Here is a 115343-nt window from a genome sequence, read left to right as displayed (position 1 = left end):
TATCGACTAACAAAGAACACCAAGACCCAACCTTATCCCGACAAATCCATCCATTTGATTAGACGAAAAGCCAGCCAAAGCAGTGACTTGGTGTTTTTAGATTGATGAGATAGCCAAACATCAGATTGGCTATCAGTTTTGTTTATTTTGGTGCTAAATGATGGTATCAATCCATTATTTATTCATCTGATTATTTGATAACCGCACGATATTTAACAACCGCTGTTGCACCGATACCAAGGTCTTGGATATTCCAGCGTAATACTTGATATTGACTAAACGGCAAATTTTGAACAGAGCCGTCAGCTGCTGTGGTGCGAATTGGCATAAAGACAAAGCGTGAACCATCTGCACTTGCTTGCGTACCAACACTTGGTGATACCACGCCCGTGAACTCTGCTCCTTGCGGCAAGCTTAAAGCCACACGCATATCACGCACACGATTGTTACCATCATTGGTAAGTAGCACCTGATATTCAATAAGATCGCCTGCCTTAATACTACTTTGAGCAGTTACAGGCTCAAGTGTTTCTTGGGCATTATCCCTGCGTACAATAAAGGCATTCATGATGGCATTGACATCTTCACTGGTTACCACGGTTGGTGTCGTTCTGGGTGATGAGGGTGAAACTGATGGCGTCTCGTCAGAAACGCTAGGCACAACAGCAGTCGTTTCGGTCACCACTGGCGGGGTTTGTGTTGGTGCTGTTGCACATGCAGACAACGCCAAAGCCATTACACTCAAAGAAAAAGTAGCAGAAATTTTCATAAATTTATCCTGTGTTGGTCAAGTTTTATGTGCCCATAAGCATAGCACAGCTGATTGACGGTGTGAATTTCTTGACTGTTTAATTATGGTAACTACTTACACATGCTCAAAACTGGCGACGATGATGGTGGATTTTATCATATGCCAACCTTATCAAGCAGATAAATCGCTTGGCATCTGCCCAAAACTTTGCTATGGTATGATGGTATCTTGATAGTTATTAATGGGACATTTGACCAACATCAGACGCTCTAGCCATATATTGTTCGCCATTCTTATTTTACCAGCCATTGACTCTTTGGAGCATTCATGAATTCTGTCAGCACCTATCAGAACACTCCTGCACTCACACCTGTGCATTGGTTTCGTAATTCTGCCCCGTACATTAACACCCATCGTGGCAAAACCTTTGTGGTTATGTTTGGTGATGAGGCGGTCGCTCGTGACAATTTTAGTACGCTGATTCATGATTTTGCACTGCTACACAGCTTGGGCATCAAATTGGTGCTTGTGCATGGTGTACGCCCACAAGTGGAAAAAAATTTACAAAATCGCAAGCTGATATCAAACCTACATGAGAATGTGCGTGTAACACCGTATGAATCTATGCCTGCCATCTTGGAGGCAGTCGGCTCAATTCGTCTACAAATCGAAGCTCGGCTGTCGATGGGGCTTGCTAACTCCCCAATGTACGGATCTCGTATTGATGCCATTTCGGGTAATTTTGTCACCGCTCGCCCTTACGGCATCAGAGATGGTATGGATTATCAGATGACAGGTGAGGTACGCTCAATTGATGTCGATGCCATTCGCCATAATTTGGATAATGACCATATTGTCCTACTAGGACCGACAGGTTTTTCGGTTACGGGCGAAATTTTTAATCTATTGGCAGAAGATGTAGCACTGACCACAGCCATTGCCCTGCAAGCTGATAAACTGATTTTCTTAGGTGAGCAGGATGGTATCATCGGCCAAGATGGTCGCTTGTTGCATGAACTTATCCCCAATGAAGTCGATCGCTTACTGCGAGATTGTGATGATCATGAAGAGATTTCGCACTTTTTACGCTGTGCTGCCAGTGCGTGTCGCCAAGGCGTACACCGCACTCATATCATCTCTTATGCCAAAGACGGTGCATTGATTGAAGAGCTGTTCACGCGTGATGGGTCAGGTACCTTGATTAGCCATGACCCTTATGAAGAGATCCGCCATGCAACGGTAAACGATGTCATCGGTCTGCTTGAGCTACTTAAACCTCTCGAAGAACAAGGCGTCTTGGTACGCCGTAGCCAAGAGCGTCTAGAGCAGGAGATTGAGTTTTATAATGTGATTGAGCGTGATGGCACCATTTTGGGCTGTGCCGCACTTTATCCACTAGATGCCCAATCAGCAGAAGTGGCAAGTCTTGCCATTCATCCTGATTATCGCAAAAGCAGCCGTGGTGCTGATTTATTGGCTTTTTTAGAGCAGCAAGCACGAAGCCATGGACGCCATCAGTTATACGCTTTGACAACTCATACCGCCCATTGGTTTATTGAGCAAGGGTTTAGCGAGGTATCGGTAGATGAGCTGCCAAAAGACCGTCAACGCAGCTATGATCATAGTCGTAATTCAAAAGTGCTTAAAAAATTATTATAATTGATGTATCAATAAAAATCCCAAGCGATGTGCTTGGGATTTTTATAGGCAGATGTTTTGTGATTCAATCAACCAAACACACGAAGAAAAGCTTGTAAAATGGTTGCATTCACAAGATCCACAAAAAAAGCACCCACCATCGGCACAATCAAAAATGCCTTATGTGATGGGATATAGCGATCGGTGATGGCTTGCATATTGGCAATGGCGGTCGGTGTTGCACCAAGACCAAATCCACAATGACCCGCCGCCAAAACAGCAGCATCATAATCTTTGCCCATCGTACGAAAAGTAATAAAATACGCATAGCCAATCATCGCCAAAGTTTGTGCTGCCAAGATAATCAAGACAGGGCCTGCCAAACCAGTCAACTCCCACAGTTTGAGTGATAATAAAGCCATCGCCAAAAACAGTGATAACGCTGCATTACCAAATACATCGATGGCACGATCAAACATATCAAAATTAAAGAAAGTGGTTAAAATATTACGAATGACGACACCGCCAAATAACGCCCAAACAAAGGTCGGTAGCTCAAACCAAGTATCTTTTGCAACACCTGTCATAATGTCTGCAAATGCCAAACACGCAGCAAATAATGCCAAAGTTTCGATGGCTGAGCTTGCTGTAATCAAGCGAATATTATCAGGTCGCTCAAACATTTGTTTGTGTGCAGTATCATCATCAAGGTTGTGCGTGGTGTTGTATAATGACTGGTCATTTGCCAATTGCTCCATCTTAGATGGGCTGACTGCATGGGCTGTTGGTTTGATGCCAAGCTTGTTGGTCAAACGCTTAGCCACAGGTCCACCGATAATACCCCCTGCCACCAAGCCATAGGTTGCACACGCAATGCCTAAGGTGGTTGCACCAACAACACCATATTTATCCTCAAAAGTATAACCCCAAGCACCTGCTGTACCGTGACCCCCTGTCAAAGATACTGAACCTGCAACCAATCCCAGCAAAGGATCTAGGCCCAAGGCACTGGCTAAGCCGACGCCAACTGCGTCTTGAAGTAAAATAAATCCTGATACCACAAATAAAAAGATAATTAATGGCTTACCGCCTGCTTTTAAGCGTCCAAAATCTGCCGATAAACCGATGGATGCAAAAAACATCAACATACATGCTGTTTGTAACTCTTTTTGAAAAATAAAGCTATACCCAAAAAACCAATTTAGGCAATAGACAATCACCGCTGCAATTAAACCGCCTGCAACCGGCTCAGGAATATTAAAATCCCCCAAAAACTTAATTTTCTTGACCAAAAGACGCCCCAGTAATAATACCAGCGTCGCTAAAATCAGCGTATAGTAGCCATTTAAAGTAATTTCCATAAGTATTCCTATCAGGGCAAATTTCACACTTTATCATGCACAGTTATACTGCTGCACCAGCCAGTCATGATAATCCCAAGTTGTTTAGTCAATTTAAGACGCAGCAATAATTATAAAGCATATTATTTATAGCCATCAGCGTATTTAAACAATTACAGCATTCATTTGTTACAATTTGTTTCAAAAATGGCAATCTATCCGTGTTTAGATGCTTGGCAAATCTATCTAAAAACCCCAAATCATATCGATTTGGGGTTGAAGTCATGTCGACATAAGCCAAATTAACGCAAAAATGCGCGTGCATTACGGAATAATCGCATCCATGCACCATCATTGGTCCATTCATCAGGCTTCCAAGAGTGATTTACGGCGCGTAGGGTACGCTCAGGATGTGGCATCATTAAAGTAACACGGCCATCATTACTACAAATGCCCGTGATGCCCTGCGGTGAGCCATTGGGGTTTAGTGGATAATGCTCAGTTGGATTGCCTTGGCTATCAACATAACGAAGTGCGATTTGACCATGATAAGTTAGGTCTGCCATCGATTTATCATCTAAATTGGCATAACCCTCACCGTGGGCAATAGCGACAGGCAGAATGCTATCTTGCATCCCTTTGAGCAATACAGATTTGGTACGCTCAATCCGTACATTCACTGTGCGCGCCTCAAAACGAGCAGATTTATTGGCAATAAAACGAGGGAAACTCTCAGCACCAACCATCAAGTCTTTTAGCTGGCTCATCATCTGGCAGCCATTACAGACGCCTAGGGCAAAAGTTTCGGGGCGATGGAAGAATCTGGCAAACTGCATCCGCATCTCATCATGAAATAATATTGAGTTTGCCCAGCCAGAACCTGCACCCAGCACATCACCGTAACTAAAACCGCCACATGCCACCAAACCCTCAAAATCACGCAGGTTAATTCGTCCACTCATCAGATCGCTCATATGCACATCAATGGCATCAAAACCTGCACGCACAAAACCTGCACCCATCTCTAGATGTCCATTAACGCCTTGCTCACGCAAGATGGCAACTTTTGGCTGGGTAGTACGGCTATTGACATAAGGAGCTTCTACCGCCAAATCCAAATCATAATTAGCATCGGCAATCAAGCCATGATGATTAATATCATCAATTAAAGCAAACTCTTGATCGGCACAGATTGGATTATCACGCAAACTTTGGATGGCATGGCTAACTTTTGTCCACTGTTTTTGAAGCTCGCTACGAGTAAAAGACAATGTCTGACTTGGTGTGGTAATGCTTAACACATCAAGACCAGCACCGCCTGCTGGGGTTGTTTTGGCTTGACCAATTAAGCTGACAAACTCACTAACGCCATGCGTTTTGGCCAAATCAACAAATGCTGGCACATCATCAGGCAATACTTGAACCACAGCACCCAGCTCCTCAGCAAATAACTGACCGAGCAAATTTTCATCACTCAGTGCAAGGGTAATCGCCATACGACTGGCAAACTGCATCTCTGCCACCGAAGCAATTAAACCACCATCACCAATGTCATGATAAGCTTGAATGACGCCTGCTTTTGCTGCCGCCTGAATAAAAGCAAAGAAATTGGCCAAATCCTCTGGTCGCTCCAAATCTGGACAATCACAGCCCAGCTGATTTAATGTTTGCGCCAAAATTGAGCCACCCAAACGCAATTTACCTGATGACAAGTCAATGCGATACAATGCCGAATCGGTATTATTTAAGGCGGCGGTGAGTGTACCTGACACATCTTGAACAGGGGCAAAGGCTGTAATAATCAGACTCATCGGTGAGGTAACTGATTTTTCAACACCATCTTCGCCCCAAACTGCTTTCATCGATAAGCTGTCTTTGCCCACTGGAATGGCAATACCAAGTGCTGGGCATAGCTCTTCGCCCACCGCATGAACCGCATCAAACAATGCTGCATCTTCTTTTTCATCGCCACAAGCGGCCATCCAGTTAGCAGACAAAGTAATGTCGCTGATTTTATCAATGCGGGCTGAGGCAATATTCGTCACCGCTTCAGCGACTGCTAAGCGTGCAGAAGCTGCTGGGTTGATGAGTGCAACAGGTGCACGCTCACCCATTGCCATGGCCTCACCTGTGATAGCATTTAAGGCGGTACTAGTAACCGCACAATCTGCGACAGGCACCTGATAACGACCAACATATTGATCTTGGGTAACCATACCTGTAATCGAGCGGTCGCCGATAGAGATTAAAAAAGACTTGCTGGCAACTGTGGGATGACGCAACACATCTTTAATGCTGTCTTTGATATTCACCGAAGCTGTATCCAAGGGCTTAAGGGCGAATTCGGTACGATTAAAGCTTCGCTTCATTTTGGGGGTGCCGCCCAATAAAACCTGCATCGGCATATCCACAGGACGCTCTGGAAGCAAGCTATCATCAACGATCAGTTGACGCACTGTGGTTGCTGTGCCTAAAATGGCATAAGGGCAACGCTCACGGCTACAAATGCTGTCAAACAGTGCCTCACTTTCAGGGCGAATGGCAAGCACATAACGCTCTTGTGCTTCATTTGACCAAATTGCCATGGGTGACATACCTGCCTCAAGCGAAGGGACTTTGCGTAAATTCAGATGTGCCCCAAGTTCATGATCATCGACCAGCTCTGGCATGGCGTTGGACAATCCGCCAGCACCGACATCATGGATTGAGATGATTGGGTTGGCATCCATACCATCTTTGGTCATCGCCCAGCAGGTATCAATCACCTCTTGACAACGGCGTTCCATCTCAGCATTATCACGCTGTACAGAAGCAAAATCTAAGCCCTCATCAAGTTTACCACTATCAACCGAACTGGCAGCACCGCCACCCAAACCAATCTGCATGGCAGGTCCACCCAATACAATCAACAAATCCCCCTCTTGGATGGCATTTTTTTGAACCAAGTCACGCTTGATGTTACCATAGCCACCTGCAATCATAATAGGCTTGTGATAACCACGCATTTGGCTACCATCTTGATGATCAGAGATATCTAGCTGAAAGGTACGAAAATAACCATTTAAATTAGGGCGACCGAACTCATTGGCAAATGCTGCACCACCCAACGGCCCTTCAATCATAATATCCAGTGCCGATGCCATACGAGAAGGCTTGCCATAACTGACGGCCGATACCTGCCCTGTTGTTTCCCATTTTTCAGGCATCGTCGGTAGATGTAAATGCGAAACACTAAATCCTGTCAAACCTGCTTTAGGCTTACCGCCACGACCTGTTGCACCCTCATCACGAATCTCACCACCTGCACCCGTTGCTGCACCTGCAAATGGGGCAATGGCGGTTGGGTGATTATGGGTTTCAACCTTCATCAAGATGTCAATTTGCTCTTGATGAAACCCATATTGGGCATTGCCTTCGGTCGTTTTGGTGGGATAAAAACGCTCTGCCACAAAACCCTCCATGACAGCGGCATTATCTTTATAAGCCGATAAGATACCCTCTGGATTTTGTTCATGCGTGTTACGAATCATCTTAAATAAAGACTTAGGCTGCACCTCGCCATCTACCGTCCATTCAGCATTAAAGATTTTATGACGGCAATGTTCTGAATTGGCTTGAGCAAACATCATCAACTCAACATCTGTTGGGTTACGACCCAACTTGGTGAAATTTTCCACCAAATATGTCATATCTTGGTCGGATAATGCAAAACCATATTCAGCATTTGCTTGTACTAAAGCATCTTTACCCATGCCCAAAATATCAACCACGCTCAAGTGGGCAGGTTCGCCATCAACAAACAAAACCGACACATCCGATAGCTCATAGACAAGGCTTTGGGTCATACGGTCATGTAAAATTGATTCAGCGATGGCAGGCAAACGCTTGGGCAAATTCTCGCCTGTAAGTGTATACACAATGACACGCTCAACTCGCCCAATAGTGACACCACAGTTATTAAAAATATCTGTTGCTTTAGATGCCCAAGGGCTGATTGTCCCAAAACGAGGTGCAACCACCACTTGAATTTGTGTATCATCAGCGGTCTTTAGGCTGGGCGTTTGACCTTGGTTTAATAAATCAATCGCCTTTTGATGGTCAGATTCTGACAGCGGTGTATCAAACACATAAACTTGCTGACTGCTCAAGGTATAAATATTTAGCCCAGCTTTTTGTTTGAGTTGGTCGGCTAATTTTTGTGCTTGAAAATCTGTCAAAAACTCCAAGCCTGCGATGGTGCTCATCATGGTGGTTACCCTTTGCTAAAGACGCCAAAAAGGTGGCAATGGTATCAAAAATAAATGTCTTTTATTATAACAGATTTTAAGGCAATATTTTAGGTAAATCAAACAAGGAACGAAAATTTCATCCCCAATATCAAGATTATTTTGGGCTTAATCGCACCTTAAAAAGCACTCAGTCTAGGCGAGATAAATCAAGCTTTGGATTGATATAAAATACCAAAAAAGTACCCACCACTACCAAAATGCTGGTCGTGATACCAAGGCGGGTAACAGGATCTAACTCAAATAAACCAATCAGCAGACCGCCAAAAATACCTACCGAAAACTGCAATGCGCCTTGTAATGCACTTGCCAAGCCTGCACGCTTTTTTTGAAACGCCAAAGCAATGGCAGTTGCATTTGGCTGTGTCAAACCAAGTCCTGCAATACAAATAAACAGACTGGCAAATACCCAATAAAAACTTGCTTTACCGCCAAAAATAAGCCCCAATATCAATAAGACACCAGCTGCCGCCAACTGAATGACTGCCCCTGTGCGTAGTAGATTTACCAAATGAAAACGCTTGGTTAAAAATTGGTTCACCTGCGTCAATGCAATAAACCCAAACGCATTCACCCCAAAAGCGATGGCAAATTGATGCTCTGTCAGCTGATAATTCACCATAAACAGCTCACTTGAAATTGACAAATAAATAAAAAACGCACCTTGAAGCAACCCTGATGCGACTGCAGGCAACATAAAAGTACGGTCTTTCATCAAACCAAAATATTGCCCAAAGCTTTCAGACATCGGGCGAGTATTGCGGTTTTCAGGCTTTAGGGTTTCTTTTAAGAAGCATTTGGTTAATAATAAATTTAGCACCCCAAAACTTGCCAAAAACCAAAATATGCCATGCCAATCTGCTACTTTTAAGATTAATGCACCCAAACTTGGTGCCAAAATCGGTGCAACACCCATCACAAGCACCATCAAACTAAAAGCACGGGCTGACTGCACTGGATTGAGCGTATCACGAATGGCGGCTCGTGTGACGACTGTCGTCACACAGGCACCAAGTGCTTGTAAGGTTCTTGCAATAAATAGCGCATATTCGTTATTGGTTGTTGCACAGATGATTGATGCGATGATAAAAATGCTCATGCCCAAGTATAATGGGCGTACTCGCCCAATACGGTCGCTAAATGGTCCATAAAACAGCTGCCCAAACACCAATCCCAAAAAATACGCTGGCACAGATTTGGCAATCGTACCGACATTGACGCCAAAATCTTCTGCCATACTCGGAAAAGCTGGCAAATACATATCAATCGATAAAGGTCCGATGGCAATCATCACGCCCAGCATCATCACCCAAAGCACGGGAAATTTTGTCTCTTGGTTGTTTGTTATGGTCATTTTAAACTATCATTATGTATGGGTTTGTTATAAAACTGATTATTGTATCATAGGTATGTTTATTTTAATTTTTATTCATTTGCAAAATATCTTGCAAGCCCTGCTTATTTTTGATAAAAATAACCTTCGTTCTTTTCTTTAATTGATGCCACCCATGACCGCCGTCCTGCCATCACTTGCCCCCCTAATCTTACAACATCAGCTGATGACAGAAGATGCCTTATCAAAAGCTGCCACTGATGCCAAAAATTTGCAACGCTCATTTGTTCAGCATTTGGTCGCAAGCGGACTCATTGATGCCGCCAAGCTTTTGCACATCCAAAGTTTAAGCTACAACTTACCCATTTATGAGCCGCCCAGTCAGCTTAGCCAAGTCGTTGAAACAGGCCTAGACCCTGCATTATTTATTAAATATCGAATGCTACCTTTAAGCTGTGATAAGCACACGCTGACCTTAGCTATGAGCGATGCCACCGATAAAGATGCCATTGGGGCCATGCGTTTTCATGCACGCCGTCAGATCCGACCTATGCTGGTTGAAGAAGATAAGCTATCTGCCTTATTAGATAGGCTATATTTAGATACAGATACTTTTGAGGATACCCAAAAAATAGGGTCAAACTCCCAAGCTACAACAGATGACGCCCCCACCGTAGGCTTTGTCAATAAGTTATTCACCGATGCCATCCGCCTAAAAGCATCCGATATTCATTTTGAGCCTTATGATGCCAGTTATCGCATTCGCTTTCGTATTGATGGGGTAATGCAAGTGATACACAATCCACCCAAATCAATGGCCGCTCAGATTGCCTCTTATATCAAAGTCATGGCAAATTTGGATATCGCTGAGCGTCGCCGTGCTCAAGATGGACGCTTAAAATTTGATGCTCAAGATGGGCAATCGGTGGACTTTCGTGTCAGCACACTGCCTACTTTACATGGTGAAAAGGTCGTACTTAGGCTACTGGACTCTGCTCAGGCACTCATTGGGCTAGATGCACTTGGCATGGACGATGCTCAAAAACAGTTATTTATTCATGCACTATCACGCCCTCAAGGCATGATTTTGGTCACAGGTCCTACAGGATCAGGTAAGACAGTTTCGCTGTACACAGCTTTGATGCGTCTTAATCAGCCTGAAATTAATATTTTAAGCTGTGAAGATCCTGTTGAGATTAACTTGGCTGGTATTAATCAAGTCAATATTAATCCTAAAGTACAGCTGGATTTTGCCGATGCACTCAGAGCATTTTTACGCCAAGACCCTGATGTCATTATGGTTGGGGAAATTCGTGATACTGACACCGCCCAAATCGCCACAACCGCCGCTCAAACGGGGCATTTGGTGTTATCAACACTGCACACCAATTCAGCCAGTGATACCATCACGCGTATGCACAGTATGGGTGTGCCATCTTTTCATTTGGCAAGCAGCTTAAGCCTAATCATCGCCCAAAGATTAGCTCGCCGACTGTGCGATGAATGCAAAAAACCCATCACCATTCCCGATGAGGCATTACGCTTGGCAGGGTTTAGCGATCAAGATATCGCCAAACAACCAACACTGTACGCACCTGTCGGATGCCATAAATGTAAAAATGGCCACAAAGGACGCATTGGCATCTTTGAGGTATTACCCATCACGCCGCCCATGGCCGAATTGATTTTAACGCAGGCATCTGCCGCCAAAATTGATGCTTTGGCACGCACCCAAGGCCATGACAATCTTAGACAAGCAGGCATCAAAAAAGTACTCACCGGCCAAATTAGCCTCACTGAGATGCACCGTGTCACCTCTGAATCATGGCTAAATCACTAAAGCACTGTGCATCATACTGTGGATAAATCGCATTTTTAATGAAAAAATTAAACAAACCTTTGGCTAATCAAGGCATGACAAATAAGACCTTGTCTAAATCGCCCAAAATGCTCATGTTTGATTATCATGCCAAATCTTATGATGGTAAAACGGTCAGCGGTCAAATCAGTGCCAATAACATGAGCTTGGCAAAGGCACGGCTACGCAAACAAGGCTTTTATCATATCCATCTGACTGCCAAGCAAGCGCGGTGGCACTTTGAGCGTCCCATTGCTAATAAGCAGATTTTGCTTGGTCTTCGTACCTTGGCAACACTCTTAACATCAGGTGTCGTTTTGACCGACGCACTAGATATCGCTGCTAAGACCACAACGAACGGCCGCTTATCAAACAAGCTCATCCAAATCAAGCAGTGCATCGAGCAAGGAGAGAATTTCACCCAAGCCATTGCCAGTCATCCAGAGTTTGGCAGTTTAGCACTGGCGCTCATTGATGCTGGCGAAAAATCTGGTACGCTTGATATTATGCTTGAGCGAGCCGCTGAGCATGCTGAACAACAAGCACTTCGCCAATCTCAGCTTAATCAAGCGTTGCGTTATCCTGCCGCCATCGCACTGACTTCACTTATCGTCAGCACCGTGATGCTTTTAAAAGTCGTGCCAAGCTTTGCAGCAAGCTTTGGCAATATGGGCAATGAGCTACCAACCATCACGCTGTGGGTGCTGTCACTGTCACAATGGTTGTCGGCAAATTTTTGGCAGCTACTATTGGTGGCGATAACGAGCATTGGACTGTTTATTTATTTTTATAAAACCAATACACGCCTAAGGCTTTGGTGTGCCAACACTGCTTTTGGTTTGCCCATTTTTGGCAAACTCATCCAAGCGGTTGGTAGCGCGCGTTTTGCTCAGACATTATCCACCACATTTAGCTCAGGCGTGCCTTTGGCACAGAGTATTGTTTTGGCGGGGCGAGCCTGTCATCATGTGCTATTTTTTGATGCCAGTGAACAGATTGCAAAAGCTGTCAAAACTGGCACGCCGTTGGGTCAAGCCATGGCAGACACCAAGCTGTTTTCGCCCATGAGTGTGCAGATGGTAACGGTGGGCGAAGCCTCAGGCAGGCTGTCTGAGATGCTTGATCAAATTGCCAAACACCATGATAAAGAGGTCAAAGATAAAATTGATGCTTTGATTGGCATGATTGAGCCTGCCATCATCATTGTTATGGGTGTGCTCATCGGTGGGCTTGTACTGGCGATGTACTTACCAATATTTAATATGAGCATGGGGGCATAATGGCCTTAATATCATTGGCGTCTATGCCCAACTGGATATGGTACACCCTAATTGCTCTACTGGGTGCAGGGGTGGGCGGCTATCTTATCCATCTGATATATACCCTACCTTATCGAATGATGCTTGAATGGCAGGCAGAAATGATACAGGTGATTAATCCCATCATCCTAGACGATGCCCAAGATAAGCTTTTGACAGGCTTTGGGTCATCTTATCATCAAAAAGTTGCACCTGCCTATTTATACGCCATTATGATGCCACTTAGTGCCTTGCTTAGCATCAGTACACTGGCTATCCAAGGCATATCAATCATTGGTGCTTTGTCGGTGATCTTTGTGTGGTTTGGTCTTGGGCTGGCAGGCATCGACTATCGAGTGCAACTACTGCCCGATCGTCTTGTGCTGCCACTTGGCATGATTGGCTTGATGGCAAATGGCTTTGGGGTTTTGACCACGCCTGTAGATGCCATCTTTGGAGCGGTCGTTGGTTTTTTGGTACTTTGGCTAATCAATGCCTTGTATCGTTTGGCACGCCGACAAGATGGCATGGGGCTTGGGGATGCCAAACTTTTGTCCGCTTGCGGGGCATGGCTTGGTATATGGCAGCTGCCTATAATTGTGTTTATCGCTGCGGCGTTGGGTGTGGTGGCAGGCATCATCATCCAAAGACACCAAGGTAAGGCATCTGCGTTTGCTTTTGGACCATATCTTATTATGGCAGCTTGGGTGGTGTTGCTCTTTGGCGAGTACATACAGGCATATATTGGCATCAGATAAGGATATTTGATCAAACTTTTATCATTGATTTAAGGTAGACATACAGAACTTGGCTACTTGACTGCTGTTAGTTTATTTAAAATGAGTTCATTTAACATGGTCAACAATGATTGAAACTCACATGAATTAAAACATACCATAAGGAGAGATGATGTTCATATTGGGTTTGACGGGTGGCATTGGTAGTGGAAAAAGTGCTGTCAGCGACTATCTTGGTAAGCAAGGCATCACAGTGGTCGATGCTGACATCATCGCTCATCGCCTAACATCGGATGGTAGCCCACTTTTGATTACCTTAAAAAAAGCACTGGGAGATTGGGTGCTTGATCATCACGGGAGATATGATCGTGCAGCAGTACGGGCGCGGGTATTTAGTGATTCACAGACTTTAGATCAGCTCAATGCCATCATACACCCTGCCATTCATCAAGCCATCTTAGATGAACTTGGCTGTTCACAGTCTGCTTATACGATACTTTCGGTGCCACTTTTATTTGAGGGGCGACACAAATCCCCCAATCTGCTGGCACTTTGTGATCATGTGCTTGTCGTAGATGCCAGTAGTAAGATTCAAAGACAGCGTGTTGCCAAGCGTGATGGTCATAATCCCACTCAAATCCAAGCCATCATCGATCAACAAATCAGCCGAGAACAGCGACTGGACTTGGCTCAAAAAATCGGTGCAGACATCTTAGTCAATGATAAAACGCTTGATGAACTCCACCAAACCCTTGATACGCTTCATCAAAAATATCTGGCAATGGCAGCACAACATGGCTTAAAATGAGCTGTTCGGCTTGTTTAAGAATGCTTGCTCTTGTATAGTGGATACTCGCCCAAGTATCGCATTGCGATGCGGATAGCGTCCAAATTCATCAATAATTTCTTTATGCCGACGCTCATACGCCACGGTTGTTGCATCGGTGAATTGCTCAAACAGCGTCATGGCTTTTTTATGAATCAGCTTAGATTCTGAATGCATATACGGCATGAGCATAAACTTACGCTCATCTAAGGCTAAAGACTCAAACTCTGGTAATACGATCGCTTCTTGGGATAATACCAACGCCATACCATCATTCTCAAAAGCTTTTGGTGTATCTCGATGAATATTGCGTGAAAACTGATCAAGCACAATAATCTCAGCCAACCGACCCAAAATATCACAACGCCAATCTGCACATTCGCCAGCTGTCGCCGACTCTAGCACCTTGCCAAACTGCTGACTAATCTTTTGATCAAACTCAAAAGATTTAGCAAACCACACTGGCTGAGCGTCTTTTGAAAACCAAAATTCTAATACCGATTGTGCCAAAGGGTGCATGATAATCTCTCCAAACATATCATCATATCGTTCATATTAATAACACTGATAAAATAAAAATCGTCTTTATTAGCTGCCGCTTAAATATTAGTCACCGCTTAAACTTATCATTTTAAGACAAGATTAAGACAGATTAATTAATCATCCTATAGCTAACCATACTAACACCCAGATGTGGATTTTGTTTGATTAGCTTTGGTCTTGGTGTGATGTTGTTCACCCACTGATTTAGCCCATTTATAAGCAGTTTGATGAGGCATGTTAAGTTATCTGCCGATGGCGTTTGTTAAATGGCTTTTTTAACCAGTTTCCCAAATCGTCCATCAACGCATAAAACACAGGAATCACCACCAAACTTAATAATGTTGAGGTGACTAAGCCACCAATCACCGCTGATGCCATTGGGCGGCTAAATGTCGAGTCAACCCCGCCTAATCCGATCACCAAAGGCAACATCCCTGCACCCATGGCGATGGTCGTCATGATGATGGGCTGAGCACGCTTGCGACACGCATCAATGAGCACATCAAAGCAGCTTAAGCCTTGTTCATCTTGAGCAATGATGGCATAATCCACCAATAAAATGGAGTTTTTGGTGGCAATACCCATGAGTAAATCAGCCCAATCATGGCAGGCATCGACATGCTACTACCTGTAACAATTAGCCCAATAAATGCACCGCCAACAGATAACGGTAAAGCCATCAAAATCGTTAAAGGCTGTAAAAAACGATGAAACAACAGCATCAGCACCGCAAAAATACAAAATATCCCAACCGCCATCGCAAGTATCAAGCCAGTAAATAGCTCAGCCATATCCTCAGCTTGCCCCTCATCAATCAGATGGATGCCCTCAGGGAGGTTTTGCATAATTTGGGTGGATTTGACACGATCAATCAGATCGCCCAAAGAGGCATCTTTGGTAGACAATACTGTGATTTTTATGGCACGCTCACGGTCTAGACGGCTAATACTTGCCTCACCTGTGGTGAATTTTAAAGATGCGACATCTTTTATCTGAACAGGCACCGCCTTTGAGCTTGGTACATAAAGATTGGATAAAGTAGTTAAACTTTGCTTATCTTCATGGCTTAAGCGAGTTACAATAGGCACTTGACGAGTATCTAGGCTAAGCTTTGGTAAGGCATTATCATAATCACCTTGGGTAGCAACACGCAATGTATTTGCCAAATCTGCTGTTGTGACGCCTTTATCCGCCATGCTCAGCTCATTAGGAATAACTGACAGCTCAGGTCTGGGAAAGGCATTGTTATTAATCACACTTGCCACCATCGGTAAGACACGGATTTGTCTGATGATCTCATGAGCGGTGGCATCAAGTTTTTTTGCATCAGCACCTGTGATCGAAAAAACATAGCCCGCCTCACCGCCACCTGCTGACATACCAACATTAAAGCGTGCCGCTGGTACGGTCAAAAGTGCTTGATTGATTTGGGATTCGATGTCCACTTTGCTTGCGCGTAAAGTGCGGTCAGAAAGCTTAACATCAAGCTTTGCGGTATTGACCGATCCACTACGCATACTACTTGGGTCGCCTGAGCTGTGTGATGAACCTACTGTTAATAAGACGCTTTCAACCCCCTTGACTGCTTTGACTTTATTGACCGCCATTTGGGCGATACGCAGCGTATCATCAAAGGTTGCATCAGGTGTCAGCTCAATGCTAACTTGGGTTTGGTTCATCTCATCAGGTGGAATAAATGCCGATGGCAAAAAAGATGCCAACATCAGCGAGGCAATAAAAAATCCCGATGCAAAGGCGACTGTCATGGTACGATGCTTTAGCGTCCAAGCGACCATCTGAAGATAAGCTGTCATCAATTTACCAGCAGGTTTTTGGGTGTAAATGGATGGGCCATCATCGGTGTCAGCAGGCGGGCAACCAACAGTGAAATAAAAATTGCAATAACCGCTGTCCAACCAAATTGGCTAAAAAACTGCCCCACAACCCCGCTCATAAATGCCGTTGGCAAAAATACCGCAATCAGCGTAAAAGTTGTTGCAACAACCGCAAGCCCAATCTCATCAGCCGCCTCAATAGCAGCTTGCATGGGGGATTTGCCCATATTAAGATGGCGAACAATATTTTCAATCTCCACAATCGCATCATCCACCAAAACACCGATCACCAAAGTCAATGCCAATAGCGAAATCATGTTTAAGCTAAAACCAAACAAATACATGATAAAAAAAGTTGGAATAATAGACAATAGCAATGCCGTGGCTGCCACAAAAGTGGCTCGCCAATCTCTTAAAAAGATAAATACCACAATCACCGCTAAAATACAGCCTTCAATCAACATACGCATCGTTGCTTGATAGCTTTCTTCAATGGGTGCAGCGTAATCAACGATTTTTTCGATTTTCAGGTCAGTCATTTGAGCCTGTAAGTCAGCCAAGGCATCATCAACTGCGGCCACCACGGAGGTCTCACTTGCACCTTTTGAGCGTATGATACTAAATGCCACCACCTCTTCACCGTCAAGCTTTGCTAATGATGTCATATCAGCATGGGTATCTTCAATAACCGCCAAACTACCCAATCGTACCGCTGTTCCTGTTGGTGTGGTGATTTGTAGGTCATTTAATTCCTAAACCCGTTGACCTGAACCTAGTATGCGTATTGTCTGAATCTGATTGCCAATCTTTGCTTCACCACCTGAAGCATCTTGCCATTTGGCATAAATCTGCCGAGCCAGCTGGTTGATGGGCATGGATAAGCTTGTCATCATATCCATCTTAGGCTGTATCAAAATCTGCCGCTCAACGCCACCAATACGGCTGACACTTCCCACCCCAGCGATATTTGATAATTGTTTGGTAATCGTATCATCGACAAACCATGATAATTTGGTATCGCTCATGCCCTGCACAGCAACCGAATATGTCGCCACAGGAAACCCTGCTGTAGAGACTTTTGAGATGATGGGCGGATTGGCAGCAGCAGGTAATTGCCCTTGAACTTCGCTGACAGCTGAACGCACATCGTCAAGTGCTCATCATTCGGTTTTTCAAGCTCAAAGACCGTAAAAATGGTTACCGCACCTGTTTGTAGTGTGGTGCGAATGCTTTTAACGCCCTCAATATTGGCAAGTTTATTTTCAACTTTTTTAGCAACATCATTTTCAAGCTGGTCAGGCGATGCTCCCGCCAAAGTAATGGTTGTTACCACCCCCGGTAGGTCAATATCAGGAAATTGCTGAATTTTCATTTGTAAAAATCCATAAATTCCCAAAATCATCATCAAGGTAAAAAATGGCAACCAAAGGATTTTTGATAGAATAAGCCGAAATATTCATGATATCACCTTAGCGTGTGTTACCATGACTGGGGTTTAAAGCAGGTTTTGGTGCTTTACTGGTTTGATTATGATCCACATCTTGCCCGTTGATGGTTACGACAATGACCAAATCATCATCTAAAAAGCTGGCACTGGTTGCAACAATCAAGTCACTTTGCGGTAAATCATCTATTGCAACTTGATTGTCTTGTTGGGTGATGATGGTAATCTGCCGACGCTTGACTTGGTGATATGTCCGACCATCGTCACCGATGTTTGGTATTAATTGCCAAACATAATCATAGCCATCTAAACCCATCAACGCACTAAGCGGAATGGCATTGTATCTTTGGGCATCAAATAAAAACTCGCCAGATTGATACATGCCAGCACTGGCACCACTGTCTCTTAGCAGACGCACATGGACGGTGATATCTCGGCTATCATTGGTAACAGGACTTAGGCGAGCAACCCCTCCTATCACCTGCCGACCTGCAATCTCAACAGACGCCGTTTGGCCCACATGGATATTGGCGGCATCAGCAGGTGGCACGGCGGCTTGCCACTCAAGCATGCCATCTATGATGATGCTAAATAGCGGGGTGCCTGATACCACTGCACCAACTTGCGCATTTTTGGCACTGATTATACCACTGACAGGGGCAGTAATCAGACCTCACTACTGATTAGTACGAGCACTTTCGACATGGGCTTGGGCAGCGGTAACATTCGCCAAAGCTTGCCGAAGTGCAGTGCGATAAGCATCAACTTCTTGGCGGCTCACCGCATCAATGGCTCGGTGCGTGCCAAATCGGCAGCCGCTTTTTCTTGTGCAGCAACCGCTGTGGCAAGCTCAGCTTCAGCAGAAGACAACTGTTGCTCAAAGGTTCGTGTATCAAGTGTTGCAAGCACTTGCCCTGCTTTGACAAATTCACCAACTTCAACAAGCACCCGCTCAATGGCGACACCGCTGATCTGACTACTAACCTCCGCCGTTTCAACTGCAGCCACGATGCCATTAGCTGACAGGCGATTTTTGATTGTTATCGATGTGGGATGTACCGCTTCCACCGCCATCACTGCTGCGTTTTGGTTTTGGGCAGCTTGCTTGGACGGTGTCTCTTGATTTGGTGATAACATAAATCGCCCAATGAGTACACCAACGATAATACCCACCCCAAAAAAATATAATCCATTGCCAAAGGGGTCGAGCAGGTGATGACTTGTAATTTTGATGAACAGTCATAAAAATACCATTTTAATCCATTTAGTTAATACGCATTTGCTCAACATCAAGCCAACCAAGCTTGGGTTATGCACGGCGATGGCCCAGTTTTTTGCGGATGCGTGTAAGCATTTGGCGTGACATACCCAAATAAGAACTCAAATCAGACACCGAAATTCTGGCCGCCAATTTGGGATTTGTTTCAATAAATCTAACATAACGAGTCTGCCCATCGGTGATAAGCAGGCTGTCGATACGAGCGATGTTTTGTGCCAAGACTTGGGTCAGATTTTGGCCAATATAACGATAAAAAATCGGATAACGCTGACAGCAGTATTCATAATGTGCCAAGCTTATGGCGATGATGATGCTAGGTTCAATGGTCTGTAGGCTATATCGGCAAACCTCATCGCCAAGAAATGCGTGATATTCACCAATACCATCACCTTCTTGCATAAAATGCACATTGACCACACTGCCTTGGTCGGACTGATATTCAAGCTTACACAGTCCTGCCAAGATGACGCCAATGTGATCTTGTACCTGCCCTGCCACTTGCCAATAGCTTCTTGCAGGTAGTCTTTGTATCTGAAATCCTCTCACCACATCTTTGACTTGCTCTTCGCTTAGCTCAGGCATGGTATATGCCCAATGCTGTATCCATTTATGGATGATTTGGCTGTCAGTCAAGCGTGTACAATCGGCAAATAATGCCAAGCTATAGTCATCAAACATTGACATAATCTTTAGATTCCGGTAGCCAAGTATTCATGATTGCCAATGCTGTTGGCAGTTTATCAGAAGTTTTGATTAATTGGCATGCAATGTCACCTGCTGCCTCAAGCAGTGCCTCATCACGCACAATATCCGCCAAATAATAACCCATGTCTCCAGTTTGGCGTTTACCCAAAAGCTCACCTGCACCTCTTAGCTCCAAATCCTTTTGGGCAATGACAAAGCCATCGGTGCTGTCTTTGAGTACATTAAGTCGCTCAATGCCTGTTGGTGATAATGGCAGCTGATACAGTAACACACAAAAGCTTTTGGCAGATCCACGCCCAACACGCCCTCTTAGCTGATGCAACTGGGACAATCCTAAGCGTTCGGCATTTTCGATCACCATCAATGACGCATTGGGCACATCCACACCCACCTCGATCACGGTTGTGGCGATGAGTAAATCTATATCGCCTGCCTTAAAAGCTTGCATCACCGCCTGTTTGTCGGCAGCTTTCATCTTGCCATGTATAAGCCCTGTACGAATATCAAGCCGATCGCTTAAATCCTCATAAGTCAGCTGGGCTGACTGCACATCCAAAGCCGACGACTCCTCAACCAGTGGACACACCCAATACGCTTGCTTGCCAGCTTGGCAGTTATTTTGTATACGCTCAATCACCTCGTCTCGTCGATCTCGGTTAATCGTCACTGTGGTGATTGGCGTACGCTTGGGCGGTAATTCATCAATAATACTAACATCCATATCACCGTACATACTCATAGCAAGTGTCCTTGGAATGGGCGTGGCGGTCATCGCCAGCTGATGCGGTGCTCCACCTGACACGCCTTTATTGGTTAAACGCAGACGCTGCTCTACCCCAAATCGGTGCTGCTCATCGATGATGACAAGCCCCAATTTGGCAAAAACAACCGTATCTGAAAACAGTGCATGGGTACCAACCACAATTTGCACCTGATTTTTTCTGATGGCATCTAGTGCTGCTGTACGCTCTTTGGCGGTTTGTTTGCCCGCAAGCCACCCGACCCCAATCCCCAAAGGTTCAAACCACTTTTGAAAATTTATTAAATGTTGCTCTGCTAAGATTTCTGTTGGTGCCATAACTGCCACCTGCCAACCACTATCTAAGGCATAGCATGCTGTCATCGCAGCCACCAGTGTCTTACCAGCACCGACATCGCCTTGGATAAGTCTGAGCATGGGGCGTGATGTCGCCATATCAGACACCGCCTCATCAATGACTCGCTTTTGGGCGGCGGTCAGCTCAAAGGGTAGACCTGCCACCAGTTGCTTGGCAAGCGGGCTAATTGGGTCGCATTTGGGTGCTTTATACTGATAAATATGATTACGCCGAAACAAAAAACTGACCTGATGTGCCACCAGCTCTTCGATGATAATACGGCGACAGGCAGGGTGAGTACGATCTTTAAGTCCTGCCAGTAAAGCAGTTTGGCTAAAAATATCAGCATGTATCTCTGGCAGGTGAACCGCTTTTAATGCTGGCAATAGATCGCCCGTCAACTCAACGCCTGCTGCTTTTAGCTGTGTTTCTGATAAGCCATGAATGCCATCTTGCTGAACAGCTGTCAGTGCCAGACGCACCAGCTGCCTAAGTTTATTTTGATTGATGCCTTTGATGGTGGGATAAATGGGCAAAAGCCCAGATTCAAACTTTTTTGTGCCTGTCAGATGATAGTCAGGATGAGACATCTGTGTGCCGTAGCGACTAACCTTTATCTCACCAAATACGGTGATTTTTGCCCCCACCATCATTGTGGTTAATAAACTTGGATAAGTATGAAAAAACCGAAGCGTAATCTCCCCTGTGGCATCTTCTAAGGTCACCGATAATCCTGTGCGATTCTTTTCAACCCAAGTCACAACACCCGCCACCAACACACTCATACCATGACTGACATCCTTGATAGCAATGACACGGCTACGATCTTCATAATCTCGTGGCAGGTGCAAAAGCATATCAAAAATACGATGAATGCCAAGCTCGGCCAATCGCCCAGCCAGTGCCTGACCCACACCAGACAGTGCAGTCACAGGCAAATGAATGGTCATGACGGGCTTGGTCATAAATTTATCCATGAATAATGAAACGCAATCATGATTGTAAAATAATTCTGTTAAAAAAGCAAAAATCCGACCATTTTGGTCAGATTTTTACAGATTTGTCCCAAATCCACTTAAAAATCTTGGGTCTCTTTTGCCAAAATCATTCCGCCTGCCACGGTATGATAAGTTGCCTCATCAATCAAAATAAATGAGCCTGTGGCGGTGTTTTGGGCGTAAGAGGTTGCCAAAATTGGCTTTTGTAAACTCATACTCACCTCACCAATATCATTCATATTCAGGGTTGATTGATCAGCAAAATTTGACAAAGTATGCACATCCCATATATGATGAATCTCATCAACCTTGGCAAAAACGGTTTGGGTGGTGTGTTTTAATAAATATTTACGAGCAGGATTTAAGGCACGCTCATCAAACCAACATAATGTGGCACGCAGACGCTTGGTCGGCAGGGTCTGAGATACTGCCGAGACGATGCTGTCACCACGAGAGATATCGATGTCATCGGTGAGCGTGATGGTGATTTGTTCGCCCACAGATGCTCGGCTGACGACACCATTGGGGCTGATAATCTCTTGGATATGACTGATACGACCTGATGGCTCAACACGCACTTTATCACCAACCGAAACGCTGCCTGATTCGATACGACCTTGATAGCCACGAAAATCATCTTTTTTGTCGCCATCAGCACGCAACACATACTGCACTGGCAAATGAAACGCTGCCGTATCCGTCAAAACCGCTTCCCCCACAGGCAAACTCTCCAATATCTCAAGTAATGTACCACCTTGATACCATGGTGTATTTTGGCTCTTATGGACGATATTATCACCATTTAGGGCAGAAACAGGCACAAATTTGACATCTTGTAAATCCAGCTGTGCCGCCAATTTTTTATAAGCACGCACGACGGTGTTAAATTTATTTTCATCAAAATTCAATAAATCCATCTTATTAATCGCCACGATAATATGAGAGCAGCGTAAATGCTTTAAGATGGCTGAATGCCGCTTAGTTTGTGGTAAAAGCCAAACTTCAGCTTGTCCAAAATCAATCTGTGATGCATCAATGAGTACCACCGCTGCATGAGCGGTTGAGGCACCAGTAACCATATTGCGTGTATACTGCTCATGCCCTGGCGTGTCGGCAATGATGAATTTACGCTTGGCTGTCGAAAAGTAGCGATACGCCACATCGATGGTGATGCCTTGCTCACGCTCCGCCAAAAGCCCATCGGTCAGTACCGAAAAATCAATGGCATCGCCTGCGGTTTTGGTATTATTTAGATTGTAAAGTTGATCGGTCAGTAGTGCCTTACTGTCATAAAGCAGGCGACCGATCAGGGTGCTTTTGCCGTCATCAACGCTACCTGCGGTGATAAATCTTAGCGGTGCATGGGTATTTAGATGGCTCATCTGATTGTCCTTTTACCTGATAATCTGTTTGTGAATTTGCTTGTTTTGATACATTGATTGGCGATCAGCTTGTGGGGACGCTGACCCAATCAAGATTATTCAATATTATTTAATTAAGATGATAAATTGTCTTAATAGTTATTTGGTGTATTAAAAATAACCTTGTTTTTTGCGTACTTCCATCGCCGCTTCACTGACTTGATCATCAAGGCGAGTGGCACTGCGTTCTGAAATCTCAACCACAGCAGTCTCTTGGATAATCTCTTTGGGCGTGGCAGCAAGACTTGCCACAGGGCAGGTGCATGAGATATCACCCACAGTACGAAAACGCACCGAACGAATTTCACTGACATCGCCATCAGCTTTTGGGGTCAATGGCGTAACAGGCACCAAAAGTCCACCTTTTTCGACCACTTCTCGCTCATGAGCATAATAAATCGAAGGCAACTCAAGATTTTCTCGTGCGATATATTGCCAAATGTCAAGTTCCGTCCAGTTTGAAATCGGAAATACACGCATATTCTCTCCTTGATGGTGCTTGGCATTATACAAAGACCACAGCTCAGGACGCTGAGCTTTGGGATCCCATTGACCAAACTCATCACGAAATGAAAAAATCCGCTCTTTAGCACGCGCCTTTTCTTCGTCTCGACGAGCACCACCCATCAAGGCATCAAACTGATACGCCTCGATGGTTTCAAGCAAGGTGACCGCTTGAGCACCGTTTCTTGAGTCAGTTTCTTTACGCAGCACGACCGTACCTTTGGCGATAGAGTCTTCGACATGACCGACAACCAAACGCAGATTAAGCGTTTTGACCTGTGCATCACGAAACTCAATCACCTCAGGATAATTATGCCCTGTATCAATATGCACCAAAGGAAATGGCAGTGCCACATCACGACCTTTGATGGCGAATGCCTTGCGTGCCAGTGCAAGTAGCACAACTGAATCTTTACCTCCTGAAAATAGCAGAGCAGGATTACGGCACTCAGCGATCACTTCTCGGATAATATAAATAGATTCTGCTTCAAGCCAATCTAAATGCTCGTTTTGTAGAATAGTTGCTGTCATGATAATTACCTATCAGTCTAAATAAAATTGTCTAAATCTGGGCTTGTCTGTTAAGGTGCTTAATTTAAATACACGCCCCCAAGTCATTTGTGTAAACCGCACTCTTTATTATCTTTATGCTCCCACCACCAGCGTCCTGCACGGATATCCTCGCCTTGCTTGACAGGCATGGTACAAGGCTCACAGCCAATGGAAGGATAGCCTTGGTGATACAGCTCATTAAACGGTATATTTTTGGTCAAAATATATGCCCATACATCCGTCTCTTGCCAATCAAAAATTGGATTGTATTTGGCAATACCACGCGCCAAATCTGTTTCTGCCAAATTCAGCTCGGTGCGAGTGACTGACTGCTCACGGCGTTGCCCTGTCAGCCAAGCATCAGCATCGACCAAAGCACGATTTAAAGGCTCAACTTTACGAATAAAGCAGCACAATTTGCGTAGATCACCACTTTCGTAAAAAGCGTTTAAGCCATGATTTGCCACATAGTCTGCCACAGCGTGCGGGTGCGGCTCATAAGTTTTAAAATTTATTGTAAGATAGCATGCCTTGACGATGTCGATGAGCTTAAGTGTTTCGGCGTTTAGCCTACCTGTCTGTAAAATAAATATTTCAGTACTTAAATGGCTATTTGCCAGTGCATCGGTGATGACCATATCCTCGGCCTGCAAACTACTGGCAAACTTGACAGTATGGTGCTTGGCATGGATATCTGATAAGCGAGCATGTAAGGTTTTGATTTTGGCATCAAGACCTTGTATCGTCTCATCACTTGGCACTGGAATCTGCCACAGTATGGGTTTTATCATCATGATTTTGGCTCTCAAATTGGCTAACTATTATGGCAAGATGATTTTATGAATTCGTTCACTTGGATACAACACAAGGTATCACCACCGCCAAAAAATCAAAAATAACTTTTTGTACAAAGTAAATCACTTTTTGGCATTAGCCATCATAGTTAAGCCAATCTCAACCAATTCACATCCAAATTTATACCCAAAATAAGTCATACCAATCCCTTTAAATTGAAGAATGTTTGTGAATATTTGTAAAATCTCTACACAATCATGACATAAAATCGCATTTGTCGAATATCCACACGCCAAAGATATGATATAGTTCATAGTTATTTTTGATTATTTTTAGGGGTTGTCATGAGATTGGTTGCCGTAGCCTTACCCATCTTTATGCCGATACTGACGGCTTATGCCAGTGCTACGCCATCATCTACCGCTCCAAGTTTGGTTACGCCAAACGCTAATAAAACTTGTCCTGTCGTGGCTTTGGTGCTTGGTGGGGGTGGTATGCGTGGGTTTGCCCATATCGGGGCAATTGAGTCCCTTGAGGCACATGGTATCCGTCCTGATATGGTAGTCGGTACCAGTTGGGGCGCTGGTGGGTGCAGTTTATACCAGTGGTAAGACACCATCTGAGATGATCGCTCTTGCCGATACTGTCAAAGAAACGGATTTGATTGAAATTACGCCCTCACAGCAGGGCTTGATTGACGGAACACGCCTGCGTCGCTATGTCAATGAGCAAGTCAACCATCGCCCCATCGAAGCTTTTCCCATACGCTATGCGGCGGTGGCAACACAGATGCACACCAATACGGCAGTAACTTTTAGAACTGGGGAGGCGGGGTTGGCAGTCCAAGCTTCATCTAGCGTCCCAAAATTATTCATTCCACCACGCATTCCCAAAATAGGCGGCAAAAAATATGTAGATGGCTCACAGGTGGCGTTATTACCGACACGCATCGCCAAAAGTCTGGGTGCTGATATTATCATCGCTGTCGATGTCATGGGTGAAAAACAAGCATCGCCCAATTCAAACGCTCTGCCTAATCAAGGCAGCAGTATCAACATCCAACGCAATCATGCAGGTATCAGTGCCACATGGGGCGATAGAACCATGACTGTGCCAGTCAATCTTGATAAGCTCAATCAAACTGCCAGAGGCTTGCCTATTGACATACCATTGGGTGATTTGCTTGGTGTTATCATGCAGTCTATTCCTACTAACACCAATATTTCTCTACCAAAACAGCTACCTACCAAGACCTCTGAGTTTGCTCGGTGGTTTGGTAATTTGGGTGCCAATTTGACCGCCGAACCTGAAGATATCCGTGCTGCCGATGTGCTAATCCGTCCCAAGATGACAGGTGCTGCTGTCTTTGACAGCACTGACCGCACACGACTGATCAATGAAGGCAGATTGGCAACAGATGCCCAAATCCCTGCCATCAAAAAAGCCATCAAAGACGCTCACACACGAAAACGCGCCCAAATGCAAACAGCCCAATCATAAAAAATACCGTCAAAATGCGCATCTTGACGGTATTTTTATGATATTGTCTTAATGTATGTTAAAAACCCCAAGCATAAGATTACGCTTGGGGTTTTGGTGTGCTGGCTGTATATCTTAACTAACACACATCGTGATCTTAGATACGCTCAATGATGGTTGAGATACCCTGACCTAAGCCAATACACATAGTCGCAAGCCCCAGCTGAGTATCTTGTTGCTCCATGACATTTAACAGCGTGGTTGTGATACGAGCGCCAGAGCAGCCAAGCGGATGACCCAACGCAATTGCACCACCATTATGATTGATGATATCTTGCTTGTCAAGTAAATCCAAGCCTTTGAGTACCGATAGACCTTGAGCAGCAAACGCTTCATTTAGCTCAATGGTTTGGATATCAGACAGATTAAGACCAGCACGCTTTAAGGATTTTTGGGTAGCAGGCACAGGACCGTAACCCATGATTGCAGCATCACATCCTGCCACCGCCATGCCACGGATGCGTGCACGAGGTTTTAACCCCAAATCTTTGGCTTTTTGGGCTGACATGATAAGCATTGCTGAAGCACCATCTGACAGTGCCGAGGCTGTGCCTGCAGTAACTGTACCATTTTTGGGGTCAAATACAGGTCTAAGTGCTTGGAATGCCTCTAAATTAGCATCAGGACGAATCACCTCATCGACAGTGCATAACTGCAGATTACCTTCAGAATCATGTCCTTCTACGCCAACAATTTCATTATCAAAACGGCCTGCTTGGGTGGCTGCCCATGCTTTTTTATGCGAATGCACCCCAAAGGTATCTTGCTCTTCACGGGTGATACCGTTTAACCGACCTAGCATCTCGGCGGTCAGACCCATCATATTTGATGCTTTGGCATAGTGTTTAGACGCCTTTGGGTTTGGGTCAACGCCATGCATCATTGACACATGCCCCATATGCTCCACACCACCGATGATAAACATATCGCCTTGATTGGTCATAATCTGAGCGGCAGCGGTATGTAACGCCTGCATGGATGAACCACACAAACGGTTCACAGTCTGAGCTGCCACAGTTTTTGGCACGCCTGCCAATAAGGCTGCATAACGAGCAATATTCCAGCCTTGTTCAAGTGTTTGGTTCACGCATCCCCAAATCACATCTTCAAGCTCGCTTGGATTAATGTCGCTGCGTGCAATCAGTGCCTGAATCAGCTTGGCTGACAAATCATCGGCACGCACATGGCGAAACATACCATTTTTGGTTTTACCCATTGCCGTACGCACACCATCAACGATTACTACATCTTTTGGACTTAGAGTTGTCATTGTTTTTCCTTGGATAATTGGAGCAATAATTAGTAAAAAGTCTCGCCATTTTGAGCCATATCACGCAATTTGGCAGGTGCTTCATATGCCTTACCTAAATGTGCGTACTTATCGCACAATACAACATAGTTTGCGACACCGATTTGGTCGATATATCGGCAAGGGCCGCCACGAAATGGTGGGAAACCTACGCCCATAATCATCGCCATATCAGCTTCAGCAGGGCTTGCGACGATATTATCTTCCAAGCAGCGTACGGTTTCATTGCAAAATGCAATCATCATGCGGTCGATAATTTCTTGCTCATCAAAAGTCTGATCGCCAGTTTGAACCAAGTTTAACAGCTCATAAGTGGTACTATCGGCAATTTTTTTAGGTTTGCCACGCTTATCAGTTTCATATTGATAAAAACCAACACCATTTTTTTGACCCAAACGCTCATGCTCAAACATCAGCTGCGTTGCACCTTTATAATCTGGCTTCATACGATCAGGGAAACCCTCTGCCATCACCTTGGCAGCATGCACGCCTGTATCCATACCCACAACATCCAAAAGATACGCAGGACCCATCGGCCAGCCAAATTTTTCCATGGTCTTATCAATACTAACAAAATCGGCACCTTCTTTGACCAGCAAATCGAACGCACCAAAATAAGGAAATAACACACGATTCACCAAAAATCCTGGGCAGTCATTGACGACAATTGGAGTTTTGCCCATTTTTTGTGCCAATGCAACCGTTGTTGCAATGGCGATATCGCTGGTCTTCTCGCCACGAATCACCTCAACTAACGGCATGCGATGTACTGGGTTAAAAAAGTGCATACCCACAAAGTTTTCGGGGCGTTTTAGGGCATTCGCCAAGCGAGTGATAGAAATCGTTGAGGTATTTGAGGCCAAAATGGTCTCTGGTTTTACCAAGCCCTCCACCTCAGACAATACCGCTTCTTTGATTGTAGGGTTTTCAACGACCGCCTCAATCACAATATCAACTTCACCAAAATCGCCATAGTTTAAGGTTGGGCGAATGTGGCTTAAGGTTTGAGCCATCTTAGCTGGCGTTGATTTACCACGCAAAACCTCTTTTGATAACAGTTTACCAGCTTCATTCATGCCAAGGTCTAACTGCTTGGCTTGAATGTCTTTCATAATAATTGGCAAGCCCTTGACCGCTGCCTGATAAGCGATACCGCCACCCATGATACCTGCACCAAGTACAGCTGCTTGCTTGATGGTTTGTGCATTTTGACTGTGCTTTTTGGCAAGTTTTTTAACTGTTTGGTCATTTAAAAATAAGCCGACCAAGGCGGCCGCTTGTGGGGTTGTTGCAGCTTTTGTAAAACCTTTGGCTTCAAGGGCAATCGCATCATCACGGTTTAAATTGGCGTGTTTTTCGATGGTCTCAAGGGCAATCGCCACCGCAGGATAATGTTTTGGATTGGCTTTGGCAAAAATGACACCCTTAGCCGAATTAAATGCCATTGCCTGCTCCAGCTGATTGAGCTTAACTGGTACTTGTTTTTCTTGACGCTTCGCCTGCCAATCAAACTTGCCTAATAAGCATTTTTTGACCAAATCAGCCGCTGCCTGCTCAAGCAGCTCATCAGCCACCACCGCATCAACCAATCCCAATTTAAGTGCTTCATCAGGTCGATAAGCCTTACCTGTCGCAATGGCCTCAAGGGCGTTATCAATGCCAATCAGGCGTGGCAGACGCACTGAACCGCCAAAACCTGGAAAAATACCAAGCTTAGTTTCAGGCAAACCAATTTGGGCAGAAATACCCGCCACACGGTAATCGCATACCAAAGCCATCTCACAGCCACCGCCTAACGCTGCACCATTAATCGCCGCCACTTTTGGGAAGGGCAAATCCTCAAAGCGATTAAAAATATGATTGATATCCAAAAGCCATGCCTCAATTTCATCTTTAGAGCGACTAAAATATTCGGTAAACTCAGTAATGTCCGCACCAGCAATAAACACCGATTTACCTGAAGTGACAATTAAGCCTTGAATATCATCACGGTTTTCAAGTACTGTTACCGCTTCTTGATATTCTTGGGTGGTTTTGCGATCAAATTTATTAACGCTTTCATCAGTGGCATTAAAATGAAACTGCACGATACCTTGTGTTTGGTCAAAAAAATCGACCTGAATATTTTTTCCTTGATAAATCATAAATACCCCTTGTGATGTTAGTCAATCATGTTGCCATGCTTGGCAAACGCACCTTTAATATAACACACCCATCACGCCATTTCACCTGCCATATTCCTGCTTAATGATGACCCATGGGTCACGCATATCTTAATCACACCAATACTTTTTTATTCCAAATCATATGATCAATAAAATCATATAATAAATATCGGTCAGTATGGTTCATCATGATTTTATCAAAGCATTGACTAAATAATTATTTACAAAAACTCGCTATTTTTATAAGATATACATCATAATCAATCCATACCAAGCTGATTTATCCAATTTTGACCCAAATCTTTCATGAGGTTTTATTGTATTTGTTATGACACAGCCAACCTATTACGACATTTTGGGCATATCTTTATCCGCCGATACCGAAATCATTGATGCCGCTTATCACGCTTTAACCAAAAAATATAAACATAATCCCAATGCCGCTCATCGTCTTGTGCAAATTCGCCAAGCCTATGAAACCTTATCAGATCCCATCAAGCGAGCAGACTATGACTCATGGCTACAAATGAATGCAAGGTTTAGCCGCACGACGCCGCCCAACTTTGGCACACAAACTACCCATTCGCCCATACAGACAACCGATGATTATCGCCCACATGAGCCGCCCAAACCCAAAAAATCATCACTGACAAGCTGGCTAGTTGGGCTATTGATAGCGATGATTGCTGTGGTGATTTTGGCATATTTTTTGGTATCATCAGCAGGATTTTTTGGGCATCGTGACGAGCCTGTCACTCCCTTAAATCATGACACGCCTAACAGCAGTATTCCCAAATTGGTTGCCATTGAGCCGATGATACCATTCACACCTGATGAAATCACGCCAGAACAACGAGCCTCATACGAACACGCACATGCTGCTTATTTGGCGGCGGTAAATCGCATTAATGCCGTTTGGAATAATCTGCCCAAAACCATTCAAGATGAACTGCGTGATGAACAACGCTCCATCAATAGCACACGAGAAGAGGTTTGTAAGGCACAAGCTGCCAGCCAATACAGCCACCCAATGGACATAGACACGGCACGCTATCAGTGCGAAGTACCCAGACTTGATGAGCGTACCGAAACTTTGCGTATTTATGCAGCCAATGTCGCCGATCAGCCAACGCTATTTTATGACCCCAGCTATCCCAATCAGCCGACCTATAGTGATCACAGCAATCATTTAGAGGGCTATACGCCCAGTGAAGCACATGCCTTATACGATGATGCTGTTGCCCATATTAACGCCGTTTGGGATGAGTTATCTGACGAGACGCAATCACTGCTGCGTGATGAACAGCGAGCCATCAATGCCGACCGTGAACGACACTGCCAAGTCAATGCCCAAAATACCTATAACAACCGTCATGATCAAACGGTCGCACGCTATTTATGCGAGGTGGCACTGCTGTATGAGCGTGCCGAAGAGCTGGCGTTGTATGATTGATATCATCAACTGATTTCACCAACCCAAAGAAGAATCATGACACGAATTTACCCGTTACTCAGGAGTACTATTTAAGATAGGGTACTGCTTAAAGAGCAATCCGCCGAATGCTATCGGCGGATTTTTGATGAATATCCAAGCTGTCTTAAATGACAGCCCCCATCACGATTTAGGCTTAGTCACTGGCGGCTTGCCAGACTCAATGACGCCTTTGGTGACAATCACTTCTGCGATATCGGTCATGCTAGGTAGCTCATACATCGTATCCATCAGTGCATTTTCAATGATAGAACGCAAGCCACGAGCACCCGTTTTTCGCTCTTGGGCACGCTTGGCGATGGCGGTCAGTGCTTCAGGCTCAAAGGTTAATTGAACACCTTCCATATCAAAAAGATACTGATATTGCTTGACCAGTGCATTTTTAGGCTCGGTGAGAATTTGCACCAAGGCAGCTGAATAAAAATCATCAAATAATGATTTATATTTGAAAATGATGTTTAATACTGTCTTTGAGTGCGATAGATAAAAATGGTGGTACCGCATTACCAATTTGTAAATTTTTATCACTTCTTGATCCAAAAAATAGGTAGCTATCTGGAAAACCTTGTATTCTTGCACCCTCCCTAGTTGTTAAGGATCTAGCAACTTTTGGATGTATACATCTCGATGAGGAAGGTGTGCTTAGATTCCTTGTAATTGTTGTACTAGGCTTATTCCACCAAAGTCTAGAATAGGTGTTTGCAAAACCACTTTTTGGTCTAATAGACTCTGGTAAATCCAAAGGAGTTCCTCCATCTGGCAGTGCTTTCATCAGTTCAATTAATTTTTGATTATTTTTAGGAGCATTATGATCCATCAAATGAGCTGGGGCATTTTTTCGCATCAATTTTTGATATGAGTTTTGTGGTTTATCAGCGTAATCAATGGCAATTTCCCCTGACTCAATTAATGGAAGGTCTCCAATAGCTTCCGCCAAAGTAACATAAGGTTTCATCATACTCGTAGGTAGAGTTAATAGCTGATCAGGATTATAATGTGTTGGTTGTGGAAAAATGAAAGGCTGGTTCAATTTTGAACCTACCACAATTACCCTTTCTCGAATTTGCGGTGTCCCAAAATCTGCTGCATTTAGTATCTTATGATCGATATGATATCCAAGCGAACCAAATAATCCAAGAATTGTTTTGAATAGCTCTCCTTTTTGAATGGATAATAACCCTTTAACATTTTCAAAGATAAAAGCTTTGGGTTGCAATTCTTTTAATATTCTATAGTACTCTTGAAATAATTTCCCCCTAGGATCATCTGCTAATCTCTTACCTACCGTTGAATAAGCTTGGCAGGGTGGCCCGCCAACCACCAAATCTATCTCACCTATCTTTATACCCAAATCTTGAGATAAATCATGTATACCAAAATCTTTAATATCCCGATTATACATTTTGACCAAAGGGTGATTGAGCTCATAGGCTTTTGCCATTTTTGGTAGGATTTCATTTGCTGCAACGATCATAAAACTTTCATCATGGGCAAAACCGTAGCTTAATCCACCGACACCTGCGAATAAATCAATAACTTTTATCTTATTCATAATTGTATTTCTAGATCCGAAAACCTTGGAGGAATTTCGGTTAATCTCCACAAAAAATGATTGGAATCAATGTTAAATACAGTCTGCCCTTCCATCTGTTGTCTAGTAATCCAATTCACACTATCATCCTCGATAGTGTCTAGCCGAACAAAAGCGACCTGCCCATTATAAATATCAATATGTACCACCAATGAAGCGATACCATCAGTTATTTTGACTCTCTTTGCCTCTAGAACTTTGTGCTGTTTGATATCATTAATGCCCTGAAATCCCGATTGTACTTCAACACGAATCAACTCTCCATTATGAAGTTTTAGCTCTAAATCTGCTTTAGGGGTACGTTTAAAAGATTCGATATTTGATAAATCATCATCACCAATCAAACGGATATTACTGATTGGAACTTCAAAAATGACACTTAGAGCATTCAGAAAGAAATTTGCAATAACCAAACCTCTTATCCATGAAAAATAGACTTCCTCAGGTCTTCTACCTTGATTATTTAACCTATGCAAAATTTGATTATTTTTTATTTTTTCAAAAATCTCAAGAATATTTAAGTTGCAAAACTCTGTTGTATTTTCAACCCTAATACTATCAACAACAAGGTTGTTAATCTTATTGACAATATCTTTTAACCTATTATTTAAACCATCAATATAGTCATAATCAATAGATGGTTTAATATCTTTGGCTGCAAAAAATTCTTTTGCCTCTCTTTGGCTATTAAAACCTAGCCTTTCTCTATAACTTTTGAAATACTTTGGGTTTGTCATGAAAATCAACCTTAAGATTAAAGGCTATCATAATATTACTACATCCAGAACACGGTCTTACAATCTAGCTTTTTTATTATGTGCCAATCTCATAAACATGATTTTGTTATGAAAAAATCTGTTCTTATACAATAAACTAATTTAAACTAAGCTTTTAGTGATCAAAATTCACACTCATTACATTCCAGCCCCTATAAACAGATCTTACCTGCTGGCAAAAATAGCAGGTAAGATCTGATAAGCAGGATGTGATTATCTCCCATCACGATTTAGGCTTAGTCACTGGCGGCTTGCCAGACTCAATGACGCCTTTGGTGACAATCACTTCTGCGATATCGGTCATGCTAGGTAGCTCATACATCGTATCCATCAGTGCATTTTCAATGATAGAACGCAAGCCACGAGCACCCGTTTTTCGCTCTTGGGCACGCTTGGCGATGGCGGTCAGTGCTTCAGGCTCAAAGGTTAATTGAACACCTTCCATATCAAAAAGATACTGATATTGCTTGACCAGTGCATTTTTAGGCTCGGTGAGAATTTGCACCAAGGCAGCTTCGTCAAGCTCCTCTAAGCTTGCAATCACTGGCAGGCGGCCGATCAATTCTGGAATCAGACCAAATTTAATCAAATCTTCAGCTTCTACCTCACGAAATAGTTCGGTGATGCTTGATTCATCTTGGGCTTTAACATCAGCATGAAAACCGATGCCTGTTTTTTCGGTACGCTGGCGAATCACTTTATCCAGCCCAGCAAATGCCCCGCCCACAATCATCAAAATATTACTGGTATCTACCTGAATCATCTCTTGGCGTGGGTGCTTGCGACCGCCTTGGGGTGGAATATTTGCTACCGTCCCCTCAATGAGCTTAAGCAGTGCCTGCTGCACGCCCTCGCCTGAAACATCACGCGTGATTGATGGGTTTTCGCTTTTGCGAGAAATTTTATCAATCTCATCAATATAAATGATACCTTTTTCGGCTTTTTGGACATCATAGTCTGCCGCTTGCAGCAGTTTTTGAACAATATTTTCAACATCTTCACCCACATAACCTGCCTCGGTCAGTGTCGTTGCATCTGCCATGGCAAATGGGACATCCAACATCTTGGCAAGTGTCTGTGCCAGTAGCGTCTTACCCGAACCTGTCGGTCCGATAAGCAAGATGTTTGATTTGGATAACTCAACACCATCCGTATCTTTTTTATCATTAGCAACCTTCAGGCGTTTATAGTGATTATAAACCGCCACAGCCAGTGCCTTTTTAGCAACATCTTGACCAATAACATAATCATCTAAGTGTGCTCGCAGCTCTTTTGGCTTTGGCAGAACTTTATTAAGCCATTCATCTTTATCGCTATCTGTTTTAATGCTCAGTTGGACATCTGATTGGTGGCTGGTGTCAGCTGATTGATCAGACGATCTGCTAGAAGATTTGGTTGGTTTTGACCAATCTCCCAATAAATCCCCACAAACAGCGATGCATTCATTACAAATATTAGCGTCATTGCCTGCGATGAGCTTTTGAACTTCGGTTTTTTTCTTGCCACAAAATGAGCAACTTGGTATCTCTTTGGTTGTCATAACAGCCCCTTATAGATTTTTTGGTCGCTTATCAAGTACGACATCCACCAAACCATAATCACGCGCCTGCTCAGCACTCATAAAATGGTCACGGTCGGTATCACGCTCAAGCTTTTCAATCGGTTGGCCTGTATGTTCTGCCAATAAACGGTTTAATTTGGCTTTTAGCTCAATGATTTCTCGAGCATGAATCTCAATATCAGAGGCCTGACCACGAAATCCCCCCAATGGCTGATGAATCATCACACGGGAGTTTGCCAATGCGTAACGCTTACCTTTTTCTCCTGCCGACAATAAAAATGAACCCATTGAAGCGGCTTGACCCATGCAAATCGTTGAAACATGGGGTTTGATAAAGTTCATTGTATCATAAATTGCCATGCCTGCCGTGACAACACCGCCAGGTGAATTGATATATAAATGAATGTCTTTTTCTGGATTATCCGCCTCCAAAAACAGCAGCTGGGCGACAATTAGGTTTGCCATATTGTCTTCAACTTGACCTGTCAAGAAAATGACTCGCTCACGCAATAGGCGTGAAAAAATATCAAACGATCGTTCGCCACGACCTGACTGTTCGATGACCATAGGTACCAGTGCATTGTTAGGGGCATATAAAGCATCGGTCAGCTGGTCATAATAAGGATTGTGTTTTATGCTCATGGTATTCTCAGTTTGTATCGTTAATGCCTGTTTTTAAACTTAGTATCTTTAAAAACAAAGTTTTCATGAATGTTCAGTGATCTGGTTTTATCTTTAGAACAAAAACCCCACGCATCAGCTTGGGGTATTTGTCAAATCAGCAATCAGCCTAGCTCAACATAAGATTAGATGGCTTGTTGCTGGGCTGCGGCCAACAACTCTTGGTAATTGACTGTTTTATCGCTCACCTTGGCATGACCAAGCAGATAGTCCACCACTTGATCTTCTAGCACAACAGACTCAACTTGGGCACGCTGTGCTTTATCATTGGTATAATATTCAATCACTTCTGCTGGATCTTCATAGTTTTCAGCAGCTTCTGCGATAAAGGCAGTCACACGGTCTTGATCAACAGTGAGTTTTTGCGATTCGATGATTTGGCTGACCAAAACGCCCAAACGCACGGCACGCAATGCTTGATCTTCAAATAATTCATTTGGCAACATATTTGAATCAAAAGTCTTAGGATCTGCACCAAACTGCTGAGAAAAGCGATTTAGCATCAGTTGGCGTTGACGGTCAATTTCTTGATCCAACATGGCTTTTGGCACATCAAATTCATTTTTTTCAAGCAAAGCATCAAACGCAGCTTGTTTGACTTGATTGCGAGCGGCATGTTTTACCTCACGCTCCATATTTTTGCGAACATCGGCTTTTAACTGATCTAAACCACCTTCGGTCACACCAAACAGCTCAAAGAATTCATCATTGAGTTCAGGCAAAGCTGACGCCTTGACTTCTTTTAGCGTGATGATAAATTGCGCTTCTTTACCTGCCAAATGCTCTGCTTGATAGTCTTCAGGGAAAGTAACCGTGATGGTTTTTTCTTCGCCAGCTTTCATGCCTTTCATGCCATCTTCAAAGCCTGGAATCATGCGACCTGAACCGATGACCAAGGTGTGATTTTCGGCACTGCCACCTTCAAATTTCTCGCCATCAATCAAGCCTTCAAAATCAAAAGTTGCTTGATCGCCTTCTTCTAGCTCACCTTCTTTGGTTTCAAAAGTTTGGCGTTGCTTTTGTAGATTTTCAACCATGGTATCCACATCTTCATCAGAGATGGTTGCGGTGTGACGCTCAACTTCAATTTCGCCCAAGCCTTGAACTTCTACTTCTGGGAAAGTCTCAACCGTGGCTTGATACACCAAAAAATCATCTTCAAGCTTCACATCATCAATGTTTGGCACGCCAACAACACGGATTTTTTCGTTGCCAATGGCTTCAAAGACAGTATCACGAATGACATCGTTAATCACTTCTTGCTGAATGCCAGCACCATACTGTGAGCGAATGTGTGACACTGGCACTTTGCCCTTACGAAAACCATCAATTTTGGCAGTTTTTGCAACACTACGGATACGACTTTCAACCTTACTTTGGATATTACCTACAGGCACTTTGACCGTTAGCTGCGTTTCTTTATCAGAAACCACATTCACAGATATTTGTAAATCGCTCATAACTCACCTTAAATCATTTAAAAATAAAAAACAGTCGGTCAAAAGACCAAAATCTAGTTGTGAAAATATACTAATATCCCAATTAAAGAATATTTAACTATAACCACATAAATATATTAAAAGCAATACAGTATAGCTAATCATTGTGAAAAATACAACTCTTAGCCCATGCGAAAACTAAAAATCACACCAGCCAAGTTTCTTTTAATTGGCGAAGCAAATCTTGCAGTGCAGACGCTCGGTGGCTGATGGCATTTTTGGCGGCACGATCCAGCTGGGCGGATGATTTTTTAAGCTTGGGGATATAAAACAGCGGATCGTAGCCAAATCCATGCTCGCCCACAGGTTCATTAAGTATCTCGCCATGCCATTTGCCAATTGCGATAAGTGGCATCGGATCGTCGCCATGACGCACATACGCCAGTACACAGACAAAAAAGGCATCAATGGGGGCACGGCTGCGATAGGGTTTTAATTGCTCAAGCAGTTTGGCATTATTGGCAGCATCATCGCCATGTCGTCCAGCATAGCGTGCCGAAAAAATCCCAGGGGCGTTGCCAAGAATGGGGACACATAGCCCTGAATCATCTGCCACCGCAGGCAGCCCACTGACTTTGGCGGCATGGCGTGCTTTGATGATGGCATTTTCAATAAAACTCTTCCCATCTTCGCTGACATCGCCAATCCCCAAGCTGCCTTGAGTGATGATATGAACGCCCAAATCAGCGTCATCAAATAACGCCTGAAATTCTGCCAACTTACCTTGATTGTTGCTGGCTAATACCCACTTTTGCATCATTACTCCCTTTGTGATTGATTGGTTTTAGCTGGTTGGATTGGTTAATTTTATCAAATACCATGACAAAATGGCGTTATTTTTTATATCGCTATTTTTGCTGATACAGCCACATTATTTGACGATATTATCATCACTCATCCATCTCAGAAACACACGCACTGATGGGCAGATGGTCAGATAAATTTGACCACGGCACACCGCCATGCACCATCGCATTATGCACCTTAAGCCTACGCACATAAATGCGATCCAAACTTAATACAGGCATTTTGGCAGGAAAAGTGGCAGGATATTCACCATGCACTTGCAAAAACACTTCACTAAGCCCTAGTGATGACAAGGCTTGACAAGATTTTTTTGACCAATCATTAAAATCGCCTGCCAAAATCAGCGATGCATCTGCTGGCAATGTGAAAATATAATCACGAATTGCTTGATATTGCTTAATGCGGTCTCGATGCAACAAATTTAAATGGCAACACAACACAACCACAGGACGCCTCCAGCCATCTGGATGCACCTCACAATGAAGCACACCTCTTTTTTCAAGGCGATTGACGGTAATATTTAGGTTGTGTTTTGGGTCAAGTGGGTGGCGAGAAAGCACTGCGTTGCCATGATGACCGTGTTCGTATTCAGCATTTTTGCCATAGCTTGATGCAATGCCCAAAAACTCGCCAAACCATTCATGTTGCCCACCGTCAGGAAATTCAGCAAAATTAATCGTGTGTTTGAGATTTTGCCCTTGCACCTCCTGCAGACATAAAATATCAGGATTGGTTTTTAATAAGGCATCCTTCATGCCCATCAATCGTACCAAGCGATTGGTCGGCGACATACCTTTATGAATATTATAACTGGTGATTGTAATGGATTTCATGGCGTGGTATTTTATGGATATGTTGGTAGAATTGATTTTAATGATGGCTATTGTAGCACGATGATGATAAATTGATGATTATTTGTTTTAATACCCTTGTAAAACTCAAAACTGTACGCATTTAAATTTGGGTTAAAATTTTAAGCACCCCATACAGTTTGGCTTTTAGACCGCCCAAACTGTTTTTGATATACTCTAACAAAAGGAAAATCCCCCATGGATACCGATATCATCCTAAAAAATACCCCCCTTGACGCCCGCTTACAGTTGATTGACTTTAATAAAGCCACACCTCAAACACTTAAAAATTTAATTCAAACCGTCTTAGATGATGCCAACGAAACTCTGACCGACATTGAATCGGCAAGCCTGCCAACCAACGCAAAAGAAGCATTTGAAAAAATCCAAAAATTTAATGCAATCAGCGAAAAGCTCGACCGTTATTTTAGCGTACTATCACACCTAAATAGCGTTGCCAGTAATGATGCCGTCCGCCAGACCCACCATGAGGTACTACCCAAAATTTCTGAACTTGGCACACGCATTGGACAATCTGTCGCTTTATTTTCTTTGTATCAGCTGGTTGATACACAATTTGACCAACTACCAAGCCAATACCAAAATACCGCTCAAAAACGCGCCATTGAAAAATCTTTACAAAGCTTTCGCTTATCTGGTGTGGCATTGGATGCAGATAAAAAAGCACAATTTGCCGACATTCAAAGTAAGCTGTCTTTGGCTTCTGCTAAGTTTGCAGATAATGTCATGGATGCGACGCGTCATTTTGTTCGACCACTACGCCCAGATGAATTATCAGGCATCAGCGAAAACGGCTTAGCACTGCTTAAATCAGCAGCCGAAACTTATCGTGCCAAGCATCCAGAGGCGACACTTGAAACAGAATATGTTGCCACCCTTGATATGCCGATGTATTTGGCGGTCATGCAGTTTGCTGACAATCGCACGCTGCGTGAAGAGCTTTATCATGCTTATAATACACGCGCCTCTGACCAAAGCCCAGATACAACCGAGTTTGACAATGCCCAAATTATGGTGGATATCATCAATTTACGCACTCAAAAAGCCAAACTTTTGGATATGCAAGACTACAGCGAACTGTCGCTTGCCACCAAAATGGCAAACACCAGTGATGAGATTGAGAAATTTTTACTGTCATTAAGTCGTGCCGCCAAGCCACAAGCTTATGCAGAATATCAAGAACTTAAAGACTACGCCCAAAGCTTAGGTCTCGATGAACTTAAACCTTGGGATGTGGCTTATGTCAGTGAAAAAATCCGCCAAACCAAATTCAGCTTAACCAGCGATGAGCTTCGTCCATATTTTCCGCTACCTGTGGTATTAGATGGTTTATTTGAAATCTGTCAAAGACTGTTTGGGGTTAAAATTTCTGTTACCCAAAAACAAAACTATGTTGCATGGCATGAGGATGTGCTGTTTTGTGTGATTCATGATTCAGACAGTCATGAACTGTTGGGCGGCTTATATCTTGATTTGTTTGCCAGAGCAGGTAAACAAGGCGGTGCTTGGCTAGATGGCTTCCAAAGCCGACAAGTTTACGGTGATGAGTTACGCTTGCCAGTTGGCTTTGTGATTGGTAACTTTGCACCACCCATTGGTGATAAACCCAGTTTATTATCCTTTGACGAGGCCAATACGCTGTTCCATGAGTTTGGTCATGCACTGCACCATGTATTAACAACGGTCGATGTAGCTGATGTCTCAGGCATCAGTGGCGTTGAATGGGATGCTGTAGAGTTACCAAGCCAATTTATGGAAAACTTTGCCATCACCGATGAAGGTCTACGCCTAATTAGCCGCCATGTAGAAACAGGTGACGCCCTGCCAAATGATAAAAAAGATGCACTTATCGCCACCAAAAATTTCCAAACTGGTTTACAGACGCTACGCCAAATGGAGCTTGGTTTGTTTGATTTGCGGTTGCACACCGCTAAAATGGTTAACTTCGGTCAAATCACTTATGCAGACATCTTATCGGTAGCCGATGCTGTGCGTGATGAGGTTGCCGTCATCTTGCCAGCTTCATATCAGCGTTTTGGTAACGGCTTTAGTCATATTTTTGCTGGAGGCTATGCTTCAGGATATTATTCTTATATTTGGGCAGAGGTGCTATCAGCAGATGCGTTTGGTAAATTTGAAGAAGATGGTATCTTTAATCCAGCCACAGGCCGTGCGTTTCGTGATGAAATTTTAGCCCGTGGTAGCTCTCGTGATGCCCAAGATAACTATGTGGCATTTCGTGGACGCAAAGCCACCCAAGAAGCGTTGTTACGCCATCGTGGCTTGATTAATCAAGCATAATCACATGCGTTACCAATCTAATCGCCCAAAGCGGCAGTTTTTGGCTGGTGTGGTTTGCCCCACTTGCAAGAAAATAGATACCATCGTCCAAGTTCAAGTCTTTGAGCCTGACTATGATGAATATATTGAATGCATTGAGTGCGGGCATCATGAGCATCGTCCCACACCTGATGAGCTTACCACCATCCAAGAACACGCCGCCCAAGCAGATGGCATTGGCATTGTGAAGTTTAGATAAATTTCACAATACCAAGCGTGGCTATGATCATTTAAGATCAAACTTGCCTTTCTGAGCGTTATTATCATGGCAGGTAATTTTTATGCCCACTGCACGCATCTGTTTAATACCCAACAAAAAAGATGCCCAATGATTGAGCATCTTTTTTTGATATAAGAATTTATGCATATTTAACACTTAATACGCCATTATTTATCCTTAGTTTCATTGAGCTTATCAATCCGCTGTTGCAGTTTTTTAATCTGTTTAGCATGCTCTTTGGCCTCTTCTTCACGCCATTTATCAGTTTTATAAAAATCAGCATCATGGCGATGAGTTAGGTCTGGTACATGTTTGATATTCATTTCATTGAGTGCAAAACTTGTAAACAGACTGTAGTCATTTTTTTGCTCTTGATAAGTATTTGCCCAGTGACCAAACTGCTCAGCTGCATATAAGAAAGTTGGGTTAGCACACACCTGCTTATCTTGCAAAGCTGCAACAAACTTATAAGAATGCGAAGGCGTCACCCTATCATCACGCTTGGAGGTCATCACCAATGTTGATGGATAACAGACACCTGCCTTGACATTATGATAAGGCGAATAGCTTTTTAAAAGCTTGTATTGTGCAACACTGTCATAGGGCAAACCATACTCACCTGCCCAATATTGGGTATGGAAATTATCGTTATAACGCAACATATCAAGCACGCCTGCCGCTGGTATGGCGACACGGAATTTTTCAGGATGCAAGACCATAGAAGCACCCACCAACAGCCCACCATTTGACGCGCCAGAGATTGCCAAATGATTGCTATCAGCATAGCCTGATTGTGCCAAATAATCAGCCGCAGCTGCAAAATCATCAAAGACATTCATTTTATTGAGCAGGCGGCCATCCTTATGCCATGTATGGCCATATTCACTGCCACCACGGATAAAGGCAGTTGCCCACACACCACCATGCTCAAGCCAAGCGGCTTTGCTTTTATGAAAGGCAAGATTTTCAGTAGCCCCAAACCCACCATAACCATACAATACGGTTGGGTTTTTACCATCAAGTTTAATCCCTTTTTTATAATTGATATTCATCGGTACTTTGGTACCATCTTTTGAGGTGTAAAGTATTTGTTTACTTTCATAAAGATTTTCATCAAAAGGAATCAAATCTCGACGACGCACATCAATAAACTCGCCCTTTGATGGGCTGTATTTATAAACCGTACGAGGCTTAATGATGGCATTAAAGCGAAAAGACACATAGCTTTCATCAGGGGTTTGATCATCCTCATCGGCTACCTCTTTATCTTTTGCTTTTTTATCCCCATCCTTGTTGTCATCTTCTGCAACATAGCTGGTTAAATCGTCCGCATTACCTGGTATGTCAGGTGTCAAATCTTTAACAATCTTGCCCGTTGTATCGGTTAATATCAGCTTGTGTGTGCCATCTTTTAGATATTTAATCAAAAAATGACCGCCTGCTTCAGGGTGATAAATCGCCTCTAAGGTTTCATCATACTCATCAGGGATAGCAACCACAATCTCACGCTTTTTAGGATTGTTTAGGTTCATTTTGAAAATATCACCCTTGATATTTTTTTCACCTGAGATGAAGTAAACATCCAGCGTTTTATCATCAAAATGTACCAAAGAGGCTAACGGTGCGTGAGTATAATCAGGTGCGTGATAGAAAAAGTCATTAAAGAATTTTTCGCTGTGAATACGATATACCTTATTGGTTTTGGTGTCTTTGATGAAGCTAGTCGGTGCTTTTTTATATGCTTCAATGACTAAATACCGTCTGGTTTCATCATCGCTGTACCACATATCCGTTGGACCTGCACCATCGATCTCACCCCAAGTCACCTCAATGGGATCAACCCATTTTTTGCTACCAACTTCATGGCGTTTGATTTGTGAGCCTTGAATGTACAAAAAGCTCTTATCATCTAGCCAAATAATGCTGTTATTGTCAGCATTTTGAATCGGCTCAATGGCAGCTTTACCTGTTTTGATATCGATGACATGTAAATCTGTGCGTCCTCGGGTGTCTGTATCATTATTACCAGGGGCGGTGACATAGGCAACATAAGAGCCTTTATCGCTGACATAAATATCTGGCCACGGCAAAACGGTATTACCATCTTCTGAAAGCTCTCTTTCATTGAATAAGGTGCGCTTATTGCCATCAGTGTCTGTCAACTCAAGGCGGATATAGCCGTCTTCATGACGGTATAATTCAAGACTGCCTACGCCATCTTTATTTTCTTTACGGTAGCTATAGCGGTAGCTCATCAAAGCGTTAATATTGTTTTTGACTTGCTCATAGATTGGGTTGGCATCAAAATACTGATTGGTTACCTCATTTTGAGCATTTACCCAATCATTAACCTCGCTTGATTGTTTTGGCTTAACCGTCTGTAAATCTTTGCGTGTGCGGTTATCACACAACCCATCTTTCACATCATCTTCAAGCAACGAACCAATCAGATTGCGATCACGATCTTCATCAGTTTCTTGGGTGTAGTCTTTATTCATGTCATCGACATTTTCAAGCCAACGAAACTTATCAACAATTTTTTCACCAAAATAGCGACTGACGCCATCATCGGGACGAGGGTATGCTGAAGAGTCGCCAAACTCACCTTCAGATCGCACATGGTCAGCTGATCTGCCATATTCGCCACTTAAAAAATAATCCGTACTGTCTTGATGAATGCGTGTTACAGGATAAGTATAAACACCGTTAGTGGGCGGCTTAGTATCTTGTAAAGCTGCTTCATTATCGATGGTTTTGGTGCCAAATGTTGCCATTTGATGAACAGAAGTGCATTGGGTCAGGTACGCACACGATATGCCAGCACTGATAATAGCGGCTAGTTTATTGAGTTTCATTATTGTCTCCGTACTCCATAACAGAGCAAAAGTTAGTATGCTTGGTCAAAAAAGTAATCAGCCAAGCAATACTATTAAATTTAATTAGCTGATGCTTGAGTTTAACCATCAATGAATTTAACTAAGTCGAAAACAAACTTATCTTATCTCAAATGGATTGTAACTAAATTTATAAAATCATACGGTTTAAGATAAATTTGTTTAACAACTTATGATATTTTCAGCCAAGAAGCTGCTTAGAAAATGAATGACACGCCAGTACGATAGCCTGTATTGTGAAGCTTGCTAAAGTCTTTATTACCCAACTGATTGGTAATTTTTTCGTCATCAATACGGCCGTATAGGCGTACATTTTCTCTTAGATAATAATCGGCACGCACATAAGAGCGTTTTGAATCAATCTTATCAAATAACGCTGTTTCATAAGCCTGAACAAAATTATGGCATGAATCATTGGCATCAGCAACACACAAGTCTTTTTGGTAGGCATGTATCAGTGCTGCACCGCTTTTTTGAGTGCGTTCAGCAACTTTTTTACCAAAGCCTGCCGTCATGGTTAGGCGAGGCGTGATTTCATAACCTACCTTAACGCCCATATAGTTGCCCTTAGATTTATCGGTAACAGTACCATTGATTTGTTCATTTTTTTGCCCAATATCTGCCGCCAATAGCAGTTTATTGTTGCGATATTCAACCGAAGCTGCCGTACCTTGGCTCTTGGTAGCATAAAAATTACTGTCTCTACCTGTGGTTTTTGCGTTTTGACGGCTATCACTATAGCCCAATGCAACACGCACCGTTTGATGATCATCAAGTGGATGAAGGTAGCTAACAGACGCACCAAAACCCTCTACCTCTTGCCCATTCTTCTTTTTACGAACATCGCTTGAAGCTGGCAGGCTATAATAGCCACTGGCATGCAATCCTTTAATGGCAGTATAATCCAAGCGGATGCTATTTTCCCCAAAAGTTTCAAGTGGTGTATAGGTATTGGTGCGTGTGACATAGCCCGTGTGCAGATATTGACGACCCAATGACAAAGAACCTAAATCTTTTTTATCAAATGCCATATTAGCACTATTTAGGTACATACCTGTACCGCTATCATAATAACCAAAACCAATCGCTCCACTGACACGCCAGCCATCTCTTAGTTTTCTAGATGCACGAAACTCCGTCCAAGAAGCACCTGTATCTTGCCCCAAGCGTACACGGCGATCACTTCTTTGCTCATAAGCACCTTTGGTGATGGCTTCGTAGTCATTGTTAACACTTGCCCAGCCTGTTTCTGGATAAAGGTAGGTATATTTTTGGCTATTTTTTTGCCCATAAGTGTTAATCTCACCATGCACATCAAAGCTAAAATCACCGCTTTTATACAGATTATAAATCGCATGGCTAGGCATTGCGTTTAACAAAATCATGGCGGTCAAAAGCTTTAATGGGTTTTTGATGATTGATGGTTTCATAAAATATCCTTATGTCCCTGAATGTTTATTGATCAATGATGAATGGCTAGCAGCTGTTTATCATCATTGATATGGTTGATAGAGTATGCTTAAATTCATTAAAATGAAAAGCCAGTTGAAATGCGATAGCTGTTATTCTTACGCTCACTATACGCACCTTCTTCGGTAAAGTTGGTGGTGCGTGTTTGGTTCATCGAAGCAGAAATCGATATGCCGCCATAGATATAATAACTTGCACTCAGACCATAGGTTTTTTGTTTGGTTTTATCAAAAAACCAACTTTCATGCACACGGCTTGAAATATTACCTCCTCGTTGTGCGATGATATTTGGTATATCCAAGCGTTTGTTGGGCTTGGTATTTTTATCGGTGGTTTTTTGTCCATAAGTCCCAGAAACAGAAATTCTTGGGGTTACTTTGTAGCTAATTTTTGTCCCAAAAGCTTTTGTGGTAATATCATCAATGATCGCACCGTGTAAATTTTCTTTGGCTTGACCAACATTACCGCTAATACTCCAATCTCCTTGGCGGTAACTTAGCCCCACAGTGGACGCTGTTTTGTTATTATAGGCGGTATCGCTAAAAAAATCTTTGTGCCTTTGGCTTTTGCTATAAGCCGTGCCAACAGACAGGGTTTGATTTGGGCTAATAGGATGGCTATAAGATGCAGAAAGACCTTGTGCTTTTTGGATATAGTAGTTTTCGTGGCTACTCACCGACCGTGTATCAGGTGAGCCAGGCAATGCATGGTATGCACTAAACTTAAACTTAGGGATATAGCTGGTACTAACCGATATGGCAGTGCTGTACTCGTTTGAGCCATCAACCAAATTATAAATTCCGCTGGGCGTACCAGCACCAGCACTAAATTCATTATCAGTATTAATACCGATACTGCCATATTTGGTGGCAAGATTCACGCCATAGCCATATGCAGCTCTTTGACCTTTGCTTGCTGGTGCATACAAACCAACATTACCAAATAAAGTAATATCCCGAGTTAGGTATTTTTGGGCACCCAGATAAACAGAAGCACCACCAAATCCATTGAGTCTTGCTCGCTCATCACTGTCTTGTCTGTCTTGGTCTTGTAGCATACGCTCTAAAGTGGCATTATTGCCATATACTGATGAGTCACCCAAATAAGTAAAAGTGCTTGAATTGACGCTAAGGCTGGGATTGACAGAACCACTGATACCAAATTTCAGACCATCTCTTAAGTTACGGTCAAGATAAACAGCATGTGCAGGTAAACTTGCCATAATCAACGAAACGCTGACGGCAAGTAGCCCAAGCTGTGTGGAAGTTTTTTTCATAAGTAATTGCTCCTTTTACTTACTTTTTGTTGGCTGTGATAGCTGGCGTAGTAGGATAAAGACAGACAAGAGATACAAAACCAGTCAAATTGTAAGGTAATATTACCTTATATAAACTTATGTTTCATATTTTATCTTTTTTATATCTTGTCGTTATTATAATGAAAAAAAATCCAAAAGCAATAGACTAAAGTTATAAAGTTATCATGGCGTGATTATTTCAATGATTATTTAAGGTTTCATTCAGACGCCTAAGATGTCAGCCATTTTATGATGACACGCATTCACCAACTGCCAAATCTGATGACCAATCACCATTCGCCCAACTTTTATCAAGATAACGCCCTTCTTTGGTCAAATACATTTGATATCGTCCTTGATATCAAATGTATTTGAAGCTATGGTCGATGTACTATCAAAATTTAGCCGTCAAACCTAAAGTCAGATTACGCCCCATCTGCGGTACAAACGGCAAAAATGAGTTGTGAATGTAGATTTGTTCATTAAGTAAATTATTCGCACGAATTGACAGCGTATAATCAACATTACGATATGCATTGTTATAATCTAAGCCAACATTGAGCAAATTATATCCTGCCGTTTTGTTTTCTGTGATATATCTTGGCTGCATCATCAAAGGGTTGTTATCACTGCCATAGTCGCTGATTCGGCAATGACTCTCATGGCGTTGGCAACCTTCTGGCTGCTTGAATTGAGGTTTAATGGCAACCGTTGAGGTGGCAACTTTATTTTGTGCAAACACATGGTTAAATTCTGCATTGGCAGACCAATGATCACCAAAATACCCTTGCCAACGAATGCCCAAACGGCTGGGCGGTACTCTGGGTGCGTAAGTTGGATTTCGTGCCAAACGGTCATAATCCTCCTCGCCTGAGGTTGTTGTACCGTTTTTATAGACATTAATGGTTGTACTACAATCATTATTATCGTTAATTTGCCCCCACTGTTCAGGCGTTTTTAAGGCACAAGTCAATCCACTATCAGCATCATAATCACCATTATCATCAACGGTCATATCCTTGATATCATCATCAAAATAAACCCACTTTCTGCCAGCATACACAAGCTTACCTTTAATATCAGATAATGCACCAATTTTACCTTGCACCATATCACCAAAAAACATCACACTGTGATTGGCATTTGGCTGGTAAGTTAATGAACCCTCCACACCATAAAACTTAGCCGTCGTCTGATTATAGCGTCTGATGTATAAATTGCCTTCTTTGGCAATGGTCTCATTAAAAATATAGTTATCAAAATTGCTATAGTAAGTGCTTGCTTTATAGCTGACTTTATCTGCTGTATGCATAAAACCCAGCTCATAATTATCCGATTTTTCTTTGACCAAGTTTTTATTGCCATGCTCAAAAGAGCTGGTCGCCAAATGCCCTCCTTGATAATACAGCTCCATCGGTGATGGAATGCGTTCGTTATGTGAGTAGGTCAATGACAATCGATGATTTGGCGTAATATCCCATAAGGCACTACCAGCATAAGAGGTGGCATGTTGTTTATATGTCGTCAAATCAGGATGATCAGGTGCTTTTAGCTGTGCTTTACTTAAAAAATACTGCAAAGCATGGTCAAGTAAATGCTGGTCATATTCAATTGGTGTTTTTTGTCTTTCATGACGCATCGCCACCTTAAAAGTCATTTGATTTAGCTTTAGTTGCTCAAGTCCAAAAATACCAAGGCTTTTATTGGTATTTGGAACTAATAAGTAAGGACGATATTGGTTAATGTTTTGACTTTGGGCTTTTTGCCATTCTGCTTCTGATTGAAAATAGCTTGGCAAATACGCCTCTCCTGCTGCAGATTTTTGGGTTTGATACCCAATACCCAATACCCCAGATAAGCGTTTGGTCGGTGTATGATATAACTCCAAGCGACCATTAACGCCTTTTTTTGTAAAAATAGAGCTGGCATGACCCTTATCCACTGTTGTATCACGCTCAGAAGGTTTGTGATTGTTTGGGTCTTGCTCATTGCCAGCATCTTTTTCATCATGATAATAATCTGCATAAGTTAAGCTTAGCTTAATTTTATCCAAACCTTGAATAGGCCGATATACCTCGCCACGAATGTCGTAGCGATCGGTTTTCATATCAATCCAAGGCGAATGATGTTCATGATTGATGGGCACGCCCGTGGGATTATGCTCACCGATATGGTCTTCGTGGTTGTGGCGGCAATGCGTATGAGGATTGTCATCAATATCTGAATCTTCCATCAAATGAGGATAAATAGGTAAATAATAATTGGATTTTGTGATATTATGCCATTTGATAAAATGCTCTCGTTGGCTGTCGCAGTGGATATGCCCTGGGATACCATAACGATCTTTACGGTGGCTATAAGAAGCACCGATATGCCCATTATCATGAATATAAGACACGCCAATCATGCCAACGGTAGAGTTATTTGCACTACCTGGCACATAATCTAACATGCGATCTGCCTGAAAATGGGGAACTTGATAGTCATCAGCCTCTCGCTTTAAGCCCTCCACCCGAACCGCAATGCGATCTCCTACCCCAAAGCTCACCCCTGCAGTTGCAAGCTTTTCATGGTTGTTTGTGTTATATCGAAGCATCGTCTCGCCTTCGATTTTGTCATGGATAGCACCACTAGGCATACGATTCGGGATACGGTCATCAACAACATTAATCACACCAGCTGGCGATGCCAAGCCATATAACAGCGTATCAGCACCACGAACAAGCTCAACTTTAGACGCTAAAAGTGTATCGGTCGCCACAACATGATCAGGCGATATTGATGACACATCAATCACATCAGTTCCATTTTGTAAAATCTTAAGACGCACACCCTCTTGCCCTCGCACAACAGGTGCAGATGAACCGCCACCAAAAGGGTTACTATGAATACCAAGCTCACCACTTAACGCATTGCCCAAGGTTGCCGAACGATATTTTAATTTATCTTTTGAAAGCGTAAGATCACTGGATTGTTTTGAATCATTAGATACAAAACCTGTATTTTGGTTCGTTTGTGAGCTTACCAATACACCCTTTAAGGTGGTGGTTGGCTCTTCACCCAGCTTGGTATTATCTGCTACCGCTGGCATCGCAAAGGTGGCCGATATCGCACAAACAAGTGGTTTTTTTATCATGATACCCTCGGTTATGATATAACATAATTAAATAAAGCACATTATTATATAGCATATTTAAAAAATAACAATGATTTAATAAGAAAAGATACTTGAGCATCTGATTAGAACACTTTAATATTAATCCTACCATCTACCAATGCAAATGAGATCATATTTACCTTTATTGACTATTTGCCATAAAGATGAGAAGCATTGACCATTGTTCACAAACTCACAAACATTTGACCAAATAAGTTTTGGGCAATAAAAAAACAAGATTTGGTTATGCGTATGTAAAAATAGCGTTAAGCTATAAATTTTTTTAATAATATATTATCAATGGTGATATTTGTAATAATTATTGCCTAATTCTTACAAACTTGTTTATAATAAGTAAAAATTAACCAAAAAGAGAATTATTATGATTAAGTTTATTGCTATTTTAAGCGTCGTAGCAACTGCATTAGCCCTATCGTCCACGCCTGTGATGGCAAAAATACTACTTGTAGCGGCAAAAAGGGCGGAATTAGCCACTGCAGCGGTGGAAAATTCATCTGTAAAGATGGCTCAATCAGTGCATCCAAAAAAGCATGTCAGTAAGGTGTGTTATGAAAAAGTTCTTAAAACGCCTTGGTATTATATTTGCTGTATTTTTTGGTATTATGGTGGTACTTGCCACCATCATTGAAACGCCTGAACAAGAAACCAAGAAAGAAGTTGAGCAAACAGACGAGCAGAAAACCGAGCAAGCCCCTCAGCAAGCAACCAATCAAAAGACTAAGCAAGAGACTGGGCCAAAAGCTGAAGCAAAGGCTAACAACGGGCCTAAAGCAAAGCCTGTCGTTAGTAAGCCCATATCTGAACACGCTTTTACAGAATACGACAAAGAAAACTACCCCAAAGTATACCAAAAATGGGGCAGTGATTGGATTGAAAGACTAGAAGCACACGAAAGGGCAGCGGCTGATAAAATTGCCAATTCTGATAATGCGTGTGATAGCATTAGTTTTATAGCTCTATCAGACGCAAAAAGTATTCCAAAACAAGAAATTGTTGTTTTTGTGGATTGTGCTAATGGTGAAAGATTTTTTGTATCAGATAAAGATTTAAATAAAGAGCTTAAATCTCAGTCCGAGCAAGCAATATCTGATAAAGTTGCATTATCAGAATGCCGAGAAATGGTAAAACGAGATGCTAAATATCCAGATAGCGTTGATTTTAAACTATTAGACACAAGTGTTCAAAAATCAAAAACCCATGGTAATGTCATTGTTACGACTAAATTTACCGCTAAGAATGATTTTGGGGCTGAGCTACCTTATACCGCTAAGTGCTTATTTACGCCTGATGGTAAAGTAGAGTTTGAATATATCAAGTAAACTATAATTACAACCTTATCTAGACAGATTGAGTTTCAGCCTTTGTAAATACAGAAGCGGTGATTTTAGCAAATCATCGCCAAAGTTAATCAAACGAGCTATCATCAATCATTTTTTATCCAAGTGATTATTTACCCCAAATAAAAACACCCCAAAATATTTTGGGGTGTTTGTCCAATCAAAGCTAAGCTATCTTAAGATTACTTACGCTTTTTGCGTTGAATGGCATGAATGGCTCTGCCATCTGCCGATAAAGCAGCTTCATGTACCGCCTCAGAAACCGTCGGATGAGCAAAGGTCATCAGCTGCAGATCTTCGATACTAGAAACAAATTCCATGGCAATCATGCCTTGGTGGACAATATCACCTGCACCAACTGATACAGCATGCATACCCAATAAACGGTCAGTTTTGGCATCAGCCACCACTTTAATCAAGCCAACGCCCTCACCTTGTGCTAATGCACGACCATTGGCAGATAAGCTAAATGAGCCTGTTTTCACTTCATAACCTTGTTCGGTGGCAGCTTGCTCAGACAGACCTACCCACGCAATCTCAGGATGGGTATAAATCACACTGATGATGGTGTCATAGTTGACTTGGGCTTTTTCGCCATGAATGCGTTCAACAGACATCATGCCCTCTTCCATCGCTTTGTGGGCAAGCATCGGACCACGAACCAAATCACCGATAGCATAAACGCCGTCTAGGTTGGTTTTACATTGGTCATCAACCGCTACCAAACCACGCTCGGTAAGCTCAATGCCACAATTTTCTGCCAACAGCTTTTCACTATAAGCACGACGACCTACGCACACAATGAGCTTATCAAAGGTATCTGTTTGAGTTTCACCTTTAACATCAGTGGTTACGATCACTTGACCATCTTTTACCTCAGCACCTGTCACTTTGGTATCAACACGGATATCAAGGCCTTGTTTTTTAAGTAGCTTCGCTGCTTCTTTTGAGATGTCTTTGTCAGCGACTGCCAAAAATTCTGGCATGGCTTCATAAACCACAACCTCTGCACCCAAACGACGCCAAACCGAGCCAAGCTCAAGCCCAATCACACCAGCACCAATCACACCCAAACGCTTCGGAACCTCAGCAAATTCCAACGCACCTGTTGAGTCAACGATATACTCGCCATCAGTTTTGGCAACAGGAATCTCAATTGGGACAGAGCCTGCCGCTAGAATCACATATTTGGCAGTAATGATACTTTCATCGCCCTCAAGTGGTGTAAATTTTACTTGTTTTTCAGCACCTTTACCATCGACCAATGTACCCCAGCCTTGTAACCAGTCAACGCCATTACCCTTCAAAAGACCTGCCACGCCTTGGGTTAGCCCCTTGACAATGCTGTCTTTACGCTCAAGCATCTTGGCAATGTCAATATTAACATCACCTGTTGTGATACCGTGGTCAGTCAATTCATGCTTGGTCGCCTCAAAGCGATGCGAACTGTCAAGTAAGGCTTTTGATGGGATACAGCCCACATTTAGGCAAGTACCACCAAGAGCAGGTTCGCCTTTATGTACACGCTTTTCGATACAAGCAACACTAAAGCCCAGCTGTGCCCCACGAATCGCTGCTTCATAGCCACCAGGACCGCCACCAATTACAACTAAATCATAAGAATTTTTCATCATATTCTCTTTTTTTCTCTATGTTAAAAACACACAAAGAATTGTCAGAACGCCTCCAACAATCCTTTGCAAAAACCATCTGTCAAACCTTATAGGTCAAGTAGTAGCATTGATGGATCTTCAATCAACTCCTTAATTGTCACTAGGAATTGAACTGCTTCTTTGCCATCAATCAAACGGTGATCATAAGATAACGCAAGATACATCATCGGTAGGATAACAACTTCGCCATCAACTGCCATTGGACGCTCATTGATTGCATGCATGCCCAAAATTGCAGTTTGTGGTGGGTTGATGATTGGTGTTGATAACAATGAACCAAACACACCGCCATTGGTAATGGTAAATGTACCGCCAGTCATCTCCTCAATGCTCAGTTTACCATCACGCGCCTTAGTTGCATAATCACGAATGCCCGCCTCAACATCTGCCATACTCATGCGATCAGTATCACGCAGCACAGGCACAACCAAGCCACGATCGCTTGATACCGCCACACCCACATCATAATAACCATGATAAATGATATCGCTACCATCGATCGATGCATTCACTGCTGGGAAACGCTTCAAGGCTTCGGTGGCAGCCTTAACAAATAATGACATAAAGCCAAGTTTAACGCCATGACGCTTCTCAAAACGATCTTTGTATTTGGCACGCAAATCCATCAACGGCTTCATATTAACTTCATTAAATGTCGTCAACATCGCAGTTTCTTGAGTGGCTGACAATAGTCGTTCAGCGATACGCTTACGCAGACGAGTCATCGGCTCACGCTTTTCGATACGCTGACCAACAGCTGTGGCAATCACTTGACCGTTATCAGCTTTTAGGGTAGGGTTAATCATATCAGATTTGGTCACCCGACCGCCACGCCCTGAGCCTTGAACATCAGCAGGATTAACGCCAGTTTCTTTGGCGGCTTTTCTGACTGCTGGGCTGTGATCTTTATATTCAGCTTCTGATGTTGCTGATTCATCTTTTGGTTGTACTGGTGCTGCAACCGATGCTGGATCAATGGTTGTGCCTTTATCAGCTTCGTCTTTTGACAGCTCACCATCTTTTGATGGTGCTTCACCTGCTGGTGCTGACGCACCCGCCTCAAAAATTGCAACCACTTCTGCCGATAATACGGTATCATCCACATTCTTAACGATACTGGTAATCACACCATTGTCAGGCGCAACAATCTCCAAAACTACTTTATCAGTCTCAACTTCAGCCAAAAGTTGGTCACGGCTAACGGCTTCACCTTCAGCAACATGCCATTCAACGATCGTACCATCTTGTACTGATTCTGGAAATACAGGGGCTTTAATTTCAGCCATAATAAACTCCTTCAAGTTTATAAATCAAAATATGTTATTTTAAATACTAAATGTTATTAGCCAAAACGCACACGGCACTTTGGCTAATGAATGTTACTTCAAGGCTTCCACTGTCACACCCAAGGCTTCAGCAATCAAAGCTTTTTGTTGTTCGGTGTGCAGTTTTGGTGAGCCTGTCGCAGGTGCAGCAGCGGCAGGACGCGCCGAAGGTGTAATAATTTTTGCCTTCGTTGGTGCAGGTACTACCATACGGAATAGCTCAGGTGCTAAGTAATACCAAGCACCTTGATTCAGCGGCTCTTCTTGTGCCCACATGATTTCTTCTAAGTTTGGATACTTGTCAATTTCAGCCAAGATGCGTTCTTCAGGCAACGGATACAGCTGCTCAATACGAACAATAGCGATATGCTCTTGACCCAGTTTGCGACGCTGATCGAGCAAATCATAATACACTTTACCGCCACAAAGTACCAAGCGTGTCACCTGCTCATGATTGATTGAATCAATTTCAGGCAAGACAGTTTCAAATTTGCCCGATGCCAATTCTTCTAAATTAGAGGTTGCAAGTGGATGTCTAAGCAAGCTCTTAGGCGACATCACAATCAATGGTTTGCGGATTGGGCGTACTACCTGACGGCGTAAGGCATGGAAAATCTGTGCTGGCGTTGTTGGCGTAATAACCTGCATATTATCCTCAGCACACAGCTGCAAGAAACGCTCCAGACGCGCTGATGAATGCTCAGGACCTTGACCCTCAAAACCATGAGGTAAAAGCATCGTCAAACCACAAACACGCTGCCATTTGGTTTCGCCAGATGAAATAAACTGATCGATCACCACCTGTGCACCGTTCACAAAGTCGCCAAACTGTGCTTCCCAAATAATCAATGCATTCGGCACTGTGGTGGCATAGCCATATTCAAAAGCCAATACCGCCTCTTCTGATAGCAGTGAATTATAAGTGGCAAAGCGTGCTTGGTCTTTGGTGATATGTTGCAGAGGAATATACATACTGCCATCATTCATATTATACAGTTCTGAATGACGATGTGAGAATGTGCCACGACCGACATCCTCGCCTGTAATACGCACCAATGAACCTTCAGCAGCAAGGCTAGCATATGCCAAAGTCTCAGCCGCGCCCCAGTTAAGAGGTTCTTCACCAGTTTGCATCGCCAAACGCTGCTCAACGACTTTCGCCACTTGACGCTGCAGGGTAAACCCTTCAGGGATTTTTGCCATCGCACGACCATAGGATTTGAGCTTTTCGATATCGACGCCCGTTTCCCAGTCGTCTTGCAAATCGTGACCTAAATAAGGCTTCCAATCAACGAACAGTTCAGTATTTGGCTCGCTGACCAAACCGCCTGCAACAAACTCACCACGATCCAATAGTTCACGATAGTCATCTTCAAGCTTGGCACCCTGCTCATGAGTGATGATACCCTCTTGAACCAATTGCTCAACATATTGGGCACGCGTGGTCGGTAGTTTTTTGATGACTGCATACATCAAAGGCTGTGTCGCAGATGGCTCGTCAGATTCGTTATGACCATTACGGCGATAACAGAAAATATCTAGCATAACATCTTTGCCAAATTCACGGCGGTAATCCACAGCCAATTGAGAGGCAAATACGACCGCTTCAGGGTCATCGCCATTGACATGCAAAATCGGTGCATGAACCATTTTGGCAACATCAGTACAATACTCTGTCGAGCGAGCGTCTTCAATACGAGAAGTGGTAAAGCCAACTTGGTTATTGATGACAATATGAACCGTACCGCCAGTCTTATAGGCGCGTGTTTGAGACATTTGGAAAGTCTCTTGGTTAACACCCTGACCTGCCAGTGCGGCATCTCCATGCACCACCAAAGGCAAAACCGTACTGTTATCAATTTGTAAGCCATATTTTTCAGAACGGCGTGCTTGGCGTGCTCTTACCGAACCTTGAAGCACGGGAGAGACAATCTCAAGGTGTGATGGGTTAAATGCCAATGCCAAGTGCATCTCACCGCCTGGTGTCATGACATTAGATGAAAAACCATTGTGATATTTCACATCTCCTGAACCATTAACAGGCTGCACTTTACCATCAAATTCATCAAACAAATCGCTTGGTTTTTTGCCCAAAATATTGACCAAAAGATTCAAACGGCCACGGTGTGCCATACCAATGACAACCTCTTTTGAGCCATGAGCACCTGTGCGTTGTACCATCTCATGCACTGCAGGAATGAAGCTTTCGCCACCTTCTAGGCCAAAACGCTTGACACCTGTATATTTACGAGCTAAGTATTTCTCCAAACCTTCAGCCGCTGTTAGACGCTCTAGAATTTCTAATTTTTTATCTTTGTCAAATTTGATATGACCGTGATTTGACTCGATATAATTTTCAATCCAACGCTTTTCAACCCCCTGAAAAACATGCATATATTCATAACCAATGCTTTGGCAATACACACGCTCTAAGATTTCGATAATTTCACGCAATTTAGCTTCTGATTTCCCAATCGCCAAATCATTGGTTGGAAATGTGGTGTCCAAATCTGACTCCGCCAACCCATGAAATGCCAAAGTCAAATCCTCAACCTCTGGACGCGGATGTAGCCCCAATGGATCAAGATTTGCCTTGCGATGACCACGGCGACGATAGGCAGAAATTAATGCCTGCACCGCCATTTGTTTAGGATGATGCTCGACAGATGAGTCGCTTGATTTTGCGGTCAATCCTGATTGGTTGCGTGCCAACAATAAAAACTGCTCTTTGATTGCATTGTGTGGTGCATCATCATCTTGACGATAAGTAGCAAAATAATCTTGCCACTCTTTGCTCACACTTTGGCTGTCTGCCATATATTGTTCATACAGTGCTTCGACATAGGCTGCACTGTCTGCCGCCAATTCGGTGTTTGCAAAGGCCACCGTATCTTTACTACTGTTTGTCATTCGTTTTTCGCCATTTTATTAAAAAAGTTGATGTGCCATGCTCTTGACAACCATGGCTGTCAATCTGTATCAAAACTGACACATAGGTATGCATAGTGTACGCCATTTGGATAAAGATAACAAGGGTGATAATTACCCTAAAATACAATTATCCTTATAAAGCCAAAAAAGCGTAGATACTTTTACCTGAGTATAAACTTACGATCACCAAGGCTAATTTTTGGTGTTATATGCAACAATGGATAACATTATTAAGATTTATTTCATTTTATCAAAATACTATCAAAGATACGCATGCCCTGATATGGCGATCTTAGTGATACCAATATAAAAAGCCGCACCCAGCGATACGGCTTTTTATAGATTTAAAATATGCTTAAAGTTTGATTATCCTGCTTGATCTAAAAGCATATTACGAATATGACCGATGGCTTTGGTTGGGTTTAACCCCTTGGGGCAAACGCTGACACAGTTCATAATACCACGGCAACGGAATAAGCTAAATGGGTCATCTAAGCGAGCCAAACGAGCTTGGGTGTCGGTATCACGACTATCAATAATAAAACGATAGCCATTTAATAATGCAGATGGGCCTAAGAATTTATCAGGATTCCACCAAAATGATGGGCAAGCCGTTGAACAGCACGCACACAAGATACACTCGTAAAGACCGTTCATTTTTTCACGCTCTTCTGGTGATTGCAATCGCTCTTTAGGCGGTGCAGGCTGGTTATTAATTAAATATGGATGAACTTTTTCATACTGTTCATAAAATTGGTTCATATCCACAACCAAATCTTTAATCACAGGCAACCCTGGTAAAGGTCGGATGGTGATTTTGTTTGGCAAAGTATTCATATTAATCAAGCATGCCAAACCATTTTTGCCATTGATATTCATACCATCAGAGCCACAAATACCCTCACGGCACGAGCGGCGGAAAGTTAAGGTTTCATCTTCACGCTTTAGGCGAAGTAAAACATCAAGCAACATACGGTCTGAATCTAGTAATTCAACGGTATATGACTGCATATAAGGGGCATTATCTTTGTCTGGGTCATAGCGATAAATCTCTACGATACGGGTGCCTCGACTCATGATTTTTCTCCAGTAATAATTTGGATAGGATTGGCGTCACGCCAACCCTCCGATATTTGGCTTAGGGTGATTAGAAAGTCCGAACACGCGGCACACAATAATCAACCGTCAATGGCTGCTTACGAACTGGCTTATACACAACTTTATTACCCTCTGAATACCAAAGTGTGTGCTTCATCCATTCGCTATCATTACGGCCAAGTGGTGCTGGCTCATAATCTGCTGGATGCTCATAATCAACCACCATATGTGCACCACGACATTCTTGACGCAGTGACGCAGAAATCATCGTTGCTTTTGCAACTTCATATAAGTTTGCTACCTCAAGTGCCTCAATACGGGCGGTATTAAAGACAGCTGATTTATCTGCCAAATGGATTTGCTCAACTTTTGGGGCAAGTGCCATGATTTTTTGTACACCTTCATCCATCAGTGCCTGAGTACGAAACACGCCAGCATGAGACTGCATGGTATTACGAATCTCATCAGCAACCTCTTGGGCATTGTAGCCTTCGGTAGAGTTTTGTAGCTTATCAAGACGAGACTGGGTAAAATCTAGCACCCGTGGATTAAGCGGCTTATAATTACGCCCCGTTTGGTTAAATTCATCAATGATGTGCTGACCTGCTGCACGACCAAACACCACCAAATCAAGCAGTGAGTTAGTACCCAAGCGGTTGGCACCATGAACAGATACACACGCACACTCACCAATGGCATAAAGACCTTTAACAATACGGCCTTCGGTATATAGACCCTGCTCATCAACAGGACCTTCTAGGTTTGGTACAGTAACCTGACCGTGAATGTTGGTTGGAATACCACCCATCATATAATGGATAGTCGGCACAACAGGCACAGGTTCTTTGGTAATATCCACATTACCAAAGTTTTTGCTAATCTCAAACACTGACGGCAAGCGCTTCATCAGCGTAGCAGCACCTAAGTGCGTCATGTCCATGACAATGTAATCACCATTGGGACCACAACCACGACCCTCTTTAATCTCTTGGTCCATAGAGCGAGAGACGAAATCACGAGGGGCCAAATCTTTTAGAGTTGGGGCATAACGCTCCATGAATGCTTCGCCATGCTTATTGCGTAAAATTGCACCCTCACCACGACAGCCTTCGGTCAATAGGACGCCAGCTCCTGCCACACCTGTTGGGTGAAATTGCCAAAATTCCATGTCCTGCAAAGGAATGCCAGCACGCACCGCCATGCCCAAGCCATCTCCTGTATTAATATAAGCATTGGTTGATGCTTTAAAGATACGACCTGCACCACCTGTTGCTAATACTGTGGTATTGGCTTGGAAAACTGAAATATTACCTGTTTCTTGGTCTAGGGCGATCACGCCATTAATATTACCTTCATCATCTTTAATCAAGTCGAGCGCAATCCACTCCACAAAAAACTGTGTGCCTTTTTCAAGATTTTTTTGGTATAAGGTATGCAAAAGCGCATGACCTGTACGGTCGGCGGCAGCACACGCACGAGGCACAGGTTTTTCGCCATAATTTGAGCTGTGACCACCAAATGGACGCTGGTAAATCGTACCATCTGCGTTACGGTCAAAGGGCATGCCCATGTGTTCTAGCTCATAAACGACCTTAGGTGCTTCACGGCACATATATTCAATGGCATCTTGGTCACCTAACCAGTCAGAGCCTTTGACGGTATCATAAAAATGAAAATGCCAGTTATCAGGACTCATATTACCCAAAGATGCACCGATACCACCTTGGGCTGCAACGGTATGTGAGCGAGTGGGGAAAACTTTGGTAATGACAGCGACTTTCATACCACCATTGACTAATTGCAATGACGCACGCATGCCTGAACCACCACCGCCAACGATGACGGCATCAAAGTTTAGCGTTGGGATATTATTAATTGTGTTATCTTGGTTTGTTGCCATGTTAATTCCTAATGATTGCATATTGCATTTGGTATTCGTATGTTGAAGCTTTGGTTAATTACCAAAAAATCATCACGCCCCAAAACAGATAGACCAAAACAGCGATAATGACCAAAGATTGGATGACCAAACGCAAACCTGATGATTTGACATAATCCGTCAAAACCGTCCACATGCCCACCCATGCGTGAAATACCAATGATAAAATCGCCACCAAGCTAAATAGCTTCATTGGTAGACTTAGCATAAAGCCTTGCCAGCTTTCAAAATTCACATCATTGAATAGGAAAAAGCCTACCATAACAACGCTATAAACTGCTAAGACAACCGCACTAATACGCTGTAAAATCCAATCTCGTGAACCTGAACCTGTCAAGCCAGTCGCACTTTTAATACCAGAATTATTTCTCATTAGAACATCACCCATACAAACGATGCGACAATCAGTACAGCCGCGATTACAAAACTAATCACCGCAGCAGTACGCCCAGATTTAAGCTCTTCATTCATGCCAGCATCAGCAAGCAAATGCTTGATACCCATAACAAAATGGTAAGCGGTTGCCGCCACAAAAATCCATGCCACAAAACGCAGGGCGATATTGTTAAATACAGCAGCAAAACTATCAGCTGATGATAATGAAGTTTGAAGAATACACAACATGACAGGCACAAGCAAAAACAGCACAATGCCTGACACACGATGCAAAATAGAAGCCATAGCAATCGGTGATTTTGAGTTCACCGCAATCACTTGGCTTAATGGTAGGTTAATCGGTCGGTTGCTTTTCACAGCGGGCATCCTTATCTAATTTACGCCGAAAAATGGCAAGGAGTAGCTGGCTGGCTTATCAATCGGGCAGTAGATACATAGGTAAATACGCAAAAAATACCGCCCAATCAATTCTCACAACTCATCACAGGTCATGAGCTTTTCAGCGAGCACCACAAAAAAATGCACAATCTTATCACGATAACCAATCACCAAACCATCAAAATTTCATGGTCTTATTATAGAGTCAATGTGTACTTATCAACAACGACTTATCATTAAAATTGATTGGTAGAAGCTTAATTTTCTGATAACTACGATTGATTATCGTTTAGAAAAATGCGAACATAAATGACCTAAATTATAAAACGCTTACTCAATAATTACAAACAAAATCCCAAACTTTGTGCAAAATTTCCGAAATTTTTCCAAAAAATACCTCACAAATGCGTGAATTAATTGTTACAAACAGTGTCAGGCTTTGAAAATTGCTTGCCAAGTAAGCAAATTGCCCCTAAAATCCAAGTTGAGCCAGTGGGTGAATGTTCACTAATTTTGTTCTTGATACGAAAAAGTCTTGTAACTTTATCAAAGTTTTTGTATTATCCAATTTTGTATTATCCAAAAGGTTCACTATTGATCGTGCCTACATGCAGATATGAATATATAACAAAACAAGGACGCCACACGATTTGGGCTAATGGCTTAGCCAATTTGTGTGAAATTATTCATCTGATTGTATTTGTATCTTATATGGTGCTAGCACCCACAAGGAAGTATGGTGACTGTTGTCATGTACAATACAAGGTTTTCAGATGATTTTAACCATAGATGAGGTCAATTATGTCAAAGAAAGTTACTCTTACCGTTGACGGTACCGAATACGACATGCCCGTGCTGGAGAGCACTTTGGGTCGTCCAGTACTGGACATTAGTGCTGTTGCCAAAGCAGGTTTATGGACTTATGATCCTGGCTTTATGGCGACTGCACCAGTAGAATCTGCCATCACTTTTATTGATGGTGAAAAAGGCGAGCTTTTACATCGTGGCTATGCCATTGACGACTTAGCATCCAAGGCTGAGTATTTAGAAGTTTGTTATGCGTTATTATACGGCGATTTGCCCAACGCCGAACAAAAACAAGCATTTTATCAACGCATCTCTGATCATATGTCTGTACACGATCAGTTGCGTAAATTCTTTGAGGGTTTCCGCCGTGATGCTCACCCAATGGCAATCATGGTTGGCGTGGTGGGCGCACTGTCAGCGTTCTATCACAACCATTTGGATATCTCCGATGCTGAGCATCGTGACAATACTGCCGTGGATTTGATTGCAAAAGTACCAACCCTTGCTGCGATGAGCTATAAATACTCAATCGGCGAGCCATTCATGTATCCACGCAAAGATTTTAGCTATGCTGAAAACTTCTTGTATATGATGTTTGCCACACCAGGTGAGCCAGATTATAAAGTCAATCCTGTGCTTGTCAAAGCGATGGATAAAATCTTTACCCTACACGCTGACCACGAACAAAACGCATCCACTTCTACCGTACGCTTGGCAGGCTCAACAGGTGCCAACCCATACGCATGTATCGCAGCGGGTATCGTAGCACTTTGGGGACCATCGCATGGCGGTGCTAACGAAGCTGTTCTTGAGATGCTTGATGAAATCGGCTCTGTTGAACATGTCGAAGAATTTATGGAAAAAGTTAAGCGTAAAGAAGTCAAATTAATGGGCTTTGGTCATCGTGTCTATCGCAACTTTGATCCACGCGCCAAAGTCATGAAAGAGACATGTGATGAGGTTTTGGGCGCTTTGGGCATCAATGATCCTAAACTCGAGCTTGCGATGAAACTTGAAAAAATCGCCCTAGAAGATCCGTATTTTGTTGAGCGTAAACTCTATCCAAATGTTGACTTCTACTCTGGCATCATCCTAAAAGCCATCGGTATCCCAACCTCAATGTTTACCGTAATCTTTGCCTTGGCGCGTACTGCTGGCTGGATTGCTCACTGGACAGAAATGCACTCAGAGTCTTTTAAAATCGGTCGTCCACGCCAGCGTTACACTGGCGAGACGCATCGTGAGTTCGTACCTGTGGACAAACGTAAATAATCCGCTTCATACGGATTTACTATAAAAATTTCCCCAAGTGATCGCTTGGGGAAATTTTTTGTGTTATAGATATCATCATCCCTAGCACCATACTGACCAAATCGCCAGAGTGTAAATCCTAGCAAGAAAGTGTTACACACAAATACTGGTCCTACCCAAAAGCATGGGTTTATAATAATACGATCAATCACCACCAAGGAGCCTGACATGATCATCAACAAACCTCTGCTTGCCATCGCTTTTGCTACTGCCTTGAGTGCTTGTAGTCAGCCCACCGCTGGCACTGAGCAAACAGCTGCACTAAGCACACAAAATGCACAAGAGACGCAGCACGCAGCACACGCCCATCACGATACCAGCATGCCGATGGCTGCACACACCAGCGAGTACATGCAGTCGATGAACACCATGCACGATGCGATGATGGCAGCTGCCACCAAAGCTCATGCCGATGTCGCTTTCGTTGAAGGGATGATCCCGCATCACCAAGGGGCGATACAGATGGCACAGATCGAGCTAAAATACGGCAAAGATGCCGCCATGCGTAAGCTTGCCCAAGACATCATCGATACACAACAAACCGAGATTGAATTTATGCAAAATTGGCTGACCACCGCCCAAGATAAAGATGCCATCGATGCCAATAGCGAGCACGCCAAAGCCTATCTTAGCGACATGAGTATACATGATGCGATGATGACAGGGGTACATCACGAAGATGCTGACATCGCCTTTGCCCAAGGGATGATTCCGCATCACCAAGGGGCGATACAGATGGCACAGATCGAGCTAAAATACGGCAAAGATGCCGCCATGCGTAAGCTTGCCCAAGACATCATCGACGCCCAAAACCCAGAGATTGCACTGATGAAACAGTGGCTCGGCAGTCGTGGTATCAGCCAATAATCAAACAAAAAACCCATCAAGCAATCACGCTTGATGGGCTTGGCAAGTCAGATGAGCGAATTATTTACCCAATCCTGCCTGCTGTAACAGCGCACCAAAGCTGCCCATCGTTTTGGCAGGTTTGGCGGTAGATTTTGGTTTGTCTTGGCGAGCAGGTTTGCGATCTGCTTTGGGCTTATGATTTGCCGATTTGTCTGCTTTATCCGCCTTGGCTGACTGATTAGCTTTGGCAGATTTTTCAGATTTCATACTAAAGCCAATACGCCCACGCACTTCATCCACCGAAATAACCCGAACTGTAACAATATCTTGAGGCTTAACAACATCAGCAGGGTTGGCCACAAAACCATCTGACAGCTCTGAGATATGCACTAAGCCATCTTGATGCACGCCAACATCGACAAAACAGCCAAAGGCGGTCACATTGGTCACGACGCCCTCAAGGGTCATGCCTACTTTTAAGTCTTTGATTTCATTAACATCATCACGAAACTTGGCAGTACGAAACTCTCCACGAGGGTCATGTGCAGGTTTGGCAAGCTCATTTAAAACCGTTGCCAATTGGCTAAAATTATCCGAACTGTCATTAAGCGCTTTGGTCAAGCTCTCATTGCCCAACACCTCATCTAGTGATTTACCATGCTGAGTTAAAATTTCATATACCAATCCGTAGCTTTCAGGGTGGACACCAGTAGCGTCCAGTGGTTCATCACCCTCTTTGATACGCAAAAACCCTGCCGCTTGCTCAAAAGTTTTGACGCCCAAGCGTGGTACATTTTTTAGTGCTTCACGGTTAGTAAAAGCACCATGTGCACGACGATACTCAACAATTTGTTGGGCAACATTTTTATTAAGCCCTGAGATATGAGCTAAAATTGCAGGGCTTGCGGTATTGACATCTACCCCCACCGCATTGACACAGTCTTCGGTTACCTTGTCTAAACTGCTTTCAAGCTCAGTTTGATTGACATCGTGCTGATACTGACCGACGCCGATCGCTTTTGGCTCAACCTTGACCAATTCTGATAACGGATCTTGTAAGCGGCGTGCAATCGACACAGCACCACGCACCGATACATCCAAATCAGGCAACTCTTGGGAGGCGATCTCGCTGGCTGAATAAACCGATGCACCCGCCTCTGAGACCACCAATGCCTGAGTAGATAAAGAAGCTTCACGAATGATTGATTTCACCAGCTCTTCACTTTCTCGGCTGGCAGTACCATTACCAATAGCGACCAATTCAACCTGATGCGTCTTAATCAGCGTCTCAATGCGATCTTTGGCTTCGGCCAGTTTATGGTGCGGCTTAAAAGGATAGACCGTATCAGTTGCCAACACCTCACCCATGCCATCAATCACCGCCATCTTGACGCCATGACTATAGCCCGGATCCACCCCCAAAATCGCCTTACGGCCCGTTGGAGCAACCATAAGTAGATGCTTGAGATTCTCTGCAAAAACAGCGATGGCATCCGCCTCTGCTGCCAAGCGACGCTCGGTTAAGAGGCGGTGCTCAATCTGTGAACGCCACTTAACCAGCCAAAGTTTTTTGGCGGTCTCGGTCAAAAATTCACCATTAGCAGCTTTTGGGTCAATCTCAAAATGACGCATGATCATCTCAATAAATGGTTCATCTTCACCATCAACATGTAACACCAATACATTTTGTTGACGCCCACGCAACATAGCAAGCAGGCGGTGATTTGATAGCTTGGCAAATGGTTCGGTATGCTCAAAATAGTCTTTGAATTTTTCGCCCACTTCACGCTTTTCTTCACCGATTAATTCAGAGCGAATGCTTGCCGTGGCATTAAATCCAGTGCGTACCTTGTCCAATAAGTCCAATGCTGTCGCCCATTCATCCAAAATAATCGCCTGAATGCCGACGATTTGTTTATCAAAATCACCAAAATCAGCCTCGAAAGTTTCGCCTTTATCATCGGTCAGCGTCTCAGGTGATACATAACCCTCAAGTGCTTCTGCTGGGCTTTGACCTGCCAAAACAGCATGTGCAATTGGTTCAAGTCCTGCCAATTTTGCGCGTGCAGCCACAGAGCGACGGCGTGGACGATAAGGCTGATAAATCTCTTCAAGCTCAAGCTTGGTTGAGGCGGTATTCACCCGTTCAGCAAGCTCATCCGTCATAACATTTTGAGCGGCCAACAAACCTAGGATTTTTTGGCGGCGTGCTGCCAAATCTCGCTCAATGATGAGTGATTTTTCAAGTTCACGCAAAATCTCATCATCTAGGCCGCCAGTATGCTCTTTGCGATAGCGAGCAATAAAAGGAACGCTTGCCCCTTCATCATAAAGTCTAGCAAATGCTTCAACCTGAGTGCTTTTGATGGCATGCGTTGCAGCAAGTTTGGCATAAATGGCTTGATGGTCGATTTGAATGTCGGTATCAGTCGTTGTGTTGGTCATAAGGATTCTTTTAATTACGCCGATTGGCAGGAAATGTTTACCTATTATACCAACTTTCACTCAAAACACCAAAGCCCAGCGCTCAAAGTCTACCGACAGCCTTTAAAATATCCTTTAAAATACCATCAAAACTTTCAGGCAGTCTTGACCAAATCTCAAAGAAAATTAACATAAAACTAGTGACATTTTACTGTGCAATATTGTACACTAAGACTATTGAGCCGACTTGATACAGTCGGTATATGATGATAAGGAAGATGATATGACAGACATATTAGATACGATGACGCACCGTATTTTGGTGGTAGATGACGATGCTCGGCTACGAACACTGTTGCAACGCTTTTTGGAAGATGATGGTTATGTGGTGCGTGTTGCACATGATGGTAAGCAGATGGATAAACTCATCGCGCGTGAGATGTTTTCTTTGATTGTTTTAGATTTAATGCTCCCTGACGAAGATGGCATCGCAATTTGTAAGCGTCTGCGTGCAGAAAATTCAAGCATTCCCATCATCATGCTCACCGCCAAAGGCTCTGATGCGGATCGCATTGCAGGACTTGAAGCAGGTGCTGATGACTATTTGCCAAAACCGTTTAACCCAAAAGAGCTGCTTGCACGTATCAAAGCGGTATTGCGTCGCCAAAATAGAGAACTGCCAGGCGCCCCAAGCCAACAAGTAGAAGTGGTAGAGTTTGGACCTTGGACACTGGATTTATCCACACGCACTCTCAAACGAGATGGTAATGTCGTTACCTTAACTACTGGTGAGTTTAGTGTTTTAAAAGCTTTGGTTCAGCATCCAAGAGAGCCTTTGACTCGTGATAAGCTCATGAATCTTGCGCGTGGTCGTGAGTGGGGTGCGATGGAGCGTTCTATTGATGTTCAGGTATCTCGCCTACGCAGATTGATCGAAGACAATCCTTCTCAAGCTCGCTATATCCAGACGGTTTGGGGCGTGGGCTATGTATTTGTGCCAGATGGTGCTGAAGGCTGATTAGCACATATGCCATAATGGGACAGTTTCGTCCCATCTTTATTTCATTGATAAGTCAAAATAACCATGAGACCGATTCATCAAATTCCAACCACGCTTGTTACAGGCTTTCTTGGTGCTGGCAAAACCACGCTCATCAACGCCCTAATTACTCATAAATCCCACCAAAGATGGGCGCTACTGCTGAATGAATTTGGTCAAATTGGTATAGACAGTGCGCTTGTGACCGATGATGACATCGCCATCAAGGAAGTTAATGGCGGTTGCATCTGTTGCACAGGTCAACTGCCCTTGCAAGTTGCACTTGTCAGGCTCATTAATGAGCATCATCCTGATCGCCTAATTATTGAGCCGACAGGGCTTGCACACCCCAATGAGCTGTTAGATCAGCTGTCTGAACCACATTGGCAAACCACGCTTACGCTCAATGCCGTCATCTGTGTACTCAGCGCACCTCAGTGGCAACAAGAAAAATATCGCACTCATGATGGCTATATTGCCCATGTGCGTCACGCTGATATTGTTGCCATCAATCGCCATGATACACTCACAGATCATGAACGGCAGGCTTTAAGAGCGTGGATCAAAAGCATCAATGAGCATGCTGTCATCATCGATGAGGCACCTTTAAACCAAGAAATTGCTGAAATATTATTAACCACGCCACATAACGCTCAAAAGACGACTTGGCGGATTCGTTTGACAGCGTCAAACTCAATGATAACTCAAGCCACCGACAAAACTGCCAAGGAGTTAAATGATTTACCTTATCGGTATCATGAGCGACGAGCAGCACATCAAGTGGGCGGGTGGCGACTGCCTAGCACATGGCAATTTGATAGTTATCATCTACAAAAGTGGCTGTTATCTCGTCCGAATTATTTACGCATCAAGGGGGTTGTGCATACTTTAGAAGGCTGGCTTTTAATCAATATTACCCCCGAGAGTATCAATATCACAGACACCACCGCCCGAGATCACAGTAAGATTGAGCTGATATTTGAGGAAAAAAATGCCAAAGATGATGACTGTTGGCAAGTTTGGGATCGTGAATTGATGGATTTGGCGTAAACTGTGCATGACACTACTTAATAACAAGCAAAATTAATAACGAGCAAAAAAATACCTTGCATCAGCAAGGCATTTTAAGTATTGATATCATTAGCCATAATGGGCGTATTTTGGATCTGCCGCTGCTGTAAATAGCACATCAGTCGATGAATTAAGTGCCGTTTCGGCAGAGTCTTGTACCACGCCGATGATAAAGCCGATAGCAACCACTTGCATGGCGATATCATTTGGAATGTTAAATAAATTACACGCCAAAGGAATCAATAAAAGCGATCCGCCCGCCACGCCAGAAGCGCCACACGCTGACAAACTGCCGACAATCGCCAACAGTACCGCTGCACCAAAGCTAACCTCAATCCCTAAAGTGTGTGCTGCCGCTAAGGTTAAAATATTAATGGTAATCGCAGCACCCGCCATATTAATCGCCGAACCCAAAGGAATACTTACCGAATAAGTATCTTCGCTTAGACCCAATTTGCGTGCAAGGTTCATATTTACAGGGATATTCGCTGCTGATGAGCGTGTAAAAAATGCCGTCACACCAGACTCACGCAAGCAGGTGAATACTAAAGGATAAGGATTTTTGCGTGTCATCACCGCAACGATGATGGGATTTATCACCAAAGCAATAAACAGCATCGAGCCGACCAGTACCGCCAATAATCGTGCATAGCCCACCAGTGCTTGAATACCAGTTTCTGCCACAGTTGACGCCACCAGACCCAAAATCCCAAACGGTGCCAACGCAATAATCCATTTAACCACACTGGTTACCGCCATACCCAAATCTGACACCACGTGCAAAGTGGTCTCTGTGACATGGCGAAGCGCAAGACCAATCAGCACCGCCCAAGTCAAAATCCCCATATAATTGGCATTGGCCAATGATGCCACAGGGTTGGCAACCAAATTCATCACAAGATTGGTTAAAACTTCACGCAAGCTTTGGGGTGCAGCTTGCTCAATGCTTTCGATATTATTTAAGACCAGTTCTGTTGGGAACATAAAACTTGCACCTACAGCGACCAATGCTGCCGAAAATGTACCCACCAAATAAAGAAAAATAATCGGTTTAATACGACTGTCTGCACCGATACGCTGATTTGAAACCGCTGCCAATACCAACACAAACACCAGTATTGGTGCAACTGCCTTAAGTGCACCTACAAAAATTGAGCCCAAAATACCCAAACTTAAGCCAAAAGATGGGGCAACCACCCCAATTATCGTCCCAATCACCAGTGCCAACACAATCAGTGGCACCAAACCCAGACGCAAATAAGCATCTACAATTGAACGCATAATCACTCCTAAAATGACAAGAATCTATTCATCGTGCTTTGATTAATTCTTACTGGTCTAACAGCTTACTTTTACAGAATAAAAACTCATCTTCAGTAATAACACCTGTTTGTCTAAGATAAGCCAGCTTAGCCAATTCATTAGCCAGTGAGTCAGGCATTTCTTCAGCCCTGTCTCGTCTATCAAAGTTAATAAAAGAGATGTTATTTTTAATAATCCGTACTCCCCAATAAATGAGAATAAAGAAAAGTACAACAAAAATGAATTCCTCACTTATAACACCAAACACAATTAAAAGAATCGTGATGACCAAAGCTATTCTGTCTTTTTTACTGATGTCCATGTATCTGCCCACCCAAACCATAAAAGATATAACATAAACCAAAACAAAAAGACCAGTCAAGTCACTGGTTTGTATTTGTTACAAAAAAGTTTATCTCTTAATAAATATCTCACCAGTTTATGTTGTTTTTATTGATAAACTTCTTATGTTTTACTGCGTTTAACAGATAATTTATTATCCTTATTGACATAAATCAGATTAAATGCAATCCGAGTAAGTAATACCTGATTTGCCTTTTTATGACTATACTTAAGAAAATGGTAAGTATGTTTTTAAGTGGATGTAACAAATTTTTGTTTTGCTGTAGGCATATTCTTTATCAAAGCCCAAAAGCTTATCAAACTTTAGAAAAATCCAGCTCAAAACCAGATTCAAATGCCATGGGTTTGTTGGTAATAGGGTCGGTGAATGATAAGTGCTTAGCCAAAAGCTGTAATGGTTTATCAAAATCATCCTTAGCACAATGCATCACTTTTGGATAAAAACTATCGTGGGCGATGGGTATGCCCAAATAATTTAGGTGCACTCTGAGCTGATGCAGCTTGCCCGTTGTTGGTTTTAGCTCATATTTTGCCCATTTGCCATCTTCACTGACCGCTAAGATATCAATATCAGTATGTGTATTAGGCTCGCCGATACCAACCGCCATGGTATAAAACGGCTCACCTCGCACCAAGGGCAGCGAGACTTGTAAAGGGAATTGATGTGCCTGAGTCATCGGTGCGATGGCGTGATAAATTTTATTGATTTGTCTGTCGTTAAACAGTGATTGATAAGCACGGCGTGATTCACAAGTCTTGGTAAAAATCATCAGCCCAGCCGTCTGTTTATCCAAGCGATGTGCGGGTGAAAGATGGGGATTGCCTGTGGTTTGTTTTAGGCGTGTTAGTAGTGTTTGTTGCACATAGCCACCTGCTGGTGATACCATCAAAAAATGCGGTTTATCCACCACCAGCAGTGTTTGGTCTTCATAAATGATGTGATGCTCAAACGGTACAACAACCTCATCGCAAAGATGGCGATAGTAAGTGATGGTCATACCATGCTGATAGGGGCTATTTAAGTCAAGCACCCTGCCATCAATATCTTTGACCAGTCCATCATTAAATCGCTTTTGCCAAACTGCTGTACCGATATGATGAAATTTTTTGCACACATACTCAAAAATTGTCAATGGTGCATCTTTTATCTTAGGTAAATACAGTTTGCTTGGTGAGATGCCCTGACGCATCATTAAGACGCATGATGAATACAATAAGGCGTATAAGGCACAGTTTTTAGGCGGTTTTCGTTAATCGGTTCACCACATTCAACACAGCTGCCGTATTCTCCTTGCTCAATACGGCGTAATGCACCATTGACCTGTGTCAGTCCTTGCTCGGCCTCAATCAATAATGCCTTACGCATTTCATCACGACTGGCAGCAACTGCTTGATCATCCCAGTGCTGCTGGAGCTGGTCTTTGGGGTTTGAGATATGATCGCTGATTTTATCAATTCTTGATTGATATTCTTTTTTGAGTGCTAATAAGTCTTGTTTGTAAGCATCAAGATTTTGCATGGTAACCCCCAGCGTTGGTATAAAACAAATTTTTAATTTTCTTTACGCTTTCATTATTCATGAATTCATCACAAAAGGCAATAGTTGGTTAGATTTTTCACCCCATTTCACTGATGAAAATGGATAAATCAAGCCTATTATCTGTAATTTTGATGAAAATTGATTAAAATAACCATACCAAACTCTGCCAAATCATAAAGTTTTTAAATGATTAAAACCCATACCAATTTTGTAAGCAATATCTTACAAACATTGATGACATTTGCCACTATTTTAACCTAATAAATTTGGGCATAATATAGCCCAACAGCAAAGGATAATAGGTACAGGTAAGTACCAACGCTAGGATAGCATGGCTGTTACAAGGATAACCATAGGGAAATATGCAATGATTGCGTACAAAAAACCACAAGCCAAAACTTGTGGTTTTTTGTGATTGGTGTTTATGCTCATCTAAGTTTGCTCAACGATTGCATAAACGCCCAAGCTCTCTACAAAAGTCTCTAGAACTTTTTGCTCAACTTCAATCGTCATACGCACATCCGTTTTATAGTCAACCTTCAAAATACGACCACCGACTTGATGAATCAAATAACGCACTTGTGCTTCATGTGCAAAACTTATTTTTAACTTGACAATCTGATAGGCGATAAATGCTTTTAATACCATCTTATCTACCGCCATCTGAGCTGCTGCTGCATAGGCTCGGGTCAGACCACCAGCACCAAGTTTAATACCGCCAAAATAACGCACGACAATGATAATACAATTACCAATTGCCTTATGTTGTAAGACGCTTAAAATCGGTCTGCCTGCTGTGCCATTGGGTTCGCCATCATCATCAAAACCTGCACTGGTGGTATTGTGCGGATTTCCGATAATATAGCCATAACAATGATGGCGGGCATCTAGATAGCGGGTACGCAAATTTTGTACATGGCTCATTGCCTGCTCACGAGTACTAATGGGATAAGCAAAAGCCAAAAATTCGCTTTTTTTGATTTCGTATATTGCCTCACACGGCTTACTTAAAGTTTGGTAAGTCACAACCTATCTTCCATACAATGATACGCCATTTTCCCATATTTTGCCCTTTTGTACAATTTGGCGAAATCTTAGCCAACATCAAAACTACAAAGATACCAATCAAAATGTGCTAAAATCAGGCAAATTAAACCCACACAGTTCAAATAACTTGAATGAATGAGACCATATATGCGTTTGGATAAATTTTTAAGCAAAGCCACAGAACTGTCACGCAAAGATGCCAAAAAAGTTCTTCATGCTGGTGAAATTACTGTCAATGGCACCATCATCAAAGACTCAAGTCATCATGTTGATTTGGCAAATGATGAGATACTTTGGGCAGGTGAAGCACTATCGGTTGCTGATGGCAATCGATATATTTTGCTGTATAAGCCTGATGGTTTTGAATGCACCTTAAAGCCCAAAGAATACCCCATGGTAACTGACTTAATTGCGGTACCTGAGGTAGCCAATCTGCGTATCGCAGGGCGGTTGGATGTTGATACGACAGGCGCACTGCTATTGTCAGATGATGGTGCGTGGTTGCATCGTGTGACCAGCCCCAAACGCCATCAGCCCAAACAGTACCAATTAACACTTGCTGATGCGATGGATAAAGATGCTCAAGCATATGCCATCAAACAAATTGCCAACGGCATTTTATTAGAAGGCGAAACAGAAAAAACCCGCCCAGCTGTCTTGTCTTTTATTGATGAGACGCATGCTGTGCTGACACTTACCGAGGGTAAATATCATCAAGTCAAACGCATGATGGCATACTTTGGTAATAAAGTTATCAAGCTGCACCGTGCCAGCATTGGTCATATTTCACTTGAAGGGCTTCAGATGGGTGAATGCCGCTTTTTAACGCCAGATGAGATTAATCAATTTTAAGTTGGTCTGTACTATGATGAAGATAATTTTTCGTGGCACATTGGCAATCATGCTATTTGTGTCATCTTTTAGCACGCTTGCTTTAGCCAATAGCCCAGAGACACACACCACGCAAATTCAGACACGGCTTGCCAGTGCAGGGCTTGCCACACCTGTCGTTAAGGTGACCCAAAGTGCTGTGCCTAAACTGTGGCAAATTACTTTGGCAGATGGCAATCATTTACTGATCAGTGAAGATTTAGATTACATCATTCAAGGTAAACCCAGTGCCAACCCAAGCCCTGCCACGCCCATCGATGCCGCCACTCAGACCGCTCTTCCCATCGGTACGCCCATCACACCAGAACACCGTACCGCCTTATTAAAAAATATGAGTGCCATGCATGATATGACAGAGGCTGTTTTTTATCATACTGGTATCCAAGGCGTGCTGTGGGGCATTTCAGGACAAGGCGACACCACCTTTTTAATCAGCAGTGATGGGCGTTATCTGATGGATGGTGCGATGGCCAGCATCAAAAATGCACAATTTTCAGAATATGGCTTGGTATTTGAAGCGGCCAAAAATCGCCATATTTTAGGGGAATTATCTGATAAAGATTTGGTCATTTATCCTTCAAAAACTCGTGAAAAATCAGTACTTTATATTGCAAGTGATATCAATTGCCCTTATTGTAAAATCCTACACGAACGCATCGATGAGCTGAATCTTCAAGGTGTTACCATCAAAATTATCGGCTATCCCATTTATGATGAATCACGACTGCCTATGAATCATATTTGGTGTACGACAGACAACGCCAAGCGTGCCGCCCTGCTATCTGCTGCAATGAAAGGCATTATCCCAAATAGCCAAGCCCAATGCCAACACAACCCAAATCCACTATCTGCCATCCAAAAACAGGTAATGCCACTTGCCATCATGGGTACGCCAGCGGTTTTTGATGCCCAAGGCAGAGAATTTACAGGTGATTTATCCAACCATGAAATTTACCAATTTTTAAACCTTCGCTAAGTTTGCTTGGCCAACGGTGCCAAGCTGATTGAACCAAAAGTTTTATTCATCTTTTTGGCACAGAGATTTACTAAAAAACCAAGTGTTTCACATGAAACACTTGGTTTTAAGTATTAGCCATCATCAGTTAAATACCCAACAAATGACCATTGATTTTATTACTTTTTTGAGTTCATGGCTTGATAAATGGGGGCATCAACTCCATATTGAGGCATATTTTTGTACTTTTTATGGATTTTGACATGAGTAAAGACTTTTATAGCATTCTGGGTGTCGATCGCACGGCTGATGAAAAAGAGATTAAAAAAGCATTTCGTAAAATTGCGATGAAATACCACCCTGATCGCAACCCTGATAATCCTAAAGCCGAAGAAAAGCTCAAAGAAGCATCCAAAGCCTATGAAACGCTCAGTGATCCTGAAAAACGCGCAACCTATGACCGCATGGGACATAGTGCTTATGAACAAGGCATGGGCTCTGGTGGTTTTGGCGGGGGCTTTAGCGGTGGTGATTTTAATGACATCTTTGGCGATATCTTTGGGCAAGCCTTTGGTGGTGGTGGATTTGGAGGGTTTGGCGGTGGTAGATCCCAGCAACAAGCTCGCCAAGGTGCTAACTTATTATACAACATAACACTCACGCTTGAAGAAGCGGTCAAGGGCTGTAAAAAACAAATCAGCTATCAAACCAGCGTTTCTTGTCACACCTGCCATGGTAAAGGTGCGGTTAAAGATAGCGATGTCGTTACTTGTAGCACCTGCCATGGTCAAGGTCAGGTTCGGATGCAACAAGGGTTTTTTGTCATGCAACAAACCTGTCCCGATTGTCATGGTACAGGCAAACAAATTAAAAACCCTTGTCCAGATTGTCATGGTCAGGGCAAAACAGTTCAGCAACAAACACTTGAGGTCTCTATACCTGCTGGCGTTGATGATGGCGACCGTGTACGCTTAGCTGGTAAGGGTGAGGCAGGCGACCAAGGGATGCCAAGTGGTGATTTGTATGTTGAGGTTCGTGTTAAACCCCATGAAATTTTTACCCGAAATGGGGCTGATTTACACATGGATATCCCAATCTCAATGATTTCAGCGGCGTTAGGTGATGAAATCGAAATCCCAACCTTAGATGGCAAAGTTAAAATTAAAGTCGCTGAAGGTACGCAATCTGGCAAACTTTTGCGTGTACGAGGTAAAGGCGTTACGACCGTTCAAGGGCGTATGCAAGGTGATTTAATTTGCCGCATCCTTGTCCAAACCCCTGTCAATTTGACCAGTGAACAAAAAGATTTGTTGCGTCAATTACAAGGGACGCTTAGCACCGAAAACAGTAGCGAGCCTAAGAAAAAGGGATTTTTTGATAAAATCAAAGATGATGTCAAAGATTTGTTTGACTGATACCCAAATCACGCATCAATCAAAGCTCCGATTATTCGGGGCTTTTTTATGCATGATATTTGATAAGCCAAATTTGACAACTTAATTCATAACATTTATTATTCAAAAAATATTTAAAACAAACTTTTTGTATATAAACTATAAAACTTGGAGCATGTTTGATGGATGGCTTATTGAAATTTACCAACTTTGTCAGTAAAACATTTGCCGTTTGGGTGGTGGTCTTTGCACTGATTGCCACACAGTTTCCTGATGCATTCAAGCAGCTTGTGCCATGGATTCCCTATCTGCTTGGCATCGTCATGCTTGGCATGGGTTTGACCTTGACTTTCAAAGATTTTGGTGAAGTCACCAAAAACCCCAAGGCGGTGATTATTGGCGTTATCCTTCAATATGTCGTGATGCCAGCCATTGCCTTTTTGTTGGTTCAAGCATGTAGGCTACCACCTGATTTGGCTATCGGTGTCATCTTAGTCGGCTGCTGCCCTGGCGGCACCTCGTCAAATGTCATCACTTTTCTTGCCAAAGGCAATACCGCTTTATCAGTTGCTTGCACGACACTCTCCACACTCTTAGCCCCTATTTTGACGCCAGCTGTATTTTATTTATTTGCCAGCCAATGGCTACAAGTCGATGCAGGTGGTATGTTTGTCTCTGTGCTAAAAATGGTACTTTTGCCAGTATTCATCGGTCTTATCATCCGCTCATTATTTAAGCAAAAAGTCCAAAAAGTTAGTCAAACCATGCCTTTAATTTCTGTCATTGCCATCATACTCATTGTCTCAGCAGTCGTGGCAGTAAGTAAAGATCGCATCATTGAATCTGGTTTGTTTATCTTTTTTGTTGTCGCACTTCATAATGGATTTGGCTATTTGGTGGGCTATGCTGCTGCCCAAATCTTCAGGCTGCCGCTACACGACAGCAAAGCGGTCGCCATTGAAGTGGGTATGCAAAATTCAGGATTGGGTGCAGCGTTGGCTGCTGTACACTTTAAGATGAATCCATTGATTGCGGTGCCAAGTGCGATTTTTAGTGTTTGGCATAATATTTCTGGACCCATCTTAGCAATGATTTTTAGCCGTATGAATGACGACAAAACCACGCGTTAATTGATAAGGATTTATCCATGGACAAACACACCCAGCTCATTTGCGACCCCCGTCAAGTCCCCATGCAAATAAATAGCCTACAGCCACCTGTATACCATGCATCAACGATCGTCTTTGATAATACCAAGGCACTATTTCAAAGACACTGGCGTGATCGTTATGATTATAGCTACGGCACGCATGGCACACCGACAACTTATCTGCTGGCTGATCAAATAGCAAGGCTTGAAGGTGGCAAATATGCACTTTTGACACCCAGCGGTCTTGCTGCCATCGTGTTAGTCAATACTGCACTGCTTGGACAAGGTGATGAGGTGTGGGTAACTGAAAATATGTACAGCCCAAATCTTGAGCATCTATACGAACTACAAAAACGCTACGGCGTGGTGATTAAAATATACAACCCACTGGATGCGACAAGCTTTCAGCCAACGGCTGCCTGTAAGCTGTTATGGCTTGAGGCAGCAGGATCTGTAACGCTTGAATTTCCTGACTTACAAGGACTAATCAACATTGCCAAAAAACATCATGTTTGCGTTGCCCTAGACAGTACTTGGGGTGCAGGACTGGCTTATTCGCCATTTGATCTAAATGGTGTATCTGTGGATATTTGTGTGCATGCATTAACCAAATATCCCAGCGGTGGCGGTGATGTGCTGATGGGGAGCATCGTGACAAATGATGAAACCTTACATACAAAGCTACGACGCATGCATACACTCTTAGGCTTTAGCGTCTCAGGTGATGATTGCGCACGAGTTTATCGTAGCCTGCCAAGCTTAGCCCTACGCTACGACAAACAAAGCAAAAATGCCATCGAGCTTTTGACATACCTAAAACATGAGCCTGCTTTTGCTCAAGTACTCCACCCTGCCAATCCTGATACTTTAGGTCACCAATTTTGGCAACAAAACTGTCCAAATGGACGATCAGCGGGCCTTGTGAGCGTGGTCTTTGATAAGCGTTATTCTTGGACGGATATTTGCCGTTTTTGTGATACGCTTCAGATATTTAAATTGGGCTTTAGCTGGGGCAGTGCAACAAGCTTAGTCATGCTGTATGACCTAAGCAAAATGCGTACTTTACCACAGGCACATCTGTGCGGCCGCTATGTGGTACGGTTTTGTATTGGGCTTGAATCACCCAAGGATTTGATCGATGACATCAAAACAGCATTAGGCAGCTTAAATTATGATGAAAAATCAAAATAACCTTGCTATAATCAAGTAATTACCATCCAAACAAGGACATCGTTATGAATAAGCTTAAAATTGGCATTATGGGCGCATCAGGACGCATGGGTCGTATGCTCATCGAATCGACAATGAACCACCCAAACACCGAGCTTGGCGGGGCTTATGTACGCAGCACATCAAGCTTGATCGGCGTGGATGCTGGCGAATTCATCGGCGGTAAAAAATCAGGTGTTGTACTCTCAACACTTGACGGCTCTCAAGTTGATGTGATGATTGATTTTAGCTTACCTGAAGCCTTCGATGAAGCACTCAACCAGTGCGTTACGCACAAAATTCCGCTCGTGATGGGCGTGACAGGTCTTAGTGACGACCAAGAAGCCAAGCTTCAAGATGCCGCCAAACACATTGCCATTGTCTATGCAGGCAACTATTCAACTGGTGTTAATTTATCTCTAAACCTGCTTGCGACGACTGCCCGTGTGCTGGGTTTGGATGCTGATGTTGAAATCATTGAGCATCATCATAAACATAAAATCGATGCACCCTCAGGCACCGCATTAATGATGGCACAAGCCATTACCGAAGCACGAGGACAAAATATAACCAATGCTGCCATCTATGGTCGAAAAGGTGCTGCCAAACGCCAACGAGGAGATATTGGTATTCATGCGTTGCGTGGTGGTGAGATTGTGGGTGAGCATACCGTTGAATTTATGATGGATGGTGAGATTATCCAAATTACTCACAAAGCTCAAAATCGTGCAACTTTTGCCACAGGTGCACTAAGAGCTGCATTATGGGCAGCCCAGCAGCCTGCAGGTTTGTATGATATGCAAGATGTATTAGAGCTGAAATAGTTCATAATAAAACATAAGACCAAGAATTTTGGTCTTATGTATCACAATCTCATCATTCCTTATAAAAAACCAAAAAAATCAAGTGCAGTGCGTGGTATAAACCCCAAATCAAACTGTCTTTTTTGATAATCATAATCAACAAAGCCGATATGTCCACCATAGCGAGTATCCAGTAGTAGCACATCTGACGATACATCGGTAGGCTCTGCTGTTACGCCCAAAAACGGATCATCTTTGGCGGTAATGATTAAGGTTGGCCTTTGAATGTGGCGTAGATAAGGTAATGCAGAAGCTTGCCGATAGTAGTCATTTTTTGAGCGAAAACCATGACGCGGTGCGGTGAATGCATTATCAAAATCAGCCATACGCTTGGCAGACTTAAGCGCTGCGATCTCCTCGCTACTTAGCCGATTATCTAACGCTTTTTTGATAATGGGATTGAGTAGATAAGGCGTGTAGATATACCGACCAAGCAGGCGTTCCATGGCAATAGATGCACTTGCCAAATCCACAGGTGCAGAGACAACCACGGCACGATTTGCAATGGCATCCGAGCCATACTCACCCATATATTTTGCCAAGGCATTACCGCCAAGCGATACACCGATGGCATAAATTGTGGTAAATTGCTGTTGTAAAACTTGCAAATAATGTGCCAATTCAGCCGTATCTCCAGCATTATAAAACACCTTGCCCGATACCGCCACACCACCACAAGAGCGAAAATGCGCCACCACAAAATGCCACCCTTTGGTAGAGATATGACTTGCCAATGTGCGTGCATAATGACTTTGGCTTGAGCCTTCCATACCATGAAACAGCACCACAATGGGCGTGGTATACCTGCCATCAGCCCCTTTTTGATCATCAGCCATCACATAATCAAACGCAACATCACTTTGTGCCAGTGAGTCTTTAAGTAGCGTGCGATGATAATCAGGCGTGTTTTTGGCGATATAGCGTGGTAAAATGGTCTGCAAGTGTGCATTTCTAAGCCAAAGCGGTGGTAAAAAATCAGTTTTTGAAAATTGTACAGTCATAAAATACCTACAGAATATATAAATTATTAGTTCAATAATGATTAATTAATAGTAATAAATTATGCCATCATACAGCAAAAAGTTTTAGGTGATATTTAGATGCACAATCACATCTCCTACACTTGCCATTTGCCGAAGTCCTTGGTTTGATAGCATAATTTTTGTCGGATATTTGCCATTTGGTGGAATCGTAAGCGTCAGACCAATGGGCTTTGGTAGCACAACAGTATCGCCATTTGCTGCTTGATTAGGACTTAAAAAAATCACATAATTGATATCCAGACCTTTAACATAAATATTCACAGGCTTGGTTTGGATTCTAAGACGCACAGGCGACCCATGACACTGCACGGTGATGATGTCACCATGACTAAGCCCCGCTGGCAAGACCACCTTAAAGCGTTTGCCCTGCCAATGAATTAATATCTCGCCACCTTCGTATACCGTATGCAAACCGATCGTGCAGCTTGTATCATAGCCAAGCTTAGCAGATACATCAGTAAATCGCTGCCAGATACGCCCAAGGTGCACGGCTGCTCGCTGCGTTATTTGTGCCATGTGTTTGGTATGATGCGCATCAACGATGAGGCGATTAAATTGTTGCTTACCAAGATTCACCAAAGCTGTATTGGCAACATAACCAAACCCCTGCTTGACCTCATAAAATTTGGCACGCTGCTGCCATAACCACTGCTTTTGGCGAATGCGTGGCAGTTGCCTGTCGTACTGACGGCGTACTTTATCATCTTTTAAGATGGCATAGGCAGTATTTAGCTGATGCACCACATCCTCATCTGAGTTTGCCTGACGGTCAGGGTGATGACGCGCGATGTGTTGGCGATAAGCACGCTTAATAGTGGCAGTATCGGCATCATCAGCCACGCCAAGTAAGCGATAATAATCCTGACTATACCCTCCTTTCATGATGATCTCACCCTGACAGCTCATCTTCTAGCACTTCAAGCTCAGCCATCGCCGTCAAAAGCTGCTCTTCGATGTCATCAATTTGTGATTTTAGTGTGTTTTGATGATTGAGTTTGTCCAATAATTCTGACTTATAATCATCTTCGTACAGACGAGCATCAGACAACTCATTTTCTAAGATCGCCAATGTATCGCTCAGTTTACCAAGCCGATCCTCAAGCTTAGCGATCTGCTTTCTTAGCGGTGCTGTTTGTTCACGGATTTGGGCATTTTTCTTACGCCTATCTTCTTTACTTAGGCTGTCATGCAAGCATATCTCTTGACCAGTTGCCGTATTTGTAGATTGTTGATGAATGGATTTGTCCATTTTTTGATTGGCTTGATGCACTTTTTTGGCTTGGCGTAGATGCTCAGCATAGTCCGCCATATCCCCCACAAACTCAGTAGCACGACCATCAAAGACCAACAATAGCTCATCACACACCGACATAATCAAATCTCGATCGTGCGATACCAAAATCAATGCCCCAGCAAAATCTTGCAATGCCAACATAAGTGCATTTCGCATCTGTAGATCCAGATGGTTGGTTGGTTCATCAAGTATCAGCACATTAGGTCTTTGCCAAACAAGCAATGCCAGCATTAATCTGGCACGCTCACCCCCTGAAAATAAGCGGCTTTGGGTATCGATGCGTTCACCTTGAAACCCAAAACCACCCAAAAAGGCACGCAAATTGGCATCAGATGTCTGACCTGACAGACGCCTTAGCATTATCATGGGTGTGGCATCGTCATCTAGACTATCCATCTGATGCTGATTAAAATAGCCAAGCTGTAATGTTTCAGAGATTTTGTAGATACCATCAATGAGTGGCAACTCGCCCACCAATGCTTTGATGAGTGTGGATTTACCCGCACCGTTGGCACCCAAAATCCCCAATCGTGCATCTGGGGTGATGCGTAGATTGATCTTTGTTAGCATTGGTATACCATCATAGCCAATGGTGGCATTATCCAAATAAATCAGCGGTGATGCCATGTGTTGCGGTTCATAAAAACGAAAACTAAAGCCATTTTCTGCCATCACAGGCGACAGCTGTGCCATACGGTCAAGCTGCTTAATGCGGCTTTGGGCTTGTTTGGCCTTGGTGGCTTTGGCACGAAACCTACGAATATAATCCTCAAGATGAGCGCGCACGGCTTGTTGCTTTTCAAAGGCCTGTTGTTCTTGGGCAAGCCTTTCAGCTCGTGTACGAATAAATTGGCTATAATTACCCGTATACAGTGTGATTTGTCCTTGCTCAATATGCAAAATATGTCCGCACACTGTATCTAAAAAAGCTTGGTCATGGCTGATTAATAAAATCAGTCCCTCAAATTTTAATAACCACTCTTCAAGCCAAAAAATGGCATCCAAATCCAGATGGTTGGTTGGTTCATCAAGTAATAACACATCAGCTCGGTGCATCAGTGTCCGAGCCAAATTAAGCCTCATACGCCAACCCCCTGAGAACATGGATACTTGCTTGCTGTGGTCAGCTTCACCAAAGCCAAGTCCTGACAAAATCATCGCCGCTTTGGCAGGTGTACGATAGCCATCAATTTCCTCAAAACGCTGATACATTGGTGCAATTTGACCATCAGTTAAGCTGGTTTGATGGTTGATTTGCCAATTGAGCTGCCACCATTCTTCATCGCCTGACAGCACATAGTCTATCGCACTCATCGCTGTTGCGCTGACCTCTTGTGCCATATGAGCAATCTGCCATGACTCAGGCAAACTAATACTGCCAACATCTGTATTATGCGTACCCAAAATGGTGGCGAACAGTGTGGATTTTCCTGTGCCATTATTGCCCGTCAAGCCAATTTTTTGACCCTTGTGCAGCTGAAAATTAACATCGCTGAATAACAGTCGCCCTTCTCGACGCACCGCAACATTTTTAAATGCTATCATCACAATTCATCATATAAAATTTCAATCATTTTAGCATATTTTGCTAATTACTCTTGTAAAAATTACTCAGAGTACCTATATTAATATTATCATCACGCATAATCAGAATAATGGTTTTTATCATATGCTGTTTGGTTTTCATTGAAATCAATATCTTTGATTGTGTTTTTATGATGATGAACGATTTTATGATAACTTTAAAATAAACAAGGAAAAATATGGCACGCTTAACTGTACATACCGCCGAATCTGCCCCAGACAAAGCCAAAGAACGCGTTAGCATGGTTCAAAAAGCCAATGGCTTTATCCCAAATCTTATCGGTGTTTTGGCAAATTCACCCCAAGCACTTGAGATGTATCAAGAATTGGGCAAAATGAACAGCCGTAACAGCCTAACCGCCGAAGAAATTGAGGTAGTACAAATTACCGCTGCTGCTCATAATGGCTGTGATTTTTGTGTGGCAGGTCACACCAAAGCTGGCACCAAACTTCAGATGCCTGAAAATGTGCTAAACGCTTTGCGTGGTCGCACCGCCATCGAAGACAATGAAAAATATCAAGCCCTAGCACAATTTACCATGCAGCTAATTGACCGCCGTGGTAAGGTTTCTGATGATGAGCTTGCTGCTGTTAAGGCAGTTGGCTATAGCGATCAAAATATCCTAGATGTGGTCATGGGTGTGGCATTGGCAACTTTATGCAACTACGCCAATAATGTCGCCCAAACTGATATCAACCCTGAGCTACAAGCATTTGCACCCTAAGAGTTAATCAGCTTTACTGTATCAGCTTCGCTGTTTTGATGAATCGCTAAAAATTCATTGCTTCAGGTATTCGCCTGAAGCAATTTTTTGGACATACAAGCAAAAAAAATCCTGCCAGCCACCCTACTGCATGACTTTGCTGCCTATGTATGATTTTGACTTATATTTATTCTAATTTAGAATAAGAAAATGATCAACTTTGTGATTACAATCTAATCATTTACTCATTTTTGGTCATTTTATCGTTTGAGAAAGACATGAATCACTTGCACACTTTTTATCATGATAGCCAAGCTCTTATCAATGCTGCCATTGAGCCAATTGGGCCTTGGCAAGACAGCGGTTTACTGGATAATATTGCACAAGCATCAAAACAGTTACTTGACCCCATCGCCATCGATAAAGGTTATTACCCCACCGCTGAGATGAGTCAATTGGCAAAACTGGGGGCTTTTTCGGTACATCTGTCAGCACAAGGTGGCCGCTTTGGTAATGCCATCCTTGCGACAGCAAAAATCTCTGAAACTTGCGGTACGACAGGGTTTTTGTCATGGTGTCATCAGGTCTGTGCTTTGTATCTTGACCAGTCAGACAATCACACCTTAAAATCCGACATCCTACACCGCCACGCATTGGGTGAAAGCTTTGGGGGGACAGCACTGTCCAATCCCATGAAAACCTTTGCTAATATTGAATCGATGATTCTACGCGCACAGCGTGTCAATGGTGGCTATGTGGTGTCAGGCACGCTACCGTGGATAAGCCACATTGCACCCAATCAATATTGCGGTGCAATCGCTAGCGTCGAGCACGGTGGTCAGATTGATAAAGACATTTTTTTCTTATTATCATTTGATGAAGCGCGCAAAGACAACTGGCAGCTAAACCCTTGCCCAACATTTAGCGGTATGGAAGGTTCAAGCACTTGGCAAATCGTCTTAACTGATTACTTTGTTCCTGATGATAGCTTAATCGCTGACCCTGCCAAGCCCTTCATTGAGCGTGTGCGTGGGGCGTTTGTACTCATGCAATTGGGTATCGGTGCTGGCATTATCCAAGGGGCAATTCATGACATCACTGCGGTAGAAGTTCAGCTTGGGCATGTCAATCAATTCTTAGAAGACCAAGCAGGTGCACTACAAACCCAGCTTGATGCTTTGATTGAGCGTACTTTGGTGCTTGCCAAAACACCTTTTGAAACACACAAAGACTTTTTCTTAGAAGTGCTAGACACTCGCATCCAAGGCGCTGAGCTGTCACTGCAAGCCACCCAAGCATCACTACTGCATCAAGGTGCAAAAGGCTATCTGATGAGTGCTAACCCACAAAGGCGTATTCGTGAAGCGCACTTCGTGGCAATTGTCACGCCTGCCATCAAGCATTTACGCTACTTATCCCACCAACTACTGACTGAGAAATCTCCAAAATGAGCGATACACTTTCAAATTCAGCCAAACCAAACATGGACTCAAACGGTAACCCTACCGATGGTCGTGGTGCTTGGAAGCAATTTTTATGTCGTGCATGCGGCTGGATTTATGATGAAAAATTGGGCGATCCTGATAGCGGATTGCCTGCTGGCACGCGTTTTGAGGACATTCCTGAAGATTGGGAGTGTCCTTTGTGCGGTGTTACCAAGCGAGATTTTGAGCCATTTGTCAGCCGAGATGAAGTGGTCACCCCCTTAATTGGTCACCATAGCGAGACTGGCGTCATCGTCATCGGTGGCGGCACGGCAGGATGGACAGCCATCGAAGCGTTAAGAAAGCTAAATGAAAACTTACCCATCACCTTAATCACAAGCGATTTGGGCGATCGTTATATGAAGCCGCAGCTCTCCATCGCCATCAGCCAAAATAAAACACCCGAAACACTCATCACCAAAAAAGCTGTCGACTTAGCACAAGCTTTAAATGTGACTTTGGTTGCCCAAACATTTGTACTAAGTATTGATACTAATGAGCGTATCGTGCGTACCACGCGTGGTAATTTTAGCTATCAAAAATTAATTCTAGCGACAGGGGCGACCCCAATGCTGCCGCCGAGCCTGCCTGCTGAATATGTATGGCGTGTCAATCACATTGATATGTTTGCCAAGCTCCAAGCAAAACTCATCGCCAAACCCAATCAACATATCACCATCATCGGTGCAGGCATGATCGGTACAGAGATTGCCGAAGATATCGCCAAAGCAGGTCATCAAGTCACACTGATCAACCGTGACAGCCTACCGATGGCGGAGATTTTACCCACCATTGGTGGTGAACGCCTGCGTGATGCTCTGACAGGAATTGGTATTGATTATATTGGCAATGCTCATATCACAGACATCAAACCCCAAGATGGCGGCTATGTGATTATTTATAATGATAAAACACTCTATGCCGATGAGATTATCGCAAGTACAGGTCTTATATTAGATAATCGACTTGCCAAAGGGGCGGGCATTGATTACATTCGCTGCGGTATCGTGGTCAACCCAAAGACGCTACAAACTTCTCACCCTGCCATCTATGCCATCGGCGACTGTATCGCCATTGATGATAAGCCGTGCCGATTTGTCGCACCCTTGCGTGAACAAGCTGCCGCCATCGCACATCACATCAACGATATGGCACACGCAGGCTATCAACACAAGTCGCCTTTAATACGCCTAAAAACCAAATCCATCATCATTTCGGCGACTGGTGAAATCGAACAAGCCAAAGACTGGCAAGTACAAGAAAATACCGATGACAAGCTGATACTCACCCAAAGTAGCGACGGCGTCATCACCGCCAAAATTGAAATGAAAACATCGCCCCAAGCCAATTAAACATCAGATCAAGCACACCCACCGCCAAAGAATCATCAAAAACGGTATGTTGCTTGATTGTCTTATAAGTTGATATTTTATCATGTCAAATATTTTTCGCCCCGACGATACTGACAAGCCGCTTAATTTTGGTTGCCGCTGTGGTAACCATCGCAGCCAAAGCGAGTGTGATGACAAGTTATCTTTGGATAATCGCTTTGAAGGCGTCTCTGATCACAGCCGTATTGAGCATACCAATACTGATTTTATTGAAGCGGTGGCAATCAAAGCTTTATTTCCAGATGAGCCGACCCGTCGTGCGTTTTTTAAAACTGTCGGTAAGACAACCGCTTTAGCAGCGATTGCCAGTGTTTTGCCCATCGCAACGCTCCAAGAGGCTGCCGCCATTGACACGCTTAAGCCTGAAAAAAAGTCGGTGGATATTGGCTTTTTACCCATTTTATGCGCAACACCGCTCATTATGGCAGATCCGCTTGGTTATTATGCAGAACAAGGCATCAAAGCCAATTTATTAAAACGGGCAGGCTGGGCGTTGGTCAGAGACCAGATGATGAACCGAGAGCTGGACGCTGCACATTTTTTGGCACCGATGCCAATTGCCATCAATCTTGGACTTGGCTCAGCCAAGCAGAATATGAAAGTTGCCGCCATACAAAACACGAACGGTCAAGCACTCGTTATGGCGCTTAAGCATAAAAATAACCGCAATCCCAAAAACTGGAAAGGTATGACTTTTGCCATTCCGTTTGAGCACAGTATTCATAATTATCTGCTACGCTACTTTTTAGCCGAGCATGGGCTAGATCCTGATAAAGATGTCAAACTGCGTTTAACGACGCCACCTGATATGATCGCCAATCTCAAAGCAGGTAATATTGATGGGTTTTTTGGTCCTGAGCCGTTCAATCAGCGTGCGGTTTGGGATAAGGCGGGCTATATCCATACCCTAAGTCGAGATATTTGGAATGGTCACCCATGCTGCTCGTTTGGGACATCTCAAAGCTTCATTAATGATTATCCCCAAACTTTTTTGGCGATGTATCGTGCCATCATTAAAGCCAATGTGATGGCAAATAAACCAAGTATTCGTAAAGACTTATCCAAACTGCTCTCACCTGCCAATTATCTTAATCAACCTGAACTGGTGCTACGCCAATCTATCATGGGGCGTTTTGCTGATGGTGTGGACACCATCCAAGATGTGCCTGATCGCATGGGATTTGATGTGATGCCGTGGCACTCAGTAGCAGCTTGGATGATGACTCAGATGAAGCGGTGGGGCTATATAACAGGCAACATCAATTATCAAGATATCGCAAATCAGGTATTTATGCTCACGGATGCCAAAAAACAAATGCAAGCCATGGGCTACACGGTCAAAGACGATGAGCCAAAAATTACCGTGATGGGTAAGCAATTTAATGCTACCGATCCTGATGCATATTTGGACTCATTTGCCATCGGACACAAATCCACAGGGAGATTACATGGCACATAAATCTTTATCGACCAAAGCCAAAGGCTATCTATTATCACTGCTCATTGTCTTGAGTGTGATTGGCATTTGGCACACCGCTACCCTACCCAAACAAATCACCGCACCCACCGATCCTTTGCGTCTAGAGTATCGTATTTTGATGGGTGATATACCTGAATTTACCAAGCCTGGGGCGATTGTCGCTATCCAAAAAAGCGAATTTCCAAGCCCAACAGAGTTTGCTAAGACTGCATGGGTGCATATCTCTGACCCATTTTATGACAAGGGATTGAATGATAAAGGCATTGGCATACAGCTTGGTTACTCCATTGGGCGGGTGTTGCTTGGATTTTTCTTGGCGATGATTGTAGCGATTCCTTTGGGTTATGCCATTGGTATGTCACCTGTGCTTGGCAGTGCTGCCACGCCTTTTGTTCAGATCTTAAAGCCCATCTCACCATTGGCGTGGATGCCGATTGCGCTTTATACGATTAAAGACTCTAACGCATCAAGCATTTTTGTGATTTTTATTTGTTCTATTTGGCCAATGCTTACCAATACAGCCTTTGGTGTGGCATCAGTACGCCGAGAGTGGCGTAATGTCGCCAAGACGCTTGAGCTTAGCCCACTAAAGACCGCCACCAAAATTGTCATCCCTGCCGCAGCTCCCACCATCGTCACAGGCATGCGGATTTCTATGGGGATTGCTTGGCTTGTGATTGTGGCAGCCGAGATGCTTGTCGGTGGCACAGGAATTGGCTATTTTGTGTGGAATCAGTGGAATAATTTATCACTTGCCAATGTGATTTTTGCGGTGCTGCTCATTGGTCTTATGGGCATGATTTTGGATATGTTGTTTGCAATATTACAAAAAAAGGTGAGTTATGTTGAATAATCAAACCGCTTCACCACTCATTCAGGTTAATGCACTCACCAAACGCTACGGTGATGGCGAAAATATTTTTGAAAATGTGAATTTTAATATCCAAAAAAACGAATTCATCTGCCTTATCGGTCATTCAGGCTGCGGTAAATCCACCATCTTAAATGCCCTAGCAGGGCTTGAGGTAGCAAGCTTTGGCGAGATTTTGATGTATGATAAGCCAGTCACCCAACCTTCACTTGAGCGTGGTGTGGTGTTCCAAAGTCATGCACTACTGCCTTGGCTTACGGTCGGTAAGAACATCGGTTTTGCACTTAAAGCCAAAACCCCAAATTTATCAGTCGCCGAGACAAACCGTCAAATCGACTTTTATTTGGGCATGGTTGGACTTGCCAAAGTCAAAGACAAAAAACCAAGCCAATTATCAGGCGGTATGAAGCAGCGTGTGGGCATTGCGCGCGCTTTTGCGACAAAACCTGAACTTTTGCTGATGGATGAGCCTTTTGGGGCGCTTGATGCACTCACCCGTGGCGTCATCCAAGATGAGCTTGTCAATATTGTTGCAGACACCCATCAGACGGTATTTATGATTACTCATGACATTGATGAGGCGATTTTACTTGCTGATCGCATTTTTTTGATGAGCAATGGTCCACGGGCATTTTTGGCAGAAATTGTTGAAAATACCATTCCCAAACCACGTCATCGTGATAGTATCCATCACCATCATCAATATTACAAAATCCGCAATCATTTGCTTGATTTTTTGGTACATCGCAGTCGGGCATTGCAGCAGTCGCCTGAGCGTCCCAAAAGACCCAAAGTGATTAATTTTAATCATGCTGAGTGGGATGGGCTATAAATCATAATTTGACCAACCACGGGCTTTGACCACTCAACAACTTTGACAGAATTTATCAATTAAGGTTTATTTTTACCCTTAAAACCTTGTATAATCATCAGTTGGTCTTATTTAAATAGACACTCTTTTTACTTGATAAGGTTCATATGAATACAGGTCTTACCCTCACAAATAAAGCCGCTGCCAAGCTCGCCAAGCTCAAACATACCGAAGGCAATGACGCCTTAATGTTGCGTGTCTATGTGACGGGCGGCGGCTGTTCGGGGTTTAGCTATGGGTTTGATTTTGCCGAAGAATTGGGCGATGATGATACCACTTTTGATAATGGTTCAGAGATTTTGGTCGTGGATTCTTTAAGCTATCAATATTTGGTCGGCTCAACCATTGACTACACCGAAGGCTTAGAAGGCTCTCGCTTTATTGTCAATAACCCAAGTGCGACCACGACTTGCGGTTGTGGCTCATCATTTTCTATCTAGTCACTTGACAGCGATCAGTCACTGTGCCATCTTTTTGGTGGCACGACTGTAAGCTTTGTACAAATAATTTTGCCAACAAAGACGCTTGGACTTATAATATACTCATCGTGCTTTTAATTTGGCACCTCATCATCAATCAAGTATCTGCCATGACATCTACCTTTACACTCCCTTTTTGGTTTAAACCCAGTCTTGTTGCAGGGATGCAGCGTGGTATCGAAAAAGAAGGCTTAAGAATGCAGCCTGACGGCTATTCTGCCAAGACCTTTCATCCTGCCAAACTTGGCTCTAAGCTGACACATCCTTATATCACGACCGATTATTCTGAAAACCTGCTTGAGCTGATTACCAAGCCCATGCCATCAATTAAACAAGCACTTGATATGCTGCGTGATTTGCATGTTTTAGTGCATCGCAGTTTAGAAAATGATGAACTGATGTGGCCGTTATCCATGCCTTGTATGACCTCTGATACCGACAGTGATATTCCATTGGCGGACTATGGCTCGTCAAATATCGGTAAACTCAAAACGCTGTACCGCTCAGGGCTTGGGGTACGCTATGGCCGTAAAATGCAAACGATTGCAGGCTTGCATTATAATTTATCCGTCGGCGATGATTTATTTGGTGTATGGCAACATGCCGAGGGTGCAAAGGATTTAACCGCCTTTAAAAATGATAAATACTTGGCATTGATTCGCAATTTTAAGCGCCTGACACCTTTGGTACTATATTTGCTTGGTGCAAGCCCTGCGGTATGCGGTACTTTTGTGAGCGGTCGCCAGCATAATTTGATACCACTTGGTACAACTTGTAGCTACCATCAGCCAAACGGTACAAGCCTGCGTATGGGTAAGCTTGGTTATACCAATAGCGCCCAAGAGGATTTGGATATTCGCTATAATCATTTGGACGAATATATTAAAGGCCTGCAAGCAGCCATTGGAACGCCTTATGCTGATTTTGAAGCCATCGGCGTGGACGACGCTCATGGCGTACCCATTCAGATTAACAACCACATTCTACAAATTGAAAACGAATATTACAGCCCCATCCGCCCGAAACAAACTGCCACAGCTTCTGAGACACCCACGCAAGCACTGCAAGCACGAGGAATCGCTTATGTAGAATTTCGTGCCATTGACCTTGACCCTTATTCTGATATTGGGATTACAAGCGTAACGGCGTGTTTTTTGGAGATTCTGGCATTGTATTGCTTATTTACCGACTCGCCTTATCTCATGCCAGAAGAAGAAAAACGCCTAAATCAAAATATTGATATTGTCGTCAATCATGGCAGACAAGCAGGCATCGCCATTGATACTGATTTTGGTAAAGAAAATCTACATGATTGGATTATCCATCACTTAACCCAAATGCAGACCATCGCCGATGCGTTTGATGCACATCATGGCAGTAACCAGTACCGCACTGCCTTGACAATGATGCAAGGCAAAGCAATCAATCCAGATTTTACCTTATCAGCACAAATCATTGCCGATTCACACCGTGTGGGTGGCACCTGGGCGTTAGGTAAATTACTGGCTCAAAAGCACCAAACCGAACTGTTATCCCATACACTAAGTCGTGTTGATGAGGCTGAGTTTGATGAGCTTGCACGCACCTCCTTGATTGAACAAGCCCAGCTGGAAGCTACTGATACGATAGGATTTTATGACTATCTAAAAGCCTACCGCTGAAGCATAAAACATGAAAGGGTTGGTAGGCCTGATGGTTCATCATAAAACATATATGGGCTTTTATAGGATTATTTTTCACCATTCACTCACCCAAAAGAGCTTATCATGACGATGCCAAACTATCGCACACTCAATATTATCTTGTCACTCATCATGGTGGCAGGCAGTGTTTATGCTATTGGTTATTTACAAAATTACTTAATGCTAGACCCATGCCCTTTGTGCATTTTTCAGCGTATTGGGCTTTGGATCATGGGTATATTCGCCTTGCTTGCTGCCATCATCAACCCACGCCAGAAACTGGTGCGTTTAATACTTTGGGTTGGTAGTATGGTAGGCACGCTTTGGGGGTTTGGGGTGGCAGCTCGTCATACTTGGATTCACTATGCCCCATCAGCCCAGCCACCTGCCTGTGGTCCAGGGCTTGAGTATTGGGTGCAGACCATGCCCATGTCAAAGGTACTCACAACCGTACTAACAGGCAATGGTGATTGCGGCATGATTGACTGGACATTGATGGGGCTATCAATTCCTGCACAAGCCATGATTTTATTCATGATCATCGCTTTGATTCAGGTGATCATTTTAAAGAAAATATTAAGTAACAACCGATAAATACAGCATTTATTAAATATTAGGCTTTAGGATGCCACCAAAGCCTACCTAAGACTTTGGTATCATAAAAACATTACCGCTAAGGATTATCATGCACATTCATATTTTAGGTATTTGTGGTACTTTTATGGGTTCGTTGGCTCTGCTGGCTCGTGATTTGGGTCATACAGTGACTGGCTCAGATGCCAATATTTACCCGCCGATGAGTACGCAGCTTGCTGATGCTGGCGTGGAGGTTTGGGAGGGTTATCACGCAGAACACTTGATACCTACGCCTAATTTAATCGTCGTGGGTAATGCATGTAAGCGAGGTATGCCAGCCATTGAATATATGTTAAATGAACGGTTGCCCTACACTTCAGGCCCGCAGTTTTTATACGAAACAGTGCTCAAGGATCGCCATGTCTTAGCGGTTGCAGGTACACATGGCAAAACCACAACAACAACCATGTTGGCATGGATTTTACAATTCTCAGGCATTGATACAGGATTTTTAATTGGTGGCGTGCCGCTTGTCAATACAGATGATAGACGCCTAAGCTTGGCGTTTCAGCACAGCTCATATTTAGGCAAGCAATTTTTTGTCATTGAAGCCGATGAATATGATTCAGCATTTTTTGACAAACGCTCAAAATTTGTACATTATCGGCCAACGACAGCCATTTTAAATAATCTAGAATACGATCATGCTGATATTTTTGCAGATCTTGATGCCATCCAGACCCAATTTCATCATATGATTCGTATGATACCATCTAAAGGTCAAATCATCATACCTGCAAACACTCCAAGCCTAGAGACAACATTAGATAAAGGCGTTTGGACGACCGTGGTGCGTACAAGCCTAAATGGCGATGCCGAGTGGCAAGCCAAACTAGATGCCAACGACGGTTCATCATTTTGGGTACATCACAACAACACATCAGCCATGGTTCGCTGGTCAATGAGCGGTCTACACAATGTCAATAATGCATTGACCGCCATCGCTGCGGCACATCATATCGGTGTGTCGGTTGAAATGGCGTGTACTGCCCTGTCGCATTTTGGTGGTATTAAGCGGCGTATGGAGTTGATTGGTGATGTTGATGATATTTTGGTATTTGATGATTTTGCACATCACCCAACCGCCATCAGCACCACACTTGATGGTGCTAAAAAACGCCTAGCTCCTCGGCGTATTTGGGCAATTATTGAACCACGCTCAAATACAATGAAACTTGGCAGTCATCGACCACATTTGGCAGCATCAGCAGCCATCGCAGATCAGGTTATTTGGTATGAGCCACAAGGACTGACTTGGGGTCTCAAAGAAGCCATTGGTTCTACGCCCAATCAGCGTGTACTAGACAGTATCAACGCCATCATTGAGCATATAAAAACATATGCCAAAGCAGGCGATGCGATCATCATCATGTCTAATGGTGACTTTGAAAATATTCACGGACGACTGCTGGATGCACTAAGCCAACCTTAGCCAATCAATAACAATCAAGTTTTTTACCAAAGCTTAAATTGACATTTAAATGTCAAAAGTAGATTGTTTTAAGTGATTTTTGATCACTTAAACTTGGATATACCTGCCCTTGATAACAATTTATTGATAACATATGTATAAATAAGATAACATTTGATGATTTCATCCATGTTTGTATCAAAATGGCCCAATCTATGGTTTGACAATAAAGACTTGTTTGATGGCAAATGATCAAACAAGCCTTTACTTAAAAAGCTTACCCACACTCTGATTTTTAAACAGCCATATTTTATGCCAAATGCCAAAGCTTAGCATCAATTAATCAAAACGACGGTTCTCAAACCGTTCAATCAAAGCACGCTCCTCATCTGACCACGGCATCTTGACCATGTTCATATCCGTGCGGACAATGACCGCTTCACCGCTTGCAACCAGCGCTTGTTGGGCTTGACTGTACATTGCATATTCTTGGACAACACTGGTGCTACCGAGGTGCTTAATACGCACGCCGATTAGTAGCGTATCAGGATAGGTTACAGGACGGCGATACTGTATGGATGAACTTGCTAAAATCGTCAATAAATCCTCTCGTGCTGCCATAAAACCAATCGCACGCATGTAGGCAATACGAGCCGATTCAGCATAGCGATAATAAGCCACATTATTCACATGATTAAAGCCGTCCATATCGCCCCATGCAATTGGCTGCACATGAACGACAGGATAGTCATGCAACAGCTTAGGCCTATCATCACCTGTCAATATCGGCTCAAAAATGCTTGCAACTTTCAACATATTATCTCCTTATAATCTTGGTTGATGTGCCACGATCCAATGATCGCTTTATGATTATCACCGATCATCGGTATTAAGCTTTTAGTGGTTTATAACCTGCAGGTTTTTCATAATCGCCATTATCCAAAAACTTCTCACGCTGTTCATTGAGATATTTTTTTGCTTGTGGGTCAATCATACTTAGATGCTTTTCATTAATCAGCATGGTCTGTAACTCAAGCCATGCATTCCAAGCTTTGGCAGATATGGTATCTTGGATTTCTTGACCTTTAGCATTAGGAAACGGTGGATTGGGTAATTTGGGAAGATTTTGTTGATATTTACGACAAAAAACCATATGGTCATTCGGGTTAAAGGTTTGCATAATTGCCCTCATCTTATTAAGTAAAAAATTCGGTTGAACTGATTATAACAAATATTGACCCAAATTGGCTAAGGATTTACCAAAACCTGCTCAATCATTGATTTGATATCACTGTGTCAAAACAAATCTTTGAAAGCGTTGGATAAAAGCTACCATACAAACCTTAACATCTGATGATTAAAACTCAGGCACACTACTTGTACGACTAAGGCCATAAGTGCCAAATCTACCATCAGTGAGAACCTCCGCTGCCTGTTTACCAATGTGCAAAGGATAAGACCGATGATTACTTTTGCTGGTTAATTGGATATGGGGGTATACCAATGATTGCTCTTTATAATTCTCAAAACGCTCTGCCGCTTTATGATAAGGCACGCCATGCCGTTTGGCTTGATGTGTGATACGCTCATCAAGTGTCATTTTGGGAATGGCACGATAATAATTTGCATATCCTTTGATATCATCTGGCACGGAGCGAATACTGCTGATATGGATATAGTCCGCCAAACGCTCAATCCACTTATCCAAGTTAAGGGCAGATAATGCCTGCTCAGTCGGTGCAAATACTCGCAGCTTATAGCCCAAATAGGCAATTTTTTTATCAGCACGGGTTCGATACTGTGGGAATGACACACCATAAACCGTTTTATCTTGCTCATCTTTTTGCTCAACAAAGGCAAGATGCAACTGGGTGTAGAGCTTACTCCACACCGTATAAGGAGAGATATCCGCTTGGGGGATTAAGGTAATTTCTTGATAAAATTTCATTATTCTTTTCCGCTTGCACCAAAAACACCACCACGAACCAAGACCGCCATGACATAGTGCTGATTTTCTACGCTTGGCTTGTTATCTTTTAATATCCAGCCATCAAATAAGGAATAAAAATCCTGCTTTTGCTTAGGCTGACGAAATGCCGTACCCATCGTGGTTACCTGCCCATATGGCTCAACTGCAATCGGAAATTGAGCGTCTGGATACCAAGTATCAATGGTACGAATGGCATTGCCGATTTTTTGAGAATGAATGCCTGCTTTGTCATTAATATGATACAAAACCTTGCTCTTGGTTTTACCTGTATCCAAAATCAATTCTTGTGATGGATACACTTCTTGACCATAGCCAACCACCGCTTCTGCTGTGATATTTAAAATAATAAATGCTTGATTGGTTAAGCCTTGCTCAATCCAGTTAGCCAAAGTCATAAGCTCTGGGTTTTGTGTATCAAAATTGTGAATAGAAATGCTTTTGGCGTCAAAAGTTAAAGTCTGCTGCTGATCTGCCAGTTTGCATGTCACATTGACCGTAATTTTTTCAGAACCGATACGGTTACGCCATAGCCAGCGGGCATTAGCGATATTGGTTGCATAGCGATGTGCCAGCGTCTTTACGCCATGCTCTTGTAGGTAGCCTTGCACCGTTTGTAATAATTTGGCTTGATAATTTGGGTCATTACAGACATTAGGCTTGCCGTCAAATGGTAGCACTTTGCATGTCCATGACACAATCAAAGTATCATTATCTTCTAATAAAGATGCTGAATCTACTTTTTGTAAATTGGCTTTTTCAATTTCAGCATCAAGCTTAGCTGGGTCATTTGTAATGGTATTTTTTAAACGATTACTGATTGTGCCACGGATAGACTTTTCTTGAATACGCACAGGAACAATCCCACTGTTTTCATTTTGGCTGTTTTTTTGTGCCATAAAACCATCAGAAATATCCAAATTGCGTTCAAAAGCCAAGACAGTTGCTGTTGTTAATTTACTCATCAGATCACTCCATTTCATTGTATTAAGATTAAAATTATGATAACTCGTTTTGTGTCAGCAAATACAAACCTGTTTCATCATAGTGTTGTCGCCAAAAGGCTGTTTCAATATTGTCCTTTAGATGATGTGGATACACCCATTTGCCCAAACCGTAAACCACTTCTACATACTGGCTTGGATACTCAGGATTACGCACATTGTCCATTTTACCGGCCTCAAATTGTTCGCTAATTGCCTGATAGCCCATTGGCATAGGTACAATCCAGCCATGTCCTGTTTTGATGGATTTGGTGTGCCATTTGGTATTACCATCTAAATCCAGCTTTGGCAGATGGTGTAGTGTACACACATCAAGCAGTACATCAAGCGGTGTGGCTTTTGGATCGGTACTTTGGGCTTTATCAATCAATTCGCTAAATTCAGAACTGGCATCCATCAAAACAAATGCAGGCATTAAAAGTGGTACTATCTGATGCATACTTTCAAAACCAAAATACCGCACAGGATGGGTTTTGGCAATATTCATCACACTACCGCCAGCAATACGCTGCCTAAAAATGGCTTGTGATAAAAATTGGGTCAGCTCTTGACTGCGTTTTTCTGAAAGCAAATCAGACGCTAATACCTCCACAGCAAAACTCATCACCAAATTACACTTACCTTCCTCCACAATTGGGGCTGTCTTACCATCTTTTTTGAGTGGATTACGAGTTTGATTAAAAGTATGGTCATGATATCTGCCCGCTCGATAAGTTTTGGGCGTGCATTCATAACAAGCCAGTAGCACACCACCTAATGCCAAATCAGCAAATCGCTCATCTGCCATTAAGGTGCGTGATAAGGCATGAAATGCGCCTGTAAATCCTGTTAGTGCAGGCAAACCATAGGTCAAAGGGCTAGAAATTGTACTGGCATCATAAATCACCATTTTGTGAAAATATACACACCCTACCCTAACTTTATCGTTCATAAAAACACCCCCTTGCCTAAGCGTTCATAAAATTTTTGCATCTCTTCAATTTCTCGTTGCCACTCATTATATTCTGCATCTGCAAAATCAAATTTTAGCTCTTTGACCGTGCTACGCAACTGCTGATTAAACCAAGACGCAAAATCTTGTAAAATGATTTTTTGCCATTCCTGCTTGGTTTTTTCGTCAGCAAACTTGGCCTCACCGTCTAAATCAGCACGATAAGGATCTAGCCATATTTTTTGGGCAAGTGGCAGTGCATAAGTCTTTGACCAGCCTGCTGGTTTATTTTGTAATACATGGGCAATGCCAAAAATCGTATGCAATAAGCGGTCTATGGCATCTTTGCGTTTATCTCGCACATCGATTGTATTTCTGGTATCTTTAACGACTTGAACCACATAATTAAAATCATCTTGAATATGGTATTTTAAAGTTTTACCATCAAAAAAGTTTTCACAAAATTTAGATAAAGAAAATTCACGGTCTTGGCTTATTTTGGGCGGCAATGAGGGCAATAAATAGTTACGCCCGCCTTGTCGGCTTGTGAGCTGGCTGATATTTTGCGGTTTTGAGCCGCCCAATTGTACGATTGCCAAATTTGGCATACTGACATAAGATGTATGCAGTGCATTGGATTTAAAGCGGTTCTCTAAGGCTTTTTTATTATCATCAGAATATCTTAATTCGTTAATTTTTAAATAGACCGCATAAGTCAATGCTGATGGATATAATGGAATGATATTGATGTATTGCAGTTCATCTAAATGATTAACTGTATTATCATTAGTTACCCAAAGCATTTGTTTATTGCGTTCATGGGTCGCTGGATTTTCCATTGTGCTTTGTAAAACGTGTTTAAAGCATACATGATAATGACCTGCCATCTCTTTATCATCAGACAAAGATGCAATAAATTGCTCATTATCGGCTAAAATCAAATCACGCACTTTTACGCCTTGCCCCACATCAAAATCAAAAAATGATGCCAGCGGCAGAGCTGCTGCGTTGCCATTCGCATCTAATGCAGGATTGGCAAGACTATGTGTACCAACCAAGGTATTAAGTCGTTGTTGTTTTGGGATAAAATTGACATTATCACCTTTGGCATCAGGATGAATGCCTTTGGAAATGTGCGTTCCAAATTTAAGCTGTTTTGCCATGCTATTCACAGCCAAATCCAACCAATGTACACGTTCAAACTTTTTTTTGATTTCGTCAATTTGTGTCTGGCATTCTGTTATCACAGCATGATTGCCATCTTCTTGGGCTTTCATCAGCTGTTTTTGTAGCTTTTCTGACTTAGAATCAATCTGTTGCTCTAAAAATCTGCTGATTGCCGTGAGAGCAAGGTCGTTTATCGTAGTCATCTTATAATACCCTTCCTTAATTAAAGATTTCATGATTTAATCACACTCCCAACGCCAATTCATTCAATAATGTCTTACGTTGTCGCCAATTGGGTAAAAATTCATCCATATATGCCATAAATCGCGCATTGTGATGACGTTCCAATAAATGAACCAATTCATGCACTACCACATATTCCAAACATTCTCGTGGCTTTTTAGCCAACTCTAAATTGAGCCAAATGCTACCTGAAACCGTATTGCAACTACCCCATAAGGTTTTCATTTTCTTCACACCAAAACGGCTGGCTTGCACTCCCATTTTGGGTTGCCAAATCGCCAGTAATTTCTCAATTTCACGTTTGAGTTCATCGCGGTAATATTGCTCTAATACCGCAATTTTATTGGCATGGCTGGTCTGTTCGCGTACCCACAAATTGATTTTCTGATGTGAAAGTTCAATGCGATGCCTACCAGTCGTGTGCAACACTTCTAAACGATAACGCTTGCCCCACAAAAAATGGCTTTCGCCTGCCAGCATTTCGCGTTCAGATTGTCTCGCCTGGTTTGCAAACTTGGCTTGCTGTTTTTTTATCCAAATCAAACGGCTGGCAACGGCTAAACGTATTGCATCATCACTCATGCGTAACGGTGCAGATACCCGCACATTGCCCACAGGTGGCAAAACAGCAATGTGCAGATTTTTAATTGCTTTTCGCTGTAAATCAATGCTTAAATTGCCAATTTGCATATTACTCATGCTTGATATTCCGTCTGCTTCATTATTAAAGCCAACACATCATCGGCATTTAACCCTTGCTCGTCAAAAAGCGGATTAAGCTGATTTTTAAGATGTTTCTGCTTCATTTTATTATTTAAATAACCGTCTTGCTTGTGGTCTTGAATGGCATCATGCAAGCGATTGACCCAATTTTCATCTTGACAAAAATTATCAAAAATCGCTTGTTTGCCAGCGGTGTTAATGGTTTTTGAGTAATCCGATTGTGGTGGACAAATCACTTGCTTGGTAAGCTGGGCGATTTTGCGTAAATAGTCTTGATAATTCAGCACTCCTTTTCGGCGTTGCTCAATCAATTCATCTAACAGCACAGACATTTGTTCGTAATATTTCGGGTTAATCGGGTTTTCATCGACAATTTTACGGCGAACATTGTTTTCAATGGCTTCCGCCATGCCGTTGGGGTCTGATGCGATATTGGTCGGCAAATTGTCTTGAATATTTTCTTGTTTTTCAACCAATAATTGCAACAAACCTTTGTTTTCAAAATCGGCAATTTTTTCGCTGTCTTCCGCACGCACATATTGATTGATTAAATAACGCATATCGGCATCAACGGCTTTCAAATCCACATAATCGCCACTTGCTATTTTGATGTCATCACGCAGTTGAGTGAATTTTTCTACCCGTTCATGCCATGCTACCGCTTCCTGTTCGCTGTAGCCTGCCAAAACCAATTCATTGGCAATCGCTGAATAGGCACGAATGAGCTTGACCACTACCTGATAAAATGCCAAACGGCGTGTTTGAAATTCTGTGGCTAGGTTGCTGTGCGTATCTTGTCCGCAAAAATAGGCTTTATAGGCAGACAAATCTTTGGGGGCAAGCACATTCTCCACAATCATTTGCACTGCTTCCCAAGCGGTTTCCAAGTCGGCTTTAGCAATCGCCAAACGGTCTTGCAATAACCCTTTGACATCTTCGGCTTCATATTCGCCAAAGGCTTCTTGGGTGAAATCAGTAAAGGCTTTTTCCAGCGATTTAAATAAATCACGGTAATCCACAATATAGCCATACATTTTACTGTCGCCATCCAAGCGGTTTACACGACAAATGGCTTGGAACAGATTGTGGTCTGCCATTGGCTTGTCAATGTAGAGATAAGTCGCTGACGGAGCGTCAAATCCTGTCAATAATTTATCCACCACAATCAACAATTTCATTTGGGCGGGTTGCTCAATAAAGCGTTTTTTGACGTCTATTTCAAATTGTTCGGTTTCTTTGTCGCCAATTTGGTTTTCAGGCAGCCTGAAATAGTCGGCAATCATTTTGCGGTAAATTTTATATTTATACTCTTCTTCACTTTGTCCGTTGCCCGATAATTCACCTTTAATCGCGTTGGCGTTGGGCTTAAAGCTGGTAACAATCGCTACCTTATCTTTGAGTGATGTTTCGCTAAATAATTCATAGGTTTGGCAAGCCTGATACACGCTGGAACACACCAAAATCGCATTGCCACGACCATCAGACATACGCGGTTTGCTATCCATATCCAGCAAAATATCGTCCACAATTTTTTCCAAACGATTTTTGGACGACATCAATTTTTGCATCGTTCCCCAACGCTGTTTTAACTGCGTTTTGGCAATATCGGTTAAACCACGGGTTTTATTTTCAAACCAGTCATCAATTCGTTTGCGCGATGATAACGATTGTTCGATGTCTCGTGCTTCATATAATAAATCCAGCACCACGCCATCTTTGACTGCTTCGTCAAATTTATAGGTATGGATATAACCGCCAAAGACATCCACCGATTTTTTCTTGTCGGATTTGAGTAATGGCGTACCTGTAAAGCCGATAAACACCGCTTCAGGCAACAGCATTTTCATCGCTTCGTGTAATTTGCCCGATTGCGTGCGGTGGCATTCGTCCACAAACACAAACAGCTTGCCTTTGGGTGCAAAATCGCTAGCACGTGCTTTAATTTCACGCAAATAGTCGTTTAATTCGCTGTTGTCTTGTTCATCTTCCGCACCTTTGCGTCCAAATTTATGCACCAAAGAACAAATCAAAGACGGTTGATATTCACCAAGGACATCTAACAAATTTTTTCCACTGGTTGTGCGATAAATCGTGTGGTTGGTATTACTAAATACCTTTTCGATTTGCTCATCTAATTCTGTGCGGTCGGTAATAATCAACACACGACTGCCGCCACCTTGTTCCAAAATCCATTGTGCCAGCCACACCATTGTTAAACTTTTGCCGCTGCCTTGGGTGTGCCAAATAATACCGCCTTCGTTGTTGGCAATTTTGGCTTGGGCAGCCTGAATACCGAAATATTGATTCGGGCGACAGGTTTTTTTTATCCCTGCATCAAATACCATAAAATCGTGTATCAATGCTAAAAAGCGTGATTTTTCGCATAACGATTGCAAATCGGTATCCAAATCGCCTTGAATTTTACCATCTTCTTTCCATTGCAAATAATATTTTTCGCCCGTTTCAATCACGCCATAACGTATGCCTTGCGTGTCGTTGCCTGCCATAACCAATTGCACGGTGGTGAAAAAGGCTTCGGCAAAATCTTTGTGTTGGCTGGACAGGTTTTGGCGAATGCCTTCGGATACCGACACCGAAGAGCGCTTCAATTCAATCACCGCCAACGCGATGCCATTGACATACAGCACCAAATCGGGGCGTTTGTTGTATGCCACGCCTTTTATGCTGACTTCTTTGCCAATGGCAAAATCATTGTTATGCGGATTATTCCAATCAATCAGCCACACCGTTTGCGTTTGTTCGCCCACGCCCGTTTTGACTTTTACGCCATAGCGTAGCAAGCGATAAATGGCTTGGTTGGCGTCATACAAACGGCGACCACCGCCCACATAATTTTCTTTTTGCAATAACATGATTGCGCCTTTTATCAAGTCATCAGACACACCACGCTTTACCAACCATGTTGTTAAATCATCTTCACGGATATTTTTATTATCTTGCCCGCTCAAATCGCCCAAATAGCGATAGTTCAGCGTATTTTGAAAGAATTGGATCACACGGTTTTGGGTTTTTTGTTCAACTTGACCGATGGGGATAGTCGTGGACATGGCGATTTCCTATGATTTTTAACTTTTTAAATACAGATATTCAAAATAATTTGCTTGGCGTGGTCAAAGGGCAATCTGTGACCTTTAGATTTCATGGTATCTAATGCCATTATCGCTTGATTTTTATCTATCTTTTGATGAACAACCAACTGCTCTAATACCCATACTGTGCCCTTGATGAGTACTGCTTCTTTTTGAGCAGCATCTCGCAAAGCTTTATCACCTGTTAATAAAGGGCAGCTTTCTTGTTTAGCAAGCGACAATGCCATTAAATCGTGCATACTGGTTTTGCGGTATTGGCTAGATAGTTGAACAACATAAATCATTGATTGCTCTGTTAGGCTTAATTGTTGCAATCCCATTTGCAATAAATTGGCGTGCTGCCTACGCAATTCTCATTCAAACAGTACATCAGGCGTACAAAAGCGATAAGGCAAGCTAAACATCAATGCAGTCAATCCACAGCAATCCAAATCAATAAAAATATTGGCATCGCTAATCAGCATCTGTTGCATCATTTGCCCCATTGCTCAAAGTTTGCTCTTGGATAAACTGATAAATCGGCATTCCCAATAGCTCCGCTCCTTTAGATTCGCTAATTATCTGTTCGGCAACCGCACGATAGACCAATTGTTTAAAGGTGTGTGTATTTTCGCTTGCATACACTTCAGGCTCTTGTTTATGCCAGCCTTTTTGATTAAAGATGATATTGATGCCCCTGTGGTAAGTTGCGGTAATAATGCCCAAATCTTTGGCACGATAGGCAATCGCACGCATCGACAAGCCATATTCACGCTTTAAATATGCCAACTCTTTTGCGTAAATCTTTTGGCGTTTTTCGCCAAATTCATGAATCATGCGAGACTTTGGCAATAAAAATGCTCCTGCAAAGCGATTGCACGCTTTTTCAATATCCCAGTCATCAGGTAAATCATGGGATAAATAAGCAGGCAATACCAAATGCCCCAATTCATGCGCCAATGTAAATCGCTGACGGTCGCCTGACCATGATGAAGATACGACAATAATCGGGGTGTTGTTAATCATTGCCTGCAAACCATCAAATTTATTGTCAGTATTGACATCGCTCACGATAACAATAATTCCCAAATCCTCCAATAAATCAATCATTTTTGGAATGGGATTTGTGCCTAATTGCCAATGCTTACGCAACGCATCGGCAAACTGCTCAATATCATCTAGCAAATGGACTGTCGGCAAATCCGCCTCCAAGCAATAGGGCTTGACAGGAAAATCAAGCCACAACGCTTTGAGTGTTAGCCAGCGTTCTGCTTGTTTGGTAACATCAACGGTGATTTGCTTGAGCAGTTTTTTGGGTGTGCTAGATTTGGTGCGATATTCCACCTCACCCAATTCAACCTGAACAGGGCGGAATAAAAAATCCATTTCCACGCCCAGCACATCCATCAGGCGTAGCAATACATCAGACGATGGCATGCTGGTATTATGCTCATATTTTTTAATCATATTGGCACTTAAGCCGACCAAATCCGCCAATCCCTGCATGGATAACTTTTTAGCTTCTCGTGCCATTTTTAGACGAATGCCAATCATAATCGCCCCTTTTTAACTTTCTTGGTTTACAAATTTTAAAAATCTAGTGTTATTGTAAACCAAGAAAACGCCCCTTGCTAACATAATTTTGTAAATTTTGCAAGCTTTAGCATGGCAAACGGATTTTTCCTGTTAATAAATTTTGCATCATACCTTGCTTAATTTCGCGTAATTTTTCAATCCGCGCTTGTAAGGCTTTAATTTCGCTATCCATATCGCCTAGGATTTGGGCGATGGCGGTTTGTTCTTTATATTGCGGACAAAGAATTTCTATTTGTTTTAAAGTGCTACCATTTAATTTTGCACGAGTACCACCAACAAGATAATGGCTAATATTCATGGATGAAATACAGTAGGCTAAAAATTTATTGCATAAAATATTCTTCTTTCCCTGAAGTACATGAGCATGATTATTTACCCATATTTTCCCTGTTGTATATTGAACAGGATAATTGATTAAATCATTAGCTCCATCTTCAGCGACTAAAACAAATTCGCCATCATGGGTAAAGCCATTTACATAATCTTGAATACCATTTGCACCATAATATGGGATATTACCAAATATACGATTTGAAGCAGAAACTGGAATTCTTTGATTATCAAAGATATTTACATATTCACCCAACGCTACCACTTCCCAATCTTCAGGAATATCGCCCCATTCGGTTTTTAGGCTGCCTTTGGGTGTGCCGTCTGCACGGTGGACAAATTCAGGCAGCCGTGTTTTGCCTGTGAGTAGCTGTTGCATGGTGGCGGTTTTGATGGCTTGTTTTTTGGCAAGCAATTTTTCCAGCTCGGCAAGCAAAGCATCGGTATCACTCAATGCAGTGGCAATAGCGGTTTGTTCAGCGGTGGATTTTGGTAAACTTAATTTATATTTTTTAACATCATTACTTGTAATATTGGGGTCTTTTCTACTGCTACTTGCTACACTTTTCCAATATTCAATATTGAAATTTAAATTTTGTATTAAATAATAAGGTGTTATATTACTAGATGGTAAAATTGCAACCAAAGCTTGATTAATACTTGCGGGAATAGCTAATAAACCAGTACGACCAATTTGATTAAATCCCCCATACATTGCAACCAAAACAGTTCCTATTGGATACTCTTTTAAACTAGTTTCTTTTAAAGCAAGATTTGTGATTTTTTCATCTGTATACGTTATTAAACTATTATTTAAATCAAGAGTTTTAACCCAATAGCGAGTACCTTGTTTAAAATATTTATCAAATAAACGTCGAGAAGGAGTTGTTCCACCGCCAAAAGTTGTTAAATTTTGTAATTCCACCACTTCCCAATCACTCGGAATTAAACCCAATTCAGTCTGTTTATAGCTTGTCATGATTACCCCTTTATAAACCCATGGCTTTTAAATGGGTATTGACTTTGGCGGTCAATTCTGCCACTTGCATTTCAATTTGCGAAAGTGGTTCATGGTAGCGTGTTTCTAATGTTTGCACACGGCTTGCCAAGGTTTGCACTATGCGTTCCATTTCGCTGTGAATGTATCCACCCAAATCGGCAAGCCATTTGTCATCTACCACCAACTGTTGAATATCGCTGGCACTCAATTTGCCGTATTGAGTAAACACCGCCCGATCCAAGGCTTCGGTGGCGGTTTTGAGTGCGTCTTTGGCGTGTTTTTCCGCTTCAAACAATTTTATGGCGTTTTTGATGGCGGTTTGCTCTTCGCTGTCGATGCTGTTTTTTAAGGCTAGTTTTAGACTTTTGGCGGTGATTTTGTCTTTATTGTCCACCGCATTTTCTAATAAACCATTGCCATGTTCTTCTAAATAGCTTTCTAATTCTTGGCTGGCGGTATCTAAATTCGTCTGTAAGCTTTGAATTTGGGCTAATCGCTCGCCAAAATAGCGTTTGGCGATTAAAGTCGGTGGGATAAGCTCGGCTTTGTATTTGGTTTTGTTAATCACAAGATCGTGCGGTTCGGCTTTGGGCGTTTTGCCATTTTCGTCTTTTTCGGGCTTTTTGATTTCACGCAAAAGCTGCTTGCCCAAATCCCAACCGTCTTGGCAAATCATATAGACATCATCTTGCATCATATCTTGCCAATAGTTCATCAGGATTTGATAGATGTCGTAATTGGCAACCAGTTGGCTGTTTTTGTAGCAATCAAGCAGGCTTTCACTCCATTGGTGAATAAGCTCTTTGGGGCGGTTGCCTTGTGCAATTTGGCGTAAATTGTTGGCGTGTTGCCATTGGGCAAAGGGTTGCAGGGTACGCTGTTTAAATTGCGCGTATTCGCTATGTGCTAAAATATGCGATTTAATTTGCTCGGTAGGCAGTTTGGCATGATAGCGTTCGCTTTTGGCTTCAAATAATTCATTTTTCAGTTGTGGGAAAGCCTGCCAATAGCCCGCCAAATCATCAATATCCGCCACAGGAATATCGCCATATAAATGGGCGTTTAAATCCTGAATATCTTCACGCTCGCCACTGTCAATGTAGCGCGGTAAATTTAAGTTGTAATCTTGTTCTACAATTTCCTGCAAACTCACTTGTCGGCTGTAATGGGCAATTTCCAAGCGTTTGGTAAAGGTGTCGATGATTTTGTGAATGTCTTGGTCACGCAAGCGGTTTTTGTTGCCGTCTTTGATGAAATATTTGGATGCATCAATCATAAATACGCTGCCACCGCTGACCACTTCGGTTTGTTCATCGTTGGCAAATTGGGCGGTTTGGGCGTGTTCCTTGTCAATCACAATAATGCAGGCAGGAATGCCAGTGCCGTAAAACAAGTTGGCAGGCAAGCCAATAATGCCTTTAATCAAGCCTTGTTTGAGCAATTCTGCACGGATTTTAGCTTCGGCATTGCCACGAAACAACACGCCATGCGGCAAAATAATCGCGCCTTTGCCTGTCGGTTTCAGGCTTTTGATTAAATGCAGTAAGAAGGCATAATCGCCATTTTTTTCTGGTGGAATGCCGTAAGCGAAACGCTCAAAAGCATCGTTTTCGGGTTTAATGCCGTTTGTCCAGTTTTTGCTGGAAAAGGGCGGATTGGCAACCGCAAAATCAAAGGTGCGCAGTTGTCCATCTTTCAAAAAAGCAGGTGCGGCAATGGTGTTGCCTGTGCTGATTTCGGCGGTTTCGTTGTTGTGCAAAATCATATTCATGCGGGCAAGCGATGCCGTAGAAACGTCTTTTTCCTGACCGTAAAGCGAAATCGTGTTATTTGCTTGTGTCGCCACTTTTAAAAGCAATGAGCCAGAGCCACAGGTCGGGTCATAAACCGTGGTGCTGGCAGGGCTGTCGGGCGCAATTCCGATAATTTTCGCCATAATTCGCGACACTTCGGCAGGGGTATAGAATTGCCCTTTGGATTTGCCCGATTCGGTGGCAAAATGACGCATTAAATATTCATACGCATCGCCCAGTAAATCATCGCCATCGGCTTGATTGGTAGATAAATCTAGTTTTTGAAAAATGCTGACTAAATTACTTAAGCGTTCAACTTGGTCTTTACCTTTGCCGAGCTTTTCTTCATCGTTGAAATCAGCCACATCAATCACGCCTTGCAAATCATTGGCTTCGGCAATTTGTTTCAAAATAATGTTGAGCTTGTCGCCAATGTTGGGGGTGTTTTTTAGCGCGACAATATCGTCAAAAGTCGTGCCGTTTGGCAAGTCAATCATGCCTGTTTTGGCTTTAAATTTATCGGAAACGTATTTCAAGAATAATAAAGTTAGGACATAATCTTTGTACAGGCTGGCGTCCATGCCGCCACGCAATTCATCGCAGCTTGCCCATAAAGAAGAGTAGAGTTCGGTTTTTTTGATTGCCATGTTTAAACACCTAAATATCAAATCTAAAAAATATTTCTTGAGTATACTATCGTTATTCATATTTGCCACATCTAAGCAGTTTTATTAAATCATATCCAAAATAATAAATCAACCATAGTATCTTATTGAATTAAAGTCTTTCATCATATATAATACGACTCATCCTTTGTATAGAAGGCTTAGAAAATAGTATCTTAAACTTTCCAACCGCACAGGTTGCTTAATGTGGTTAGGAGCCAAGCCGCTCCGACACCACACCTAAAAATGGGCAAAAATACCATTGAGTCTGATTGCTATCTAGCACCACTTTGCTAAATTGTATTGCCACATAAGACAGGCTATGCTCTGGCAAATGTGTATGCAGCCGCTGAATTTCATCGTACACATCACAGACCAGCCAAGTGCTAATTTGTGCGTGATGATAATCAAAATCCATCATTTGAATATAATGGTTGTGCAGATTGGCATGTGATAAACCATTTTGATTAATATCCTCCATGGCATATACCCTAAATCCATCACCCTGACCATCTACGATTTGGTTGGGAATCAGCACCCACGCTTCATCTTGCTGTATGCTGTGCCGAAATGGCGACACTTGCTGCAAATGAGTATGTATCCGATTAGATGCTCCCGCTTCTCGCCAATAGGCATTGATATAATTGGTTTTATTTGCCCCAAATAAATCATGCATCAAAGTATGTTCCAATTGCTCCAAGCTTTCGGGTCTATCTTTGATAGTATCTGTCCAAATGCGTGGGCGAGCATCAATTTGGCTTAGATGATTATCGCTCATTAAGGCGGTCATGTCATGTTCTGTAAGCTTATATTTTTTGGTTTCAAAGCCAGGTTTGGTAAATACAGGTCCATGGTGATTTTGTAATGCACGAATATTTTTATTGAGTATCAAGATATTGCTATCAAACACCTGTTTATTTGGGCGATGTCGCCATACTCGACCAGCCAACTGAATGATTGATCGCATTGAACTTGGCTCAACAATCGCCCAATCATAATCATGATCACGCCCCACCTCTGCCACAGGTGTTGCCAATACCATAAAAATATGCTGCTTAGCCTGACTTTTGGTCATCTGCTGCACAATGTCATCATGAGTAAAAAGCAGCTGTTCGTCATGCTCACTGCGTTTTAATACTTTATCTAAGCGACGCTCCAAGCGATTTCGCAAAATCAAAAGCTGTCGTGCGTGATAGCACACCACATGGATATGTGTATTTTGGTTGACTTGAGCATGTTGCAGATAAAACGCAATGTGTGTTAGCTGTTTGATATTTGCAATCCGCACCAAGCCAATGCTGGCACTTTTGCCCGTTTTTTTATCAACAGTATGATAACAATGATGCAACCGAACAGCACCATCAATGATATTTTGTGCCAATGTGCTATAAAATTCAGCTTTTTTATCTTGATGATAAGCCATGCCGACAGGCAGAATTTCAGCTTTACGGCGGATGGGCTGTTGCTGTAAAAAGCTGATGCGTTTTTTGATAAAAATTTGCTGCTGTTGCCTAAAGGTCTCCACCTTATCACAAGATATCACCATACTGCCATGTTTTTGTTCATCAAACCACGCACAGACGGTTTGTGGTGCAGGTTTATTTTGGCTTTGATTGAACAATTTGCGTCCAGCTAAATAACTTTCAAATAAGCCAGCAACCAAATCAGGCGGTAGCGTTGCTGATGACAGCAACACCTTTGAACCAAACATGCCTGCCAAATGTACCAGCCGTGCTAATGCAGGCAAGTCATTATGATCAAATTCATCAGGTTCATCTAAAATCAAATCGCTACTAAGCAGCCGAAGCATTGGTGTGATATAGCCACCGCCTCGCTTACATTCACTCACCCCAATCAGATGATCAATGGTACAAGTGACTATCGGAGAAAATAGTAAATCTTTGGCTTTATTATCAGCCAATAAAGTATCAATATTCAGCTTAGCCAGCTCAAGATGGGCAGCATGATACTCAGACGCAAAATCGACAAAGCCATCTACCAACGCCTCTGCTGATTCACTGCCCCAAGCTGTACTTGAGTCATCTTGGTTTTTGTGTTGTTCACCGATTTCAAATAACTGCCGAATACCGCCGCCGCCCACCAAAATCGCCAAGACCTCATCACTTAACTGTAAATCCTGACGCAAACTTAGGCCTGTTTGCAAAGTCAATACACGCAGCCCTAACGCAATGGTGAATCTTACCCCTTTTTTCTCATCTGATAAGCCATACATAATGCGAGCATTACCAATGGTCTTGCCACAGCCAGTAGATGCCATATTAACCCCAAAAAAGCCATGCACATCACTATCAGCTTGCACACTTTTGGCTATGTTAAAGGCATAATTTTGCCAAACAAATCGCTCAATATTGGTATTTTTGCTTAATGGGCGATGCGACAGCAATGTCGGTAATTGCTCACCGATAATCGGTAAATAGCGAGCAAAATGTGCCGTAAAGGAAGCAACACCCAGCAAATGCTCATCTAAAAATTGCTTAGGTTGTTTTGTTTTACGGTTGGTATTGGCAAGTAGATTTAAAGAGGATTTTGTGGCAACACGGCGATGGTCGCCATCTTTTAATGAAGAGTAGTTATGGTCACCGACCATTAAACACAGCCGTGATAAATACAGTAAAATGGCATTATCAATCGGCTTATCTTGTGCAGACAGTGCTTGTAAAGTTGGGTCTTTTATGGCTTTGTTTGCCCAACGCTTTATGCGACTTTGCCAAGCGTTACTGTCAATCACACACTGATCAAATTGCCAAAAATCAACCAATTTTTTATTGGCTTTATGAGCTGTTTCAAAGGTTATGGGATTTTTTACCCAATGGTCGTTGGCGGTGAAATCTGCATAAATCTTAGTTAGCGGGCGTTCAAAATATAATTTTAAGGTTGAGGCATTTGTTTGAAAACTTATGCGTTCTTGTTCCTTTAAAAATACATTGACCAAAGGTGGCAAACGATGATGGCTAACAACAAGCCAAGCCACCCACTGCCCAAGTGGCGGCAATTTGGATAAATCGGCATGATCCAAATTACAAGGTTTTAAATAATCATTTAACGCTGATAATTTTTGGGTCTTTAGCCACTCATCAATGCGTCCAAAGCGTTCTAACCACTGAGAATCAGTTTGACAATCTTGGATCAGCCAAAGCAAAATTTTCAGCGAAATCCATTCGTGGCGATAAGGATCGCCTTGGGTGCTGCCATGTTTTAGCTTATGCTGAAAACCAAGCGTAGATTTGCCCAAATCATGTAGCAGTGCTGCCAAAGTTGCGATGATTTGGATGGCACTGATATAGTACCAATCATTTTGCCATTCACTGTGCAAAATATTACGGCGTGTTTGGTTCACTGGCACCCAGCCATATTCATTAAATTTATGGCGATTACCCACAATCCACAACAGCTCGCTGTGTTTGCGTGTGTGAAAGCGGTAACAGCTGATGGCGGTATTTTTGCTTGCGGTATGTGCAAGCAGTTTTTTGACCATGACAAGCCCATCTTCGGTAATAACGGTCTGCCAAGTATTATGACCGATGCGATTGGCAAACGCATCTAACACAAGGCGTGTGCGTTGCAGTGCCTTTTTTTCACATTGGGAAATAAAGGTCACAATCATTTTATACGCCTTTAAAATACTGCGACGCCAATTTGACTTGACCAAACATAAAATCCAGTGCCTTATACTCGGTGAATTTTTGTAAGATTTTTTGGCGAAATTCTTGTTCTGTAAAATTTTGTTTCGCACAAACAAATGACCACGGCAGAACAATGGCATCTTTTACTAAATCTGCCACATCAAAAACAAGCGCCCCACGCCGTGTCTTACCATGCATCACCGCAAACCCATGCGGAATGCCAAGCACCCACAAAGTACAAGCTCCCAAACCATACGCCAAATAATTACCATGATTCAAAAAACGATTGGCATCATCACTTGCATGAAAATCCCGCTCAAACGATAATGCACACTTGGTTTTTGCATAGTGATACAACCGCTTGGTCATCAATGCTTCAGCCAACAAAAGATCACCAACGCTGTCTACTTGCTCAATTTTATTTGTAAATGCGGTATGTAGTTGTACGACATCATAGTCTGTGATATCAAATCCTGCTTCTTGTAGCTGCTTGTCTTTTAACCAAACTTTTTGGGTAAATTCTAGGCGTTGTTTTTGAAACACTTTGGCAATCGTGAGCCGTTTTTTATCATCAAACCAAAAAGACAGCCAGCCTTGGACATATTCGGTCGGGCGATATTCATTTTGTGGACTAAGCCACTGTATTTCTACCCCTGAAAATAATGGCGTCGCACCACCCCCACAAAAGCCAACCAACACGCCAGCACCAGCAAGCAGACGCATCGCTGCTTGTGTAATAGAAGTGCCTGTGCCAAGTAAAATGACCGTCGTGTTGGCGATCGGAATATTATAATAGTGGTTTTGGTATTTCGTTTCGGTCAGGTATAAGATACGCCCATCTTTTTGCATGACTCGGCAATGCTCAAGATAAAATAAATTCGCCCGTTTGGAGTGTAAAATTGCTTTCAAATCGGTCGGTTTGAGCGTATTCATAATAATACAAATCCATGTTTAATGATTCAATTTTATCCTAACAATTTTCAACATCATTTAATATGATTTTATTGGATTATAAACTAAAAATAAATTTATACCAATCATTTTTTAATTGTATTTAGCGATTAAAATGTTTTAAGATAACCCAACCAGAAGATGGAAAAATAACTGATTGACCCTTTATTTTTTTACTATTTAAAAACTTGAATATTTTCAATAAGTTATAACATGAAGATTTTTGATTGGGTTTTTGACAAATTTTATCATAATGACTTGTTATTTCTTATTATTTTGGTTTATACTAACTCTTCACGACCGCACAGGTCGCTTAGAAAAATCACTGCGTACGCCGATTGGCAAGATTGGCCTTCACGACCGCACAGGTCGCTTAGAAAAGTAATTTGGGTAATCTTTGATAACCCAAGTTCTTCACGACCGCACAGGTCGCTTAGAAAATCCGCCATCAATGAGCCAAAGAAAATCAACACTTCACGACCGCACAGGTCGCTTAGAAAGTAAAAAGTCGGTCAATGCAACGCCTGCCCCTCTTCACGACCGCACAGGTCGCTTAGAAAGATAAGATATCAAGCACTTTATCAGCGTCTGCCTTCACGACCGCACAGGTCGCTTAGAAAACAGGGGATTTGTCCCAAAAATACAACCAAATCTTCACGACCGCACAGGTCGCTTAGAAACTGGCGTTTTCTTCACGACCGCACAGGTCGCTTAGAAAAGTGATGCTATCCCATGCGACAGATATAGGCACTTCACGACCGCACAGGTCGCTTAGAAAATGGTGATAACCTCACTTTTTTCAATGAGTTCCTTCACGACCGCACAGGTCGCTTAGAAATTGATGTACTAAAGTCGTGTTAATAACATAATCTTCACGACCGCACAGGTCGCTTAGAAATTACCTGATGATACCATTTCCAATTTAACTTCCTTCACGACCGCACAGGTCGCTTAGAAACTGCCACCTCACACAGTGGCAGAGTTTACCCACTTCACGACCGCACAGGTCGCTTAGAAATTTAACTCAAGATACGGCAAACAATTAATACCCTTCACGACCGCACAGG

84 protein-coding genes, 4 pseudogenes and 1 CRISPR repeat array are annotated in these 115343 nt (G+C 42.9%); of the genes and pseudogenes, 30 read left to right on the top strand and 58 right to left on the bottom strand.

Annotation, left to right across the window (positions count from 1 at the left end; genetic code table 11):
- Positions 1-190 precede the first annotated feature (190 nt).
- On the bottom strand, positions 191-769 hold the full coding sequence (locus A4U55_RS00760; RefSeq protein ID WP_003673499.1) for a DUF11 domain-containing protein: 579 nt from the start codon (positions 767-769) through the stop codon (positions 191-193).
- 309 nt (positions 770-1078) lie between these two features.
- On the opposite strand from A4U55_RS00760, the gene argA reads away from it, so the two are divergent.
- A complete protein-coding gene (argA, locus tag A4U55_RS00750; protein ID WP_003663401.1) occupies positions 1079-2410 on the top strand; it encodes an amino-acid N-acetyltransferase in 1332 nt (443 codons plus the stop codon).
- Between the two features lie 68 nt (positions 2411-2478).
- On the opposite strand, the gene gltS is transcribed toward argA, so the two are convergent.
- From gltS to A4U55_RS00735, 3 genes are all read right to left on the bottom strand, one after another.
- Positions 2479-3750 (bottom strand): sodium/glutamate symporter, encoded by a 1272-nt coding sequence (gene gltS, locus A4U55_RS00745; RefSeq protein ID WP_003663400.1) that lies wholly within the window; start codon positions 3748-3750, stop codon positions 2479-2481.
- A 281-nt stretch (positions 3751-4031) separates the two neighbouring features.
- The gene (gene purL / locus A4U55_RS00740; protein ID WP_063453907.1) at positions 4032-7976 is read right to left on the bottom strand and encodes a phosphoribosylformylglycinamidine synthase; all 3945 of its coding nucleotides are present in this window, start codon (positions 7974-7976) and stop codon (positions 4032-4034) included.
- 169 nt (positions 7977-8145) lie between these two features.
- Positions 8146-9369, bottom strand: coding sequence for a multidrug effflux MFS transporter (locus A4U55_RS00735; RefSeq protein ID WP_063453906.1), 1224 nt, complete (start codon positions 9367-9369; stop codon positions 8146-8148).
- A 154-nt stretch (positions 9370-9523) separates the two neighbouring features.
- Here A4U55_RS00735 and pilB point away from each other — a divergent pair, with 154 nt between their 5' ends.
- The 4 genes from pilB (at position 9524) to coaE (ending at position 14049) form a co-directional block, all read left to right on the top strand.
- The gene (gene pilB, locus A4U55_RS00730; protein ID WP_003661093.1) at positions 9524-11188 is read left to right on the top strand and encodes a type IV-A pilus assembly ATPase PilB; all 1665 of its coding nucleotides are present in this window, start codon (positions 9524-9526) and stop codon (positions 11186-11188) included.
- A 38-nt stretch (positions 11189-11226) separates the two neighbouring features.
- Positions 11227-12486: a type II secretion system F family protein gene (locus tag A4U55_RS00725; RefSeq protein ID WP_063453905.1), complete on the top strand. Its 1260-nt coding sequence runs from the start codon at positions 11227-11229 to the stop codon at positions 12484-12486.
- Positions 12486-13262 (top strand): prepilin peptidase, encoded by a 777-nt coding sequence (locus A4U55_RS00720; protein WP_003663394.1) that lies wholly within the window; start codon positions 12486-12488, stop codon positions 13260-13262. The genes A4U55_RS00725 and A4U55_RS00720 overlap by 1 nt, the downstream gene beginning before the upstream one ends.
- Before the next feature lie 151 nt (positions 13263-13413).
- The gene (gene coaE / locus A4U55_RS00715; protein ID WP_003666581.1) at positions 13414-14049 is read left to right on the top strand and encodes a dephospho-CoA kinase; all 636 of its coding nucleotides are present in this window, start codon (positions 13414-13416) and stop codon (positions 14047-14049) included.
- Here coaE and A4U55_RS00710 read toward each other — a convergent pair.
- The 10 genes and pseudogenes from A4U55_RS00710 to A4U55_RS00650 form a co-directional block, all read right to left on the bottom strand.
- Complete coding sequence (locus A4U55_RS00710) at positions 14041-14586, bottom strand: DUF924 family protein (RefSeq protein WP_003666579.1); 546 nt, start codon at positions 14584-14586, stop codon at positions 14041-14043. The genes coaE and A4U55_RS00710 overlap by 9 nt on opposite strands.
- Before the next feature lie 261 nt (positions 14587-14847).
- Positions 14848-16376: pseudogene (locus A4U55_RS09255) on the bottom strand (efflux RND transporter permease subunit).
- Between the two features lie 47 nt (positions 16377-16423).
- Positions 16424-17817 (bottom strand): annotated as a pseudogene (locus tag A4U55_RS09250) (efflux RND transporter permease subunit).
- 97 nt (positions 17818-17914) lie between these two features.
- Positions 17915-18556, bottom strand: a complete 642-nt coding sequence (locus A4U55_RS00680; RefSeq protein WP_080534119.1) for an efflux RND transporter periplasmic adaptor subunit — start codon at positions 18554-18556, stop codon at positions 17915-17917.
- Positions 18557-18666: 110 nt separating this feature from the next.
- Positions 18667-19026, bottom strand: a complete 360-nt coding sequence (locus A4U55_RS00675) for an efflux RND transporter periplasmic adaptor subunit (protein WP_227513405.1) — start codon at positions 19024-19026, stop codon at positions 18667-18669.
- Positions 19027-19198: 172 nt separating this feature from the next.
- Positions 19199-19846: a Crp/Fnr family transcriptional regulator gene (locus A4U55_RS00670; protein ID WP_003661072.1), complete on the bottom strand. Its 648-nt coding sequence runs from the start codon at positions 19844-19846 to the stop codon at positions 19199-19201.
- Positions 19839-21935, bottom strand: coding sequence for an ATP-dependent DNA helicase RecG (recG, locus tag A4U55_RS00665; protein WP_003666569.1), 2097 nt, complete (start codon positions 21933-21935; stop codon positions 19839-19841). The genes A4U55_RS00670 and recG overlap by 8 nt, the downstream gene beginning before the upstream one ends.
- A 110-nt stretch (positions 21936-22045) precedes the next feature.
- On the bottom strand, positions 22046-23350 hold the full coding sequence (locus tag A4U55_RS00660; protein ID WP_003666567.1) for a sulfate adenylyltransferase subunit 1: 1305 nt from the start codon (positions 23348-23350) through the stop codon (positions 22046-22048).
- 150 nt (positions 23351-23500) lie between these two features.
- Positions 23501-24424, bottom strand: a complete 924-nt coding sequence (gene cysD, locus A4U55_RS00655) for a sulfate adenylyltransferase subunit CysD (protein ID WP_003661064.1) — start codon at positions 24422-24424, stop codon at positions 23501-23503.
- Between the two features lie 83 nt (positions 24425-24507).
- Entirely contained in the window at positions 24508-25239 is a 732-nt protein-coding gene (locus A4U55_RS00650; protein ID WP_003666565.1) for a phosphoadenylyl-sulfate reductase, read from the bottom strand.
- A 345-nt stretch (positions 25240-25584) separates the two neighbouring features.
- Between A4U55_RS00650 and A4U55_RS08705 the strand changes: the two are divergent.
- Positions 25585-26740, top strand: a pseudogene (locus tag A4U55_RS08705) (patatin-like phospholipase family protein).
- Between the two features lie 136 nt (positions 26741-26876).
- Here A4U55_RS08705 and fadA read toward each other — a convergent pair.
- Both fadA and fadB read right to left on the bottom strand, forming a co-directional pair.
- Positions 26877-28049: an acetyl-CoA C-acyltransferase FadA gene (gene fadA / locus A4U55_RS00625; protein WP_063453898.1), complete on the bottom strand. Its 1173-nt coding sequence runs from the start codon at positions 28047-28049 to the stop codon at positions 26877-26879.
- A 29-nt stretch (positions 28050-28078) separates the two neighbouring features.
- Positions 28079-30232, bottom strand: a complete 2154-nt coding sequence (gene fadB / locus A4U55_RS00620; RefSeq protein WP_063453897.1) for a fatty acid oxidation complex subunit alpha FadB — start codon at positions 30230-30232, stop codon at positions 28079-28081.
- A 349-nt stretch (positions 30233-30581) separates the two neighbouring features.
- Here fadB and A4U55_RS00615 point away from each other — a divergent pair, with 349 nt between their 5' ends.
- Positions 30582-31706, top strand: a complete 1125-nt coding sequence (locus tag A4U55_RS00615; protein ID WP_003661048.1) for a DnaJ domain-containing protein — start codon at positions 30582-30584, stop codon at positions 31704-31706.
- 162 nt (positions 31707-31868) lie between these two features.
- On the opposite strand, the pseudogene clpX (A4U55_RS00610) reads toward A4U55_RS00615, so the two are convergent.
- From clpX (A4U55_RS00610) to A4U55_RS00575, 8 genes and pseudogenes are all read right to left on the bottom strand, one after another.
- A pseudogene (gene clpX, locus A4U55_RS00610) lies at positions 31869-32156 on the bottom strand (ATP-dependent Clp protease ATP-binding subunit ClpX); the annotation flags it as partial.
- Between the two features lie 28 nt (positions 32157-32184).
- A complete protein-coding gene (locus tag A4U55_RS00605) occupies positions 32185-33297 on the bottom strand; it encodes a DNA cytosine methyltransferase (protein ID WP_063453895.1) in 1113 nt (370 codons plus the stop codon).
- Complete coding sequence (locus A4U55_RS00600; protein ID WP_063453894.1) at positions 33294-34073, bottom strand: hypothetical protein; 780 nt, start codon at positions 34071-34073, stop codon at positions 33294-33296. The genes A4U55_RS00605 and A4U55_RS00600 overlap by 4 nt, the downstream gene beginning before the upstream one ends.
- A gap of 262 nt (positions 34074-34335) precedes the next feature.
- The gene (clpX, locus tag A4U55_RS00595) at positions 34336-35652 is read right to left on the bottom strand and encodes an ATP-dependent protease ATP-binding subunit ClpX (RefSeq protein WP_063453893.1); all 1317 of its coding nucleotides are present in this window, start codon (positions 35650-35652) and stop codon (positions 34336-34338) included.
- A gap of 9 nt (positions 35653-35661) precedes the next feature.
- Entirely contained in the window at positions 35662-36315 is a 654-nt protein-coding gene (gene clpP / locus A4U55_RS00590) for an ATP-dependent Clp endopeptidase proteolytic subunit ClpP (protein ID WP_003661044.1), read from the bottom strand.
- A gap of 164 nt (positions 36316-36479) precedes the next feature.
- The gene (gene tig, locus A4U55_RS00585) at positions 36480-37814 is read right to left on the bottom strand and encodes a trigger factor (protein ID WP_003661042.1); all 1335 of its coding nucleotides are present in this window, start codon (positions 37812-37814) and stop codon (positions 36480-36482) included.
- A 184-nt stretch (positions 37815-37998) separates the two neighbouring features.
- Positions 37999-38610, bottom strand: coding sequence for an RdgB/HAM1 family non-canonical purine NTP pyrophosphatase (rdgB, locus tag A4U55_RS00580; protein WP_003661040.1), 612 nt, complete (start codon positions 38608-38610; stop codon positions 37999-38001).
- A gap of 133 nt (positions 38611-38743) precedes the next feature.
- Positions 38744-39493 (bottom strand): endonuclease/exonuclease/phosphatase family protein, encoded by a 750-nt coding sequence (locus A4U55_RS00575; protein ID WP_063453892.1) that lies wholly within the window; start codon positions 39491-39493, stop codon positions 38744-38746.
- A gap of 216 nt (positions 39494-39709) precedes the next feature.
- Here A4U55_RS00575 and A4U55_RS00570 point away from each other — a divergent pair, with 216 nt between their 5' ends.
- Entirely contained in the window at positions 39710-41833 is a 2124-nt protein-coding gene (locus A4U55_RS00570) for a M3 family metallopeptidase (protein WP_063453891.1), read from the top strand.
- A 4-nt stretch (positions 41834-41837) separates the two neighbouring features.
- Positions 41838-42071 carry a YheV family putative zinc ribbon protein gene (locus A4U55_RS00565; RefSeq protein ID WP_063453890.1) on the top strand — a complete coding sequence of 78 codons (234 nt, stop codon included), beginning with the start codon at positions 41838-41840 and terminating at the stop codon, positions 42069-42071.
- Between the two features lie 188 nt (positions 42072-42259).
- On the opposite strand, the gene A4U55_RS00560 is transcribed toward A4U55_RS00565, so the two are convergent.
- The 4 genes from A4U55_RS00560 to A4U55_RS00545 form a co-directional block, all read right to left on the bottom strand.
- Complete coding sequence (locus A4U55_RS00560) at positions 42260-44947, bottom strand: prolyl oligopeptidase family serine peptidase (RefSeq protein ID WP_063453889.1); 2688 nt, start codon at positions 44945-44947, stop codon at positions 42260-42262.
- 236 nt (positions 44948-45183) lie between these two features.
- Positions 45184-46416: a transporter gene (locus A4U55_RS00555; protein ID WP_003670747.1), complete on the bottom strand. Its 1233-nt coding sequence runs from the start codon at positions 46414-46416 to the stop codon at positions 45184-45186.
- Positions 46417-46514: 98 nt separating this feature from the next.
- Complete coding sequence (locus A4U55_RS00550) at positions 46515-47732, bottom strand: hypothetical protein (protein WP_003666550.1); 1218 nt, start codon at positions 47730-47732, stop codon at positions 46515-46517.
- Positions 47733-48147: 415 nt separating this feature from the next.
- The gene (locus A4U55_RS00545; protein ID WP_063453888.1) at positions 48148-50889 is read right to left on the bottom strand and encodes a TonB-dependent receptor; all 2742 of its coding nucleotides are present in this window, start codon (positions 50887-50889) and stop codon (positions 48148-48150) included.
- A gap of 590 nt (positions 50890-51479) precedes the next feature.
- Between A4U55_RS00545 and A4U55_RS00540 the strand changes: the two genes are divergently transcribed.
- Positions 51480-52250: a hypothetical protein gene (locus tag A4U55_RS00540; RefSeq protein ID WP_003661021.1), complete on the top strand. Its 771-nt coding sequence runs from the start codon at positions 51480-51482 to the stop codon at positions 52248-52250.
- 200 nt (positions 52251-52450) lie between these two features.
- Here the strand turns inward: A4U55_RS00540 and lpdA are convergent, their stop codons facing one another.
- The 7 genes from lpdA to sdhC all read right to left on the bottom strand — a co-directional run bounded on the left by lpdA (position 52451) and on the right by sdhC (position 61996).
- A complete protein-coding gene (lpdA, locus tag A4U55_RS00535) occupies positions 52451-53899 on the bottom strand; it encodes a dihydrolipoyl dehydrogenase (RefSeq protein ID WP_063453887.1) in 1449 nt (482 codons plus the stop codon).
- An 89-nt stretch (positions 53900-53988) separates the two neighbouring features.
- Positions 53989-55227 (bottom strand): 2-oxoglutarate dehydrogenase complex dihydrolipoyllysine-residue succinyltransferase, encoded by a 1239-nt coding sequence (gene odhB / locus A4U55_RS00530; RefSeq protein ID WP_003666545.1) that lies wholly within the window; start codon positions 55225-55227, stop codon positions 53989-53991.
- Positions 55228-55320: 93 nt separating this feature from the next.
- Positions 55321-58176 carry a 2-oxoglutarate dehydrogenase E1 component gene (locus tag A4U55_RS00525; protein ID WP_063453886.1) on the bottom strand — a complete coding sequence of 952 codons (2856 nt, stop codon included), beginning with the start codon at positions 58174-58176 and terminating at the stop codon, positions 55321-55323.
- Between the two features lie 387 nt (positions 58177-58563).
- Positions 58564-59274, bottom strand: a complete 711-nt coding sequence (locus A4U55_RS00520) for a succinate dehydrogenase iron-sulfur subunit (protein WP_003661014.1) — start codon at positions 59272-59274, stop codon at positions 58564-58566.
- 70 nt (positions 59275-59344) lie between these two features.
- Positions 59345-61195 carry a succinate dehydrogenase flavoprotein subunit gene (gene sdhA / locus A4U55_RS00515; protein ID WP_063453885.1) on the bottom strand — a complete coding sequence of 617 codons (1851 nt, stop codon included), beginning with the start codon at positions 61193-61195 and terminating at the stop codon, positions 59345-59347.
- 58 nt (positions 61196-61253) lie between these two features.
- Positions 61254-61589 (bottom strand): succinate dehydrogenase, hydrophobic membrane anchor protein, encoded by a 336-nt coding sequence (gene sdhD / locus A4U55_RS00510; RefSeq protein ID WP_187286500.1) that lies wholly within the window; start codon positions 61587-61589, stop codon positions 61254-61256.
- A gap of 17 nt (positions 61590-61606) precedes the next feature.
- Complete coding sequence (sdhC, locus tag A4U55_RS00505) at positions 61607-61996, bottom strand: succinate dehydrogenase, cytochrome b556 subunit (protein WP_003661009.1); 390 nt, start codon at positions 61994-61996, stop codon at positions 61607-61609.
- A gap of 801 nt (positions 61997-62797) precedes the next feature.
- Between sdhC and gltA the strand changes: the two genes are divergently transcribed.
- Positions 62798-64087, top strand: a complete 1290-nt coding sequence (gltA, locus tag A4U55_RS00500) for a citrate synthase (RefSeq protein ID WP_003661007.1) — start codon at positions 62798-62800, stop codon at positions 64085-64087.
- Positions 64088-64294: 207 nt separating this feature from the next.
- Positions 64295-64993, top strand: a complete 699-nt coding sequence (gene copM, locus A4U55_RS00495; RefSeq protein WP_003662116.1) for a CopM family metallochaperone — start codon at positions 64295-64297, stop codon at positions 64991-64993.
- 60 nt (positions 64994-65053) lie between these two features.
- Here the strand turns inward: copM and A4U55_RS00490 are convergent, their stop codons facing one another.
- Positions 65054-67420 (bottom strand): helix-hairpin-helix domain-containing protein, encoded by a 2367-nt coding sequence (locus A4U55_RS00490; RefSeq protein WP_003663367.1) that lies wholly within the window; start codon positions 67418-67420, stop codon positions 65054-65056.
- 262 nt (positions 67421-67682) lie between these two features.
- On the opposite strand from A4U55_RS00490, the gene ompR reads away from it, so the two are divergent.
- On the top strand, positions 67683-68417 hold the full coding sequence (ompR, locus tag A4U55_RS00485) for an osmolarity response regulator transcription factor OmpR (RefSeq protein WP_003662120.1): 735 nt from the start codon (positions 67683-67685) through the stop codon (positions 68415-68417).
- Between the two features lie 66 nt (positions 68418-68483).
- Positions 68484-69488: a CobW family GTP-binding protein gene (locus A4U55_RS00480; protein WP_003662122.1), complete on the top strand. Its 1005-nt coding sequence runs from the start codon at positions 68484-68486 to the stop codon at positions 69486-69488.
- Positions 69489-69578: 90 nt separating this feature from the next.
- Here the strand turns inward: A4U55_RS00480 and sstT are convergent, their stop codons facing one another.
- The 5 genes from sstT to A4U55_RS00455 all read right to left on the bottom strand — a co-directional run bounded on the left by sstT (position 69579) and on the right by A4U55_RS00455 (position 73740).
- Positions 69579-70790 (bottom strand): serine/threonine transporter SstT, encoded by a 1212-nt coding sequence (gene sstT / locus A4U55_RS00475; RefSeq protein ID WP_003667317.1) that lies wholly within the window; start codon positions 70788-70790, stop codon positions 69579-69581.
- Positions 70791-70839: 49 nt separating this feature from the next.
- Positions 70840-71133, bottom strand: coding sequence for a hypothetical protein (locus A4U55_RS00470; RefSeq protein WP_003662127.1), 294 nt, complete (start codon positions 71131-71133; stop codon positions 70840-70842).
- Positions 71134-71470: 337 nt separating this feature from the next.
- Entirely contained in the window at positions 71471-72367 is an 897-nt protein-coding gene (locus A4U55_RS00465) for a pseudouridine synthase (protein WP_063453884.1), read from the bottom strand.
- Positions 72367-72693, bottom strand: coding sequence for a TraR/DksA family transcriptional regulator (locus tag A4U55_RS00460; RefSeq protein ID WP_003663364.1), 327 nt, complete (start codon positions 72691-72693; stop codon positions 72367-72369). Before A4U55_RS00460 ends, A4U55_RS00465 begins: the two co-directional genes overlap by 1 nt.
- 453 nt (positions 72694-73146) lie before the next feature.
- The gene (locus A4U55_RS00455; protein ID WP_003670064.1) at positions 73147-73740 is read right to left on the bottom strand and encodes a YigZ family protein; all 594 of its coding nucleotides are present in this window, start codon (positions 73738-73740) and stop codon (positions 73147-73149) included.
- 168 nt (positions 73741-73908) lie between these two features.
- On the opposite strand from A4U55_RS00455, the gene A4U55_RS00450 reads away from it, so the two are divergent.
- The 6 genes from A4U55_RS00450 to dapB all read left to right on the top strand — a co-directional run bounded on the left by A4U55_RS00450 (position 73909) and on the right by dapB (position 80184).
- Positions 73909-74613, top strand: coding sequence for a pseudouridine synthase (locus tag A4U55_RS00450; RefSeq protein WP_003662138.1), 705 nt, complete (start codon positions 73909-73911; stop codon positions 74611-74613).
- 13 nt (positions 74614-74626) lie between these two features.
- A complete protein-coding gene (locus tag A4U55_RS00445) occupies positions 74627-75628 on the top strand; it encodes a DsbC family protein (RefSeq protein WP_063453927.1) in 1002 nt (333 codons plus the stop codon).
- Positions 75629-75870: 242 nt separating this feature from the next.
- Entirely contained in the window at positions 75871-77022 is a 1152-nt protein-coding gene (gene dnaJ, locus A4U55_RS00435) for a molecular chaperone DnaJ (RefSeq protein ID WP_063453882.1), read from the top strand.
- A 161-nt stretch (positions 77023-77183) separates the two neighbouring features.
- Positions 77184-78131: a bile acid:sodium symporter family protein gene (locus tag A4U55_RS00430; RefSeq protein WP_063453881.1), complete on the top strand. Its 948-nt coding sequence runs from the start codon at positions 77184-77186 to the stop codon at positions 78129-78131.
- 17 nt (positions 78132-78148) lie between these two features.
- Positions 78149-79342 carry a PLP-dependent transferase gene (locus A4U55_RS00425; RefSeq protein WP_003670065.1) on the top strand — a complete coding sequence of 398 codons (1194 nt, stop codon included), beginning with the start codon at positions 78149-78151 and terminating at the stop codon, positions 79340-79342.
- Between the two features lie 44 nt (positions 79343-79386).
- A complete protein-coding gene (gene dapB / locus A4U55_RS00420; RefSeq protein WP_004461150.1) occupies positions 79387-80184 on the top strand; it encodes a 4-hydroxy-tetrahydrodipicolinate reductase in 798 nt (265 codons plus the stop codon).
- 59 nt (positions 80185-80243) lie between these two features.
- On the opposite strand, the gene A4U55_RS00415 is transcribed toward dapB, so the two are convergent.
- The 3 genes from A4U55_RS00415 to A4U55_RS00405 form a co-directional block, all read right to left on the bottom strand.
- The gene (locus A4U55_RS00415; RefSeq protein ID WP_049156492.1) at positions 80244-81224 is read right to left on the bottom strand and encodes a YheT family hydrolase; all 981 of its coding nucleotides are present in this window, start codon (positions 81222-81224) and stop codon (positions 80244-80246) included.
- An 84-nt stretch (positions 81225-81308) separates the two neighbouring features.
- A complete protein-coding gene (locus A4U55_RS00410; RefSeq protein WP_003662152.1) occupies positions 81309-82148 on the bottom strand; it encodes a J domain-containing protein in 840 nt (279 codons plus the stop codon).
- Positions 82149-82155: 7 nt separating this feature from the next.
- Positions 82156-84105: an ATP-binding cassette domain-containing protein gene (locus tag A4U55_RS00405; protein WP_063453880.1), complete on the bottom strand. Its 1950-nt coding sequence runs from the start codon at positions 84103-84105 to the stop codon at positions 82156-82158.
- Between the two features lie 218 nt (positions 84106-84323).
- On the opposite strand from A4U55_RS00405, the gene A4U55_RS00400 reads away from it, so the two are divergent.
- From A4U55_RS00400 to mpl, 10 genes are all read left to right on the top strand, one after another.
- Entirely contained in the window at positions 84324-84869 is a 546-nt protein-coding gene (locus tag A4U55_RS00400; protein WP_003664196.1) for a carboxymuconolactone decarboxylase family protein, read from the top strand.
- Positions 84870-85126: 257 nt separating this feature from the next.
- Entirely contained in the window at positions 85127-86299 is a 1173-nt protein-coding gene (locus A4U55_RS00395; protein WP_063453879.1) for an acyl-CoA dehydrogenase family protein, read from the top strand.
- Positions 86296-87684, top strand: a complete 1389-nt coding sequence (locus A4U55_RS00390; protein ID WP_063453878.1) for an FAD-dependent oxidoreductase — start codon at positions 86296-86298, stop codon at positions 87682-87684. The genes A4U55_RS00395 and A4U55_RS00390 overlap by 4 nt, the downstream gene beginning before the upstream one ends.
- Positions 87685-87766: 82 nt before the next feature.
- A complete protein-coding gene (locus A4U55_RS00385) occupies positions 87767-89182 on the top strand; it encodes a CmpA/NrtA family ABC transporter substrate-binding protein (protein ID WP_003662162.1) in 1416 nt (471 codons plus the stop codon).
- Positions 89172-90056: a nitrate ABC transporter permease gene (gene ntrB / locus A4U55_RS00380; protein ID WP_003662163.1), complete on the top strand. Its 885-nt coding sequence runs from the start codon at positions 89172-89174 to the stop codon at positions 90054-90056. The genes A4U55_RS00385 and ntrB overlap by 11 nt, the downstream gene beginning before the upstream one ends.
- Positions 90046-90906 (top strand): ABC transporter ATP-binding protein, encoded by an 861-nt coding sequence (locus tag A4U55_RS00375; RefSeq protein ID WP_003662165.1) that lies wholly within the window; start codon positions 90046-90048, stop codon positions 90904-90906. The genes ntrB and A4U55_RS00375 overlap by 11 nt, the downstream gene beginning before the upstream one ends.
- 146 nt (positions 90907-91052) lie before the next feature.
- The gene (erpA, locus tag A4U55_RS00370; protein WP_003662167.1) at positions 91053-91385 is read left to right on the top strand and encodes an iron-sulfur cluster insertion protein ErpA; all 333 of its coding nucleotides are present in this window, start codon (positions 91053-91055) and stop codon (positions 91383-91385) included.
- 23 nt (positions 91386-91408) lie between these two features.
- Positions 91409-93085 carry a glutamate--cysteine ligase gene (gshA, locus tag A4U55_RS00365; protein WP_003662169.1) on the top strand — a complete coding sequence of 559 codons (1677 nt, stop codon included), beginning with the start codon at positions 91409-91411 and terminating at the stop codon, positions 93083-93085.
- Positions 93086-93190: 105 nt separating this feature from the next.
- Positions 93191-93700: a disulfide bond formation protein B gene (locus A4U55_RS00360; RefSeq protein ID WP_003664186.1), complete on the top strand. Its 510-nt coding sequence runs from the start codon at positions 93191-93193 to the stop codon at positions 93698-93700.
- 91 nt (positions 93701-93791) lie between these two features.
- On the top strand, positions 93792-95174 hold the full coding sequence (mpl, locus tag A4U55_RS00355) for a UDP-N-acetylmuramate:L-alanyl-gamma-D-glutamyl-meso-diaminopimelate ligase (protein WP_063453877.1): 1383 nt from the start codon (positions 93792-93794) through the stop codon (positions 95172-95174).
- Between the two features lie 318 nt (positions 95175-95492).
- Here the strand turns inward: mpl and A4U55_RS00345 are convergent, their stop codons facing one another.
- The 14 genes from A4U55_RS00345 to cas1f form a co-directional block, all read right to left on the bottom strand.
- Complete coding sequence (locus A4U55_RS00345; RefSeq protein WP_003662177.1) at positions 95493-95969, bottom strand: acyl-CoA thioesterase; 477 nt, start codon at positions 95967-95969, stop codon at positions 95493-95495.
- Between the two features lie 73 nt (positions 95970-96042).
- Entirely contained in the window at positions 96043-96333 is a 291-nt protein-coding gene (locus A4U55_RS00340; protein ID WP_003662180.1) for an oxidative damage protection protein, read from the bottom strand.
- A gap of 177 nt (positions 96334-96510) precedes the next feature.
- Positions 96511-97101 (bottom strand): type I-F CRISPR-associated endoribonuclease Cas6/Csy4, encoded by a 591-nt coding sequence (cas6f, locus tag A4U55_RS00335; protein WP_003664177.1) that lies wholly within the window; start codon positions 97099-97101, stop codon positions 96511-96513.
- The gene (gene csy3 / locus A4U55_RS00330; RefSeq protein WP_063453876.1) at positions 97101-98105 is read right to left on the bottom strand and encodes a type I-F CRISPR-associated protein Csy3; all 1005 of its coding nucleotides are present in this window, start codon (positions 98103-98105) and stop codon (positions 97101-97103) included. Before csy3 ends, cas6f begins: the two co-directional genes overlap by 1 nt.
- A 34-nt stretch (positions 98106-98139) precedes the next feature.
- Positions 98140-99075 carry a type I-F CRISPR-associated protein Csy2 gene (gene csy2 / locus A4U55_RS00325; protein WP_063453875.1) on the bottom strand — a complete coding sequence of 312 codons (936 nt, stop codon included), beginning with the start codon at positions 99073-99075 and terminating at the stop codon, positions 98140-98142.
- A complete protein-coding gene (gene csy1 / locus A4U55_RS00320; RefSeq protein WP_063453874.1) occupies positions 99072-100445 on the bottom strand; it encodes a type I-F CRISPR-associated protein Csy1 in 1374 nt (457 codons plus the stop codon). Before csy1 ends, csy2 begins: the two co-directional genes overlap by 4 nt.
- Before the next feature lie 40 nt (positions 100446-100485).
- The gene (locus A4U55_RS00315) at positions 100486-101184 is read right to left on the bottom strand and encodes a M48 family metallopeptidase (protein ID WP_063453873.1); all 699 of its coding nucleotides are present in this window, start codon (positions 101182-101184) and stop codon (positions 100486-100488) included.
- Positions 101181-104276, bottom strand: coding sequence for a type I restriction endonuclease subunit R (locus tag A4U55_RS00310; RefSeq protein WP_063453872.1), 3096 nt, complete (start codon positions 104274-104276; stop codon positions 101181-101183). The genes A4U55_RS00315 and A4U55_RS00310 overlap by 4 nt, the downstream gene beginning before the upstream one ends.
- A 26-nt stretch (positions 104277-104302) precedes the next feature.
- Positions 104303-104602, bottom strand: a complete 300-nt coding sequence (locus A4U55_RS09235; protein WP_201786725.1) for a PIN domain-containing protein — start codon at positions 104600-104602, stop codon at positions 104303-104305.
- 169 nt (positions 104603-104771) lie between these two features.
- Positions 104772-105851 carry a helix-turn-helix domain-containing protein gene (locus A4U55_RS00300; RefSeq protein ID WP_042510136.1) on the bottom strand — a complete coding sequence of 360 codons (1080 nt, stop codon included), beginning with the start codon at positions 105849-105851 and terminating at the stop codon, positions 104772-104774.
- A 106-nt stretch (positions 105852-105957) separates the two neighbouring features.
- Positions 105958-107202: a restriction endonuclease subunit S gene (locus A4U55_RS00295; protein ID WP_052399098.1), complete on the bottom strand. Its 1245-nt coding sequence runs from the start codon at positions 107200-107202 to the stop codon at positions 105958-105960.
- A gap of 10 nt (positions 107203-107212) precedes the next feature.
- On the bottom strand, positions 107213-109663 hold the full coding sequence (locus A4U55_RS00290) for a type I restriction-modification system subunit M (RefSeq protein WP_042510135.1): 2451 nt from the start codon (positions 109661-109663) through the stop codon (positions 107213-107215).
- 229 nt (positions 109664-109892) lie between these two features.
- On the bottom strand, positions 109893-113306 hold the full coding sequence (gene cas3f / locus A4U55_RS00285; RefSeq protein ID WP_063453871.1) for a type I-F CRISPR-associated helicase Cas3f: 3414 nt from the start codon (positions 113304-113306) through the stop codon (positions 109893-109895).
- Position 113307: 1 nt separating this feature from the next.
- On the bottom strand, positions 113308-114258 hold the full coding sequence (cas1f, locus tag A4U55_RS00280; protein WP_003662191.1) for a type I-F CRISPR-associated endonuclease Cas1f: 951 nt from the start codon (positions 114256-114258) through the stop codon (positions 113308-113310).
- 310 nt (positions 114259-114568) lie between these two features.
- Positions 114569-115294: direct repeats of the CRISPR family, unit length 28 nt; unit sequence CTTCACGACCGCACAGGTCGCTTAGAAA.
- Positions 115295-115343 lie beyond the last annotated feature (49 nt).

This window comes from Moraxella catarrhalis, from assembly GCF_001632285.1.
Lineage (GTDB): Bacteria > Pseudomonadota > Gammaproteobacteria > Pseudomonadales > Moraxellaceae > Moraxella > Moraxella catarrhalis.
The sequence above is the reverse complement of the archived record's forward strand: the minus strand, read 5'-3'. Positions and strand labels throughout refer to the sequence as shown.

Bases quoted from the DNA above. Each gene is read 5' to 3' on its own strand.
- A4U55_RS00660 (WP_003666567.1), bottom strand. From the start codon at position 23,350: ATGAGCCATCTAAATACCCATGCACCGCTAAGATTTATCACCGCAGGT.
- A4U55_RS00410 (WP_003662152.1), bottom strand. From the start codon at position 82,148: ATGAAAGGAGGGTATAGTCAGGATTATTATCGCTTACTTGGCGTGGCT.
- A4U55_RS00735 (WP_063453906.1), bottom strand. From the start codon at position 9,369: ATGACCATAACAAACAACCAAGAGACAAAATTTCCCGTGCTTTGGGTG.
- A4U55_RS00710 (WP_003666579.1), bottom strand. From the start codon at position 14,586: ATGCACCCTTTGGCACAATCGGTATTAGAATTTTGGTTTTCAAAAGAC.
- A4U55_RS00490 (WP_003663367.1), bottom strand. From the start codon at position 67,420: ATGACCAACACAACGACTGATACCGACATTCAAATCGACCATCAAGCC.
- A4U55_RS00575 (WP_063453892.1), bottom strand. From the start codon at position 39,493: ATGAAATCCATTACAATCACCAGTTATAATATTCATAAAGGTATGTCG.
- pilB (WP_003661093.1), top strand. From the start codon at position 9,524: ATGACCGCCGTCCTGCCATCACTTGCCCCCCTAATCTTACAACATCAG.
- A4U55_RS00290 (WP_042510135.1), bottom strand. From the start codon at position 109,663: ATGGCAATCAAAAAAACCGAACTCTACTCTTCTTTATGGGCAAGCTGC.
- argA (WP_003663401.1), top strand. From the start codon at position 1,079: ATGAATTCTGTCAGCACCTATCAGAACACTCCTGCACTCACACCTGTG.
- rdgB (WP_003661040.1), bottom strand. From the start codon at position 38,610: ATGCAAAAGTGGGTATTAGCCAGCAACAATCAAGGTAAGTTGGCAGAA.
- fadB (WP_063453897.1), bottom strand. From the start codon at position 30,232: ATGATTTATCAAGGAAAAAATATTCAGGTCGATTTTTTTGACCAAACA.
- recG (WP_003666569.1), bottom strand. From the start codon at position 21,935: ATGACCAAGCCCGTCATGACCATTCATTTGCCTGTGACTGCACTGTCT.
- A4U55_RS00560 (WP_063453889.1), bottom strand. From the start codon at position 44,947: ATGAAACTCAATAAACTAGCCGCTATTATCAGTGCTGGCATATCGTGT.
- A4U55_RS00545 (WP_063453888.1), bottom strand. From the start codon at position 50,889: ATGATAAAAAAACCACTTGTTTGTGCGATATCGGCCACCTTTGCGATG.
- cas1f (WP_003662191.1), bottom strand. From the start codon at position 114,258: ATGAATACGCTCAAACCGACCGATTTGAAAGCAATTTTACACTCCAAA.
- A4U55_RS00540 (WP_003661021.1), top strand. From the start codon at position 51,480: ATGAAAAAGTTCTTAAAACGCCTTGGTATTATATTTGCTGTATTTTTT.
- gltS (WP_003663400.1), bottom strand. From the start codon at position 3,750: ATGGAAATTACTTTAAATGGCTACTATACGCTGATTTTAGCGACGCTG.
- A4U55_RS00405 (WP_063453880.1), bottom strand. From the start codon at position 84,105: ATGATAGCATTTAAAAATGTTGCGGTGCGTCGAGAAGGGCGACTGTTA.
- A4U55_RS00615 (WP_003661048.1), top strand. From the start codon at position 30,582: ATGACACAGCCAACCTATTACGACATTTTGGGCATATCTTTATCCGCC.
- A4U55_RS00415 (WP_049156492.1), bottom strand. From the start codon at position 81,224: ATGACTGTACAATTTTCAAAAACTGATTTTTTACCACCGCTTTGGCTT.
- A4U55_RS00600 (WP_063453894.1), bottom strand. From the start codon at position 34,073: ATGACAAACCCAAAGTATTTCAAAAGTTATAGAGAAAGGCTAGGTTTT.
- A4U55_RS00465 (WP_063453884.1), bottom strand. From the start codon at position 72,367: ATGATGCGTCAGGGCATCTCACCAAGCAAACTGTATTTACCTAAGATA.
- clpP (WP_003661044.1), bottom strand. From the start codon at position 36,315: ATGAGCATAAAACACAATCCTTATTATGACCAGCTGACCGATGCTTTA.
- cysD (WP_003661064.1), bottom strand. From the start codon at position 24,424: ATGACAGCAACTATTCTACAAAACGAGCATTTAGATTGGCTTGAAGCA.
- clpX (WP_063453893.1), bottom strand. From the start codon at position 35,652: ATGACAACCAAAGAGATACCAAGTTGCTCATTTTGTGGCAAGAAAAAA.
- dapB (WP_004461150.1), top strand. From the start codon at position 79,387: ATGAATAAGCTTAAAATTGGCATTATGGGCGCATCAGGACGCATGGGT.
- dnaJ (WP_063453882.1), top strand. From the start codon at position 75,871: ATGAGTAAAGACTTTTATAGCATTCTGGGTGTCGATCGCACGGCTGAT.
- A4U55_RS00395 (WP_063453879.1), top strand. From the start codon at position 85,127: ATGAATCACTTGCACACTTTTTATCATGATAGCCAAGCTCTTATCAAT.
- A4U55_RS00310 (WP_063453872.1), bottom strand. From the start codon at position 104,276: ATGTCCACGACTATCCCCATCGGTCAAGTTGAACAAAAAACCCAAAAC.
- A4U55_RS00450 (WP_003662138.1), top strand. From the start codon at position 73,909: ATGCGTTTGGATAAATTTTTAAGCAAAGCCACAGAACTGTCACGCAAA.
- gltA (WP_003661007.1), top strand. From the start codon at position 62,798: ATGAGGTCAATTATGTCAAAGAAAGTTACTCTTACCGTTGACGGTACC.
- A4U55_RS00670 (WP_003661072.1), bottom strand. From the start codon at position 19,846: ATGTTTGATGACTATAGCTTGGCATTATTTGCCGATTGTACACGCTTG.
- cas3f (WP_063453871.1), bottom strand. From the start codon at position 113,306: ATGATTGTGACCTTTATTTCCCAATGTGAAAAAAAGGCACTGCAACGC.
- A4U55_RS00725 (WP_063453905.1), top strand. From the start codon at position 11,227: ATGAAAAAATTAAACAAACCTTTGGCTAATCAAGGCATGACAAATAAG.
- A4U55_RS00390 (WP_063453878.1), top strand. From the start codon at position 86,296: ATGAGCGATACACTTTCAAATTCAGCCAAACCAAACATGGACTCAAAC.
- A4U55_RS00520 (WP_003661014.1), bottom strand. From the start codon at position 59,274: ATGAGTCGAGGCACCCGTATCGTAGAGATTTATCGCTATGACCCAGAC.
- A4U55_RS00300 (WP_042510136.1), bottom strand. From the start codon at position 105,851: ATGATTGGCATTCGTCTAAAAATGGCACGAGAAGCTAAAAAGTTATCC.
- A4U55_RS00570 (WP_063453891.1), top strand. From the start codon at position 39,710: ATGGATACCGATATCATCCTAAAAAATACCCCCCTTGACGCCCGCTTA.
- A4U55_RS00385 (WP_003662162.1), top strand. From the start codon at position 87,767: ATGTCAAATATTTTTCGCCCCGACGATACTGACAAGCCGCTTAATTTT.
- tig (WP_003661042.1), bottom strand. From the start codon at position 37,814: ATGAGCGATTTACAAATATCTGTGAATGTGGTTTCTGATAAAGAAACG.
- A4U55_RS00675 (WP_227513405.1), bottom strand. From the start codon at position 19,026: ATGTTATCACCAAATCAAGAGACACCGTCCAAGCAAGCTGCCCAAAAC.
- A4U55_RS00470 (WP_003662127.1), bottom strand. From the start codon at position 71,133: ATGGACATCAGTAAAAAAGACAGAATAGCTTTGGTCATCACGATTCTT.
- A4U55_RS00340 (WP_003662180.1), bottom strand. From the start codon at position 96,333: ATGCAAACCTTTAACCCGAATGACCATATGGTTTTTTGTCGTAAATAT.
- A4U55_RS00315 (WP_063453873.1), bottom strand. From the start codon at position 101,184: ATGAGTAATATGCAAATTGGCAATTTAAGCATTGATTTACAGCGAAAA.
- odhB (WP_003666545.1), bottom strand. From the start codon at position 55,227: ATGGCTGAAATTAAAGCCCCTGTATTTCCAGAATCAGTACAAGATGGT.
- sdhC (WP_003661009.1), bottom strand. From the start codon at position 61,996: ATGCCCGCTGTGAAAAGCAACCGACCGATTAACCTACCATTAAGCCAA.
- mpl (WP_063453877.1), top strand. From the start codon at position 93,792: ATGCACATTCATATTTTAGGTATTTGTGGTACTTTTATGGGTTCGTTG.
- A4U55_RS00400 (WP_003664196.1), top strand. From the start codon at position 84,324: ATGGCACGCTTAACTGTACATACCGCCGAATCTGCCCCAGACAAAGCC.
- ntrB (WP_003662163.1), top strand. From the start codon at position 89,172: ATGGCACATAAATCTTTATCGACCAAAGCCAAAGGCTATCTATTATCA.
- cas6f (WP_003664177.1), bottom strand. From the start codon at position 97,101: ATGAAATTTTATCAAGAAATTACCTTAATCCCCCAAGCGGATATCTCT.
- copM (WP_003662116.1), top strand. From the start codon at position 64,295: ATGATCATCAACAAACCTCTGCTTGCCATCGCTTTTGCTACTGCCTTG.
- sdhA (WP_063453885.1), bottom strand. From the start codon at position 61,195: ATGGCAACAAACCAAGATAACACAATTAATAATATCCCAACGCTAAAC.
- A4U55_RS00525 (WP_063453886.1), bottom strand. From the start codon at position 58,176: ATGACAAACAGTAGTAAAGATACGGTGGCCTTTGCAAACACCGAATTG.
- csy2 (WP_063453875.1), bottom strand. From the start codon at position 99,075: ATGAACGATAAAGTTAGGGTAGGGTGTGTATATTTTCACAAAATGGTG.
- A4U55_RS00650 (WP_003666565.1), bottom strand. From the start codon at position 25,239: ATGATGATAAAACCCATACTGTGGCAGATTCCAGTGCCAAGTGATGAG.
- A4U55_RS00375 (WP_003662165.1), top strand. From the start codon at position 90,046: ATGTTGAATAATCAAACCGCTTCACCACTCATTCAGGTTAATGCACTC.
- A4U55_RS00460 (WP_003663364.1), bottom strand. From the start codon at position 72,693: ATGCAAAATCTTGATGCTTACAAACAAGACTTATTAGCACTCAAAAAA.
- A4U55_RS00445 (WP_063453927.1), top strand. From the start codon at position 74,627: ATGATGAAGATAATTTTTCGTGGCACATTGGCAATCATGCTATTTGTG.
- A4U55_RS09235 (WP_201786725.1), bottom strand. From the start codon at position 104,602: ATGATTTATGTTGTTCAACTATCTAGCCAATACCGCAAAACCAGTATG.
- coaE (WP_003666581.1), top strand. From the start codon at position 13,414: ATGTTCATATTGGGTTTGACGGGTGGCATTGGTAGTGGAAAAAGTGCT.
- A4U55_RS00345 (WP_003662177.1), bottom strand. From the start codon at position 95,969: ATGTTGAAAGTTGCAAGCATTTTTGAGCCGATATTGACAGGTGATGAT.
- lpdA (WP_063453887.1), bottom strand. From the start codon at position 53,899: ATGAAAAATTCTTATGATTTAGTTGTAATTGGTGGCGGTCCTGGTGGC.
- A4U55_RS00360 (WP_003664186.1), top strand. From the start codon at position 93,191: ATGACGATGCCAAACTATCGCACACTCAATATTATCTTGTCACTCATC.
- A4U55_RS00605 (WP_063453895.1), bottom strand. From the start codon at position 33,297: ATGAATAAGATAAAAGTTATTGATTTATTCGCAGGTGTCGGTGGATTA.
- csy1 (WP_063453874.1), bottom strand. From the start codon at position 100,445: ATGACTACGATAAACGACCTTGCTCTCACGGCAATCAGCAGATTTTTA.
- A4U55_RS00480 (WP_003662122.1), top strand. From the start codon at position 68,484: ATGAGACCGATTCATCAAATTCCAACCACGCTTGTTACAGGCTTTCTT.
- A4U55_RS00720 (WP_003663394.1), top strand. From the start codon at position 12,486: ATGGCCTTAATATCATTGGCGTCTATGCCCAACTGGATATGGTACACC.
- A4U55_RS00425 (WP_003670065.1), top strand. From the start codon at position 78,149: ATGGACAAACACACCCAGCTCATTTGCGACCCCCGTCAAGTCCCCATG.
- fadA (WP_063453898.1), bottom strand. From the start codon at position 28,049: ATGACAACTCTAAGTCCAAAAGATGTAGTAATCGTTGATGGTGTGCGT.
- erpA (WP_003662167.1), top strand. From the start codon at position 91,053: ATGAATACAGGTCTTACCCTCACAAATAAAGCCGCTGCCAAGCTCGCC.
- purL (WP_063453907.1), bottom strand. From the start codon at position 7,976: ATGATGAGCACCATCGCAGGCTTGGAGTTTTTGACAGATTTTCAAGCA.
- A4U55_RS00565 (WP_063453890.1), top strand. From the start codon at position 41,838: ATGCGTTACCAATCTAATCGCCCAAAGCGGCAGTTTTTGGCTGGTGTG.
- A4U55_RS00295 (WP_052399098.1), bottom strand. From the start codon at position 107,202: ATGACAAGCTATAAACAGACTGAATTGGGTTTAATTCCGAGTGATTGG.
- A4U55_RS00430 (WP_063453881.1), top strand. From the start codon at position 77,184: ATGGATGGCTTATTGAAATTTACCAACTTTGTCAGTAAAACATTTGCC.
- A4U55_RS00760 (WP_003673499.1), bottom strand. From the start codon at position 769: ATGAAAATTTCTGCTACTTTTTCTTTGAGTGTAATGGCTTTGGCGTTG.
- A4U55_RS00555 (WP_003670747.1), bottom strand. From the start codon at position 46,416: ATGAAACCATCAATCATCAAAAACCCATTAAAGCTTTTGACCGCCATG.
- A4U55_RS00550 (WP_003666550.1), bottom strand. From the start codon at position 47,732: ATGAAAAAAACTTCCACACAGCTTGGGCTACTTGCCGTCAGCGTTTCG.
- csy3 (WP_063453876.1), bottom strand. From the start codon at position 98,105: ATGAGTAAATTAACAACAGCAACTGTCTTGGCTTTTGAACGCAATTTG.
- sstT (WP_003667317.1), bottom strand. From the start codon at position 70,790: ATGCGTTCAATTGTAGATGCTTATTTGCGTCTGGGTTTGGTGCCACTG.
- ompR (WP_003662120.1), top strand. From the start codon at position 67,683: ATGACAGACATATTAGATACGATGACGCACCGTATTTTGGTGGTAGAT.